The following is a 115,343-nucleotide window of genomic DNA, read 5'->3' as shown; positions in this document are numbered from 1 at the left end:
CACTGCTTCTTGGACTGGCTGATACGGAGGAGAAGCGGCTCAGGTATTTAAATCTTATTTATTCCAAGGCTGCTTTAATGACCGAGTTGGTTGGGGATTTATTCGAGCTGTCCAAGCTGGAAACTACGGAATATCCACTTACAGGGGAATTTGAGGTAACAGACCTGGGCGAGTTGGTACGTGAGATTATCGCCGAGAATTATGACCAGTTTGAACAAAAGAACTTCAATCTCACGTTCTCCATTCCCCATGAAGAGATTCCGCTTCGTCTTCATAAGACCTTGATAAGCAGGGCTGTGTCCAATCTGCTGACCAATGCCCTGAAGCATAATCCCAAAGGCACCACAGTGGATATTGACCTTAAGCATCTGGACAATGTTGTCAGGCTGACCATCATGGATAACGGGGCAGGAATTCCCGCATCGATACGGACAACCCTCTTTGACCCCTTTGTCCGGGGCAATGCGGCAAGAACCAGTGATGGAGGAACCGGGCTAGGGCTGTCTATTGCCAAGAAGGCGGTAGAGCTGCACGGGGGAGAACTCCGGCTTTTGGATTCCGAGGGGAGAACTTCTTTCCAAATCACCTTTTATAAAACGGCATAAAAAGACGAGCGCTTCGTTCGCGGAGCCTTCGAAACACAAACTGAACTTCTAAATTAATAAAATTTTCAATCTTCTAAACATCAATACAAATTGTTAAAATGCTGCGTTCTCCGGATTTCTAGTCATCTGTAACTTAATCTCCACATTGTAGATCAGCAAATTTGGAGACAGCGGCAACCTGGAACGGAACTGTAGCCTAAAGCACACGTCAAAGAGCGATCCTCTATGTTCAGAGGACCGCTGTTAATTCTCCTTATAGTTAAGCGCCGGATATCGTGTACAGCTAGACGACTTTTTCGACCCTGAATAATCTCATTAGAAACTGGGCAATTAGTGCATCTATAACACAAATGCCTCCGCTGATCGCAGTATAACGGAAACTGAACTGGCACTCATCCGCCGGCTGTACCAAACTGTCACAGCAACATACAGCGGGATGATCGCAAGAACAATAAGCGACAGCTTTGGATTAATCCGGACCAGCAGAACTGCGGAGATCATACAATCAAACACGCCAATGATAATATTTATAACTGACGGAGAAAAATGACTGGGTACACTTACGATTTCCGAAATTCTTGACATCAGATAGCCTTTGTCATACTTATCGATAAATGCCATAGGCATAGCAATTAAGATACTGCCGCAAGAGATCCAAGAACAGCAGCGGTCTGTTTCCTTCCAAATACGGCCTTAAAATCATAATGTTGCTCCAGAGTTTTCTCATAAATTAACCCTTGAACATGCCTATAATAAGAAAGGTTGAGATATACAAGACAAATATGATGGCCAAAATCATGCTCATCCTGCCCTTATTCTTTACTTTTTGATTAAGAAAAACTGTAAATGTGCCAATGGCTACAATACTCAGAATCATAATCAGATTGTTCATACCAAGTTCTCCTTTAAAGCATGCTTACAATATACTTTGTATGATCTCTCCCCCGGCGCTTCTCTCCTCCTGAATACGGACAGCTTACCATTTAGACAGGGATGAAAGTCAACATTTTGAAAGAAGCTGAGATCTGTAAAACAACTTCCCTCCCCTTTATCGCTGAATAAAAGTTCGTTGTATACCGGATAATCACCAGTTTCATGGATTAAGTTAAACTGCATACCCAAGGGATTAAAGTGTTAATAGTATTCTACAATCTCTATTTAATCGCATGTAAATTATTGGTTTTTATTAGTACATCCAAATAATAGTATTTTATATAACGTAACAATATAATATATGTCACAATTTTATTTAATTTGATATTACTGGGAACTTTAAAAATACTATATTTATTTCTTTCAATTTTATTATTTTACATTTAAAGGTATTTTGGTAGTAATAAGCAGAGATAATAAAAAGGGGCCGTCTTTCGGGACGGCCCCCTATTACCAACAGTTGAGATTTTAAGACAACAATCCTGCGGCTTCCTGTGCCGCTGCAGCCAAATATACAATCCCGTCTTTAACCATAACCGGGTAGGTTTGCACCTGGCCCTGGTCGGGTGCTTGGACGAGCCCCGTTCTTAAGTCAATCTTCCAATCGTACAAAGGATCGTACAGATAGAATCCTGACACGATGCCTTCGGCCATAGGTCCTCCTTTGGGATGAGGATTGCGGTTGTCTATAGCATACATCTCTCCCACGGAAGTTAGAAATATGGCAATTTCCTTGCCACCTACCACGACAGTCCGTCCAATCCGGTCAGGGAAATCATTCACATTCCCCACTGGAATAAAGGTTGTTTCCTGTTTCATTGTTGATTTCTCCCTTCAGCAGATTATTTGACCGAATGGCCGCTTGGATGAAGCTGGTTAAACAAGGTCTGTTTGGCACGCTCATCCTCAATAACTTTCTTCCAAGGATCTTCTACCTGCTGCAGAGCAAATTCGATCCGCTCCATCAAGGCTTTACGCTGATCCAGGTTATCAACGACGGTCTCGCGGATTTGTGCAAGCCCCATTCGCTCCACCCATTCCGAAGTTCTCTCCAGATACTTACCAGTCTCTCTGTAATATTGCATAACAGCACCACAGATCTCGATCAGCTCTTCGTCTGTTTTTACTTTGCAGAGCGAATCCGCCAATCTTGCTTTTATTCCGCCATTTCCGCCTATGAAGATCTCCCAGCCGCCATCATTACCCACAATACCGATGTCCTTCGTGCACGACTCCGCACAGTTTCTTGGGCAGCCGTTTACCGCCAGCTTGAATTTAGCCGGGAAGTCCAGTCTCTCGAATTTGCGTTCCAGGATAGCTCCCATTCCCATGGAATCCTGGGTTCCAAACCGGCAGAATTGCGAACCGACACAGGTCTTGACCGTGCGGAGAGATTTAGCGTAAGCATAACCCGAAGGCATATCCAGTTCTTCCCAAACCTTCGGAAGGTCTTCCTTCTTCACCCCGATTAAGTCTAACCGCTGGCCGCCAGTCACTTTAACAACCTTCACGTTATACTTAAGCGATACATCGGCAATTTTCTTGAGATCCTCTGGAGTTGTTACGCCGCCGTACATCCGTGGAACGACAGTATAAGTCCCATCCTTCTGAATATTAGCGTTCATCCGCTCGTTAACAAAACGGGATTCCTTCTCATCACTATGGGTGTCCGGATACAGCATCCCCAGGTAGTAGTTGATCGCAGGACGGCACTTCGAGCAGCCTTCCGGTTGACTCCAGCCAAGAACGTTCATGACTTCTTTAGTTGTTGATAAGCCTTTAGCCTGAATTTCGGCCACGATCTCATCACGGCTTAATGTGGTACATCCGCAAATTCCCTGTTTGGCAGCTTCCTTGAAACCATCGCCAAGCACGTATTGGAGAATTTGTTCAACCATCGGCTTACAGCCGCCGCAAGAGCGGGTTGCCCCGGTGCAGGCTTTAATTTCGTCTACTGTAGTAAGCCCCTGCTCCGTGATCACATCCACTATTGTCTTCTTGGTGACCCCGTTACAGCCGCAGACGATCTCGTCATCCGCCATTGTCTCCACAGAGGCGGTCTTCTTAGCTCCGCCACCGCAGCAACCGCTGCCCATAAGCTGGCCATAGAGTTCATCCGTCATTTCTGTGTGCTGTTTGATTAACTTCTGAAGATTAGCCGACTCTGTTATGTCTCCGAACAGAACCGCCCCTACCATAACGTTGTCTTTGAGCAAAATCTTCTTATAGGTGCGTTTCCAATCATCCTTCTGGGAAATGACCCGATGCTCAGGACTATCGATGAATTCTCCTGTTGAGAATACATCTACCCCGGAGATCTTCAGCTTGGTCGAGACGACAGAACCCTCATAACCCGCGGTCTCCACTCCGCAAATATGCTTCGCAAGCACCATGCCCTGCTCGAAAAGCGGCGCAACCAGGCCATAACAGATACCCCGGTGCTCATTACATTCCCCTACCGAATAAACGCCTTCCATAGATGTGCGCATATAGTCGTCAACCAGAATACCACGGCCGGTCTGAATTCCACTGGCAGCAGCCACATCGATATTAGGTTTGATGCCCACAGCCATGACTACGAAATCAGCCTCAAGCACGGTTCCGTCGGTAAACTTAAGCCCGGTTACCCGGTTGCCGCCAAGCAGTTCCGCCGTCTGCACGCCCATCGCAAATTTGATTCCTTGCCGCTCCAGCTCATCCTTAAGCATCGCCGCCGCCTGGCTGTCAAGCTGGCGTTCCATCAGATCATTCATTAGATGCACAACTGTGACATCCATACCCAAATGCACTAGTCCCTTAGCAGCTTCCAATCCAAGCAATCCACCGCCAATTACCGCAGCCTTACGGTAGCTCTTCGCAGCCTCAAGCATCTGATTGCAGTCTGCGATATCCCGGAAACCAATAACCCCTTCCTTATCACTTCCTGGTATAGGAAGAATGAATGGTTTGGAGCCTGTAGCTATAATTACATTATCATAAGGGACTCTAATGCCGTTCTCTGCGACAACTTCCCTTGTGTTCTCGTCAATACGGGTAACCGTGGTTCCGGTGTGAAGTGTAATTCCGTTCTCTTGATACCAATTCAGATCATTTAGAATGATATCATCAATGGTCTTGCTGCCTTCCAGCACGTAGGAAAGCATGATCCGATTGTAATTGGGATGAGGTTCACTCCCGAATACGGTAATCTCAAAATTTGAAGATAACTTTAAAATTTGCTCTACTGTGCTAATTCCAGCCATCCCGTTACCGATGACCACTAGTTTCTTTTTATCCATATCAATATGCCTCCCACTCAATTCAGGCATTGGATTATCTATCGCCTTTGTTAAACCAAGTATACCGACTACCATGTAACTGAAGTGTGAGAATTGTCACACTTTAGTGATTATTTTCACAACTTTTTCCGCAAAATTGTATCCCTCTGTAAATACGTTATTTATTCATAGCGCGGGAATAATATATTATTCTCCAGATGAACATGCTGGAAAGTCATCTCCTCCAGCTCCTCCAGACGGGAATAGGTGATTCTGTATGTGGTGCAAGCATGAGCTGGCGGTGTAAAGTCCTGGGTTAATGCGCGAATTTCCTTAAGGATACTTCCCGCCTTGTCATGCTCCGCTTCCAGCTCAGCAATCGAGGCTTGCAATTTAACCAATGTCTCTGGTTCCCGCGCGGTCTCCCAATTGACCATTTTCGGAAATACTTCGGCCTCTTCCTTCTCGGTATGCTCAAGCAGCTCCGCCTTCAATTGTCCGAACAACCGGTGTACCTCGGCCAAATGTGCTTCATCCTGTCCATGTACACGGAACACTTTATTCACGTTCTGTTCTATGTGCGGGAGTTCCTGCCGCAAATAAGCATGATGTTTGTTAACGATATGAGCAATAAGATCACAGGAATTCCAACGGGTATAGTCGTTCTCTTCCTTGGCAGTAGGGTGTTCATTAACCATCTGGCGAAGATCATTCAACACTTCCTCCAGGGTGAGCCCTTTCTCTTCAACAGCCTCTTGCAGCGGACGGTTCCCTCCACAGCAAAAATCAATTCTGCGGCTGCGGAAATAATCGCTGGATTTGGGGAAGCGGATCACGATATCTCTAACTTGGTGCTCTCCGCCCAGTAACAGTTCAGCCAATCCCATATATTATCTCTCCTATCTGTAGTCTGTGAATTTAGTTACATCGTACTTGATCCTCTGCACTAGGGTGTGTGATTTGAGTAACATGGAATATGGACAAATAAAAAAGCCCGGCAGAATTCCTGCCGAAGCCCTTATCGTTATTTATATACTGAATTTAACTTGAATTATTTCAAAACATCGTGCTGCACATAACGCTCACCATTCAGTTCGCTCAATAATTCCACCGCAACCCTTGCTCCATCTCCGGCGGTGATAATCGTATGCACACTTACTCCTGCAGCCGTCCCGGCCGCCCAAATTCTAGGATTGCTGGTTCGTCCAGCACCATCAGTCGCAATTACCGTCTTAATTCTTGGTTCAATGCCTTCCTTAAGCTCAAGCCCGGTTTGCTTCGCCAAGTCAGTAAGCGCTCCCGTTGCAAGAATCACGTAAGAAGCTTCATAGACTCTCCCGGATTCAGTCTTGATCTTAACGGTTTGACCGCCATTCGTATCCACTACGGTAACCTTCTCCTCGATGAACTTGGCACCAAATTTCGCAGCCTGCTCACGCCCAATCTTCAGCAGATCAGGACCAGAGATATCTTTGACGCCATAGTGGTTCTCAATCCAGGCCCGCTTGGTCATACTGGTGTTGCTGTCAATTACCAAGGTCTCTTTGCCTGCTTTGGCCAGGAATAATGCTGCGCTGGCTCCAGCTGGTCCTGCTCCGATAATAATGATCTCTGCCACTAAAGCACCTTCTCTCTGTAAGAATCAAGCCCGCCCGTCTGTCTAAAGACCCGGCTGGCTTATATTATTCTACCCAGGCTTCTGCCCAGGATTGAATCTGCTCCATGACAGGACGCAGCGCCCTGCCTTTATCTGTCAGCTCATATTCAATTCTAACCGGGGTCTCCGGGTATACATGACGTACCAGTATCCCTTCACATTCCAGATCCTTCATGCGTTCAGACAGCATTTTATCACTCATAGACGGAATCAGTCCGGAAATATCCTTAAAGCGCTTCGGACCGCTCATCAATGTCTGTATAATCAGACCATTCCATCTTTTCCCCAAAAAAGAGAATGCAGACTCAAATCGCGGACACAAAACCCATTGATCCTCCACAAAAATCACCTCTTCGTCGTCCGGTCAGGGTTAACCGAAAAAACTTACGTTTAGTTAGTATATATATTTTACAACATTTTGCTTATAAATGAAACGGATAATATCTGATTATACAATATATACGTGCGATGGTATACAAAATGAACTTTGACACTGATTTTACAATTAAAATTCTGGGCGAAAAAGAGCCAAACCCGCTTCCGGCTCTTCCAGAAGGTAGTTTGGCTCTATTAGGTGGAACTTATTTGGTTATTTTACACCCACCACATATCCGCACTTGAATCTTCAATAATAATCGGCTGAAGGTTGCGGACAGCCTTGGTAAAGCCTTCCTCAATCGACATCAGGCCGTCTTCATGCTCAATGCTGACCACATAATCATAACCAACAAGGCGCAGCGCACTCACAATATCCGCCCACGTCTTGCTGTCATGGCCGTATCCGACCGTCCGGAACTGCCAAGCCCGGTCAAGCATGTTGGTGTAGGACTGCATATCCGTAATCCCGTATTTGTTCACATTGACAGGATCAATCACCGTATCTTTAGCGTGGAAGTGGTGAATCGCACCTTCACGGCCGAGAATATGGATCGCTTGAACAGGATCAATCCCCTGCCACCACATATGACTCGGGTCAAGATTGGCGCCGATCGCTTCCCCTGCAGCTTCCCTGAGGCGAAGCAGCGTAGCTGGTGTATGAACAGAGAAGCCGCCGTGAAGCTCGAGACCGACCTTCACATGATGGTCTGCCGCATATTTCCCCCATTCGCTCCAGTAAGGGATCACCTTGTTCTCCCACTGCCACTTCAGAATCTCTTGGTAGTCATTCGGCCATGGGGCCACCGGCCAGTTCGGATATTTCGCCTCCTCGTGATCCCCCGGGCATCCGGAGAATGTATTTACAACGGGAACTTCCAACAATTCAGCAAGCTGCACCGTTTTTACAAAATCATCATGATCCGCCTTAGCAAGCGCCTTCTGCGGATGCAGCGGGTTACCATGACAGCTAAGCGCGCTGATGGTAATACCCCTGGAATCGAGAGCCTTCTTGAACGCATCGCGTGCTGACTTGTTCTCCAGCAGCTCATCCGGCTTGCAGTGTTTGTTGCCAGGATTTCCTCCTGTACCAATCTCTACAGCTTTTACGCCTTGGGATGCGACAAAATCAAGGGCCTCTTCAAAAGAACGGTCTCCAAAAAGTACAAGAAATACACCAAGTTTCATTGTAATAGTTCCTCCTGTCCTCTATTCAAAATATACAGTTTTGCCTGTTTTGGCGGACTCATAGATCGCTTCCAGAATCTCCGTAACCACCAATGCCTGCTCTGGCTTAACAACTGGCTCCTCGTCCTCAAGAACGGCTTTCACCCAGGACTTGGCTTCCAGATAAGCGTCCGTCTCCTCTTCGCCTTCGTAGAAGGCTACGCCGCCAGAGCTGAGATCCACCTTGGTCTCCCACAGCCGGCTGTTCTTCTCTCCATTCAGACGAAGACCATTCTTCATATCCGCACCGCCTTCGGTTCCGCTTAGAATCGTCTGAGCTTCACCGATCTCAAGCACATTGAGCGCCCAGCTGGATTCCAGAATAATGGTCGCCCCGTTCTTCATCGTAATGAAGCCGAATGCGGAATCCTCCACTTTAAACTTCTCAGGGTCCCAGGAGCCGAAAGCGTTAGCCGCATTGGCCCGGCTGCCCAGCTTATGGAACACAGAACCCGTCACACTCTTCGGTTCATAGTTGTCCATCAGCCACAATGTCAGATCAAGCGCATGAGTTCCGATGTCGATCAACGGGCCTCCGCCCTGCTTCTCTTCGTCCAGGAACACACCCCAGGTTGGAACCGCGCGCCGCCGGATCGCCAGCGCCTTGCCCAGATAAATATCTCCGAGCTCGCCGTCCTCACAGAGCTTCTTCAGGTATTGGCTGTCACTGCGGAAACGGTTCTGGTAAGCGATCGATAATTTCTTGCCTGTGCGTTTCGCCGCTTCCAGCATAGCCCGGGCCTGCTCAGAAGTCTTGGCCATCGGCTTCTCACACATGACGTGTCTGCCGGATTCCAGCGAAGCGATTGTGATTTCAGCATGGGAGTCATTTGGCGTACATACATGAACGACTTCCGCTCCACTTTCCTCGAGCAGCTGTTTATAATCAGTATAGACTTTACTGTCCTCACTTCCATATTTCTCCTTGGCTTCCACGGCACGCTCTTCAATAATATCGCAAAATGCTACCAGTTCAACCTCTGGTTGTTTGGCCAGACTTGGGAGATGCTTTCCCTTGGCAATTCCGCCGCAGCCAATTACCGCTACCTTCAAAACTTTAGACATGTATTTGTCCTCCTTGACGTTGATAATTCTTAATCCATTCCATGCTAATCCCGATGCACTTTAGCGGGTCATTTCGCAGACACTCATCCTGTTCAACCACCAGCCACTCAGCCCCCGAAGCGACGGCCGCATCCGCGATAGCTTTCAGATCCACTTCTCCTTGACCCAGCTCTACCGTTTCAGCTGATCCATCCGCCTTCGTGACCATGTCTTTAAGATGAACAAGCGGAAGCCTGCCTGTATATTTCAAAATATACTCAACCGGATCATAACCCGCGAAGTGGACCCAGCAAGTGTCCAACTCAGCTTGAAGAAGAGAGGCAGGCACCTGCGAGAACATGGCATCGAGCGCAGGCTGCCCTTCATACTCTTCACTCAACTCAAAATCATGGTTGTGATACAAGAGCACCATGTCCTCTTCCGCCGCTTTCACACCGAGGCTCCGAATGCCGTCAATGGCGCCCTGCCAGCCTTTACGCTGATCTTCCGACAGATAGGGAATAATTAAGTATTTGTTCCCAATGATCTGATTAAATGCAACTTCATCACTCAGCGACTGCTTCAACCGCTCGTATCCGATATGGGAGCCCAAAGCCTCCAGGCCGGTCTCGGCCAGCAGTTCTTTGACCTGCTCAGCGGTGCGTCCATAATACCCAGCAAACTCCACTCCATGGTACCCAAGCTCAGCCACCTTGCGGATCGTTCCTTCGAAGTCCTGTTCAAGTGCTTCCCTGACTGTGTACAACTGCAAGCCGATTTTGGTCAAAATTGCTCACTCCAGTCTTTGTATTTAGTTCATTCCAAATGGATTCACATCATTTAGATCCGTTCTTGGGCAACTGGCTGAAGTATTCAGCCAAATCTGGAGCACTCTCCAGCTCAATATGACGTCCTTCCCTTGATGAACGTTCGAAGGCATGCATGGCCTCCAGCACATGATAAGCCTGAAGTCCATTAGCCCGGTGTAAAGTACCCGCTTGAATAGCCCTGGCCATATCCTCAACGCCGCGGCCCCTTTCATTACCCCCGCATTCAAATAGAGCAGGCAGGGTCTCCCATTCCTCATTCCCCGGCTTTCTCAGCTTGACCTCACCACCGAAATAATTTGGATCAGGCAGATGAAGCGTACCTGCGCTACCGTAAATCTCCATCCGAGGCAGCTGGCTGCCGCCAGGGATATCAAAGCTGGTGACCAATGTTCCAATAGCCCCTCCCGCAAAATCAAGGGTCCCACTGTAATGCGTCGGTACATGCACCGGGATCTCGTCTCCCGCATGCTCACCGGTATGTATCCTTCTGGGCGAAATCTGAATCCCCGCCGATCCGCTGATTCTTCGAATAGGCCCCAGAAGATTCACAAGGGCAGTTAAGTAGTATGGTCCCATATCGAACATGGGGCCGCCCCCGGCCGTATAGAAAAATTCCGGGTTGGGATGCCAGAGTTCAGGACCAGAGCCTACCATAAAGGCAGTTGCGGCTATCGGGCTTCCAATGGCTCCCTGATGAATAGCATTGCGCGCCGTCTCCATTCCCGCACCGAGGAAGGTATCTGGGGCTGCGCCCACCCGGAGGCCTTTCTGAGCAGCAAGCGCCAGGATGGACCTCGCTTCTGGCAGGTCCAGACACAGCGGCTTCTCCACGTAGACGTGCTTCCCGGCTTCAAGCGCCTGAAGGCTGACAGGTCCATGGGAGGCGGGGATCGTCAGATTGATAATCAGGTCAATCTCTGGAGATGCCAGCATCTCCCCGACCGTGTATACGTTTTCAACTCCATACTGTGCCGCTCGTTCTTTTGCTTTATCCAGGACGATATCCGCACAGGCGGCAATATGTACATACGGACTGCGGCTCAGGTAAGTGAGATATGCCGGACTGATATTGCCACAGCCTATGATTCCCGCCTTAAGTTTCGTCAATGTCTCATCTCCCCGGGCTCTGGCGCAAGCCAAGCTGATATTCAATTCACTTAACAAGTAATATGGTATTCCTATTTGCAGTACAGTAAAATGAATAATATGATTGAAACCTGAACAATCTGGTCATTATTTCTGAGAGATATAGGGAGAAGCTTGATGAATATCAATGATAACTTGCATATATTGGCAGCTGGTTATGCAATGCACCATAAGCCTTATTTTTCTAATCATCCGGATGGGCTTGATCACTATCTGATCCGGATTCAGACTGAAGGCCGCAGCCGGACACGGTGTGATGGCAAGCTGGTCAACGTTGAGGCTGGCGATCTGATCATCTTTGCTCCGGGAGAGCCCTATGAGCTGAGAATCGATGCCTTTGAGAACAAGCAGGGGGACAAGACTCTGTTCAGCGGAGATTATTATATACTTCTCCAAGGCAATTGGATGGACGAATGGTGGAAGATGAAGAGCCGCCCCCATAAGCTCCGTGTTCCCCTGTCTGAGGGCTTCGTCGGAATCTTCCGCCAGATTATGCTGGAGCAGCAGCGGATGTCGAACCCCACGCCCGAGATTGCTGAGTACTATCTGCGGATTCTGTGCCTGGAAATTGACAGACAGCTTCTGGAGCTTCCCGTTCCTACTCCGAGAACTTATCTTGCTTATCAGATCAAACAGTATATTGAAGAGAATGCCTCCACTTCCTTTAAGCTGGAGGACGTAGCTGCCCATGTGGGAATCAGTGTGTCCCGGGCAGTGCACCTCTTCAAGGCCGCGTTCGGAACCAGCATCATGCAGCATACGCTGGAAATTAGACTGAATATGGCCAGAGAGCGGGTCATATTCAGCCCGCTGTCCTTGGAACATATTGCTGAAAGCTCCGGCTTCCCAAGCTACAATTATTTTCACAAAGTATTCCGCTCACGGTTTGGCATGTCGCCCAAGCAGTTCAGATTGTCCAGCCGGGAATCCATGAACGGGTAGACAACAATGACCAAAATAGCAAAGCGCTAGTCCAAGGTTACCCCCTTGAACTAGCGCTTTGTTTATTTTTTTGCAAAAAGCCGACCGCTCTGCCGTAAGACTATTCGCTTGGGGAACGGCCTTTTAATTGAGCACCGCGGCTCAGTGGCTTCCATTAACCGCGTTGCGGATGGCTCTTTGTCTTGCATTGTTTCTTTTAACATAATTGCCGATGCCAACCACCAAAGCAATCATAACAATCTCGAAACCGTACTTGATAAACCCATTCGTGAACCAGGCGGAAATCATCGGCTCGTCCACCAGCATCTTGGCAGCGGTCCAGGCCAATACAGCTGCCCCCAGGGTAATGACGATCGGGAAGCGTTCAGTAAGCTTCAAAATCACTGTACTTCCCCAGATCATGATCGGTACAGAGATCGCAAGCCCGATGATGACCATTACATTATCCCCGTGCGCCGCTCCCGCAACAGCTAGAACGTTGTCGAGTCCCATCATCGTATCCGCGATAATAATCGTGCGTATCGCCGCCCAGGATCTGTTCCCCGCTTTAATCTCATGGTTCTTATCATCGACAATAAGCTTGTAGGCAATCCATAAAAGTGCAAGGCCTCCCACCAATCTCAGACCCGGCACAGCCAACAGCTGAACCACCAAAATGGTCATCACCACACGGACCAGAATAGCGCCGATCGTTCCCCACATAATGACCTTCTTCTGGTCTTCCTTAGGCACATTCCTTGCTGCGAGACCAATAACAATCGCATTATCCCCGGCCAAAACCAAGTCAATCAAAATAATTGACATCAGCACAGTCCAAAAGTCCACGCTCATCAAATCCATTCTCATCTCCCCTTTACCATTTAAATTTAGTGGCCGGTCCACGCAAAATAAGCGCCGCGGCTTTTACTTGGGCCACGACGCTTAACGCATCAAAAAAGACCTTTACCCAAGTATAAGTACCGGGCAAAGGTCTCGCTAACAACGGTATCGTTGTCAATAAAGCCGGGGATGTTATCCCGTAATGACGACTTTATTGTCAGAAGCTACTCCCCTTTGAGGAACCATGCAATATTCTTATTTGGATTATAGCATGGTATTTATCAATACGCCAGTCCCTGGTCAAATGCCCATTCAATAACCTTCCCTTTAATATATAATTCGATTCCACGCGCACTCTTTGGTATTATGATCATATATAAATTAAACTTATGAAGGTTACCTTTTAGGGACGCTGCGATGCCGAGTGTTCTTACGACCCTGTTGTCTCCGAAATGCTTGAACGAGATATTCAAGTAGGGGCATTTCGGAGACAAAGGTGGACACTCCGCTTCTTCAGAATCACTCGTCCTCTCCGCTAGGATCGGTTAATTCTAAAGTTCACTTTATATAGCAGTTTTACTTTTTCTGAAAGGAGCCGCTATGCGAAAATGGCTGGCTGCCGTAGTATACGTCATATTGTTAGCCGCCGCTTGGGTTAATAAAGAAGCGCTGGCTGACTGGTTTAACCATCGCCCTCCGGCCGGGTCCATGCTGGCTATGGCCACCCTGCTTGCCTTATGTCCGGTCATCCCCTACAAAGTTGTTGTGGGTGCCGCAGGATTTATGTATGGACCTTGGTGGGGGGCTGTGATCTGTCTGATTGGCTCCACAACCGCCGGCGTTCTGGTCTACTTGGCCGTAGCCTATGCTTACCGGGAACAAGCCAGGGCTTGGCTGAGCAAGTATCAAATGCTTGGCCGCTACACCCAATATGTGGAGAAACATCCGCTGGAGGCCATCATTATCATGCGGGTGATTCCCCTGCTTCCGCAGATGGCCGTCAATGCCTTTGCTGGAATCACGCGAATGAGGCTGCACGTCTTTGTATTAGGCTCAGCGATCGGCAAGCTGCCCGGTATTTTTGTCTATTCCTTCCTTGGGGGAACCGTGTTCAAGGACCCGATGCTCGCCTTCGGGATTATGGCGGGCTACCTTCTGTTTACAGGGGCCGCCCTCTGGGGATATAAAAGAATGACACGGGTTAGATAAGGTGAGCCATATAACATACTATAGATAAGGAGTGATTCATACCTATGAGTAATTCAACTCAAACCCACGAACTTGCTACTTTTGCAGGAGGCTGCTTCTGGTGCATGGTCTCTCCTTTTGAGGACCTTCCCGGCATCGAGAAGGTTGTCTCCGGCTACACAGGAGGCCATGTTGAGAATCCAACCTACGAGCAGGTCTGTTCTGACACAACCGGCCACTATGAAGCTGTTCAGATTACGTTCAATCCTGACATCTTCCCCTATCAAAAGCTCCTGGAACTTTTCTGGCAGCAAATTGACCCGACAGATGCAGGCGGCCAGTTCCATGACCGTGGGGATTCTTACCGGACTGCGATCTTTTACCACAATGAAGAGCAGCGTATCCAGGCGGAAGCCTCCAAGAAAATGCTTAGTGAGAGCGGACGCTTTGACAAGCCGATTGTGACACCAATCCTACCGGCGGCCACTTTCTATGAGGCCGAGGAATACCATCAGGGTTACCACAAGAAGAACCCAGCCCACTATAAACGCTACCGCAAAGGATCGGGACGCCAGGACTTCATTGAGAGCCACTGGTCGGGCAAGGTGGATGAGGACGAGCTCCGCAGCCGCCTGACTCCAATGCAGTACAAGGTGACCCGCCAGAACGGGACCGAGCCTGCATTTGCCAATGAGTTCTGGGATCACCATGGCGAAGGGATTTATGTGGATATCGTCTCGGGCGAGCCTCTGTTCAGCTCCAAGGATAAATATGACTCAGGCTGCGGATGGCCGAGCTTTACCCGGCCAATCCGGGACTATAATGTCAAAGAAAAAACAGATCTCAGCCATTTCATGGTCCGTACGGAGGTGCGCAGCACGGAAGCTGATTCCCATCTCGGGCATGTGTTTAATGACGGTCCTGCCGACCGGGGAGGCCTGCGCTACTGCATCAACTCGGCAGCACTTCGTTTTGTGCCAAAGGAAGAGCTTGAAGAGCAAGGATATGGTGAATATCGTTACCTTTTTGATACGGAGTAATTTTTGTGGGAGTTTCCTGCCAGGAGGCTCCTTTTTCATTTTGCCATGCCTGCATACCAGGCCGATAAACCTGTGAATTGAACGTTTCACCGTACATGAGCAGGGTAAGTAGTAACTATACAGAGCATAAGGAGTGATTCATATGCCTTGGAGCAAGAATGATTACCCGCCCTCCATGAAGAACCTGGATTCCCGCGTCCGTAATAAAGCGGTGGAAATTGCCAATGCCCTTCTGGATGAAGGTTATGATGAAGGACGCGCCATTGCGATCGGAACATCTAAAGCGGAAGAGTGGGACAAGAATCACCCCACACACCAAAAATAACAGAAGGAGGACCCTGAGCTTCAGGTGTCCTCTTTGCTTTTAACCAAGTGACTTAGCAGACAAAATAAAAAGCATTTCACAGCCTAAGCCGTAAAATGCCTTTAACTACCCTTATGCACGGGCTGTCTTCTCTTTGACTGCCACCGGAACGCGCAGCTTCGGCTCTTCACTTCTGCCGTAGTTCACAGTCCAGGTTATGACCTTACCTGCGATCAATACCGCCACAACGGTAAACAGTGTCTCCATCACAGGCAGATAGATCAGCGAGATCATAAGCACAACCGCATCCAGCGCAATAAACACAGTTCCAATCTTCAGTCCGGTTAATTGACTTAGCAGCAGGGATAGAATATCATCACCGCCTGTTGCACCACCAGCCCGAAGCACCACCCCGGCTCCAATACCGGTGAATAACCCGGACAAAATTGCAGCGAGCAGCAAGTTGTTATGCAGATCAATATGAAGCGGCGAGAACCGGTCGCAAAGCTCATAGAAACCGGAGAAAGCAAGCGAACCGATAATCGTGTTCAGCAAGAACTTACGTCCTTTCAGAATCAAGGCCAGAATGAATACCGGAATGTCCAGCACCAAAGCCGTAACCGCTGGCGGGAAGTTAAACAGATACTTACCCAGCAGGGAAAGGCCGACAAACCCGCCTTCTGAAAGGTGGTTCTGAAAATTAATATGGTAATAAGTAAATGCAAGCAAAAAAGTGCCAATAAGCATCAATACTAACTGTTCTGTGTCAACTAGCCATCTCTTGTCTTTCCTCATACGGAATCCCTCTTATCGTAGTTTGGTTGACCTTACGGCAACTCCCTACGAAGAAGGTCCTAGAGGACTTTATCCTTCGCATTGTCACACTCTTCTTTCGTGGAAGTTTAGCCGTAAACCGACGAGCCACGAAAGAAGCTAAGTATAAGAGAGATCACAACGTTTCCAAATCGTCCTTTGGGGAATTGTCCTTCGGGGACACATGGTATCCTGATCCTTTCTTCTTTATATTGCAGAATGATTCATGGGGACTGATCAAAAATTTCATCATGCCGATTCTGCTTACTAATACTATTATACCACACTAATAATCATGTCTAAACAGCTTGTTTGTAAAACAAGAAATTTTCTGAAAAGAAAAGTGATAAATTTCATTGCAATTTGATTCCTTTTCACAAAGTGTCAATTTTTCGTGTGACGGCGATCACACTGACAGACTGTACCGGTTTCTATACTTAGTTATGAATTCAAGTTCATAACGGAAGGAAGAATCCCATGCTTGATCCAAAAACCATCGAAATTATTAAGTCCACTGTCCCTGCGCTCGAAATTCACGGACAGGACATTACACGCACATTTTACCAAGCTATGTTCAGAAATCATCCTGAACTGATGAATATCTTCAACCATGCCAACCAGAGACAAGGCAAACAATCCGCTGCCCTAGCCAACGCGGTGTATGCGGCAGCCGCCCACATCGACCGCCTGGAAGAGATTCTGCCAGTGGTCGTTCAGATTGCCCACAAGCACCGGGCATTGGGTGTCCTGCCGGAGCATTACCCCATCGTAGGTGAGAACCTGTTGGCGGCAATCAAAACCGTGCTTGGCGAAGCGGCAACCGATGAAATTCTGGACGCTTGGTCACGGGCCTATGGTGTTATAGCCGATGCATTCATCGGTGTTGAACAGAAAATGTATTCGGAGGCTGCCTCACAGGCTGGCGGCTGGCAAGGATTCCGTCCCTTCATTGTGGACCGTAAAGTCCGGGAGAGCGAGGTTATCACTTCTTTCTACCTCAAGCCCGCTGACGGCCAAGCCATTGCTTCCTTTGAGCCGGGTCAATATATCACGGTATGCGTAAAACCGGACGGGCAGGAGTTCACACATCTGCGGCATTACAGCCTGTCTTCAGCCCCTAACCCGGATTATTACCGGATCACCGTGAAACGCGAGGATGCCGGGGCCGATTCACCGGCAGGCGTTGTATCCACCTATCTGCATCATGCGGTGGAAGAAGGCAGTCAGCTTCAGATCAGCGCACCGGCAGGATCATTCGTACTAGATCAGGCGAAAAGCTCCCCGGTTGTTCTCATCAGTGGAGGTGTAGGCCTCACTCCTATGGTCAGCATGCTGGAAACACTTCTTGAGCAGAGCCCGGAGCGTGAAGTTGTCTATATTCATGCGGCCCGTAGCGGAATCTACCACGCCATGAAGGATCATATTCTTGAGCTGACCAAGAATCATAATAATCTCAAATCCTATCTGATCTACGAAGATCCCGCCGATGGCGAAGTCTGTGATAAGACCGGATATATTGATCTGCCTTGGCTTCAACAGGTAGCGGATGGGCAGGCCGACTTTTATTTCTGTGGTCCGGTCCCTTTCATGCGGGCTGTAAACCGCGCGCTGCAGGAATGGGAAATTCCCCAGGAACGCATTCATTTTGAATTTTTCGGTCCAGCTGACAGCTTGTAACTCGCAACATAGAATCTACTAAACTTCCCGACCTCCCTTTCCTTCACTTAAGGCAAAAGGGAGGTTTTCTTGCTTATTCGATGTAATATTATATTACATATCGAGATATATTCCATTGAATATATTTTCTTTTTTATATGAAAAATCAACAAAAAACTTAATAATTCAAAGAATTTATATGATGTATCCGCTTTTTTGACCTCTACTTACATTTGTTAATTTACCTAACATCAATTTATGATCATTTCTGAGCTTATTAAACTTTTTTGGGACATCAGGAAGGAGAGTGCATGCATGAGGATTATTACATCTACAGGAAAAAAGGGGATATTAGCAGTACTTGCAGGGCTTCTGATCACTGGAGGAACAGGATTAAGCCCAGCCCAGGCAGCGGGGAACACAAATCTATCTGCGTCACATAATGTGACATATACTAAGCAGGTAAAAGGGGTTTCTCAGGCAGAATTTGCAGCAAAGCTTAAAGAGCTGACCGGAGCTTCAGACATCCCCTACTCTTCATCCAAAGGGTCCGGGACATTTCTAACAAGAGCGGAAGCTGCGAAAATGATACAGCTGGCGCTGAGCCTTAAAAGCAAGCCGGCTGCGTTTCAAGATGTGTCTGGCTCTTCCCCCTACGCGACGTACATAGGTGCCGTGATTCGGGCCGGTATCATGAATGGGCAGTCCGAACGGCTTTTTGGACCAGAAGCTCCCATTACCGTCTCACAAGCCTCCATCATTTACGACAGGGTCCGGAATTATCTGAAGCCATTTGTACTTGAGGAAGCCTCCATCACCGATATGCAGACAGCGATGGAGCAGGGACGCTTAACCTCCAAGCAGCTGGTACAGCTGTATCTGGACCGTATCCAAAAGTACGATGACCAAGGAATCAAGCTGAATGCAGTGCTGAACCTCAACCCGAATGCTCTGCAGATTGCAGAGTCCCTGGATCAGGAACGTGAGACAAACGGTCCGCGCGGCCCCCTTCATGGAATCCCAGTATTAGTGAAGGATAACTATGATACCAAGGACATGCCGACAACAGCAGGCTGCATTTGTCTTAAGGATTCGGTTCCTTCCAAGGATGCGGAGCAAATCGAGAAGCTGAAGCAGGCAGGTGCCATTATTTTGGGCAAAACCAATCTCCATGAATTCGCCTTTGGCATTACAACCTCCAGCTCGCTTGGAGGGCAAACCTTGAATCCTTACGCGCTTGATCATTATCCCGGCGGTTCCAGCGGAGGTACAGGAGCAGCCATTGCTGCCAACATGGCTGCAGCTGGCATGGGAACTGACACAGGAGGATCGATCCGCATTCCTTCCAGCTTCAACAGTCTTGTGGGGATCAGACCTACTGTGGGACTTTCCAGCCGTGACGGCATCATCCCACTTGCGCTGACCCAGGATGTCGGTGGTCCAATGGCCCGTTCAGTGGCGGATGCGGCCATCCTGCTGCAGGCCACAGCCGGATATGATCCTAATGATACGGCAACGGTTTATGCGGCTGGACATGTCCCTAAATCATATACTCAATTTCTGGATGTTAGCGGGTTAAAGGGAGCCCGGATTGGCGTAGCCACCGAGCTGTTTGGCACGAAGCCTGAGGAGATGCCGGTTACGAAAGTGGTCAATCAAGCGGTTGAGGAAATTAAAGACCTGGGGGCCACCGCAGTTCCAGTACAAATTCCGAATTTGGCGGCAATCATGAAATACCCGAGTCTTAGCAGCTATGAATTTAAATTCCAGTTGAATGATTACTTGAAGGAACTCGGTCCTTCAGCCCCTTACCATTCCTTGACGGAGATCATTAATTCCGGGAAGTATGACAAGACCCAGGAGACTTCCATGAAATCCCGTGATGCGAGAACTACACTGGATGAGCCGGAATATAAGGATATCATCCTGAACCGTACCAAAATTACCCGCGAGTCTCTCCTTAAGGTAATGGCGGACAATAATTTAGATGCCATCGTATATCCCACAACTACTCAGCCGGCAGCATCCATCGGCAAGGATCAGAACTCCGGGAACAATAACCGGTTAAGTCCTTACTCCGGGTTCCCTGCCATTTCGGTACCTGCGGGCTTCACAGACGACGGGCTGCCCGTAGGCATTGAATTCCTGGGACGGGCATTTGATGAAGGCACCTTAATCAAGCTGGCCTACAGCTATGAGCAAGGAACACATCACCGCAAATCACCAGTCTTAGCGCCCTGAACCTTGATGAAATTAGTAAAATAAAACCGGGCCTGCCCTCATTTGATGAGGAACAGGCCCGGCTTGTTGAATTAAGATTAATTTTATTACACTTCCAACGGAATCTTCCCTTGCTTCTCCAGTACCGCCATCCGCTCAAGAAGCTTCACTCCACTTAGCTGGGAACTGAGGGATACCGTTCCTTTAGGAGGAAATGACCAGTCCGTACCGATAAGGCCCTGAGCGTTCATTCCTTTCTCCCAAAGCATGACGGCATTCAGATGAAGAAGCTGTATCGCCCGATCATCTGTATCTCCAGCAAGAGCAAGCTCAGCCAGATACCGGACGAAGATCCCTTTGAAGAGACCTCCATCGCCATCTTCTTCATCCGGCAGCATTCCCGTAGCTGGATCGACGAGCTCCTCTTCAGCAGCTGCGGCAGTCTTATAAGCATCCCTTAAGTACTGGGGATTGCCCGTAACCCGGTTCAACTCCACCGCCGCCCCAATGTACACTCCTTGGCAATAAGTAAATTTCCAATCCTTATCGATGACTCCGTCCCCATTGCGGTTCATTCCATCCCAGACGAACCCGCTCTCCGGATCTACCAGATGTGCCGTCTGCCAATCATAGATTCGACGGGCCCAATCCAGATCCGCCTCCTGTCCGAAGCTGTCATACAATCTTGCCGCCAGAATAACCGCCGGGGCATTCGCAGGTGTATTTTTGTAATCCAGCTGCGATTTCTGCCAGGCAATCCCGCCCCCCATTTGATCATTCCAGCCGGTCTTGATGTCCTCCCATAGAATTAGCGCGGTTTCCTTATAGGCCTGCACTCCAGTTGCCTGATATGCTCTCAGCCAGGCAATCGCCATCCATTCCATATCATCATATAGCTCATTGGGATAGGCTCCGCCATTTCGTTTCCGGATTCCGTCATGAAGGGCCGCCAGCGTCTCGGCATAACGCGCTTCACCTGTTCTCAGCCAACCATCGACCAGCACATCCACCGCATGAGCCATCCACCAATAATGAAAGATTGTGTTACATGCCCCATTCAAACAAGGGGTCTCAATGTTATACATGTCAATTTCCGGATTCCAGAAATGATCATTAAGCGACCTTTGGGCAGCTTCCGCGCGTTCGGCCCACAGCATAACCACTCCTCCTCTAATCTGATCCAATTATCATATTTATCTTTCTAAAGGCCATAAATTTGATCAACATTCAAGTAATTCGCATTCCCTTTACTGCTGTCATAACCGATGACTATGGTGTTAAAACCGGCTTTTAAATTCACATTTAACGTTAGTGTCTGCCAATCTCCCCAACCATTGGTAGCATTAAATACCTGGTTGGGAGCGATAACAGAACCATTTACAGAGATATAACGGCTTGCGTTCCCCGCACCTGCCGCGTAACGGATTGTCATGGTGCGGGTGCTGTCCGAATTCTGATTCACATTGAAAGTGATGCCCGTCCCGTTCGTATTCCATCCGGCTACATAACCCCTGCCCGAATAACCTGCCGTGCTGCTTTCATTAAAGATTCCACCCCCGCCGTTTTTGGTCAACAAGGCGTTCTCCGCTTCATACACTCCATTACCTGCGATAAAGCCTGTGTAGCCGTCGGCAGGAACAAGCTGAAGAACCGAGGCCCCCGCCGCCGCAGCGAGACTTTGAACATACCCGCTACCGGTTGGTCCAGTCCAATCACTACCTATAATCTGATCTGAATTACGGCGGTGGTTGTAGGCCTGGGTTGCATTTTGCTGCAGGAAAGTAAGATAGGACGAGTTCCCCGTTTCAAGCCGGAGCTGATTAAGATAACGCATAAATATCATCTTGAACCCGGCTCCGTCATTTTCCCCTTCGTACATAAGGGTATTAGACAATGTCATCTTGCTGATGACATAATTAGCGGAGTTGTTAGCATCCGTTAAGTAAGCCGCATTATGAGTTTCCTTATATAAGGACAGGGCCGCCCCCATATAAGTGCCATAGTTATAGCTAAAGTCCCAGTCTACTGCAGTTCCGCTTCCGCTGCCCTCCACGTGATCCCCCAGCTTGCTTCCGGAGGAAAGCCTGCTCTTAATCCACCCATAGATATTCTGGGCTTTTGTCAAATAAGCCGGGTTCCCGGTCGCATTCTTTAACTTCACAGCTGTAATAACCATTGGGGCGTTGGTCGCCATATTTTTTTGCGGGGAGGTTCCGTCCCTCTTCCACCAGATTCCCCCACCATAAGTGTTGTCATAGAAGCTGTAAATTTGATCAAATAAAAAGGAAGCGCGATTGCGGTATTCCTCTGTTCCGGTTAATTCATAAGCACGCATGCAGGCCAGCGCCCACCATCCCAGGTCATCGTTGAAATCGTTGGCCATCATATTCGGATACTTCTGGTTGAAGCCGGTATAAATTTCATCGATCATTGTCCGGTAAGTGCTGTTATGTGTTCGCTCATAAGCATCCATCACCGTTTCCCACAGCTGGGCTTCCCACCAAAAATCGGTGTATTTCCCCCCATCCGGGCCAAAGGCATGTTCGGAGTGAATCTGATGGTCACTATTGGTATAAAAGTACTTCGCACCTGGATCGTAAAATACATTTACAAAAGCATTCATTGCCGAGTCCGCATTGGAACTTGTAAAAGCAGCCGCCTGCCTAGGCGCAGCTCCTACTCCAGCAAACGAACACACCGCCAATACCGTAACAAGCACACATTTTCCGACATTTTTCAACATCGTTCGCTCCATCCTTTCTACCAGTAAGATTCTTGCCCGCAATCACACTTCAGCCTTTAATTCCACTAAACGCAATGCCCTGCACGAAGTACTTCTGCAGCAGCAGGAAGAGAATCAGTATTGGCAGAATGGCGATTAACGCTCCTGCCATCATAGGGCCATAATCCGTCTGGTTGTTATATGAAAAAGCTTGAAGCCCCATTTGAATCGTGGCTTTCGAGGGATCATTAAGAACAATCATCGGCCATAGGAAGCTGTTCCATCCGGCCTGAAAGGTAAAAATGCTTAACGTGGCAAGCGCCGGCTTCGTTAATGGAAGATAAATATTCCAGAAGATCCGGAACTCACCGCAGCCCTCTATTCGGGCTACTTCCATCATGTCTGTCGGGAGGGTAAGGAAGAACTGGCGCATGAAGAATACGGCAAAAGTTCCTGAGGCTCCCGGCAGAATAATTCCCCAGAACGAGTTCAGAAGCCCCTGTCCGCCTGTTCCGAACAGATCGTTGCCCCCGAGTAGTGGAAAGTGCCTTAACACATAGAAGCTTGGAATCATCGTAACGATCCCGGGAATCATCATCGCCGCCAGCAGCAGCCTGAACATTGGCTTGCTCCCCCGGAAGGTCAGCTTGGCGAATGCATAACCAGCCAAAGAGCCAAAGAATAAGTTGGCCAGCACCCCGGCAACCGACAGCACGAGTGAATTCCAGAAATACAGACCGAAAGGCACTGTAGTAAATGCTTTTTGATAATGCTCGAAAGTTAAGTGGCTCGGGAACCATTTAATCGGCAAGGAGAAGATTTCGTCGCTAGGTTTGAGCGAGGTCATCAGACTCCAGAAAAAAGGCAGAATCATGGCAGCCGCAATCGCAATGCTGACTGTATAAAACAAGATGCCTGCAGCAGTTTTGCCCAGAACCATCTTCTTTGATTTTAGAGGCCGGATCACCGGGGAACCCGAATTGATATGAGTTTCCATCCAACTTCCCCCTTTCTAAACAACCGGTTCTTCCGCTTTATTGATCCGCATATTGATCAGCGAGAAGATCAGAATGGCCACAGCCAGAACAAACGCCTGGGCTGAGGCGTAACCCATTTGAAGCTGCTTGAAACCCTGCTGGTAAATCAGATATACCGGTGTTTTTGTCACATTCCCCGGTCCCCCTTGCGTAAGAACAAAGGCTTGGTCGAATAGCTGCAGCGCAGAGATTATAGCTAATGTACTGATCAGAAAAGTTGTAGGTCTAAGCTGCGGCCAAGTGATGTAGCGGAATCGGGCAAAGGCCGATGCGCCATCAAGCTTTGCGGATTCATACAGGTAATCCGGAACTCCTTGCAGCCCGGCAATATAAATCACCATATTAGAACCGATAGACTGCCACAGAGTCACCATAATGATAGAAGGCATTGCGGTTTCGGTCTGGGCCAGCCATGCTGGCCCCGCAATTCCGAATTCGCTAAGCAGCCCGTTCACCAGGCCGAACTCCGGGTGAAGAAGCCAGATCCACACTGTAGCCGCTGCTACCGCTGAGGTTAATGTAGGCAGATAGTTGAATGTGCGGAACAAACGGACCCCGAACCTTTTGTAATTCATCAGCATGGCAAGTCCCAAGGACAGCAGGATATTCAGAGGTATAAATATAACCGAGTAATATATGACATTCACAAAGGTAGTCCAGTAGAGACTGTCTTTAAACAACCGCTTATAGTTATCCAGAGCCACCCAGTCCATTCGGCTAAGGATGTCATAATTGGTAAAGCTCAAGTACAAGGCCATAACCACCGGTATGATGGTGAATACAGCAAACAGCAGCATGGTCGGAGTGATGAAAATGTAGGCCATTTTTTCTTGATGCCCGTTCAATCTCCCTTTGGAAGCCACTCCTATCCCCCCTTTTTCATCAAGCTATTTCAGCTATTTCAGCTATTTCACTACAGCATTATCCTGTAGGAGTTGATCTCCACGCTGTTGGGCCTTGGCCAAGGTATCGGCCGCATTCTGCTTGTTCTGCTGGAACAGCTGAAGGCTCGGAATTAGCGCATCGTCTTCCATTACCGAGTAACCAGGATGCTGAGGGCGGATCTTAGCGAATTCCAATGTATCCAGGAATGGCTTCCACAGCGGATCATTCTGGAAGAATGGGTCCTGAAGAGCCGGTTTAAACCCTGGAATATTCAGGCTTGTTTTGGCCCATAACAGCGCGTTCTCCTTGTTGGCAGCCCACCATTTCATGAACTCCCAAGCTTCTTTCTGGTGCTTCGATCCTTCAGGGATGACCAATCCAAGCCCACCCATGACACTGCCTTTGTCTCCGTTTGGTCCTACTGGCGGAACCACTACACCAAAGTCCAGATCCTTACCGTATTTTTTATAAGTGCTGAGCATCCATGGACCGGTATATTGCATAGCCAGTTTGCCTGTTACGAACGCATCGGTTCCTTCACCGAGCCCTTGTTCAAACCCGACTTTGTATACTTTGTCTTTGTTCAGCAGACGATCCCAGAAATCAAGCACAGCCTTGCCTTTATCGTTGTTAAAGTTGGTTTTCGTGCCAGTCTCATCCATCATTTGACCTCCAGCCTGCTGAAGGTACATGTTAAACAAGCCATTATCCGCTAAAGAAAAACCTGCGACCTCCAGTTTGCTGCCGTTCCACTTTGTCGTTTTGATGGCAGCCTGTTCAAGCTCATCCCAAGTTGTTGGCGGCTTCACCCCTGCCTGATTGAGCAGCTTTTTGTTATAGAAGAGTGCCCGGGCATCTACAGTAAGCGGAAGCCCATACAACTTCCCGTCATAAGACAATTCCTTAATGGCCTCCCCATAGAAGTCATCCTTGTTGACTTTATCCTGGGCCATAAACTCGTCGATAGGGTGAAACACATTTTTAGGCGCATACAACGATGTACGCCATCTGTCCCAGAATACCAGGTCCGGCATCTCTCCGCCGGCAGATGCCATGGTCATAAATTTAGTGATCATATCCTGCTGGAGCACATATTTAACGCGGATTTTGTCTTGCGACTTATTGAATGCGTCGACCATCGTTTCGAACTGCTTCTGTCCCTCGCCAGCCCAGTCGCCCCAGAAGGTAAGCTCCACCGGCTTGCCGGATGCGCCATCTCCACCCGAAGCGGCCCCTGAGTTGCTGTCAGCCGACTTGGAAGGACCGCACCCGGCCAGAACAGATAAAAGCAAAATTGTGCTGAGCAGCATAGAAGTCCATTTTTTCATACATAAAACCTCCCTTTTTCTAATCTAAAAATTATATATATAGCTTAAAATGGTTATCCGCGGTTAACATAAAGCCCGCAGTAATCCATAGCTAACTCACAAAACATCATATTGGCCCATGAGAACCAGGGACGTGTGTATTCGGACGGGTTATCCGCATGAAAGCCTTCATGCATCAGCCCCGTGCCTGCCTCCGTCGTACTCATCAAGCGAAGCATTCTTTCCTTCTCATCCCGGCTCTCCGCAGTCAACCCCTGCACCGCAAGAGCAATGTGCCAGATATAACGTTCAGGCGTATGCGGACTTCCAATTCCTTCTGCTGCCTGACCCTTGTAGAAATACGGGTTCGCTTCGCTAAGAATGAATTTACGGGTATTCCGGTATACCGGATCATCCGGGCTGCAATAACCAAGATAAGGAATCGATAGAAGGCTTGGCACATTGGCGTCGTCCATCAGGTTGTAGCGGCCGAGCCCATCCGTCTCATAAGCATAAATCCTGCCATATTCGGGGTGGTCGTAAACTCCGTACTCTTGAATGCCCCGATCGATCTCAGCTGCCAGCTCCAGCGCCCGGTTCTCAAGATCCTTATCTTTGAGAACTTCCCGGGCAATCTCTGCCAGATAGTTCAGTACAACAACGGCAAACATGTTCGAGGGCACCAGATAACCGTACTGACAAGCATCATCACTGGGACGAAACGCCGACCAGGTCATACCGGTATATCCGGTTTCAGGGCCTTTTCCTTCTCTGGTCAGCGTATCTGTTACAGCCCCGCCCGATCGTTGGAAACGGTAGGAGGAATCCTTCTCATGGTTCTGTTCCGTCTTCCACAGTTCTAGAATCTTCTCTGCTGATTTCTTGAAAACCCCCTTGAACTGCGATATTCTCCCGGTATTCTTCCACAGCAGATAACTCAGCTGCAGAGGATAGCATAAGGAGTCTATCTCATACTTCCGCTCCCATATCCATGGAGACATGTCTGTATCATCATCTTGGTGTCCATGTCCATTTGGCGATTCGTTGAATGCGTTTGCATAACCATCCAATGTAATATACTGCAGCTGCCTCAAGACCAACCCTTCAATCATATCTGCCACATCTTCATCCTGCCCGGCTAGAACCAGAAAGGGCCTAACCTGGGCGGCTGAGTCACGCAGCCACATGGCTGGTATATCCCCCGTAATCACAAATGTGGTTCTGTCCTCCAGCCTCTTAATTGTGGTTCCCCAAGTGTTCTGCATCCCGCCTTTAAAAATCTCCAAAATTCTCGGCATTTCCTTCAGCTTCTCGGACATTAGTTCAGTCATCCGGCTCCAAGGCACAGTTATCTGGTCCATCCGCTCCACAACAATCAACCCCTAACCATTATATCAACCTTATGTTTAACTTCTTGATTAACATTATAAAAACACAAATATAATATGTCAATATATTTTATATACCATTCCAATATATTAATATACTATTATATCATTAAAATAAAACAGCCCACCGATAGCCTGGTGGGCTGTTTCAAATACACTTGCATCTTCGGTTTTCAAGTTAGCTCCGAACCCGGCCTGTTGATGAGCCGGTAATCAACTCGGCTTCAAGCATAACCTTGGGAGGCACAGCTTCCCCCTTCTTCAGCTTGAGCACATTCTCAAACGCTGCCCTGCCCATCTCCTCCTGCCTTTGTCTCATATGGGTGAACAGAAATCCCCCTGTGTACTCAGGACTATCAAAGCAGACGATCGAGATATCCCCCGGTATGTCCATCCCGAGTTCACTTGCGGCCTCATATGCCAGTTGGGCAATGTTATGCTCAAGCGCAAAAATGGCTGTAATCTGCGGATGATCTTGGAGATGGCGCTTGATTCTCTCCTTCTCCCTAAGCTTATTCTCTGGAGTGAAGGCTGTTGGCAGCGTAGCCATGATCTCTTGAATCCAAAGCTCGCGGTCCACCACGATTCCGCTCTCGGCATGCGCCTGTATAAAGCCCTCGATACGGTCTTCAATAGCTGTTGTATCCTGCGGCGGTGTCGTTAACAAAGCGATGTGGCTGTGCCCGAGCGTAAATAAATAATTGATGAGCTGTCTGGCAGCTGCCGCATTGTCTGTGCTGATGGAACTTGCAGAGATGCCTTTCAGATGGCGGTCAAGCAGAACCAGCGGATATCTGTCAATCACAAGCTTAAGGATCTCGGCATTGAAATATTCGCCTTGGGCCGGAAATATAATCAAGCCATCGACGCCCAGTTCCAGCAGGCCTTTAATCGCTTCTTCTTCCCGGGCCGGTTCACCTAAAGATCTTCTTAGAACGAGGTACGCATCATGGGTCCGGGAAGCCTCTTCCATGCCATAAATTAATCCCGTGCCATAGCTGTCGCCAAAATCGGTCATCACTAGTCCAATAAGCAGCTTGTCCGCTTCCCTGCGTCCCTTTGTGCCCAGAAGATAGCCACTTTGAGAACCTGCATCAGAATTATCTTCGGCTACGAACGAACCCCTGCCAGGCTGGCGTACGATAATCCCTTCCTGAGTAAGTAGTTCCAGCGCCTTCTTGCTGGTAATCCGGCTAACTTTATAAATCTCTCCGAGCTCCTTCTCGGAAGGTATCCGTTCTCCCGGCTCATATTTGCCAGAATGGATTTGATGGAGTAAATCTTCAAATATTTGTTCATACATAGGTTTCGAGGATGATTCATGAGACACAATAGGCACCTCCAAAAACAAAACACGTCATCTGACATTCGTTTGTTTTCTAATTTACTATAATGCATATAATAACATATCATGATATATACATTTTGTGAATAGGAAGGCCTTCTTTATACGTTTAATGTCCCCGAAGCAGTCTATTCACCGTCTCCCGCCGAACCCCGATTAACTGGCCGATCTCTTCTTGAGTCAAATATTCCGTTAGCGGCACACCATGGACATAACTATTCAGCCATTTGGTCAGCAGCTCCAGCCTCTCCGCAGGCGTTCCTACCGTAAGGTGGTCTAAACGCTCCTGCATAAAGCGGACCTTGGCCTGAAGCAGCTTGGCAACCTCCAGCGCCTTTTTCGGGTCCTCCTCCAGCTCACGATACCACTCTTCGGCCACAATGGGTTCCACCTCACTGGTTACTAAAGCAATGGCTGTCCCATGGGTATCTTTCGGAGATATCAGAGAATGATGCGGCACTGTTTCTCCGGGATACAGAATATTGAACAGAACCATGTTCCCGTTCTCATGCAGACGAGTAACCTTGAAGAGACCGGTCTTGATTTTGTACAAATAAGCCCCATCGTCACCTTGGTGGAACAAGATCTCTCCTTTGTGCAAAATCATGACAATCTCCCCTTATCTCTAACTTTATGCCAGTCTTTCCTTCACAAATCTACCTACATTGCCTATAGCCTGATCGGCTTCGGGCAGCAAGTAAGCGAGAAACTGGAACACACTCCACATATTGTCCCATATTTCCAGCCTGACATCCACCCCAGCTTCCCCAGCCCTTTGCTGAAGCCTTGTCGCATCACTCAGCAGCACCTCCCTGCTCCCGGCCTGAACCAGCAGCGGAGGCAGCCCATGGAGCGGCATACGAAGCGGTGACAATATTTCTGGGGCCGGGCCACCCCACCCCTCAATATATAGCTCTGCAATTCTCCGGTTCCCTTCCAGACTGCCAGTGGGGTCTGCTGCCCTGTTAATTATGTAGGACTCCCCCTCCAAATGAATCAAGTCGGTATGAGGAGACATAAGAAATCCTCCAGCCGGAAGTTCCTCGTTCCGGTCACGGAGAGTGAGCAGAGTCATTAAAGCCAAAGTTGCACCGACAGAGTCACCGCCAAAGACAATGTTATCCGCAGTATATCCTTGGTTTCTCAGCCATCTGTAGGCCTTAAGCGCATCCTCATTGGCCGCAGGGTACGAGTGCTCAGGAGCCAGCCTGTATTCGAAGGTTAATACTTTAATCCCGCTTGCCCGGGATATCCGGGCGGCCATATCCCTGTAATATTCGCATGTTCCCGCAGCAAAGCCACCCCCATGGAAATAGAGGATGGCCTGATGGTCTGCTGTGCCTTGGCCAAGTATTTTTACCCATTCGCCGGTTAATCCACTTACAAGTATTTTTTCAACGTCCAAATGGTCTAACTGGGGAACTCCCTCAGGTCGCCTGGACATTGCCTCTCGCAGCTGCTTAACGGGTCTTAGCGGGTCATAGTTCTGTCTAAGATGTTCAATAACGGCGTTCAGCATTGCAGGATTAGTGCGGGCTTCGGTCATTGTCTAACTACCTCCTACATGTATGATTATTCCTACTGTAGGACCTGTAGTCAGGTACAAGGTCAAGGCCGAATTTCCTGCTCCATACCCAAAACTTCAAGTACCTGCTGAATTTCAGGATGTTTATGTACGTCTTCCAAGCTAGTTCTTAGTTGTATCAGCATATTTATCGTATTCTGCTGTTTTGCGATCTCTGACTCAATGCTGTTCACTTTTCTGTCGATTAACGCTATGAAGTCATCTATTCTTATACTGTCCTTGCCGGCCTTCAAGGCTTTCCGGATTTCCTTTAATGAAAAACCGCATTCTTTGGCGTTCTTGATAAAAGCGAGCCGGGTTAACACCTCCTCCGAATACAAGCGGTATCCGGATTCGGTTCTTGAGGGGGTATCGATAAGACCATAATTCTCATAGTATCTGATGGTCTCCATGTTTAATTGTGCCATTCTTGCTACTTCTCCACGCAATAATCCACTCAATCCTAGATCCTCCCAACACTCTTACTAGCATTTATTCCAGTTTATCAGGTTTGCGGTTTAAAGTTAGCTATCGACTGCCTTTGAGCTGTCCTCTTCTCTTTATTCAAAAAAGAGACAGCCTAAAAAGGCTGTCTTCTTCTTAGTCGGTCTTCAGCACGGTCTTTGGAGGCTCGAAGCGCGTCCTCCAGGCCTCATAGCTGTGTACAGCCACTCCGGCGAAGGACTGATGCTTATCTCCCAGATCAACCAGCTTGTCCAGCTCTTGGTCAAGCACTGCCTCCGATTGGGCATAGAAGGATACACCTTCCCCTTCCTTGCTTTGGGCCAGCTCAACACCAACCCATATCTTCTTCTCCTGTCTGTCTGCCTCTTGCAGCAGATGTTCGGAAATATCATAGATTTGAGAAGCTTTGTCCCGGTAAGCCATAATAGCCAAATAATCCAGCTTATTGACCATCCATTCGCTCATCGGCTGTTTCCCGTTGCCGTTGGGATTATTGATCCCATTCAGCCAAAAGGGAACTGCCGCACCAACGGAGAGCCCCGCCTGCTTACCACTGTCACTCCACGCTCTCATATTTCCCATCCATTCCTGAAGCACGACCTTCCGCTTGCTCTTCCACTGCTTGAGCAGATAAGGCTCCACGTCGAATTGGACTCCTGTGAACCGCTCCTCCGGTTTGGAGCGGCTGTTGTAGCCCTTCACCCAATCAAGGAACTCATCCGCCTCAGCCTTGTGGTCATATAGAGCCCAGCCAGGCCTTCCATTGAGAGCGTGCACCTGAATCTTCTCTTTGGCTGCCTTGGAGATAAAGCTGCGGTACTTGTCCTCAGCCACATTCTCCCCAATCTGCAGGAAGATGACTTTTACTCCCTGCTCCTTGGAGAAGGATACGATATCATCGGCTTGATGAACAATCAGCCCCGTATCCCAAAGCCAGGTTGATTTCGTCTTCGGTGCGGAAGAATGCTTGTTCAGGAAAGGAATGAGAACGATCAAACCAATGATGACAGCCAGGAGCGCCATAATCCAACCCTTATACTTCATCATCATTTGACCGCCTCATCCCTTCTTGTCCAGTTATGTTATACAATCAGGGCTGGCTCATCCTGCAGAGTAACCTGCTGTACGGAATGGCCAATTTTATAGATGTGCGGGTTGGAGAATTCCTTGAAAGCATTGCGGGTGTCGAGAATTGGCACGCCCAAGTTTGCAATATCGCTGTAATTCAAATCGCTATGGTTGGTGATCAGAACGATGCAGTCATATTTCTTGAAGCTCTCCAGATCATAGGCAATGCTGTTCACTGTTCCGCCGACTTTATCACGGAAGCTTGTTGCATGCGGATCATAGTAGCTTACATAAGCACCGCTGTCTTTGAACAGTTCATAGACTTCAAGTCCTGGTGATTCGCGAAGATCCGCAATATCCGGCTTGTAGGCCATGCCAAGAATCAGAATGTTGGATTTCTTAATCGACTTAGCATACTCGTTCAGAATCTTCGAGGTCTTGTTCACAACATAGTATGGCATGTTGTCATTCGTAGACTGAGCAAGTTCAATAAATTGGCTGTAGAAGCGGAAGCCCTTCGCTTTCCAAGACAGATACATCGGATCAAGCGGAATGCAGTGGCCGCCGATGCCAGGACCTGGATAGAACGGCATGAAGCCGAACGGTTTTGTTTTTGCCGCGTCGATAACTTCCCAAATGTCGATGCCCATGCGGTCGCACATCATGGCCATTTCGTTGATGAAGGCAATGTTGACACTGCGGAATGTATTTTCCAGCAGCTTAGACATTTCTGCCACCTTTGGTGAAGTTACAGGGACCACGGTCTGGACATATTTACTGTAAAGCGCCTCGCCCAGCTTCAGGCAGGCCTCAGTTGTTCCGCCGATAACTTTCGGCGTGTTGAATGTATTAAATCGGGTGTTGGATGGATCCACCCGTTCCGGGGAGAAGCAGAGGAAGAAATCTTCACCCACAACATGACCCAGAGCTTCCAGCTCATGCTGGATCAGCTCTTCTGTCGTTCCCGGATAAGTAGTACTTTCCAATGTAATCAGTATGCCTTTTTTCATGTACTGTTTGATTTCGTCCACTACAGTCACAATATAGGAGGTATCCGGATCCTGATTCTCACTAAGCGGTGTTGGTACGCAGATGCTGATCGCGTCAATTTGCCGGATATGGCTGTAATCAGCCGTCGGCTTGAACCGGCCGGAGGCGATTACTTCCGCTAGAGTTTCATTGGAAATGTCGTGAATATAAGATTCTCCACGATATAGTTTATCAATCTTGGAGATATCCAGATCAATACCGATGACATGGAATCCCTGCTTAACCATCTCTACGGCAAGCGGCAGACCTACATAACCCAGTCCAACCACACCAAGTACGGCATTCTTCGATTCAATAGCACCCAATAAGTCATGGTATTCTTTATTCACAATCTCTCAGCCTCCATTTTATCTATTTAGTGTATTTGGGATAAATCCGCTGCTTAACCTTCTTAGTTAAAGCAACGGCGAATCCTTGCATCCAGTTCTACGGGCGAGAATGGCTTCGTAATATAGTCTTCCACTCCACTTTGGAAGCATTGACTAATGGTCTGCTCGACCTTCTGCTCTGTCAGAACAACAATTTTCGGGGACTTGCTTACATTCATATTTTGAATATGGTTAATGTAAGGCAGGCCATCAATGCCATATAGATTGAGCTCGGTAAGCACCATGTCCGGCTTCAGCTTCTCAATCATTTCGAGTGCGGATAGACCGTCCTCAGCTTCATACGTTTCATAGCCCTGCATCTGCAGGCGAATTTGAAGAAATTCACGGATGGTCGCATCGTTATCCACGATCAGAATACGGCTGCGTGCGGCTTTTACTTCTTCTTTGGAGAAGATGTGAATGTCGCCGGTTACGCTCCTCTTTGCGGACTCCGCCATTTGCTTGAGAACCGATTCTGTTGGTTCTCCTTGTTCAGGGAAGCTGGCCAGGGTAATGCGCGGATCTAGATCCGGCAGGGTCTCCTGAAGCCGCTGCTTGAGCAGCAGCCCTTCAAAATGTACAGCATCCAGAGTAAGTCCCGGCATAATAACAGCTAAAATTCCCTCTTCATTACTCCAAACTTCAAAGGAAAGATCAGGCTGAGACTCCAGTATTCCACGAACCTGGGCTTCCAAATGTGCAGGACCGTTCGCGGAATACAAGAATAACACTCCGCATACCTTCTGTTTGGCCGCTTTCACCCAATCCTCGATGTGCTGGTATAAGTTCTCTTGAATACCCGTTTGGAGCGTTGCCGTATTGGGCATTTCAATTCCCACCTTTCGTAAAGTTTGAATTTATATTGATTTATTGTCGGCATCACATCCTTCCCGTCAGGGGAAGCGTTGTTAATTATGCACTGCTTGGGGTTTCGCTTTTCTCTTTCCAGCTCTGCCTTGTCATAGCTCCCCAGGAGTTATTGTTCTGCAGGTACTGGATATGCCCCTGAATACGCCACAATGTCCCGAGCTGGGAGTATCCGAAAAATTTAAATGCCCCGTAAAACAGCATTTTGAACAAGTCGGAAATCTTGGTGAAGCGTTTGAAAGCAAGCTCCTCAAGCAGCAGTGCTCCAATGCTGAACAAATAACCGCTCAGGAAGTTAATCAATCCAAACACCACCAGAATCTTCCATTGAGTCATATCCAAGGCCACATAACCTGCAAGAGCAAGCAGACCGGTAAGCTTGAAATAAGGGTTCAAGGCTTCAAAAATAATGTTGTATGGCATGGTCAGAAGACCCATGACTTTATATTTCGGATTGAAGGCCATGTCGTAGTTCTCGATCATGTTCTTCAAGTTACCGCGTCCCCAGCGCTTGCGCTGGTTGGACAGGATATGGTACGTGTCCGGAGCCTGTGTCCAGCACACGGCCTCGGGACAGAAAGCGATCCGGTAGCGGAGCTTGTTCTCCAGCATGTACCTGTGAAGCTTGATAATAATGTTCATATCCTCGCCCGGGTAACCACCACGGTAGCCCCCAACCGCAATGACATAGTCCTTGCGGAACAGTCCAAACGCACCGGATACGATGATCAGTCCATTGATGGAGCTCCATCCGATCCGGCCGCCCAGAAATGCCTTGAGATACTCAATCGCCTGGAACATCGGCCACATCTTGTTAGGCAGGGAGAAGTCCTTAACCTGACCGTTCTCAATCAGACATCCATTGGCAATCCGGACATCTCCGCCGATGGCCACAGTTTCCTCCGGATTCTCCATGTACTGTCTGGCCATCCGGATCAAGGCGTCCTTCTCCAGAAGGGAGTCCGCATCAATTGAAGAAATCAGCGGATAATGGGACAGGTTGATTCCGGCATTCAAGGAGTCAGCCTTTCCTCCGTTTGGCTTATCAATTACAAACAGATGCGGATACTTAGGATTGTGGTAAACCCCGGTAATTGCCTGACAGTCAATGGAGTTTCTCATCTCGGGATTGGCCATCTTCTCGAGCTCGAACTCCTTGACCAAGACGCCTAGTGTGTCGTCTTTTGAACCATCGTTAATGACAATAACCTCATAGTTCGGATAGTTGAGAGTCAGCAGACATTTTACATTCTCAATAACGGTAACCTCTTCGTTATAGGCTGGTACCAGCAGCGATACTGCAGGCACCAGTTCCGAACCGGACAATGTGTTGTATTTCGAGTAAGCCGATCTCCTGAAGATGTTCATGATGTTCTTGAACGAAAACGCCAATACCGCAAAGTACAAAGCATTTACCGTCATTACATAATAAATTGCAAACAGTCCATAAATCAGCAGTATATCTCTAAGCAGAATAATCCCCTCCAACCGCTGCTACTTTGCGTACCGGTTTACGTTCGGTTACACCGAAATACCGGTCATAAAGCAGCCTTTTTTTGTTGAAGGAAACCATCTGATCCACCGCATGATGATCTGCTCCTTCACTCATCACCTTCTCAATATGGAAGAGCGCCGTCTCCCGCTCAACTCCCGAACCGCGCAGAGCCGTTTCGCACAGAATCTCAAATCCTGTCTCACCAAGCTTTGCCAGGCTCTCCGCACTGTTATTGCGAACCCACCAGTTCTCGTCACGCATAGCGTTTCTCAATAGTGGAATGCTGCCTGCCGCATGAAGCGAGCCAAGGGATTTGGCGATGGCCGCGCGAACTTCCCAGTTATTGTCCGACATAAGCTGCTTAATCGTCTCATCCTTCAGAACCGGATTAGAGCTTAGGTACAGCTTGACGGCTTCGGCACGCACATCCTTCTCTTCGGCGCCCACAAGCTTATCAAGTGCCGGAATCACCTCAGGGACAGCTTGCCCCCACATTGCGACAAGAGCGACCTTAACGAAGTCCGGATTTCCGTCTTCCAGAAACTGAAGCAGCAGCTTGCTGGAATCCAGATCTGTCTCCAGCAGCACGTCCGCTGCCAGATTATGAATCGGCTTGCCGTGACGCAGCATGAGGGTCAGCATTTCCTTAAGCTGGTCCTCCTGCTTCGCCGCCTTGGCGATGGCCCGTCCAAGTATAATTGTCAGCGGGCTGTACTTCTGTTTCCGCAGCATCTGGAGCAGACGGGGCACAGCTTCATGTGCCCGCATATTTCCCAGACGATAGGCCGCTTCGACCCGGCGTCCAAAGAACAGGCTCTCAAGCTGGTCCATCTCATCCTTCACGAAGCCGGCTCTTTCACACAGTTCAACGAGCCTGTTGCGAAGCTCTCCCTTGAACTGCTCGATCAATTCGGCCAGTTTATCCTGAATGACCCTTCTCTCCAGTGGCGCCAGCTTACCTGGCGGCACCGGAAGTTCACTGTTCTCGTGAAGGTGGGATTGGATAAATTTGAAATAATCCTGATGTTTAAGACGGTAATGCTCTTTCATTTTAAGCATCTTTAGGTGCTTGATTTTCATATAGAATAGGAGTGCAATTCCCAGTCCAATCAATCCGAGGCACACATAGACAAAATAAATAGCCACGGTGACATGTGAAAACATAATGCAATGAGACCTCCTCTATGAGTTCGTATTTACTGTGCTACTTGTTCATTTTTGAATAAACATCCTTCAGGTCGTAGTAGCCGGATTTGAGGTGTTCGGTGTATTCTACGGTCTCCCATGGACTCCACTTATAGATCGGCTGGTCTTTCAAATTCAGCGTACTTGCGCTGCCTCCCGGCCAGGATACCTGCTTCGTGCCGCGGTCAACAATCCACGGAACCAAGGTAATTCCTGCCGTTTTGGTCGTTGAGAACGTCCGGCCTTTCTTTAGCGGCGAATAATCGATGACCTGCTGTGAACTCGGATCTGCGAATCCAAGCAGCATCCATGGAATGCGTAGCTCTACCTGCTTACCGCTGTACTGCCATGAAGTCAGTGAATCGAACTGCGCACTTTTGCGGTCTGAAGTTCCTCTCTTAAGTGTCCCAACTGTCTCATCCTGGAATGGATGTGATGAGCGTGTATCCGGTGGTGTCATGGTCAAGCTGACGGCAAGCTTCCATGGCTGGAAAGCTTTCTGCTGCTCGCCCTTCAGTTCTGGAAGCATCCAGTATCCATACTGCCCATACAATCTGCGATGGAAATCATAAGAAGGAGCAATCTTAACCTGGGTCTCATTGTCCTTTCCGATCACAATCAAATTCTCGAGCCCGTCACTAAGCTTTTTGTTCGGCAATTCCTTAACCGGTTGATCGCCACCGGGTTCCGTATCAGTCCCCAGGTACAGCAAGGATTTTTGCGGATCAAAATCTTTGTCCAGATCAAGCCCGATATACACATAGGCTTCATCATGAGTGACTCTCATGCGGTTGATGCCCGGTACAGTCTTCTGCCACTCCGTAACCTGTTCCTTCGGAAGCGTGTCCCAATCATCCAGTTTGCCGTCAATAATAATTTTGTCGGACTTGCCAGACCCCATGGAGACCACACCGAACTGTTTCTCGTTCGTCAGGACGTTCAGCCAATAAGAGCGCCGGTCAGCCGGGATTTCGAAGCGCATGGTATTCCATGTCTTCTTGAACCATTCATCCTGCCACATAAACAGGATAGCTCCAGAGTAGCCTTCATCATAAATATCTTTAGTGAGGGAAGCATTGATCTCACCCTGCTCCTTCTCGTTGTGCCCGCCCTGATTGCGTCCTCCAGGACCAAGATGTGACACCCCCAAAGAGGAAGGTACGCCATACTCTGTAACCATAATCGGGATATCCTTGTAATAAGCTTTAAGCTTGCGCAGATAGGCCTTGTAAGTGTTGAATCCGCCCTTCCCGTCCGGAATCGTCTCCAGCGTCTTATCCAGGTGGAAGAAGTCGGGATAGTACGGATATACGTGATATGCCGCGAAGTATCCAGCCTCCCAATCTACCGGTTTAACGTGAGTTGCATCCACACTGACGAGATCCTCTTGGAATAGAGGCTCACCCGGGTGCTTAAGCACGTCGGTGGTAACCCAGTTCGTGAAAGTAACCGGATGCTCCCATCCGTAACTTTTCTCTTTGGTCGCCGCCCGGTCGAGCATGCTCGCAAGGAAGCTTTCAAACGGGCTTGCATCCTTGGTTGCACTGAAATACTTGCCCTGATACGGAGCTTGTCCGGCATGGACCTTATTGGTGTTCTCCACCATCTCCGGATCCCACTCGGTTCCAATATGCCAAGCCATCAGATAGGCACCGGCATTCGTTGTGTACTTGCCCCCAGCAAATCCCGGCTTAACAGGGATATCCAAATCCCCGTAAACTGCACTTACCGCCTTATCGATATCCTCTTCAAAAGCTTTCGGAATACCGCCGCCATAAGCATCCTTGGATTCAATCAGCTGCTCCTCTTGGGAGTACACTCCCTGAATGAAGTAGAGCGGATTCTCTCCCTTATCGCGGTTGAATTTAACTAAAGACGTATAAAACACGGGATTATGAATCGTATAGACCCGAATCACGTTGGCGCCCATATCATGAATCTGTTGAAACCATCTCAGGTAGTCCTCTTCGGTGGCCGGAAACTCACCGGGGAAATGCCCGGGTACGGTGGCCCCTAAGTTGACACCCTTAACAAAAATTTCCTTCCAATTGCCCTTTCCGTCGTACCTCAGAAATTTGTCTTTCGAGGTTTGAAACTTCATTTCCGCACCTTCCGAGGTAGCGTAACTTGTGTGGGATGGAGGAAGATACAGGAATACCAGGGAGGCTGCCCCTCCAATTAGGATAATTCCTAACGTAATCCATAGAATCATTCGTTTCCGCGCTAACTTTGACATCGGTATAAAACCCTTTCACCTCGCTATTTTTTTGTATGCAGGCGATCTTCATAGTATGGCTCTTCACACCTCCACTCCCTGTCGATACCTCTATGATTAACCAAGTGAACTCATAAAGTAACTAGGCGGATGGAAGCATTTTTTTTCGGGACTTTCATGAAATTTCCACTCCATTACAAAACATGTTTACAGATTTAACTGAAAAGGAAACGGAGTTGGAAGAGCAGCCTCGATCAAAACTTTAATTAACCTAATGATTGAGGTTTCTACTGATGAACCGCGCTGCAGCAGTGCTTCCTGCAGTTCCGTCATATTTTAACTTAATTTTTTGTAATATTAAACGCTAAAGATATATCGAAGTTGCGGTTTTTTTACATTGATTTCCAAAGTGGTTACAGAATTGATACCATAGTCTCATCCAAAAACCTCATAAAACCGCGATGCATCAACATTTATTAATTTTTGGAAGGTTACAAAAAAGGTAACATAGACCTAATCTAGGTCTCCTGGTTGCTAACCCTTTTCCCTTCCCTTAGAAATCCGGGACTCCCTCTCAATAAAACAGCCTTTTTTCCTAGGATCAGACTACCTAATCTTCTTTTTTATGTAAAAATTGTTAAGCTTGCTGCCTTTGTTGCCAATTTGCTTATTCCCTGATTTCCCTTGATTCGCCATGATTTCTTTCATTTCGACAGGTTCTGGATGGCATCGAAACTGCTGAAGGAGACGTGCCGGAGACATGAAGAAGAGCTGACACCGCCTTTTAGCCTAGATATCCGTTCGTTAAAGAGTGAAAGACCGTTAATAAAGTTGTCAATAAATCCATAAAATCTAATAAATGTAAATTAATTCTCTAAAATGTGACAAAATCGTTAAAAGCCGAACTTCTTAAATTCAACCTTTTTTTAAAACAAACCGGTTACATAGAAAAAGAGGCTGCCCTCTAGGGACAACCTCTTATTTAATTCAGGACATTTTGTGCCATGAGTCACTTCTAAGCGAACCAATCCTCAAGATTTGAGACGCCCTTCAGCCTGTCATAGGCCTCTGGAGACAGCTTTCCGCCGCCCTCCGCCTCCATGGCAAGCCACAACGCACCAACCACTGGCTCCACCTGTAATCGCACCACAGAGGCACCAGGAGCTGTCTCTTTTACATATTGCCGTATCTGGTCAATGATAATGTCCCCCTGACCACGGGCAAGAACGCTGCCGGCCATTACCACATCAAATGATTCCTGCTCCATGCCAAGACGTTTGATCACCGCACGTGCCGATTTGCCGAGTTCAACCCCCTGGAACCTGAGAATTTCCCCGGCAACCTCATCCCCCTCCGAGGCAGCCTGAAATACAAGCTTAACCAGATGCCTTGGCGGTATGCGGTCATGATCCATATAATCATCCACCATCTCCTGCACTGACTTATAGCCTAGCTCCTGTAGCACCAGTTCTGTAAGCCGGGTGGGCCTCTCTCGACCATCCCAAGCCCTTACAACAGACCGGAAGGCCTCGACCGCCAGTTCGCCCCCTCCTCCGTAATCCCCATACTGATAGGAGAAGCCGCCGCATTGATAGGTGATGCCCTCGGGGCTGCGGCCCGCACTGTTCGTTCCTGTTCCACAGATAAGTACAACACCATAAGGGCGGGTTGTGCCCGCCCGCAAAGCAATAATTGTATCACAATTCAGATCATAACGTTCAAATCCCAAGCTTCCAATCAGCGGCCTTAAGATTCGATAGTCCGCCTCTCTGTCCGCTCCAGCGAGCCCGAAATAGGCAAAGCTGATATCCTTCCTCGTGAGATTGGCCTCCTGCAGCGCCATTTCTACGGATTCCGTAATATTGCGCTTGGCCTCTTCATAATCGACCTGATGATTTCCGTTGCCGCTGCGGCCCTTGCCAACAACTACTCCCTGCTCATCCGCAATCAGCGTATAGGTTTTGGTTCCTCCCGCATCCAATCCTAAGTAATATTTCAACTCATTCACTCCCAAGCGATAGATAATCTTCTATGCTTGATCTCTGGAGGGCCTGGCTGTCGACTCCCGTATGATAAGCTCCGGATCAAGCTGAACTGTATGGTTGCGCTTGGACGAGCCTCTGATCATGCCCAGCAGGAGTTCCACGCCAAGCCGGCCAATCTTCTCCGCCGGTTGGCGGACTGTGGTCAGCATAGGACGGAACTCTGAAGCGATAATTTGATCGTCAAATCCGACTACCGACACATCGTTCGGAACCCGGATTCCCGCATTTTTAAAGGCATCCATAACCCCAAGCGCTATATAGTCATCTGCTGCAAAAATAGCTGTAGGCAGGTTACCTGATTCGACCCATGCGGATGCGATCTGGTTCCCTGATTTAATCTGGAACATCCCCTGCTCCACGGCAAAAGGGGTTAACCCCGCTTCTTCCATGGCTTGGCGGAAGCCTCTCTCCCGCTCCCGGCTGCTCAGGAAGAACTGCGGACCTGAAATATGGGCAATCTGCTTATGCCCAAGCTCAATCAAATGACGGGTGGCCTCATAACCACCCTTGAAGTTGTCGACAATGACCGATGGAGCAGAGGTGCCCGGCTGCTGGTTGTCGAGCATTACAAACGGGATATTCCGCTTTTTCAGCTCAAACATGGACTCATCCTCCTTAATCGGAGAGAGCATAATTACACCGTCAACCCGGTCCTCCTGCAGCATCAGCCGGTGCATCGACTCTTCCCTGCCCGTCACAATCGACAGGGCCAGAAAGTATCCCTGCTCCTCCAGCCGGTCACTGATCTCCTTAACTACTGCATCGAAGAAGGAATCGTGCAGGGTCGAGAGCGACAGGCCGATAATGCCTGTTCTTCCCCGGGCAAGACTCCGGGCAGCGGCATTGGGCTGATAATTCAGTTCCTTCATCGCCTGAAGAACCTTATCTCGGTTCTTCTCCCGGACTGATGGGGCATTATTTAACACCCGGGATACCGTCACAACGGATAACCCGGACTTTTTAGCTACATCAAAAATACTTACTTTCATACCGCAAACACTCCTATCCGCACTTTCGAGAATCAGATACTCCTACCGTATCACATTCTACTCTGCGGTAACAAAGAAAAATACAAGCGGCTGAGGAAGAAAATATTCTTTTCGTTCCCCAGCCTGCTCTTCCATTATTTATTTACACGATCCAGCAGCTTCTTAAGCTTCTCCTGAATGACCGGAAGAACATCTTCCACTTTCTTCTCGCCATTCTCTACTCCAGCCAGCTCGTTGATGAACAGTTCATTGATTTGGGAATAATTGTCCATCAGATGGTTATAAGATTCAAATCCGTATTTGAATGCACCTTCATAAACCTGTTTGATCTGTGCCGGCTCGATACCTTCGAAGCTTGCGTAGTACTTCTCAGCAGCTTTCTGGTTCACCGGCGGATTACCTCCGGACAGCTCGATGGATTTCTCCTGAACTTCCGTGGTGATCAAATATTTAATCCATTCGAGTGCCTCTTTCGGATGTTTGGAATCTTTCAGTACAAAGAGCGGGTCGACATACAGAACGCTGCGGACTTTCTCGTTCGGACCTTGTGGTATAGCGGCTACGCCCACTTTAAAGTTAAAGTTGTTCGATGAAGCCAGACTCCAGGAGCCCACCGCTGACATTCCGATCTTGCCGGACAGGAACGGATCTCCGAATTGTCCAGAGACAGATTTACTGAATGCTGGTGTCGGGGATACCTTCTTCTCCCAAATCAGGCTGTAAATTTGCTTGTAGGCATCGATAACATTCGGTTTATCCAGATTGATCTGGGATGGCTTGCCTCCGTTAGTCCAGGTGTCCTCCGAATATACGTCAGCCCCGAAATATTGAGGCCGCTGGTCTCTTTCACCCCAGCCGAAGTCAAGACCGTACTGGGCTTCCGCCAGGTTCTTGGAATCTACAGTCAGCTTCTTGGCATTCTCCACCATCTTGTCGAACGTCCAGCTCTTGTCCTCATAATCGGTCGGCGGATAGGCCACCCCTGCCTTATCAAACAGGTCTTTGTTGTACAGCAGGACGGAGACGTAGCTGTTAAGAGGAATACCGTAAGTCTTGCCGTCCACCTTGTAGATATCCATCAGGTTCTCCGGAATGTTATAATCCGATGCCTTGAAATCCTTCAGGTAAGGAGTCAGATCCGCCAACATGCCCTTGTTGTAATATTCCATAAAACCGCCATAGCCCCACTGAGAAGTTACATCCGGGCCATTCTTGGCTGCGATGGCAGACTGCAGCTTGGAGTCGAACTGTTCATATGGCGCCTTTGTCACTTTGATCTTGATATTCGGATGCTTCTTCTCAAAATCAGGGATTAGCTTCTCTACAAAAGTCCGGTCCGGAGAGTCAATCGTGTAGTGGGTAATCGTAACTACACCGTTCTCTTCGGCTGATTTGCTTCCTCCGCCGCACCCCGCAAGCACGGTTACTAATGACACACATAAAATTGCGGACAACCACCTTTTCTTCATAACCCAAACCTCCTGAATTTGTGTTCTCGTTTCTTTTTTTTGTAACCCAGGTAATACCCAATCCAGGTAATACCCAATCTATGTGAGCAGTTACTTGATGCCTGTAAGTACAATTCCTTCCACGAAACGCCGCTGCGCGACTGTGAAGAGCACAATGATTGGCAGGGACGACAGGATGGAAGCTGCCATCAGCAGGTTCCATGGCGCAAGCCGGAACTTCGATGACATCATGGAAGCGAGTCCGACCGGCAAGGTGAAATTCTCCTGGGAATCCAGGTAGAGCACAGGTGTGAGCAGGTCGTTCCAGTTCCAGATGAACGTAAAGATCGCACAGGTTGCAAGCGCCGGTCCGGCAAGCGGCAGCGTCAGATTGGCGAACAGCCTGAACTCGCTGCAGCCGTCCATACGTCCCGCATCGTACAGTTCATTTGGAATCGATGAGAAGAACTGGCGCAGGAGAAAGATCATATAAGCTGAACCGAAGAAATTCGGCAGGATCAGCGGCAGCAGCGTATCGTGCATGCCCATCTTTGTAAACAGCAGGAACTGTGGAATCATGATCGCCGGATAAGGCAGCATCAATGTGCTGAGTACGAGCATGAACATCAGATTGCTGACCTTCGTATGATATCTGGCGAACCCGAAGGCAACCAGCGAGGAGGACAGCAGCGTTCCGATTACAGCCAGCACCCCAACGATCAAGCTGTTCATATACTGCTGTCCGAACTTAATTTCTGTATTTGTGAACAGCTCCGAGAAGTTCTCCCAAGCAAAGGTCTGAGGGATCAGCGTCGGCGGGAAGGCCAACATCTCCTTCGAGTTCTTGAGTGAAGTAGTCACCATAAACCAGAGCGGCGCCAGCATAATCACCGTAACCAGAAGCAGGAGAATGAACCCGATAATCCGGTTCCAGGATAACGGTCTCCGCTTGGACTTCACCGGAACAGGAGCCGGAGCGGCAAGATTGATCTGTTCCATTAGTTCTTTCCTCCCTCATAATAAACGTACTTATTCGAGGTCTTCATGATCAGATATGTCACGATCATTACCGCGATCAGAAGCAGCCAGGCCATTGCTGAGGCATAACCATAACGGAAGTTCTTAAAGGCGTTGATATAGATGTTGTAGACGTAGAACCAGGTCGAGTAGCTAGGTCCCCCCTGGGTTACCGTATAAGCCTGGGTGAATACCTGGAATGACTCAATAATCCCCACGATGAACTGGAATAAGAATACCGGGGAGATCATCGGAAAAGTAACCGCCCAAAAGGTTCGCCACCGTCCGGCCCCATCCAGCTTAGCCGCTTCCAGAAGCGATGCCGGCACACCCTGCAGCCCCGCGAGGAAGATAAGCATGCCTGTTCCCATTCCCCAAAAAGACATAATAATCAGCGCCGTCATAGCGTATCTGGCATCCAGCAGCCAGGCTATAGGCTCTACACCGAACCATGACAGCACGTAGTTGAACAGCCCCGCCTGCGGATTGAACACCCAGAAGAACAGCAAGGACATGGCTACCCCTGAGATCATGCTCGGGAAGTAGATAGCCGTGCGGAAGAAGCCCTGCAGCGGCACCTTCTGGTTAATCAGAATCGCGAGCAGCAGAGATAACGTTAGAGTGAGTGGTACACTTACAAAAGTGTACTTCAGAGTAACGCTGATCGAATTCCAGAACTGCTCATCCTGAAAAAGCTCATTGAAATTTCCGAATCCGACCCATACCGGTTCATGAATTACATCATAGTCCGTAAAGCTGTAATACAGTGACGACAGGATCGGGTACAAGGTAAGTACAATAAATCCGATGAGCCACGGTGAGATAAACGCATAGAATGAGCGGGTTTCTCTCCTCCTGATCTTTCCTGCCATTTTCTCTGAACCCCTTTCTTAATTTAAGTTAAAGCGCTTTAACTTTTTGGAGAAAAAAATATATCCATCTCCTGTATTTATATAAAGCGTTTTCATTAGTATATTCGACATTGCTGGAAAAAATCAACACTAAATAATTTGATGCGCTTTAATTTTGTGTTAAATTTTTGTCATTCCAAGCCCCTGCTGCCTTCTTACATACCAAAGAACAGACAGCGAATTCGCCACCTGTTCTTAATTAAACAGCTCAAACCAATAGGATCATATATTTTGACTTAAGCATGTTATTTATAATGTCCTCCAATTTTTCGCGACCTCTCCAGTGCCTGGCCTGATGAGGTTAAAGATGCGGCTCTAACAATAGCCGCGCTGCCGTACTTGTCCTTGATGGAGTCCGTGGCTCTGTTCAGAGCCTGGACTCTCTCCAGATCCTCAAAGAGGCTCAGCTGATATTCTTCATCGCTGACAAGCTGACTGAGAGTTACCCCGACCTGACGGACCGGCATGTGATCCCAGTGCTTGTAGAACAGGGCTTTCACTGCCCGGAATACCGTATTCGTATCATTTGTCGGATCGGAAATTTTCATCTGACGCGAGAACCCCGTCGGGTCATCATAAGGGCTGCACATGCAGTTCACCGACACCACCTGGCCCATATATCCCTTCCGTCGGGAATCCCGGCATACCTCCTCTGTAATTTCCAGCAGCACCGTGTTAATATGCTCTTCCTGAGTATAATCCTGCGGAAGGGTCATCATATGGCCGATAGACTTGGGAGGTGTGTTGAACGTAGCCGGTGTCACTGGAGAGTCGTCTATGCCGTTGGCTGTTCTCCACATCACCTCAGCATGGATATCGCTCTGTTTGCCAAACCGTGCCCGGAACTTCTCCTTAAGCCGGGGCAGCGGCGTTCTGGCCACATCCCCGATCGTATACATCCCGAGGCTCAGAAAATGGTTTCGCATCCGGGAGCCTACCCCGAACATTTTGTCCACCGGTTGCTCCCACAGCGTCTTGGCCAGCTCTGCCTTATTTAGAACGTAAATGCCGTCTTTATTTTTCTTCGCCCAGATATCCGTGGCCGCCTTGGCCAGCGTCTTATTCGAGCTGATTCCAAAGCGCACCCGGACTCCGGTTTCCTTAAGCACTTTCTGCTGAATTGACCAAGCCATCGTATAAGGGTCCCCAAAAATCCGAAGACTTCCCGTCACATCCAGGAACTGCTCGTCAATGGAGAAGACCTCAACCAGATCGGTATACTGCTCGTAAATTTTAGTAATTTTAAGGGAAATATCAATATACCGCTGCATTCTTGGCTTCACTACAACCACATCAGGACACTTCCTAAGCGCCTCCCCAAGCCGCTCGGCCGTAGTTATTCCATAGCCCTTGGCAAGAGGACAGGCCGCCAGAATAATGCCCGATCTGCGGGCCGGGTCCCCGGCGACAACCAAAGGGCGGTCCTTATAAGCATCATGCTCGGCTTTCTCCACACTCGCATAGAACGACTGACAGTCTCCCAGCATAATGACCCGTTCTGCTGCTTTCACTTAAACGCCACCTCTTCCAGGTAGAAGATTACGCGCCTGTCGATCTCTGCTTTGGCAAAGCCCCACAGCATGGAGAACTCATATTGATACCCCCGGCATAAGTACTTTGCCTCAAGCCCAGCCCGGGTGCGATGCTGCTCATACACCTTAATGCCATGCTGACGCATCTGCTGCCGGATCTGGGCCAGCTCGCGGGTGATCCGCGCCTGCAATTTGCGCAGCACATCCGTATACAGCTCAGGCAGCTTGAAGGGGCTGGCGTCTGAGGAGATCAGCCTCAAATCCCTCTCCATCAAATCGAGAATCAGCGGCAGCAGAACATATTCCTTCACCCAATCGGCCTCTTCCTCCGTTCTGTAAGGAACCGGCTTCATAAGGCAGAACTTCCTTCACCTAAAGCCGTATGCTCATCCGCATCTTTAATCCGTTTATCATCCGCCGGACTGCTGCACGTACATTCATTCATCACCTATTCACCACCGACAGGAACGTTTGTTCTTATTATATTCATAATACGAACAAATATTCCCCGTGACAACAGGTTATTATTGGGCTTTCATCCTTGAATAGACTATATTGGACGGACCTTATTGTTCTGTAAGAATTAGCGGCCCGTCTGCGGTAACCGCAATCGTGTGCTCATATTGGGCAGACAGCTTGCCGTCCGCGGTCCGGGCCGTCCAGCCATCCTCATCGATGGTGATCCGGTACGTTCCTTCGTTGATCATCGGCTCCACGGTGAAGACCATGCCCTCCTTCAGACGGATGCCTTTCCCAGCTACACCAACATGCTCGTAATTAGGCTCTTCATGCAGGGAACGGCCAATGCCATGCCCCAGCAGGTCCCGGACCACCGAGAAGCCGTTGCTCTCCGCATGCTTCTGAATGGCAGACACCACATCCCCCAGCCGGTTACCCGGGACAGCTTGTTCAATGCCCAGGTACATACATTCACGCGTAACCCGCATCAGCTTCCGGGCAGCTTCACTGACCTCTCCGACCTCATAACACCAAGCCGAATCTCCAAACCAGCCGTCACACTCTACCACGATATCAATCTTCGCGATATCGCCTTCCTTCAGCGGCGTAGGCCCTGGGAAGCCATGAGCAACAACATCATTGATGGAAGCACAGGTCTCTGCCGGAAAACCATTGTATCCTTTTGTAAACTGCTTGCCTCCCAGCTTAATAATATGCTTGGCAACCATATCATTAATCTCCGCAGTTGTTATTCCAGGGGCAATCACCTTGGCAATCTCCCGGTGGCAGTCAGCCACAATTTGGCTAGCTCTACGCATAGCCTCAATCTCTTGCTTGGATTTCAATACAATCACAGTTCATCTGCCCCTCTCGTCTTGAAGCCCGCCAACAGCAGCTTCACAATATCTTCCTCGTTCATCTCATCCGAAGTCCCATACACCAACAGTCCGGCACACCCGACCAGACCGGCGATCATCAAAGCAGCTAGCTGCTCCTGCCGTTTAGCTTCGGTTCCCGGTTTCAGGGTTCCGGCTATCGATTTAATAACCACCTGTCTAAAGCCCTCAGCCAGTTCCCCAGCAACTGGAGCCGGAAGTTCCCTAAACTGCTCGCATCCGAGCTTATAGAGAACGAATAAAGTCCGATCCTTGCCCCACCTTCGCAGCAGGGTCGTGCAGTAGTCATTGATCGACGGGTCTTTCCCGCTCAGATACCGCCCGGCAAGCTCAGCCGCTTCATTCAGTCCTTGTCTGAGCAAATCAGCCAGTAGATCATATTTGTTCTTGTAATAATGATATACCGTGCCATACCCCAGATCGGCCATGGCCGCCACATCGCGCATTTCCATATTAATGCCTTTGAGCACATAGGAATTGGCGGCGGCTTTCATAATCTGCGCCATACGGCGGACACGAATTTCCTCATTCTGCGCTTTCGTGCGGGGTGTCATAACGCATCTCCCCTTTTATTTTTTGACCTACAAACATGTCAATATAAAACTACTCCTTTCTGTTGAAAAAAGCAACATGTTGTTCGGCCATTTTTTTGCATAAAGGGAAGGAAGCAAAGGTTCGGCTTACGAAAAGGGGAAATATAACAAAGCAAGCCCTGTGCTACAGAGCACTGGCTTGCTTAAAAATGGAGTCGCTTGATCACCTGCAGAAACATAACAGGAACTTGGGCAAAAAAATCTCTTGCCTGAGCCCGAATCCCTGATCCGGAATGCTCCCGGATATACCTACATCGTGCGCAATGCTCCCTGTGCGCACGGATGCGTGGCCCGGGGCATGCTTGGATGGCTGGTCGGCCATATGCCGCTTTTTAACTTGTAATTTTTTTACTTGTAAGTGTTATGTTCGGTCTTATGAAACTTCTCGTTGTCCGTGTGCAGGGCCTCTTTCCTGCGGTCATTCCGCTTCTGTTGGAACTGCTGGGCCTGCTGGCTGGTGACAGGGGTTGTTTCGAGATCTTTTACCGTGTTCATCAGATTCTTGTCCGGCTGAATTGGGCTCATCATGAATTCCTCCTTAAAAAACGTAAGATGCAAGACGTGGGATACACATCAAGAGTAATACATCCTCTATTGTTGCAGGAATTGATGGTGGCTATTCACAGCGAATCAACAGGCTGAAGGTCTAACATTATAAACATAGCCCGGAGCCCACTAGGTTGATGTCACCCGACAGACTGGACGGTCACTGGAGATGATGATCTGTTTGCGTTTCTTCAAGCAGCGCGTTGGATGTACATAAAGCCTTCCCCTGCATGGCTCCTTGCCAGCTAAAAACAGAGTATCATCCTGGAAGCAACTTTAATGAACTTCTTTTGCATGGACTCCTTGCCGGCCAAGAATGGAGTACCGTCTGGCAGCTACTTTAAGCTACTTTAAAGCGAACGGAAGATCTCTCTGAAAAAAGCAAAAAAGCTGCACACGGCAGGTCACCAGTGACAGCTTTTCGCACTAGGGATGGGTCGGCTGTTACCGGAACATCCCCCACAGCTTGATCAAATGAAACGTATTCTTAGGATCGATTTTCTGGATGATCACGAACTGCACCATCTGGTGCTCCTGCGCCGCGGTCAGCTTCTCGTTCAGAATCACCGCTGAGGACTTCACAAGCCTATGCACCTTGGCCGGGTCCTGTAAGTCGGCCTTCGTGAGGTTCTCCGTCAGCTTCTTTATGCGGTCCTTGACCGCTTTATTCTTCATCTTCAGCTTAACCCGCTCCACCAGCTGCGGGTTGATGCCGTACTGCTGATAATTCAAGCCCCATCTCACCTCCCGTGCTCCTGATCTAATATATGACGGCAGGCAGTCTTCTAGTGCAAAAAAATTAGCTATTAAAAGAAACTGACCCATAGCGTGAGACCTTCAAAGGAATACATAACATGTCTTAATATATGGAGACAATCTTGGAGATGTTTTGACGTTGGCAACAGCTGGTATCATAGTGGTCAATGAAACCGTCGTTTGGAGCAGCCTTTCGGTAGACAATACAGCTACAATTATAGGCCCGAATATATATTAGATAGGCATCGATTATTGAAACAACAATTAAATCTGCCAAAAAAGTACAAGGATCAGGCGACAGAAGATTCGCGCACTTTGTAAGCAGCATGAATAGTTATGGGGTTATGGATACCAAAAAATCACGGCACTGCTTTCGGGTAGACATGAGATTAACTAGAAACGCAGCAGATTATTTCAGCGCGAGTGGCCGCAATGTTGTATAGGAGTTAAGAAACGCAAACCTACAGGGCACCAGCTTACATCAACAGAACACTTGCTCAAGGGGCAATTTCTAGACCGATGCCCTATGCAATAACTCGTAACAGACATTACGTATTTGTCGTTTGGCGGTAAAACGTTATTACGTCAAACATCTTGAACTTGTTTAACGAGGAGACCGTGGTATACAGATATTTGAAAAAACACCGGGTTGTACTATGTACGCTGTCAGCTGCCTTCTCTACCAGGAAAGCCTACACCATAGTGATATGGGAAGCGCCTATACATCTCAAGCATATCAAGAAGCTGTAAAGGAAAAGCATTATCAAGAGCATGTCCCGCAAGGTTACTGCCCAATGATAATGCCCAACAAATCGTTTTATTTCACGCTATAGCCTGAAAATCTCGAAAGTTTAACCTGTACGACGCAGCAATCGTCGACAGACCGTTAGAGACTAGTTACTTAAAGAACCCCGAGAATTAATAAGATAATCCTAATTAACATTCTTTGACTCAGTAGCTACTGCTACCTCATCACCTAACTCTTCATTATAGACAGTCCTACCTTCAATAAAATCCATTATTTCAGCCGTTAAGCCCTTTTCTTTTAGCTGATTTGAAAGAATAATATAATAATCATTAGATTCTAGAATCCGCTCAAAAATATAATAAGTATCTTTATCTTGAATGTGTTCATGACAAATGCTCGAAATACGTCCAATTAAGTTAATTTTATCCATATCAGGCTCATCTATATTAAAAGCTTTGTTGATATACAAAGATATGTTCACTTCGGATTCTTCACCATACTTATTTTGTAAATACTGTTTCAATAGTACTTTAGTCATAGAGACAACCAAAATAGTTAAAGACGTTTTGGCTTTTAATAATCCTGTCTTTTTCTCAATTTCTTCATTTTCTGATTTAAAGCCATAAGTAACAAGTTTATAAACGTGATATGCTGCAAGCATATCATCGAACTTAGTGGAATCGTTAAAAACCTCCTCATATAGACCCTCACCATCCTCTAAGCGAGAGACAAATAATTTATCTCTTTTTTCAAGAGCCATATAAGGATTTTGAAGATAAAATGCAATGTACGCTATAACAAATGTTGTGTTGGTTACAACGTTAACCTCGCTTGGAATTATGTCCCTTTTAAATTCTCCTCTTCTCCTCTGATACCAAAAGGAGGTATTAAAAGATTCATTCTGTATTTTAATTTGTATTTCATCGTTTGACATAAAATCGTAGGATTTAACAGCATTCTGTGAATTGGTAAACCTAGTAATTTCTAAATTGAACCTTTCATCACTTGAACGAATCAATCGCATAGTAATGCGAGCATCGGCATCCATAACTTCTTTTTGTAAAGGCGTTGCTTCTTTATAAGCAAGATATATTGAGTAAACAGTCTGTGCTCCATTAATTATTTGTAACCCTACTAGTTCTACATTTTTAGCTCCAACTCCAACATCAGGAACCAATTTTGTGATTGCTGTTATTCCGTTATTGAAATACCAAAAGGCACCTGGTCTCTTTTCAAGAGTTTCTTTAATTACCTTATTATAGCTTGATGTTATTAAAGGATTACGAACATTTTTATAAAACAAACTTAATTTGAATTTTTCAAATAATTCGTAAATTGTTTTTGGTTTTAAAATAAATATGTATGACCTCCTGCCATCTCCACCACCTTGAAAATCAATAAAATCCCTGTCAGCTTTTTCCCCAAAACGCTCAATTGGAAGAGTAATAATACTCTCCTCCGGATTGTAATTAGTTTCAAGTAATAAAGGGGAAGCTAAGCCTTTATACTTACGTTCTATATAATCTTTCCTTATTTTTTGTATGTCTACTATCTCTAAATCTATGTTTGGACCGTACTCTTTTCTGAAGCTGTGGATATTGTCGTCACAACTAGGATTGCTCTGACAAAGAGATAGAAAGATAAATTTTACACTACCATTATTACCAAGATGTTCAAGAAGAGATTTGTATTTTTCATTAAATTTAACATTAGTAGTACTTTTTCTGTGTCCACGTAGCATTGTTTCAAAGTCATTAATTGAATATTTTAATTCTTGCGATTTAAACATATCTTCACTATTTCTTTTATTATTCCATTTCGACTGAACAACATAGAATGTTTCCTTGCCAAAAGAATCCTTTTTATTAAAAATAATATCACATGAAGAATCCCCTTCTCCATCTGTTATATATTCTTTAACATACATGGTTTGGCCATAAAACTTTAAAAACCATACTAAAAAAGCATAACTTTTTTTCTGATCTTCTTTTTTGTATTTTTTGTAAATGGGATCGTCACTGATATCTATCTCATTTTGAAGTTCAGAATTGATTAATTCATAAAAATGTTTAATTAACAAGGGACACTTCTCCTATTCCTTCTCAAAGAGAATATATATCTAATATCGAAATATATTCTCCATATCCAAAATAATCCCTTCTTTATTTCGAAAATTTTAACTAAAATCAGTGAATTAGTATAGACTTAAACAGTATCGGGCTTAAGCTTGCCCAAGCTGCAATTTGCGGCATCGCCTCTAAAACAAGACCTATCATTCCCGAATCTCTACTAAGACGACCGTCACCGCATTTTTCTGGATACTAGGAATGGTGACCCAAAGCTCAATGGACGCCGAATAAGGCTCCAGCAATCGATCAATTTCAAGTTCTACTTTCTTCAATTGCTTTTCAACGAATGATAAGTACTCGATATGTAGCTCCAAAATCATCCGATGATATTTTTTCAAACGCCCATCTATAGCCTCCAAAAGTTCAGGAACTTTGCGCTTTAGTGAAGTTTTTACTTTTTCCTTGATCTCATCCGCGTCTAAAACTTCACATTAATGCGTATTCCAGTAAAGCACGGCCCGTTACGCCATAAATATCGCTAATGTAAGTAAAAGCTTTAAATAGCATCTTGTAATATCTTGTGAATTCCATTCTTCTCAAAACTAAGTAGCTTTCAATGGTAACGCGTCAAATTCCTCATATTCCGAATAACCAATGGAGGTACTAAACTAGGAGTAGGGAGTCCCGAGCGAAGTAATTGGGCAATCCATGCTGCGTCCGGTTTTCCGACCGGGTATGTTTTGGTCCATCTCGCATTAGCCATGATTAATGTAAACCAATCATTGAGTACGAGCAATCCCTTGTTGTTGCAGAAAAATCACGAATTTCCTGCTTAGGTTTATAATCCAAATTACCATATGGAACAAAAGAAACTAGGGTCTCCTGATGTAGATCAAGTCCAACACACCTTTCCAAAATCGCTTCCATCCCAAAGATCACTCCCGTAATAGTTAAGTTGTAGGTCATGTATCCACAGGGAAAAGAATTTTTATACACGTGCTTCGTGGCAACAATTGGCGGTACTCGTGGGATACGGTCGGCCAGTTTGGGACTCAGAGTGTTATCCTCCAAAAAAGTCTCGGCCTGCAACCTGCAGTTCCATTATGGAACATACAAATTAGCAGGCCAAGACATTTTCATTCATCGTAGTGGCCGTCAGGCCATGTTAGTTTGGGGCATCTCTTTCCGTTAATCAATTAACTCGCCCTGCAGAATCTGCTCCCGCTGCAGATAGTGCCGCAGCGGGCCGTAAGCGGGCGAGGTCCAGAACGCCTCCTCGCCCACCAGATGGGCGGCATCCTCCCTCGCCGCCTCCAGCACCGCGAAATCGCTGACCATGTCCGCGATTCGGAACTCCGGCACGCCGCTCTGCTTCGTGCCGAAGAAGTCCCCGGGACCGCGAAGCTCCAGGTCCCGGCGGGCAACCTCGAAGCCGTCGTCCGTCTCTGTCATGACCTTCATGCGCTCCTGACCGACCTCCGACTTCGGATCGGCGATGAGCACGCAATACGAGGCGTGCTCCCCCCGGCCAACCCGGCCGCGAAGCTGATGCAGCTGGGACAAGCCGAACCGGTCGGCGTCCATCACAATCATCAGCGTCGCGTTTGGCACGTCCACGCCGACCTCGACCACCGTCGTCGAGACAAGAAGCTGCACTTCATTCGCATAGAACTCGCGCATCACTTCTTCCTTCTCGGCCGCCGTCATCCGGCCGTGCAAGAGACCCACCTTGAAGTCCGGGAACGCCTGGGACATCGAGACATACAGGTCGATGGCATTCTGCACATCGAGCTTCTCGGATTCCTCGATGAGCGGGCAGATCAGATAAGCCTGCCGGCCTTGACCGATCTCGCGGGAGATGAAGCCAAGCACCCGGTCCATTTTGTCATGCTTCACCCAATAGGTAGAAATCGGCTTTCTTCCTTTAGGCCGTTCAGACAAGGTGGAGACATCCATGTCGCCGAAGGCCGTGATCGCCAAGGTGCGGGGAATCGGCGTGGCCGTCATCGTCAGCACGTCCGGATTAAAGCCCTTGCGCCGCAGAATGCTGCGCTGGTTCACACCAAACCGGTGCTGCTCATCGGTTACGACAAGGCTGAGTTTGCGGAAATAAACGTCCTCCTGAATGAGTGCGTGAGTTCCAACCACCACATCGGTTAAGCCCATTTGCAGTGATGCCAGCAGATCTTTACGTTTCCTTCCGTTCACGCTCCCGGTAAGCAGCCCGACGGTAACGCCAAAGGGCTCAAACAGCTTCACCAGTGACCGCACATGCTGCTCCGCCAGAATTTCCGTCGGCACCATGAACGCCCCCTGACAGCCCGACTTCACGGCAGCGTACAGGGCAATCGCCGCAATGACCGTCTTCCCTGAACCTACATCGCCCTGAAGCAGCCGGTTCATACAGAAGGGGGAGCGCATATCCTTCAGGATTTCAAGCTCCACCTTCTTCTGGGCATCGGTCAGCTCAAACGGAAGGCTGCGGACGAACTCCCTTACGGTGGCATTATCCACCGTATGTACCACCCCGTCCATCCGCTCATGATTCATAGCCCGGTAGGCCTGCAGCTTAAGCTGGAACAGAAACAGCTCCTCATACACCATCCGGCTTCGGGCTCTCTGCCCTTCCTCGCTGTCCAACGGCTGATGGATGCGCAGAATGGCCTGTTTTCTCGGCATCAGATCATACTTGCGGACAAGCTCCTCCGGCAGAATCTCCGGGATCATTTCCCCGAACTGGGTCAGTGCTTGTCCGACAGTTTTGCGCATCCAAGCCTGAGTAATATTGCCGCCTACAGAATAGACCGGCTGCAGGCTTCCACTGCGAATGACCCCCTTGTCGGGAAATTCCGATTCCGATACCGTCATTTGAGCACGGCGGAGATCCCATTTCCCCGTTAAGGTAACCTCACGGCCAGGGGTGAGCTGGTCTTTGAGAAAATGGCGGTTGAACCACGTGGCGGTGAACATCCACTCATCCGCCATCACCTTGCACGTCAACCTGGATTTTTTGCCGTAACGCTGTAGAACCGGCAAACCCATCACCTTCGCCTGCACCGTCACCTTCTCGCCGTCCTTGACTTCACTCAGCGACCGGAGCCGGTAATCCTCATAACGAAACGGATAGTATTCAAGTAAATCCTGTACCGTAAAGACGCCAAAGGCGTGAAGCTCTCCCTCTTTGAGAGCACTCACGCCGCTGACCTGTCTCACGGATATCTTTTGGATATCCATCAATTAATCCCTCACTTTATGCCGGCCAGACGAACACCGCAACAATTCCGGGACCCACGTGAGTCCCTACTACTGCACCAATGTCAGTCCGAACCACTTCATGCAGATTGAAATGTTTGGACATCTCCTGCACGACGTCTTCCGCCGTTTCCGGGTTAACCCCGTCACATACGGCAATATTCAGATCTTTGTGATCTCCAAAGTCCTTCTGGAACAGTTCCACAATCCGCAGCACCGCTTTTTTGCGGCCCCGCGCCTTGTCAACCGGATAGATAACGCCTTCCTCATCCACAGAAAGGATGGGCTTCACATTAAGCACTGTGCCAATCAGAGCAGCTCCTCTGCGAATACGTCCACCCTTCTGCAGGTACTCCAGTGTATCCACCAGGAAATAGAGCCTGCGGACCTGCCGCAGACGTTCAACCTCATCCACTATCTCCTGAACGGATGCACCACGGGAAGCCATTCTTGCGGCGGCAACTACCTGAAGCCCGAACCCGTAAGAAGCGCAGCGGGAATCAATGATGGTGATATCCGCCGCAGTCCCATCTTCCTCCATCATGGACTTGGCCAGCAGTGCGGACTGATAAGTCCCGCTCATCCCGGAGGAGATATGAATAGATATAATAGAAGCTCCGGGATGCTGTTCCAGCAAGCTCTGATACACATTTACATATTGGGTAGGAGATGTTTGGGAAGTGGTCGGGAGCTCCGGTGACTTGGTCAGCCTGTCGTAGAATTCAGCCGGAGTAATATCCACGCCTTCCACGAAAGATTTATCTTTAAAGTTCACCGTCATCGGAATAACATGAATGCCGTACTCTGAAACCGTCATCTGCGGAATATCCGCCGTACTGTCGGTAACAATAATAATATGATTCATCGATACTGCCTCCGTCCCCGTCCTCTGAACCTTCCCCAATTAGGATTCTACAGAGAATAAATAGTAATAAATAGGCTGTCCGCCCTCATGGATCTCCACTTCGGCGTCAGGGTATTTCTCCTTCAGCCAGTTGGACAGCAGCAGGGTATCGTCGCTGCTTGCCTCTTCGCCCGTAAGGATCGTGACGATCTCATCACCGCTAATGAGCATCTTCTCAAGCAACGACTCACAAGTCTGAAGAAGAGCTTCTTCTGTGGCCACAATCTTGGAGTCTTCAATCCCGATATAATGCCCGGCCTTGATCTCCAGGTCATCAAAGTGGGTATCGCGAACCGCATAAGTGACCTGTCCCGTCTTCACATGACCTACCGCAGCCAGCATACTGTCCGTGTTGATCTGAACGCTTTCCTCCTCTTGGAAGGCAAAAGCGGCAGCAATGCCTTGAGGAATGCTCTTGCTCGGAATAACCGTCACGCTTCGTTCTCCCTCAAGCAGATCACGGGCCTGCTGCGCGGCAAGCACAATGTTCGAGTTGTTTGGCAGCACAAATACATGCTGCGCCGAAATCGAGTTAATCGCGTTTACGAAGTCCTCTGTACTCGGATTCATCGTCTGTCCCCCGGACAGAACTACGTCCACACCGAGGCTTGTGAAAATATCGGAGATGCCCTGTCCTGAAGCCACAGCAATAAAACCATAAGCTGCGAGCTCGTCAGCTGGCAGAATAGCAGGCTCGGCTACCCTTGCCTTTTCCGCCGGAATATCTGCGAACAGCTCAGGTGCAGGTGCAGCATCCATCCCTGCCGACAGCAGATCACGGTGCTGTTCCCGCATATTCAGAATATGAATTTGGGTAATCTCTCCATACCGGAGAGCCAAATTAAGAACTTCACCCGGAGCTTTCGAGTGAACGTGCACCTTGATCACTTCATCATCAGCAATCACAATAATGGAATCCCCGTTCACAGCAAGTGCTTGACGGAACTGATTCTCATCAAAAGCGGTGCCCTTGGCATCACCCAACTGGCGGTTAATGAAGAATTCCATGTCATACAGGAACTCAATGTCATCCGTCTCCAGACGGGCTTGGGCAGACACCGGCGCCTGCGCTGCCGGCTTGGCTGCAGTGTATGAGACTGCTGGAGCCGATCTGAATCCGGCTTGTCCCTGAGTGCCCACCGCAGCAGATGGAGCATTTGCAATTTGATTTGACAGATAATCATAAAAACCTTGATAGATATACACCAGGCCTTGACCACCGGAATCCACAACACCGACCTGCTTCAGCACCGGAAGCTGTTCAGGAGTATGGGCAAGTGCCTCTTTTGCTTTGGCAAGAACCTCGGTCATCAGCTCGGGTATATCAGACGTACGACGTGCAAAATATACCGCATGCTTGGCAGCTTCCTTGGCTACAGTAAGGATGGTGCCTTCAACCGGTTTGACTACCGCCTTGTACGCCGTATCCACACCGCTCTGCAAAGCTTGAGCGAACTGAACGGTATTCAGCTCTTCATAAGAAGCCGCATAGCGGCTGAAACCGCGGAATAACTGAGATAGAATAACTCCCGAATTACCGCGTGCGCCCATCAGCAGACCTTTGGCCAGAACCCCTGCCTGGCTGCCTACCCCGCCGCTGCCGCTTTTTGTCAGCTCGCTGACTCCTGCGGTCATTGTAAGATTCATATTCGTGCCGGTATCCCCATCCGGAACCGGAAATACATTAAGGGAATTAACATGTTCCGCATGTTGCTGAAGCTGATCTGCTCCGGCCAATACCATAGCTGTAAAATCTGTTCCATTTAGAGAACGCTTACTCAATGAGAAATCCCCTTCCTAGCTTGATACACGTACGCCCTGTACCACAATGTTCACTTCATCTACTTGAAGTCCAACAATATCGTTCAATACATATTTAACACGCTGTTGAATGTTATGGGCAACCTCGGATATCTTGATTCCATAAACAACTATAATATATAAATTAATAATAATTCTATTGTTATCGGGTTTCACTTCTACTCCCCGGGTCAGATTCTCCCGCCCGAGCAGCTCTGCAATACCGTCTTTAAATTGCTTTCGGCTTGCCATCCCCACGAGTCCATAACATTCCATGGCGGCTGATCCGGCAATTACCGCTACCGCTTCATCCGAGATATCAATTTGTCCATATTCGGTATTCAGTTCAATAGCCACTATCCTTCACTCCTCCCTTAAAAATATTATGGACTAATCAACATTGTACTATAAGAAGAGGGAGAAATAAATAAAAGAAGGCTCTGGCTGGACAAATAAAGTTAGCTAGCCGGTTGACGAAGCTTTTTTTGCTGTGATATGATATTGGAGTATTGTTTTAAGCAGGTGTATTGGAACAAGGAGGTGTAATTCATGTCTCGCAAATGTTATGTAACAGGCAAAAAGCCTAGCACTGGTAACCATGTATCCCACGCTAACAACCGTAACCGTCGTACTTGGGGTGTTAACGTACAAAAGGTTCGCATCCTTGTGAACGGTAAGCCAAAACGCGTTTATGTCAGCACTCGCGCTTTGAAATCCGGTAAAGTTACACGTGTGTAATTTCTGAATAGGCATATAGACAAAAAGCACCTTTTTTCAAGAAGAGGTGCTTTTTTAATGCCCTTTTTCAGTTCTTGTGAAATGTATTCAGAACGGCCTTCACAAAACCTCCAAGAAATTTAGGCAACTTAAATGTGTAGAACTTCATCATTCACCCTCCCCATACTTCTCATGCTTGCTTTATTCTATGATTCCATCCCGCACCTTGTGTGCTCTTCTCACAAAAAAAGGTTACATGAGAACCTTAGCTCATGTAACCCATTGTATGCGCCCCACGCGCGCCCTATTCCATCAAAGCAGACGCAGGGCTGTCCCCATTTTCACCTATGCACGCACACTGTTCATAATCTCAGCTATAGCTTCCTTACGATCCTTACGGCCAAAAACAGCGCTGCCCGCAACAAGGATTTCCGCTCCTGCCCGGGCAACAAGCGGAGCCGTCTGAGACGTAATTCCGCCGTCCACCTCAATCAGAAGGTCCGATCGGCCGCGCTGCTCCTTCATCTCGCTTAGCTCACGGATCTTGCGGACCGCAGCGGGAATGAAGGATTGACCTCCAAATCCAGGATTTACGGTCATCACAAGAACGAGATCCAGGTCTTCCAGCACCTCAGACAGCACCGAAGCCGGAGTCCCAGGATTAATCGCAACTCCTGCCTTCACACCATGCTCCTTGATCAGATGGATAACCCGGTGCAAATGGACACAGGCCTCCGCATGCACGGTGATATAGTCAGCTCCCGCTTTAGCAAAAGCAGGTATGTAATTCTCTGGGTTCTCAATCATCAAGTGAACATCCAGAACGAGCTGGGTGTGAGGCTTGATGGCCTCAACCACAAGGGGGCCCATCGTGATATTAGGCACAAAGCGCCCATCCATAACATCGATGTGAAGCCAGCCTGCTCCTCCTTGCTCCACATCGGCGATTTCTTCACCCAATTTGGCAAAATCCGCAGATAAAATAGACGGTGCAATGTTGATCATTTCGTTAGTACCTCCGTTTCTTATCTTTCATTTCCTCATAGAATTGAACGTAATGCTCATATCTGCTGGAGGCAATCCGTTTCTCTTCAACCGCCTGGAGCACCTTACAGCCAGGCTCGTGCAGGTGGCTGCAGCCCCGGAACTTACATTCCGCCGCATAAGGAACAAACTCCCGGAAGCATTCGGATAATCTCTCCACCCCAAGCTCCAGAAAATCCAGCTGGCTAAAGCCCGGTGTGTCAGCAACGTAACCGCCATTGCCGAGCTCAATCAGCTCCACATGCCGGGTCGTATGCTTGCCGCGTCCTAGGCGCAGGCTGATTGCGCTGGTCTCCAGACTTAATCCCGGCAGCATCGCATTGAGCAGGGAAGACTTGCCCACTCCTGACTGACCCGAGAACACACTAATTCCTCCAGCCAACCGGCTGAGCACCTGATCCGTACCCGCACCTGTCCGGGAGCTGGTGATGATCACCTCGTACCCGATGGAGCTGTAGAGCTCTGAGACCAGCTTCGTCAGCTCATCTGCCTCGTCTTCATCTGTCAGCAGATCCTGCTTCGTCAAGCAAATCAGCGTATCAAGTCCTTCATTCTCAATATGAACAAGGAACTTGTCCAACAGCTGCAGGTTCATATCAGGCTCACGAAGAGAGAAGAGGAGAACGGCCAGACTGGCATTCGCCACCGGAGGACGAATGAGCTCCGTCTCCCGGGGGAGAATCTCCGTTACTGTCCCTTCCCCATTCTCTGTAGGCTCGTAAATGACCCGGTCCCCTACCAAGGGGGTTATCCCTTTCTTCTTAAACACTCCCCGGCCGCGGCATTGAATAGTCTCGCCTGATCCAGCCCCAGCCGGCTTCACATAATAATATCCACTTAGCGCCTTAACAATTAAGCCTTCAGGCATGTACGCAGGCCTCGCTTCCTTGTTTTTCTGCCTTATTCATGATCCTATTTGCGCTTCTTCTCGGCTTTTTCCTTCTCTTTCTGGGCTTTCAAGACTTCCTTAGAGGAGGCTTGACCCGAAGCGAAACGGTCGGTTACCTCCTGGTAACCGCCATTAATCGCTGCAGAGTCTCCGGCAGTTCCATTATCACCGGAGTTGTTGTCGTCCGGTGGCGGAGTCTGCTCGACCTGCTCCTGTCCAACCGGTACGCTTGGAACCGGAACTGTGCCCTGTTTGGCATCAATATAAGAGACAGGCAGCGTATCCAGATATTCACCGTCCCGGTATATTAGAATCGCTCCATTTTTGGTCGGAGACAGAACAAGATTTACCGGTATTGTCTGAACGGTGTTAATCGTTCTTGTTGTCGCTTCCTTGTTATCTCCCCGGGCATCGGTATACACCAGCCGGATCTTGCTCTTCTTGCCTTCCGTCTTAGGGGCAATAGGCACATTATAGGTGTACGTTACCGCTTCAGGCGGATATCCGGAGCTGACTACAAGGGTAAACTCTGTACCCGGAGGAACCTGTTCTCCAGCCCCGTAAGGATGCTGTTTAAATACCTTCCCTTCGTCCACCGAGTAGCTGGACTCCTGGGTGATGCCATCCTTGGCCAGCTTCAAGCCGAGCTCCTTCAACTTGGCCTCCGCCTGACTCTGGGTCAGGTTCGTGAGATCCGGCATCGTCACCATTTGCGGGCCTTTGCTGACTGTAAGCTCAACCGTGTCCTTCGCCGGATCAAAGTCCGAGCCGGCAGCAGGATTCTGACCTGTCACCTTGCCAGGATCAGCATCACTGTAATCATCCTTCCGGGTAATCTGACTACCATCCATCTGGAAGTCATCCATCAGCTTCTTCTTAGCATCTTCATACGATTGTCCACTGAGATCTGGAAGCTTCTTCAGCGGTTTCTCCACGCTTACTGTCAGCGTTATAGGCGTATCCTTCTTGACCTCAGCGCCTTCCGGCCTTCCCTGTTCATACACAACACCTGCAGCTACACCTTCTTTGTAGGCTCTGGTGATGGGATCCTGCACCTTAAGCCCTGCCTTGGTGAGCTCCGCTCTGGCCGCGTCTTCCTGAAGACCGATCAGCTTCGGCACTTTCACATTAGGAACATTCAAGCTCTGATTGACATACCAAGCCACTCCAAGCATGAATAAGATGACAAGCAGCGTAATTCCGATCCACAGCGTAGGTTTGACCCAGGCTTTCTTGGGGTTCTTAGATTTGGCCGCCTGCGGCTTTGAGCCTTCATCAGGATCATCCACACGGGACGTTCTCCCCGCAGCAGGCCGCTGCACCGGTGGTTTGATCGCTGGAATTACCCGGGTCTTATCCGCGTCGTCGGCATCATCAAACACAATCTTGGATTCCAGCCGCCGCTCAGGCAGCAGACACGTCTCCAAATCACGCAGCATCTCCTTGGCGGACTGATAGCGTTCGTTTGGATTTTTGCGCATTGACTTCAATATGATATTCTCAACACTCTGAGGAATAAGCGGGTTAACGAGCCGCGGTTCCTCAAAGCTCTCCTGAAGATGCTTCAGAGCCACACTGATCGGGCTCTCCCCCAAGAATGGAAGCTTGGAGGTAAGCATTTCGTACAGCACGATCCCCAGGGAATACAGATCCGATTTCTCACCTGTAACCACACCTTTGGCATGTTCTGGTGAGAAGTAGTGCACGGAACCTACAACCGAGCCCGTCTGGGTAATTGTTGTAGATGATACCGCACGGGCAATACCGAAGTCGGTTACCTTTACCCGTCCGTTCCGTCCAATGAGTATATTATGAGGCTTTATATCCCGATGAATGATTTGGTTATGATGAGCATGATCCAGCGCGTCACAAATTTGTGTTGCAATCCGAACGGCCTCGTCCACCTGGAGCGGGGCGCGTTCTTTTATAATCTCATTTAAATTCTGGCCTTCAATATATTCCATGACAATATAATGGATTTCGTCTTCCTGACCGACATCATAAATACTTACCACATTCGGATGTGACAAAGATGCGGCAGATTGCGCCTCCCGCCGGAAGCGGCGGATAAATTCCTCATCGTGCACAAATTGCTGACGCAGCACTTTGATAGCCACATTGCGTCCGAGCAGAATGTCCTGCGCCTTGTATACCAGCGCCATTCCGCCTCCGCCGATCCGCTCAATAATCTGATAACGACCGCCCAATTCATGTCCGATCATGTTGTCCACTCCTTTACACTAGACCCCGCTGTACCCTCGGAAATTTCTATGAGAGCTACAGTGATATTATCTTCCCCGCCCGCATCAAGAGCAAGCTGAAGAAGGTGGTCGGCCCGGTCCTTCAAGGACACCTCAGACAATCCGACCGTTTGGGCCATTTGATGCTTAGATACATAGCTGCTGAGTCCATCGCTGCAGAGGAGCAGAATATCCCCTTCCTTCAGCGCAACATGAATCAGATCTACCTCCACCTGGGCATCCGTTCCCAGTGCCCGGGTGATTACGTTTCGGCGGGGATGATGAGAAGCTTCTTCTTCGCTGATCTGCCGGCTTTTCACAAGCTCGTTGACCAAGGTATGGTCCTCCGTCAGCTGGGTGATTCCCCCTTGGCGGAACAAATAGGCACGGCTGTCACCAATGTGACCGATAATCCCTTCACGCCGGTCAAGCAGGATCGCTTCCACGGTGGTGCCCATATTGTGATATTCGACACTTTCAGAAGCAGTGCGAAACACCACCTCATTGGCATGGAGAATCGCCTTTCTCATAGCCTCACGGCGAAGCTCTGTGGAAGTGGCTCTTGGCAGCTTCTTCAGATCGGCCGAAATGGTCTCTACAGCCAAGCGGCTGGCGGTATCTCCCGCCTTGTGTCCGCCCATGCCATCAGCCACAATCCCCAGAGTGAAGCCTTGTTCCAGGCTCTCCACCCAATATGAATCTTCATTTACGGAACGAACATGTCCCACATCACTGACACATACCGTTTTAATCAAATGACCTCACCTCGCACCAGACTCCATATGCTTCGCCCGCAGTTGTCCGCAGGCTGCCGCAATATCGTGGCCTTGCTCACGGCGGATCGTAACATTAACCCCTTTGTCCGCCAATATGCGTTGGAATTGAAAAATGTCATTTCTCGAAGTCCGGGTGTACTTACGTTCAGGCACATAGTTCACCGGGATCAGATTCACGTGGCAGAGCATGTTTTTCAATACATTTGCCAGTTCCTCCGCATGCTCCGGCTGGTCGTTAACCCCGCCGATGAGCGCATATTCAAATGTAATTCTGCGGCCCGTCTTCGCCTGATAATATCTTAGTGACTCCATCACATCGTCAAAAGGAAACCGGCGGTTCACCGGCATCAGCTTCGAACGAAGCGCATCATTCGGTGCATGAATCGAAATGGCCAGATTAATCTGGGTATTCTCGTCCGCAAACCGGTAGATGTTCGGCACAATACCACTTGTTGATACAGTAATATGCCGTTGTCCAATATTCAAGCCCTTCTCATGGATCATCAACCGCAAAAATTTCATGGTAGCCTCATAGTTCTCAAACGGTTCGCCCGTTCCCATGATGACAATGCTGCTCACACGCTCGCCTCGTTCATCAAGGATCTGCTGGGCCCGCACAACTTGGGCGACAATCTCTCCAGCGGTCAGGTCCCGCTTCAGCCCACCCAAGGTGGATGCGCAGAACGTACAGCCTACCCGGCAGCCTACCTGGGTCGTTACACAGATGCTGTTCCCGTAGTTGTGCTTCATGATCACCGTTTCAATGGCATGGTCATCATGCAGGCCGAACAGGAACTTGACCGTTCCGTCCTTGGACTCAAATTTCGTAATCTCCTTCAGGGCCACGAACTGGAACTGCTCATTCAATTTCTGGCGAAGCGCCTTGGATAGATTGGTCATCTCGTCAAAAGAATTAACCCGCTTCACATAAATCCAATCAAAAATCTGCCCGCCGCGGAAAGCGGGTTCCCCTTGGGAAACTGCCCATTCCTGCAGCTCCTCCAACGTAAAATCATATATAAAAGGCTTCATGATCACACACCTGTTCTTTTTTAAATTGAAGCATGAATTCTATTCATTCTTCCCATTTTATCATAAACACACTTGACACTAAAGTGCAAAACCCGCTGGAGGTTCCAGCGGGGTGTGCCATCTGTCATATTAACCTAGTTTGACCAAACGGGCAATATAGAATCCATCGGAATGGAAATCCTGAGGCAAAATCTGTGTGCCAACAGCAGCCCGCGTACGCGCTTCACCCAGTTCATTTAATACTTGCACCTGATCCGCTTCGGCATATTCCGGATGCTTATCCAGAAAAGCCTGCACGACCTGCATATTCTCCCGCTTTTCTATCGTGCACGTGCTGTAGACCAGAACACCCCCAGGCCTGAGCAGCCCGGCAACCCCATCAAGCAGTTTGAGTTGAAGCTCTGCAATGTCTGTGATGTCTTCCGGCTGCTTGGCCCACTTCAGATCCGGCTTGCGCCGGATTACCCCAAGCCCCGAACATGGAGCGTCGAGCAGAATCCGGTCAAAAGATTCCGGCGCATACCGCGCAGCAAGCTCCAAGGCGTCGCCCGTAGTTGTGCGTACAATGTCCAAATCCAGACGCTCGGCCTGGGACTCTACCAGCTTGGCTTTATGCGGATACACATCATTCGCGATAACTTCACCGCTGCCATTCAGCTTCTCCGCGATATGGCAGGACTTGCCGCCGGGTGCGGCGCAGCAGTCAAGCACTTTCATGCCGGGCCTCGGATCGACCGCGGCAGCAACCAGCATGGAGCTCTCATCCTGGACAGAGAGCAGCCCCTCCTGGTACCAGTCCGTATGGGCCATATTGCCGCCACTGCGAACAATGATCCCATCCTCGGACACAGGAGAAGGTTCAGCATCTAGTCCCCGCTCCCTCATCCGCTCCAGCAGTTCTTCCCTGCTGAGCTTGGTGCGGTTCACCCGCACACTCACAGAAGGAGGCTCATTGTTCGCGCGGCAGATGGCCTCCGCCTCCGCTTCCCCGTACTCTTTGATCCAGCGCCCAACGAGCCATTCCGGATAAGCATACTCTAGAGCAATCCGTTTGAGTGGCGGAAGGTCTGCCGGTATTTGAAGCTCCTCCTTACGCCGGAGCACACTTCGCAGCACCCCGTTCACCATGCCTGAAATGCCTTGATGGCCTTTCTTTTTGGCGATGTTAACGGCTTCATTAACCGCTGCATGTGCGGGGATACGGTCCAAATAATACAGCTGATAGAAGCTTAGACGAAGCAAATTCCGCACCCAAGGCTGAAGCTTACCCAAGCCTTTAGCAACGAACTGACCTAAGAAATAGTCAATCGTGGATAAGCGCGAGATCGTCCCATACACCAGCTCCGTGGCAAGGCCTGCGTCCGCTCCGGACAGATTGCTGCGCTGCAGCGCGCTGTTCAGCTGCAGGTTGCTATAAGCGCCCTCTTCCTCCACCTGGGTCAGCACCTCAAGAGCCACTTCCCGTGCGGTAACAGGTCTCTGTAGTCCGCCGGTGCCCTTGTGTTTCGCCCTTTGGGGAGCTGAACCGGTCTTCGGCTTATTTGCCGGCTTATTTCCCCTATGCTGAGAGCTGCTCAAGAGAATACCTCACCTTTCTTCAGCACGCCGCCCCGCAGAAATTCGGCCGCTTCCATGGCCTTCTTACCGGCAGGCTGCACTTTGGTTAGAATAACCGAGCCGTCCCCGGTCTTCACTTCAATCCCGTTTGCATGAAAAGCCAGCACAGTACCAGGAGCCTGTCCGCTGCCTGAACTCGCGGCCGTCAGCTCAGGCTTGGCTACTTCCCATACCTTGAATACTTCCCCGTTCCAGTGGGTGAAACCTCCGGCAAAAGGCACGAGGCCTCTCACCCGGTTATAGATATCCCTGGAGGAATCGGCCCAGTTAATGCGCTCATCTTCACGGGATAGATTCTTTGCATATGTAGATTCCTCATCATTCTGCGGAATACGCGCCGCGCTCCCGTTAATGACTAGAGGCAGCTGCTCCTTTAGCAGCTTCGCCCCAGCCAAGCTCAGTTTCTGGAATAAGGTACCCGAAGTGTCCTCATCCTCAATTGGAACCACCGACTTTGCAATCATATCCCCGGTATCGAGGCCTTCCGCCATATACATCAGCGTGATCCCCGTTTCCTTCTCCCCGTTGATAATCGAGCGCTGGATCGGCGCACCGCCCCGGTATTTGGGAAGCAGCGAACCGTGTACGTTAAGACAGCCGTATTTAGGCATGTCCAGTACCGCCTTAGGAAGAATCTGTCCATATGCTGCAGTCACAATCAGATCCGGCTCATATGCGGCCAACTCCTGAACTGCTTCAGGACTGCGCATCCGCTGAGGCTGCAGCACAGGAAGGCCGTGAGCCAAAGCAGCTTCTTTTACAGGCGTAGGCGTAAGCACCTTTTTCCTGCCTTGGGGCCGATCTGGCTGGGTTACTACGGCAACGACATTGTACCCTTCATCCAGCAAAGTCTCCAGGGAAGGTACCGCAAAATCGGGAGTTCCCATAAAAACAATATTCATGCGCCTCACTCCTTCTTTTCATTCGTCGCCTGCTGTTCCTGCTCCTGTTCGAACTGCTCCTCTTCCTCAGGCGGAATCTCATAATAATTCTCGGCTAGCTCAGTGTATAATATGCCATTCAAATGATCGATCTCATGCTGAAATGCCCGGGCAAGCAGTTCGGTTCCGGTAATCGTGATTTCCTTGCCCTTCCGGTTAAGTCCTTTGACCGTCACCTGATTCGCCCGGCGCACATCTCCCCGGTAACCAGGAATACTCAGACAGCCTTCCGGTCCGAATTGCTCCCCTTCCGATGCAATAATCTCCGGGTTGATCATCTCAATGAGCCCGTTGTCGTCCCCCACATCAATCACTATAATCCGCTTGAGAATGCCAACCTGCGGAGCCGCCAGTCCAACCCCATCCGCGTCGTACATCGTATCTGCCATGTCTGTAAGCAGCTTCCGGATAGCCGGGGTAATCTCCTTCACTTCCTCCGCAACCTGATGCAGAACCTCATTGGGCTCCAGAACAATCTCTCTAATCGCCATATCGCACCATCCTTCGTATGTCTTATTATGTGAGCGCGCTTTGATGGGGAATACGTCTTGAATACCCTCATGTTAGCCCGCTGCTCTGACGGATCATTCTTACGATCGCTGTTGGAGCTATATTTCTTTGAACTATCTATTCACTGTTGAAATTTAGCTCCAAAGGCGAACGCTTACGCTTCTCCAGAACGATTCCGTAATCTCCGCTATTTCATGTATATGCAAATACCTGATAGATGCTCAGCCCCAGCACTCTAATCCCTACACAACCTCAAGCGCATCCCGCAGGGACAGCGCCCGATACGTGAGTGAATAACTCTTGAGCAATTCCCATTCATGTAAGCCCGCTCCGCTGACGGATCATTCTTACGATCGCTGTTGGAGCTAAATTTCTTTGAACTATCCATTCAGTGTAGAAATTTAGCTCCAAAGGCGAACGCTCACGCTTCTCCAGAACGATTCCGTCCTCTCCGCTATTTCATGTATATGCAAACATCTTAAAACCCTCTCAAACCCCAACACTTTAATCCTTGCACCAACCTTAAGCGCATCCCGCAGGGATAGAGCCTGCACGCTCGCATCATCACCATACCACAATTCCAACACTCTAATCCCCGCGCAACCCCAAGCGCATCCCGCAGGGACAGCGCCTCCTTGCTCGCACCAGCAAGAGCGCACATCTCCAGCCCTGCGCCCGATCCGCACCAAAAGTAAAGCGGGCCCCAAAGGGGCGGCAAGCGGCCCCACGAACACTGCCGGCCCCATACACGAAAATCAGCGGCACCAACGCGACCTACCCAGGCCGCCAAATTCCGCCAACAAGGAAGCGGGTCCCGCAGGGACGGCAAGCGATCGAAGCCGCCGCAGCTTCTAAACCCAACCTCTGCATCTCCTACGTTCTCCCTTTCGGGTGTCCAGAGGGCGAAGCCCTTGGGGCCCTCCCTTGGAAGGGAGGGTTTGGGAGGGTTCGAACACCCTCTACATTAGCATCTGCGGGTCCACATCAATACTAATCTGCAAAGATGCATCCTTCAGATGCTCCAGGGTCAAGCCGCTCACTTCCCGGACAAGCTGAACCGCCTCCAAGGCCCCCCGGTACTTCACCATGCACTGAAACCGGTAACGGTTCTTGATTCTCGGGATCGGCGAAGCAATTGGGCCCAGGATGTCGAACGCATCCGAAGTGAACCGGTCAAGGCCGCCGAACCAGCCTTTTTGCTGTGCTCTCCCCCGCAGATCGCTGACGAAATTCTCGGCCATTCGGACCAGAATTTGAAGGTTCTCATGCGTGAGAGTCACCAGAATCAGCCTGCAATAAGGCGGATAACCGAGCGTTCTACGATGCTTAAGCTCATCCCGGACAAAAGACAAATAGTCATGCCGGCTTGCATGGATGATCGAGTAGTGGTCCGGCGTATAGGATTGAACGAACACCTCGCCTGGAAGCTGGTGCCTTCCGGCCCGTCCCGCTACCTGGGTCAGGAGCTGGAAAGTTTTCTCCGCCGCCCGGAAATCCGGGAAATTCAAAGAGCTGTCAGCCGCGATCACCCCTACAAGCGTAACATCAGGAAAATCCAGCCCCTTGGCCACCATCTGGGTGCCAAGCAGCACATCCGCCTTCTTCTCCCGGAACGCATTTAGCAGCTTCTCATGAGAACCTTTCTCCACCGTCGTGTCCACATCCATCCGGATCACCCGGATGCCAGGGAACAGCTTGGCCAGCTCGCCCTCGACCCGCTGGGTGCCGGTGCCAAAATACCTGATATGCTCACTTCCGCATTCCGGGCATACCGACGGGGCAGGCTCGGAATAACCACAGTAGTGACAGCGCAAATTGTTGGACTTTTGATGATAGGTAAGCGAAATATCACATTCGGGACAACCTGCCACGTAGCCGCAGGTCCGGCACATCACAAAGGTGGAGAATCCTCGCCGGTTGAGGAAAAGCACCGTCTGCTCGCCGCGTTCCATTCTCGAAATAATGCCTTGATGGAGCTCCCGGCTGAACATCGAGCGGTTTCCATCCTTAAGCTCCTCGCGCATATCCACAATCCGGACTGCGGGCAGTTCACTCCCCGCTGGACGCTGGCGCATCTCAAGGAGAACAGGGGCGAACTCCTCATTCGCCTGGGACCTTGCCGCGTGATAGCTTTCCAAAGACGGGGTAGCCGAACCCAGAACTACAGCAGCCCCATGCTGCATCGCCCGCCTTACCGCGACATTTCGCGCGTGGTATTTCGGGGTCTCTTCCTGCTTATATGAGGTTTCATGCTCCTCATCCATCACGATGAGTCCCAGATCGGCAAAAGGCGCAAATATCGCAGACCTCGCGCCAATCGCAACCTGCACCTTGCCCTCGCGGATCTTGCGCCATTCATCATAGCGCTCGCCTCCTGACAGCCGGCTGTGCAGAACTGCCACCCTGTCGCCGAATCTTCCCTTGAATCGCTCGACCATTTGGGGGGTCAGCGAGATTTCTGGCACCAGCACAATTGACTGGCGTCCCGCCGAGATGCAGCGTTCAATTGACTGCAAATATACTTCCGTCTTCCCGCTTCCAGTTACCCCGTGCAGCAGAAATACGCCGTGCTCCCGGCGGTCAAGGCGATCCGCAATATGGTTGTACGCCTCCTGTTGTTCGGGCGTAAGGCTGAGAGGCAGAGTAGGCTTAAATCTGCGGTCTTTGTAAGGATCGCGGAACACCTCCACATCCTCGATCACGGCCAGCCCCTTATCTGCCAGCTTCTTGACAGTTCCAGCCGTTACGCCAAGCGTGGACAGCAGCTCCTGCATTCCGATCGGAATCTTCACCTCTATAAGGAAAGCCAGGACCTCCCTCTGCCTGCGGGCCTGCGGAGTGAAGGAGGCAAGGGCCTTCTCGGCTTCCTCGCCCGATACCGCAGCAGCTACAGTTTTCACCGTTTTGATTTTGAGCTTATCCTTTATGGACTGGCTTTCCTGCAGCACACCCCGCTTCATCAATGATTTGATCATAGCCCCCCGGCCGGGGTAACGGGCATCCAGATGCGAGAAAGTCACAGGACCAACACTCTTAACATACTCAATTATCTCTTCCTCCTCAGCCGGCTGAAGCAGAGACAACGAGAACAGCCCCTCAGGTTCGCCCTGATCGCTTTCGGCAGATTCCCCGGACGGCTCAGCGTAGCTGATGTATCGTTCCGCCTTTCCTTTCAGAGCAGAGGGAATCATGGCCTGAAGTGCGGAAATCGTACTGCACGCATATTCCTGGCTCATCCACCCTGCTAATTCCACCAAATCTGGCGGAAGCGGTGGAATATGGTCAAGCAGCTCCTGGATCTTCTTCATCCTGGATCTGTCAAGCTGGGATTCCTGCTCAAGCGAGATCACAAAGCCCTGAACTGTACGCCGTCCAAACGGAACCGCCACCCGGCTCCCTACTTCAATCCAATCCTGAATGGAATCTGGAATCAGGTAATCAAAGGGGCGATCTGTCTCCCGGCTGGGTACATCTACAATGACTTTGGCAATCGTGTTCATAAAGACAGGTCTCCGGTTAACCGCTCCCCAGCCAGCTCCATGATCCGGCGTGCACAGGCTTCCTTGGACATCAGCGGCAGCGCTTCAACAAGTCCTTGGCTGTCAAAAATACTAATCACATTCGTATCTGTCCCGAAGCCTGCGCCCTCGGCTGTCACGTCATTGGCGATCAGCAGGTCACAGTTCTTGCGGGTCAGCTTGTCCATCGCATACTTCTCCAAATCGTGAGTCTCTGCCGCAAAACCAATCAGAAATTGGGACGTCTTCCTTTTGCCCAGACTCTCTAAGATATCAACCGTCTTGACAAGTTCGAGCGACATCTCCTCCCCGCTTTTCTTGATCTTGCGGTTCAGCTGCTCCTTAGGACGATAGTCAGCCACTGCCGCCGCCTTCACAACGATGTCAGCTTCGTCCCAATGTGCAAGCAGAGCATTATACATATCCTGGGCAGATTCAACTTTTGTAAAAGGAATGCCCACAGGCGGACTTGCCTGCGTGCTGCCGATAACCAGGTGAACTTCCGCCCCCAGCTCCCGGGCAGCATGGGCAATGGCAAATCCCATCTTCCCGGAGGAATCATTAGTAATATACCGAACAGGATCAATCCGCTCGACGGTTGACCCTGCCGTAACAACCACACTGCGGCCCTTCAGCGGCTTCGCATTGACCCGTTCCTGACGCTCAAAATAAGCCTGAACAATACGGACGAGGCTCTCAGGCTCTTCCATCCGCCCCTTGCCGACATAACCACAAGCGAGAAGCCCTTCTCCAGGCTCAGCCATCATCACCCCACGCGCAGCAAGCTCCGCCAGATTGCGGATTACGGCTGGATGCTGATACATATGCACATTCATAGCTGGAGCCAGCATGATCGGAGCCTGCGTTGCAAGCAGCGTGGTTGACAGCATATCATCTGCAAGGCCTGTGGCCATCTTGGCGATAATATTAGCTGTTGCCGGAGCGACCAGCACCAGATCCGCCCAATCCGCAAGGTCGATATGAGCAATGACGGCAGGATTCTTTTCATCAAAAGTATCCGTATAGACAGGCCCTTTAGACAGTGCCTGAAGGGTCAGCTCGGTAATAAACCGTGTGGCTGACTCCGTCATAATCACCCTTACTTCCGCACCGCTCTGCACAAGCTTGCTGCACAGCGAAGCCGCTTTAAAAGCAGCAATCCCCCCACTCACTCCAAGCAAAATCTTCTTGCCGGTTAACATCCGAATCCCCTCGCTTCTTTTTCGCATATAGAAAAAAACAACAACCTTGCGGTTGTCGGAAGCGGCCCTGAGGGCCGGTAATTATTTGTCTTGTTTATCGAGTTCCGCAAGGTCCTGACCGTCGCGCTTAATGCGGACGAAGTCACCGTAAATCTCCTCCAGCGCAACCCCGACTTGTTTATGGGATTTGGCCTGCTTCAGCTCAGAATTCTCTCCTTCTCTCAGCTGTCTTGCTCTGCGGGAAGCCGCAACTACTAAGGAATACTTGCTGTCGACTTTCTCCAGCATTTTATCAATCGATGGGTATAGCAATACAGACACCTCTTCTTTCGGGCAATTAGGATATGTAAGCATGTGCCCGGACTATTTGGTTGTAACGCAGGTCACGGTCTTACTTTCTTACTTTACAATGCTCGGCTATGATAATAGATTCTATTCTCTTGCAGGCCAGATCAATCTGATCATTCACCACTGCGTAATCATAATACTCAAGCAGATTGATTTCGTCCAGGGCGACCGACATGCGATGCTCAATCGTCGCCTGATTCTCGGTGCCACGGCCTTGAATACGGTCCTTGAGCTCATCCATAGACGGCGGCAGCAAAAAGACAAATACGCCCTCAGGGAACTTCTCCTTCACCTTAAGCGCACCTTGGACTTCAATCTCAAGTATGATATCCTTGCCGCTCGCAATGGTTTCTTCAACGAAGTCGCGCGGAGTGCCATAAAAATTGTTCACATATTCGGCGTGCTCCAGCAGCTGATCATTCTCGATCATGCTCATAAACTGCTCGCGGCTCTTAAAGAAATAGTTCACGCCATTCTCTTCGCCCATTCTAGGCTGGCGAGTCGTTGCGGATACTGAATATACCAATTCAGGCACGCGCTTGCGCAGTGCGGTGCACACGGTTCCTTTGCCGACACCCGAAGGTCCGGATAATACAATTAATAACCCTTTAGCCATTGTTCTCTCCATATTATTCGTCGTTGTCATCATCTTTCGTGGACAGGCGGTGCGCGACCGTCTCCGGCTGCACAGCCGACAAGATCACGTGGTCACTATCTGTAATAATAACCGCGCGTGTACGCCGTCCATAAGTCGCGTCGATCAGCATGTGCCGGTCTCTCGCTTCCTGGATAATACGCTTAATCGGTGCGGATTCCGGACTCACAATAGAAATAATCCGATTCGCTGATACGATATTCCCAAAACCGATATTAATGAGTTTGATCGCCATCTTCAGGTTAATCCCCCTATTATACTTGACTCATTCAAGTCGAAACGAATCATCATTCCATATTCGCCGCTTGTTCGCGAATTTTCTCCAGCTCCGCTTTCATTTCGACAACACGGTTCACTAGAGCCAAATGATTGGCCTTAGATCCAATCGTATTTACTTCACGGTTCATCTCTTGAATTAAGAAGTCCAGCTTCCGGCCGACAGGCTCATGCGCACGCAGCAGCTCCCTGCACTGCTCAAAATGGCTGCCTAACCGGGTCAGCTCCTCGTCCACGTTGGAGCGGTCCGCGAAGATTGCCACCTCCATGCCGAAACGCTGTTCATCCATGGTGCCATCAAGCAGTTCAGACAGCCGCTGCCTAAGCCGGTTACGGTAGTCTCCTACCACTGTAGGCGCCAGCCGAGTAAGCTCGGCATGTAACTCCTCCAGCTTGGACAGTCGCTCCTCCAAATCCTTCGACAGATGCCGGCCTTCCTTCTCACGCATTTTGACCAGTCCGGCAAGTGCCTCCTCAAGTCCCGACTTCAGCACCTCTTCCCACTCTTCATCGGGATGGGCGCTTCCGGGGAGCGTATCCTCGCTGATTAATACATCCGGCATCGACAGAAGCTGATGTGCGGTAAGCGAGTCATCAATTCCAAGACTCTCCCCAAGCTGGCGGGCAGCATCAAGATACGCCCGGGCAGCGGAGGTGTTCACAACAAAGGATTTAGCGGAATCCTCCGCTTTCTCCTTGCTGATGTTCACATCAATTCTTCCACGCTTGACATGCCGCTGTACAATGCGCTTCAAATCATCTTCATAGCAAGTCCATTCCCTGGGCATGCGAAGAACGATCTCGGCGTATCGGTGATTGACTGATTTTATCTCAAATTGTACATAGTAGCCGCCAAAATGTCGGGCGGACTGACCGAATCCGGTCATACTGAATGACATCGGCATCACATCCGTTACCCTATTGTAATTGATAATTATGAGTGAAACAAGTGGGCTCTCCGCTCTTTCGACTTCTCTTTGACATAAGAGGTCAAGACTGCTGTCATCTCATAAAACATAAACGGAGTCATCAAGTAGATTCCGTTAAAGTGCTCCATCGCCACATCCAGCAGCTCCTTGGCGATCTCCACGCCCTCGCGCCGCCCCTCTTCACCCTGAAGCCCTGCCATTCGTCCGCGCACTTCATCAGAGAGCTGGATTCCGGGCACCTCATTGTGCAGGTATTCCGCATTCTTGCCGCTTGCAAGCGGCATGATACCAAGGAAAATTGGAACATTCAAATGAGCTGTGGCTTCTTTTATGGAAACGATAAGCTTAGGATCATATACGGGTTGGGTCATAATATAATCCGCACCGGAGGCAATTTTTTTCTCCAGACGCTGCACCGCCTTATCCAAATACTTCACGTTCGGATTGAACGCCGCACCTACCACAAACTTGGCCTTCTGCTTGAGCGGCTTGCCGGAGAAAGCAATCCCTTCATTTAGCTGTTTGATCATCTTGATGATCTCGAAGGAGGTCATATCATAGACGGAGCTTGCACCAGGCAGATCGCCGAAGCGGGCCGGATCTCCGGTTACAGCCAAGACATGGTCAATGCCCAAGGCATCAAAGCCCATCAAATGGGATTGGGTGCCGATCAGGTTGCGGTCTCTGCAGGCAATATGAATCAGAGGGCGCAGACCGGTCTCCTTAAGCACCAGATGTCCCAGCGCCATATTGCTCATTCGGGTTACAGCCAGAGAATTATCGGCCAGCGTCAGCGCGTCCACGCCAGCTTCCTTCAGAGCTGCCGCCCCTTTCATAAACTTGGAAATGTCCAAATCACGCGGTGGATCCAGCTCCACAATAATAGCGTGGCGGTCGTTCACAACATCGACCAGTGTAGGCTCTTCGCTGCGCCCGCCCCCGATCTGCCGCTCTTCTTCCAGATGCTCGGCAATGAGAACCTGCACCGACTCCCTCGTAAGCACCGAGGTTTCGGAAAGCGGCTTTACCGCATAGTCCTTAACCGCCGCAGACATAGCCGAGACATGCTCCGGCGTGGTCCCGCAGCATCCCCCGATCAAACGGGCGCCAAGATCCGCAAAGGATTGGGCGCTGCTGCCGAAGTACTCCGGGGTGGCCCCATAGATATACTCCCCATCCACATAATCAGCAAGTCCCGCATTCGGATACACAGACAGGGGAACATCCAGCGGCCCTCCCAGCCTGCTCATTACACTCATGATTCCTTTGGGACCGGAATGGCAGTTGAAGCCAAGCACATCGGCCCCTTCCTGGCGGAGGATCGCAAAGGCATCCGCAATCGGATAACCATCAATCGTTCTTCCAATGTTGTCCACGGCAAATTGGCAGATTACCGGAACATTGCTGCCTCTGCGTACAATTTCCAAGGCCGTGCGCATTTCGTTCAGATCAAAGAAAGTTTCCAGAAGAATTCCGTCCACGTCCTCCCCTAAAAGGGCGGAAATCTGCTGTTCAAAGTATCTCTGCAGCTCTTTGCCCGACACATTGACCCGCTTGCCACCCCGGATGGAACCGACAGCTCCCACTACGTAGCTCTTGCCAGCGGCAGCCTGCCGGGCAAGCCTGACCGCCGAACGGTTAATCTCCTCAACCTTGCTCTCAAGCCCATACTTCGAAAGCTTATGATAATTAGCGGAGAAGGTGTTTGTCTCAATCACCTGTGCTCCCGCTTCCACATACTGTCTATGAACATCCCCGATCACCTCAGGGCGGATAAGATTCAGCTCTTCAAAAGAAATGCCAACAGGAAAACCAAGCTGATACAAATAGGTTCCCATTGCCCCATCACCAATTAAAACTTCGTTCTCCCATCTTGCCCGCAGATCCAATTCCGGTTTCATCTCATCTTCCTCCAACCTTTAGCGGAACATATTCCCCTTAATATTCATTTTAATGTAACATAAATTGAGCAGGATAGTAAGATTAATGCGGGATTCGTCTGCCACACACCCTGCGTCCAATTATTTAAAAGCGCACGCTTTATCCCTATACAATACTAGCTCCCAAACGCATAGAGCTCTGCATGACACCGAGTTACAGCTCTCTATCTCCTCCTGATGGCCTAGATTCTCTCTAAGGCACGATGCCTTCAACCACTTTATAGAAAATAAAGCAGCCCTCGAAATTGAGGACTGCCTGGCTATTTGTTTCTTTTAGCTAATCTTTCAGCTATTAAGTGGAACTGTTGATTTACGCGAGCGGCAGCCTTGTGAAATGTTCCCCCGATCACGGTTGCTCCCGATCTCTTAAATTAAATGTATAAGGTAGAAGTCTGGTCACAAAGGTGAACGCTTCGCTTCTCCTGAATCATTTCACAATATTGCCACGGTATACCTCTGCCGCAGGACCGCTCATATATACATGGTTATCTTCCTCGCTCCACTCAATATATAGGTCTCCGCCCTTTAGGCCGACCCATGCCGCACGGTCGGTTACCCCGTTCAGAACAGAGGATACCAGTGTTGCGCAGGCTCCCGTGCCGCACGCCAAAGTTGGACCCGCACCACGTTCCCATACCCGCATCTCCACCCGGTTCCGGGAAGTGACGGTGGCGAACTCCACGTTGATTTTTTTAGGGAAATAGGGATGCACCTCCAGCTTCGGCCCCCATGTTGTCAGATCAAAGCTAGGCGCATCCTCCACATAGATGACACAGTGCGGATTCCCCATAGACACCGCCGTGAAGTTGAACTCACGTCCATCGACCTCGATGGGACGGTTCAGCACCGGATTGCCTTCAAGCGTGGTTGGAACACGCAGGCCATCCAGAACCGGTTCCCCCATATCCACCCGGACAGTCTGAACCACGCCGTTCTCAACCTGAAGGCTAACCTGCTGCACGCCAGCTCCCAGCGTTTCAATGGTAATGTTCTCTCTATCCGTCAGCTTGTTATCATACACATATTTGGCCACACAGCGGATCGCATTCCCGCACTGCTCGGCCTCCGATCCATCGGAATTAATGATCCGCATGCGGAAGTCTGCTTTCTGTGAAGGCAGAATGAATACAAGTCCATCCCCGCCCACACCAAAGAAGCGGTCACACCATTTTACAGCAAGCTCACTTACTTTATCGGGTAAATCCTGATGTCCGTGGAAGACCAGGAAGTCGTTTCCGAGTCCGTGCATTTTTGTAAATTCCATAGCAATCCCTCTCTTTAAAGGTTCTTATGGAGTAAGTCTATATTTTCGGGAGAGGAAATGCTATTCATTTTATGCCCGAATATTTGTACTATTCACCGGCAGCGTACGGCGGGGTCCAGCTTTGCGTTTCTTCGTCGACAGCACGCTTCCGGCTCCCATCAGGAACGTTGGAATCCCCCCTGCAACGAAGGCGATGGCCCACTCACGAGGTCCCAGGGCTACCGTTTTGAAGATCGGCTGCAGCGGCTCGATGTAGAACACAGCCAGCATCAGCAGCAGGGACGAGAACACGGCGAACACCAGGTATTTATTTTGAAAGATATTCCGGTGGAAAATTGAACGCGAGCTCCGGCAGTCAAAAACATGGATTAACTGGGCCAGAACGAGTGTGGCAAATGCCACGGACTGGGCGAGAAGCAGCTGCTCCGGACTATCCGGACCTGCCTTCAGCGTGATCCAGAAAGCGCCGAGTGTACACAAACCAATGAGGATCCCCCGGCTGATGATTTTCCAGCCTAACCTGCGCGCAAAAATATTCTCGGTGGCGCCTCTCGGCTTATGTTCCATCAGATCCTTCTCAGGCTGATCTACTCCAAGAGCCATCGCTGGCAGACCATCGGTCACGAGATTGACCCACAGAATCTGGATCGGCAGGAGCGGCAGCGGCAGTCCGGCCATCATCGCAAAGAACATCGTGAGGATTTCGCCTACATTGGAGGCAAGCAGATACCGGATAAACTTCCGGATATTCTCATAGATGCTTCGTCCCTCTTCAATGGCGGCCACAATGGTCGAGAAATTATCATCATTGAGAATGAGGGATGACGCTTCCTTGGATACATCCGTTCCCGTGATCCCCATCGCAATGCCGATATCGGCTGCCTTAATGGCCGGGGCATCATTCACGCCGTCTCCTGTCATGGCGACGACATGCCCTTTGCGCTGCAGGGATTTCACGATTCGAAGCTTATGCTCAGGAGAAACGCGGGAGTATACGTACACGTTGTCCACCTGCTTATCCAGCTCGTCATCGCTCATGGCTGCCAGCTGATGGCCTGCAAGCGACAAGCCGCCCCTTGCCATGATGCCAAGCTCACTCGCAATAGCCTCCGCTGTCAAGCCGTGGTCGCCTGTAATCATCACGGTCTTGATTCCGGCGCGGCGGCAGATGGAGATGGCCTCGCGCACCTCCTTGCGCGGCGGGTCAATCATCCCGGTCAGTCCGACAAAGATCAGCTGGGCTTCCACGTCTTCCGCGGAAGCGGTGCTGTCGCTCGGCCGGAGATCACGATAGGCAAGGCCCAGAACCCGCAAGGCCGAGCGGGCCATACTCTCGTTCGCAGCCGCAACCTTCTGCCGAAGCGTGCCTGTGAGCGGCACCACGTTTCCTTCCCATAAGATATAGGAGCATCGGTCCAGCAGCATATCCGGCGCGCCCTTGACATAGCTGAGCTTGCCTCCCTGATGGCTGACGATAACTGACATTCTTTTGCGGTCTGAATCAAACGGGAACTCCAGCTCTCTTTGATAGATGCTGTTTAAAGACTGTTTGGGAAAGCCTGCCTTGGATGCAAGAGTAAGCAGCGCTCCTTCAGTCGGATCTCCCTTCAAAAGCCACTGCGGGCCGAGATCATCCTTAGTCTTTTTCTTGCTGCGGGTCTGATCCCCCGTGGATTCGTAGATTTCGGCGTTGTTGCACAGCGCACTGATCTGCATCAGTCTGCGAAGGCTTGACTCTTTCTTGAAATCAGCGGGCCTTCCTTCATGCAGAATGTGTCCCGATGGCTCATAACCATCCCCGGTGACTTCATAAGACCGCCCTTCCAGCCACACCTGTTTGACGGTCATCTTATTCTGGGTCAGTGTACCGGTCTTATCAGAGCAGATCACCGTGGCACAGCCGAGCGTTTCAACGGAAGGAAGCTTGCGGACGATGGCCTTGCGCTTAATCATGCGCTGCACACCGAGTGCAAGGGCGATCGTCACAATGGCAGGAAGGCCTTCCGGGATCGCGGCCACCGCTAAGCTGACTCCGGCGAAGAACATGCTGCCCGCAGGCTGTCCATGCAGAATGCCGGCAAGCACCACAAGAATCGTGAGGCCCAGCGAGAGCATGATCAGGATTTTGCCCAGCTGATCCAGCCGGCGCTGCAGCGGAGTCTCCTGAGCTTCCGTGCTTTGGATGAGATCCGCAATTTTGCCCATCTCGGTATCCATCCCCGTGCGGATCACAACTCCCTTGCCTGTCCCGCGTGTAACCATCGTGCCCATAAAGCCAAGGTTCTTCTGATCTCCGAGCGGCACTTCGTCCGCGGCAATGGCCTCCGTTATTTTGCCTGACGGGTGGGATTCCCCGGTCAATGCGGACTCCTCCACATCACAGCTGTTCGTCTTCAGCCACCGCAGATCCGCAGGAATCCGGTCCCCGCTCTCCAGTACAACGATGTCGCCCGGCACAAGCTCCCTCGCAGGAACATCCTGGGTAACTCCTGAACGGATGACCTTAGCATGAGGCGCCGACAGCTGTTTAAGCGCACGGAGCGATCTCTCGGCCCGGAACTCCTGGATGAAGCCAAGCACCCCGTTTAACACAATGATGGCCACGATCGTGATGGCATCCAGATACTCGCCCAACAGCCCGGATACCAAGGTTGCGCCCATCAGAATCAGCATCATAAAATCTTTAAACTGGTTCAAAAACAGAATCAGCGGTGAGATGCGCTTCGCTTCGGAAAGCTCATTCCATCCGCTCTCTTCACGCCGTCGCTCGGCTTCTTCAAGGGTCAAGCCCTGGTCCTGTTCGACGGCGAACTTTTGCAAGAGCTCATCGGCACTCCACTGGTGCCATTTTTTTTGATCCATGCTCGCAATTCCCTCCCGTATTTCCCGCATATTTGGCAGTGTGACGGCTTATCCACCCTCTTACTGGGTAAATGTATTCAGGCAAGTCCCAAAATATCACACGGTCAGGCCTTAAGTTTTTGCTCCATCTATGGCATCATAGAACGAGAAGACGTATGAATAGACAGGAGAATCCAAGAATATGGCACTAGACGGAATTGTTACCCGGGCCATCGTACACGAGCTGCAGCTCTGCGTTGGCGGACGAATTAATAAAATACACCAGCCTTCAACCAGCGATATCATTCTTAATCTTAGAGCCCAGGGAGAGAACCGGCGCCTGATTCTTTCGGCGAACCCGACTTACCCGCGGGTGCATTTCACAGAGAGCAGCTTCCTCAATCCACAGGAAGCCCCTATGTTCTGCATGCTGTTCCGCAAACACTGTGAGGGCGGCGTCATTGAAGCGGTCACTCAGCAGGGGCTCGAGCGGACCATTCATATCGACGTCCGCCAGCGGGATGAGCTTGGGGATGTGTCCACCAAGCGGATTATTATTGAACTGATGGGGCGCCACAGCAACATCATTCTGATTGACCCGGCCACTGGCACACAGCTTGATGGAATTCACCACGTTACACCATCCATCAGCAGCTATCGTGTCGTGATGCCTGGCTTCAGCTATACCGAGCCGCCTCAGCAGCACAAAATAAATCCGCTGGAAACGGACAAGCAAGCTTTTATCGCCGCCTATCATGCGGCCGCAGCGGACTTTGCGGCGGAGAAGGCCTCCGGCTGGCTCGTGAATACGTTCAGCGGGATGAGCCCGTTGATTGCCCAGGAGATCAACCACCGGGCAGAGCATGCGAATGGGGATTCCGGTCAGAAGCCGTCAATCGAAGCGCTCTGGGAGTCTTTTGCACAAATCATGAATGAAGTTAGGGAGCACCGCTATGCTCCGGTTATTGGGGACAACGCCAAGGGAAAAAGCATCTTCTCCGCGATTCCTCTCACCCTGATTCAAGGGGAGGCGAAGCGCTATGATTCAATCAGCAAGTGTCTTGAGGACTATTACGGGGACAAGGCCGAGCGCGATACGGTCAAGCAAAAGGTCGGCGATCTGATTCGCTTCCTGCAGAATGAGCGGACCAAAAATATCAAAAAGCTCAGCAAGCTGAATGAGGATCTGGAAGAGGCCGAGGATGCGGAACGCTACCGCATCTGGGGAGAGCTGCTGCTTGCTTCCCTGCATCAGATAAATAAGGGGGACAAGGAAACCCAGCTTGTCAACTATTATGATGAGAACCAGGCCCTGGAGCGGATTCCGCTTGATCCACTGCTGACCCCGTCAGAAAATGCCCAACGGTATTTCAAAAAATACAACAAATTCAAGAACAGCCTGGCTGTCATCGATGAACAGCTTAAGCTTACGAACGAGGAGATTGTATATCTGGAGGGGCTGCTTCAGCAGCTTGCTTTTGCATCCTTAAACGATGTGGATGAAATCAGGGAAGAGCTGATTCAGCAGGGTTATCTCAGAGACCGGAGCAAGAAGACGCGGAAGAAGAAAAAGGACGGCCGTCCGACTCTTCACATGTATACTTCTTCCGAAGGCATCGAGATTTATGTAGGCAAGAACAATCTCCAGAATGAGTATGTGACCAACAAGCTGGCCAGCAGCAGTGATACCTGGCTGCATACCAAGGACATTCCAGGCTCGCACGTAGTTATCCGCAGCGCGTCCTTCGGAGAAGCCACCTTGGAGGAAGCGGCCCAGCTTGCCGCCTATTTCAGCCAGGCCAAACAGTCCAGCAGCGTACCGGTGGACTGCACCCTGATCCGTCATGTGCGCAAGCCGAGCGGCGCCAAGCCTGGATTCGTCATTTATGATCATCAGAAGACGCTCTATATCACCCCTGATGAAGAGCGGATCAAGAGCCTGAAAAGCGTGATCAAAAACGGTTAACAGGTTAATACGCAGTAAAAAAGAGGTGCCCGGCAAGCAAGCCGGGTACCTCTTTTGCTTTTAAATATATACGTCTGTTTCGTCAGGTTCGTTGTAAAACACTCACAACCCCGCCTTACTGCGCAGCTGCTCAAGCACCTCTAGACCAACGGACCGGCTTCCGAGGTCCCCGTGGAACACCTTGCCCTGCCGAATGCCGTGATAATCCGAGCCTCCTGTCATGATCAGGCCATATTGTGCGGCCAGCTGGATATAACGCGCCTCATCCTCCGGCCCGTGATCAGAGTGGTACACTTCGATCCCGGCGGGCTTCCCTTCCTCAATAATCCGGGCGACCAGTTCATCGTTGCCATACAGTCCAGGGTGGGCAATGACAGGCACTCCCCCAGCTTCCCTGATCCAGGTAAAAGCTTCAAGCGGCGTAACCTTGGGCAGGGAGATGTAAGCCGCCGCCCCTTCAGCAAGATACTTGTCGAAAGCCTCCCGCATATCGGCGGCGTAACCTTTACTGACCAGCACCTGAGCGATATGGGGCCTTCCGATGCTGTCGTCAGGGCCAAGCTCTCTTCCCCGTCCGGCAATGACCTCTTCCATCGTGATCTCAATCCCAAGCTCGCCAAGCTTGTCCAGGATCTTTCCGTTTCTGCCCGCTCTGGCCGTTCTCAAATTATCCAGCCGCGACAGCAGGATCGGGTCCTCATAACGAAGATGGTATCCGAGGATATGAATATCCTTGCCCTCCATGCGGGTGCTGATCTCCACCCCAGGGACTACGGTGATTCCATATTTCAGCCCAGCTTGAACCGCCTGGGGGATGCCTGCCACCGTATCATGATCAGTAATTCCGATTGCCGCCAGTTCCTTTTGCTTAGCTAGATGGACATTCTCAGCAGGACTGTTCATCCCGTCCGAAGCCTGGGTATGAGTGTGGAGATCACAGCGTCCGGAACAATCAACATTACTCATAGTTTTGCCTCCTCATAGCTGGTTTGCCGCCATTACAAGGGCAGCCTTTGCTTCCGCAGAAAATCCAGGAAGGTCACGGCCGAAGTCGGCAACAGCGTTGATTTTAAGTAGATGGAGTAGAAATATCTTTTGAACGAGACACCCTGGATATCAAGAATCTTCAGCAGGCCAAGGGCGACCTCGTGCTTCACTGAAGAAGGCGAGAGCATCGTAATGCCAAACCCTGCTTCAACCGCGGATTTTACCGCCCCTGTGCTTCCAAGATCCATCACCGTCTTGACGGAATCCGATGGCACGGACAGCCGGCTGAGTTCTTCCTCCATCACCTGACGGGTTCCTGAACCCTTCTCTCTCAGGACGAAAGGATACTCCAGAACCTCAGCCAAGTGAACCTTAGGAAGCGCCGACAAGGGATGTCCAGCCGGTACGATCAGCTTAAGCTCATCCTCCATAACCGGCTCCATAACCATGTCAGGATGCTGTACAGCCGCCTCTACCAGTCCGAAGCTGAGCTGATGGTGAAGAATCTGCTCCAGAATTTCGGCGGTGTTCATCACCTTGAGCACAATACTAATGCTCGGATACTGCTGACTGAACGGCCCCAGCAGGCGGGGCAGCACATATTCGCCGATCGTCAGGCTCGCGCCAAGCTGGAGCCTTCCTTCCAGCATCTGCGTAAACTGGGCCATGGCGCTATCTGTCTCGCGCATTAGAGAAATACCTCTTTCCGCGTAGGGCATCAGCGCCTTTCCCGCTTCCGTAAGCTCAATCCGTTTAGTCGAACGAAGCAGAAGCTTCGTGCCAAAGTAATCCTCCAACGACTGAATCTGCATGGTCACAGCAGGCTGGGTCATATGCAGGGCCTGCGCGGCTGCCGAGAAGCTCCCTTTTTCCGCAACTGTATAAAAAATATGAAGCTGATGATAATTAAGAGCCATACTTCCCCGTCCTTTCATTCCTTCTACAATAGCATGCCTCTAATAACAAAAAAAGACACCAGGGAATAAGACTTCCCCGTGTCTTCTGATTAACGTATTCATCCATCTACTTACGTTTGCGGCTGTTCTTCATTAGGGTCATTCGGCGTGAGTGTCGGAGCCAAGAGTAGTATGATTTCAGGTCTCGTAGCTCAATAGTTTGAGACATTTTACCGAGAAAGGTCACAATAATCATCTTATGTAACGGATTCCCCGAGATGTCCACTTCTCCCGGCAGTTCGGTAAATTCAGCTACCACAACGATATCCTCATCGATCAGGTACACGTCCTCTTCATTCCGGTAGTATGAAACCATCCGGTTCTGTTTAAGGCACTCCCACAGCCAAGCTGCAATTTCATCGGAGTCCCCGAATTTTTGAGAAATCCGGTCGTTATATCTGATCTTAGCGTGGTTCGTGATAATGATGTCTGCAACCTTCTTATCACCAAGCTGCACGAAAAAAGCCTCGTAGGTATTCCATCTCTCCATAATTTTATCTCTCACTACTACACCCCCCTACCATATATAGGTCTTTATATCTAAGTATATTTACCCACTATCTTACATTAAATCCTAATAAACTACAAGTTACAACAATTGTTGTCGATTTATGTCTTTATATCTGATGTATTTCCTAAGTGATACGTAACAGATATGTACAATGTTTCATTATTTATAACAAGTCTATGAGTATAAAAGTTACATATTCCTATTTTCATTATTTTCATAGGATGGAGTGATGGAATGAGCAAAACCTGTTTCTTGAAGTAGAAGGTTAGGTAGGAAGGACATATTGCTTAGATTTCACATATGTTACTTCAGCACCCCCACAGGGGCAAAAAAAACCGCTCTGGAAGCCCTTTCGGTCCAATATATATCAAGACAAAATATATCATTTTAGACAAAATGAAGTCAAAAAACATTTTTTTCATTTTTGCAATAACAAAAAGTGCAGACACAGCATCAAAAGATACTGTATCTGCACTTGTGGGTTCAAAACACCAATACAAGATGGTCAATCCAATACTATAAACCGTAATACTGGGTTTTATCAGGCACATCCTTCGTATACTCGGTCTTGATTTCGTTCCTGTAAGAACGTTCAATCTTCCTTACATAAGAAAGCTTGCGGACATTCTTCATAATATCCTCAGCCCGGTCCGCATTTACATACATCACCACATAATGCATTCGCTTGGACAGATAGTGCACATTGCCGTACTTGTCCAGGTTCCTGGCTGCTTTCAAGTCACTTACCCAAATAATGTAACCCGTACGTTCTTGAAACATAGCGCACCTTCGCCCCTCTTTCTCCCGCCAAAATATTCAAGTTCCTAGCCGCAGCTGCACTTGCCTCCGCTGCCGCATCCGCCGCCCTTCGGGTTCGGATCGTTGCCCGGAACCTTAATGCTGTCCGACACCGCGTAAGCAATGGTCTCTGACATCTGGTGCAGAAGCTCGTCAAGCTCCTTCTCGGCCTGCTTGAACCGGCTGACCGACTCATGCTGCTCAAGTTCCCGCTCCACTTCGGCCACCCGCTCCATCGCTTCATGGTAATTCGGATGAAAGTGACCGAACCGCTGGGTCTCTTCGAACAATTCCTTCTTGGCCGCCAGCTTCTTGACTAGTGCCTGCACCTCTGTATCTTTCTCAACCTGCTGCTTCCAATACAAATAATCCGCAACACAGGTCGAGCTATTAATCATATCGCCTAATTCATAGGCGTAAGTAAGCATTTCGGCCATATCAACCGTCTTCTTCTCGGATACGCTCATGAAATTCATCCCAATTCTATAAGTGTTCTACACTTGGGTAGACATAACTAATATATCATAAACGGGTCACCATAAGAAGAGTTAACCTCAGGTCTTGAAGATGATACTGGGCAGCTCAAGCCGGATGGCCTCCCATGCCGCCGGTGTGAGCTCCACAGCCTCCCCTCCGGGAAGCCTTTGCATCTCCGCAGTCCAAGGATCACGCTCAAAGATTCTCAGCGGCAAGAACTCTGCGGTCTCTCCATTCAAACGCAGCAGGATTTTTGTCTTCCAGGCCAGCGCCTGCCGGATCAGGGATTTCGAAGTGGAAGGATGATAGTTCCTCATCTCCTTGAGCCAGCCTGCCGGGACTTCTTCCATACCCGGGAACAGCTCTTCAGGAGATGGGAAGGCGCCATCCGGTTCATAAATATGAACAGGGGCTCCAGATACAATCAAACCTTGGCAGACCTCGCGTTTAGCCGGAAGGCCGCCCGGAATTCCGGTGACTTCCGCTGTGTCTCGTCTTCTCCGCCCGGACCATGTGCTGCTTCCTGCCAGCTGATTCTGCTCCAGCTTCGGGTATTTTCTCCGGGCAGGCATCCCAGCCCCGTCATCGGCTGCAGACATGCGCGGAGACATTTCCAGCTGCATAAGCCCCTTTCTAACACGCTCCAGTTCCTCCTTCGGAACAATGAAATTCAACGGACCGATTCTCTCAAGCTTAAGTTTGCCCGCAAAGTGAGCGGCAATCGCCTCAGCCGCCTCGGAATCCCTACATCTGAGAAGAACATGTTCCTCAATGGCTGTTCTCCCCATCTCCCTGTCCCACATCTTAAGGGCTGCCTGTACATTCTCGGGCACCCCCGCTGCAGCATTTTGTTCCAGAAATGCTAACGTATCCGCCGGTGTCCGTCCGTGGTTGTACGCTTCTGTCGAAGAAGATCGGCTAAGCCGATAGACCGACATGACGTCATACGAGACGAACTCTGAGCAGATTTCCAGCTCCCACCGGATTGTATAAGGTGTGTGTTCGGGTACAAGAATTTCGAAATCGGGCTGCACGTAAATTCCACTCATTCGGGCAGACGATTGATTCAGGTTTGGGCCGCTGGGCGTTTCACTCCCGGATGCTTGATTGAATTCTGCCTCAGTCCTTCCCGGTTTCACTCGCCACCGGAATGCACGCTTCCCTTCCGTATTGGCTCCCAAATCCATAAAACCGAAGCCGCACAGCAGATTCAGCCAGCCAGTCATGAAATCTTCCTGCTCCTCTGCAATCTTGGTCTTGGCTGCGATCAGCTTGCTCCCCTGAAGCCAGTCTAAAATATTCTGAAGCAGATACCAGCTGTCTTCCTGCAGCCTTGCCGATCCAAGCGAATAGACGTACTGCTGCAAATTCGGATCAGGTGGGATATAACGGGAAAGGAGCTGACCGTAGATAACAGTCCGCATTGCATCCGGGCTTAAGGCAAACCACTCTGCCAGTGTATCCTCCTCCAGGACAAAGCTGTCTCGTCTGGTCACCAGTCCAAGCCCCAGCAGCAGATCAAGCAGGACGGCAATTTCAGCTGAATATACATCCCGGTGAGGATAGTGAAGCCTAAGCTTGTCCAAATCGCCGGAAGCCAGCCTTGTCAGACCGGCAAGCTTGCCCCTGGCCTTCTGGTGAATCGTGCCCTTCGCGGTAACCGGAAGGCCGTGTTTGCCAATCCAGACCAATATCCGGAATAAATCATTCTCCATTCCGTCACCCGCGGACCGTTCAATACGTATCTCGCCCTGCTCTTGTTGTATAGAGCCCAGCAGCTGATCCTGAAGTCCAGCAAGGACTTCTCCGGTTAAATAGTACAGCCGCTCCCCCCAAGATTTCCTGACTGCGCTCAGAACCCCGGCTTTTCGAAGAGTGATCAGGCCCGCCCGCAGTTCAGCACCGCTGATTCCGGGTCCTGCCAGCTTATCAAGCTGCTCCAGCGTGAATGGCTGGGCCGCAAAGCTGCGCACAATTGCCAGAAGCGTCTGTTCTCCGGCTTCCGGCAATCTGCCAGATCCCAATTTCCACTTCATCACATCTGAATGCACGATGCCCAATCGGCCTCCTTTCCAGCGAAATCATCTTCTGAATATTCACGAACGGTATATTCGTAACCTTGTTCGATAAGAAACAGCTGTCTGCGCAGGGCAAAGGCCAGCTCTTTGCTTTCGTCAGAGACCAATGTATAGAAAAAAGCCCGGTTGTCTCCCGCCTTAGGTCGCAGCAGCCTGCCAAGACGCTGGGCTTCCTCCTGCCTGGAGCCATAACTGCCAGATACCTGGATACCTACAGCGGCATCCGGGAGGTCGACAGCAAAATTGGCTACTTTGGATACAACCAGAACTGGAATATCTCCACGTTGAAAACCCTGGTATAAATCGATCCGCTCCTGCTGCCCTGATCTGCCGGTGATAAGGGGAGCCTCCAATTCAGCCGCAATCTGAGTCAACTGGTCAAGATATTGGCCGATGATCAGCGCCGGCTTGCCCGCATGACGCTGCAGCAGCCGCTTAGTAATAGCCAGCTTGGCCGGGTTCTCTGCCGCTAATCTGTATTTGCGCTTCCCTTCAGCCAGCAAATACTGCTTACGCAGTGGCTCTGGAAGCGAAATCCGGATTTCGGTGCACTTCACCTCGGCGATCCAACCCGCCTGTTCCAGCTCCCGCCAAGGCATTTCATACCGCTTGGGGCCAATCAGAGAGAACACATCCTTCTCACAGCCGTCTTCCCGGATCAGCGTAGCGGTTAGCCCAAGCCTGCGGGTCGCTTGAATATCTGCGGTCACTCTGAATACCGGGGCCGGGAGCAAATGCACCTCATCATAAATAATGAGACCCCAGTCGCGTTCATTGAACAGCTTCATATGCTTAAATGTCACCTCTTTCCTGCTGCGGTGAGTCAGAATCTGATAGGTGGAGACCGTCACAGGACGGACCTCCTTCTTATCCCCTGAATATTCACCAATCTGCTCTTCAAGAAGAGTCGACTTGCTTCGCAGCTCATGAATCCACTGCCTTACTGAGGTTACATTAGACGTTAGGATCAGCGTCTCACACTGCAGTCTTTCCATGGCAGCCAGACCGATGACCGTCTTGCCTGCCCCGCAGGGCAGAACGAGCACCCCGCTTCCGCCATCAGGTTCCTCTCCCTTGCCGGCAAATGCATCCACGCTTTCCCGCTGATAAGACCTAAGGGTGAAGCCGTCTTCGCCGGTAGTGCGGGTCCTTAAGGAGAAGCGAAGGTCGTTCCCATGGTGATAGCCCACCTCATCCAGCACAGGATACCCGAGCCGTGTAAGCTCCTGCTTGACTACCCCGCGGTGCCGGGCTGCAAGAAGGCACGAACCATTGCCCCCGCCAGTAAATTCCATCAGCAAACCTCTGATAGAAGGATACTTTCTGATTTCATCCATATATTCGGGATCACTTTGCAGGATGAGCGTGGTTATGTCATCCGGATTGCGGCGTAACCGTAATTTACCGTACCGGGTTAACCACACATCCATGCTCTGGTGCACCTGATCCGGCACCTTAAAGCGGGATAGCGCGCTCAGGCTTTCCATAATTCCCGCTTTGGTCATTCCAGAGGCCGCCGCATTCCAGAGAGACAAAGGAGTAAGTCGATACGTATGAAAAGAAGCCGGGCTCTTCAGCAGCTCAGCATACCTAGACAGTTCCAATCTGGCGGCTTCAAAGCCAGGATGGTCCTTTTCCAGCAGCACTGTAAAGTCCCTTTGTACGATGCATGCTCCGGTTCCTTCCATCTGATCAACACCCCTTAGCTGATTCATCCCTAAAATTGGCCAACATGGCACAATGCCAAAAAAGCCCGCAAGCTCTGCGGGCTCCTTGCTTCTTAAGTTAGAATTCCAAATAACGCCAAAATTATTCGCTCTTCTTCTCATCCAGATAGGATTCGGCCATTGTAATCAGCAGACCTGCCGCATAAAGCATCGCATCCTCATCAATGTCGAATTTGGGATGATGGTGGGGATAGACGGCTCCTTTCTCAGGGTTCCCCGCTCCTACAAGCACAAAACATCCGGGGATCCTCTTCACATAATAAGCAAAATCCTCGGCAGGCATAATCTTAGGAGACAGCTCGGCACGGAGCCCGAAGGCTTCCCCGGCTACCCGGAAGAAACGCCCGGTCTCATCTTCGTGGTTCACAAGTGGTGGATATCCCATGACATAGTCCACTACGGCCTCAGCGCCATAAGCTTTAGCGGTGCCTTCAGCCATTTCCTCAATCCGTCTGCGGATTAAATGCCTTGTCTCTTCATTAAAGCATCTGACCGTTCCAGATAAAAGACAGTGCTCCGCAATCACGTTCTGTACCGTTCCTCCCTGAATCGAACCCACAGTAACCACGGCCGGGTCGAGCGGATCGACCGACCTGCTCACAATGGACTGAAGCTGCATCACAAGAGCAGCTCCAGCGATCACGCTGTCTACAGCGACATGGGGCATGCCTCCGTGTCCTCCCCGCCCCTGCATATCCACAAAGAACTCGTCCGTGGAGGCCATAAGCGGTCCTGGTGCAGAGGCTGCCGTTCCTACTGGGATCGGCGTCCACAAATGAACGCCGTAGATCACATCAGCGCCGTCAACTGCGCCTTCCCGGATCATCGCTGCGGCCCCTCCAGGACACACCTCTTCAGCTGGCTGGAAGATCAGCCGGATCGACCCGTGAAGCGTATCCTTGATCTTCATGAAGTATTCGGCAACAGCCAGCAGAACGGCGGTATGTCCATCATGTCCGCACGCATGCATAACACCAGGCAGGCGCGACGCATAGGCACAGCTTTTCTCATCCTGGATCGGCAATGCATCCATATCCGCCCGCAGGGCAACGGTTCTTCCCGGGAAGCTGCCTTTAATTTCTCCGATTACCCCATAGCCCCCCACATTGGTTCTGACTGTGAGGCCGAGATTGGTAAGAATAGCGGCGACGTAGGCCGAAGTTTTCTCTTCTTTATAAGACAGCTCCGGGTTCTGATGAAGATAACGTCGTCTCTCCACCATTAGCGGATACAGTGAATTTACTAAATCCCTATCCTTCATTAAATGACACTTCCTTCGCATTGTTACGCTGCCTGGTCGGTAGCTTCTATCATTGTATCATAGACGCCAGATCCTTACGGAAAGTGTTTTCATTACAGGGCCTAGAGTGCTTGCACAACTCCCGGAAACATACTATCATGAATGAATATACAGTATGTTAAGGGAGGACTATGACCCAATGATTTTTGAAAACACTGGTTTGGACGGAATTAAGAGCGATCTCGCTTATTTGGATGAATCCGCCGAGAAAGTAGGTTTTATCCGGTGGCAGTGGGAATACTACCGTGCTACATATGATTATAAAATAGAAGATAACAATAACGAATATTTCCTGCGCATCAATACACGTGCTGTGGAAGGCAAGCTGGAACGTCCCGATGCCGTGCTTGCAATTGAAGCCGTATATATGGGCCGCGCCACGTTCCCGCATGGGCTTGAGTATGAATCCCCAATCCCATCCGATGTTCTGAGCAAAGCCAACCAGAAGCTGACCGAACTTAAGAAACTGCTCGAGGCCTAACATCAGGCTATGAGTGATAACAAAAACCAGTCCAGAAAAGGGACGCCCGACTTTCAACTGCTCATACTCACCCTGCTACTGGTGGGCTTCGGTCTGGTCATGGTGTTCAGCTCAAGCTCCAGCATCTCTATCGTTAATTCCAAATTCAACAATGACGCCATGTACTTCACTAAGAAACAGCTAATGTTCGGCGGACTCGGACTGATTAGCATGTTCGTTACTATGAACATACCTTATGCGAGATACAAGAAATTGTTTGTACCGGTATTCATAGTTACTTTAATTATGCTTTTGCTTGTCCCCTATATAGGGACCAATGTAAACGGAGCTAGAAGCTGGTTCGGTGTCGGTTCTTTTGGGATTCAGCCTTCCGAGCTCGCCAAGATCACCATTGTTCTCTACTTGGCTGCCCTGATCTCGAAGAAAGGGGAGCGGTTCCGCGACCTGCGAACCGGTTATATTCCGGTGATGATGATCGTGGGCTTCGTTGCCGGGCTGATCATGCTTCAGCCGGATTTCGGCTCCTGCCTCATTCTCGTCGCTACAGCCGGGCTGGTTATATTCGCGGGAGGAGCTAATCTGAAGCATATTCTAGGCTCTATCGGACTGCTCATCCTTGGGGCCAGCATTGTGCTTGGCGCCCAGTTTCTATTCGAGAAGCTGAGCGGTGCCGAGGCAAGCCATAATTATAAGGCAGGCCGGATCCAGGCCTACCTGGATCCGCTTCATGATCCCCAAGGAGTGAGTTATAACCTGGTACAGTCCCTCATTGCCATTGGCCATGGCGGGGCAGCAGGTACAGGATTCGGCCAGAGCATCCAGAAGCTCCATTATCTTCCGAATCCATATAATGACTTTATTTTCTCCGTTATTGGCGAGGAATTCGGATTCATTGGGACTTTTTTGTTCCTGCTCTTCTATATTTATTTCATATGGAGGGGAATACTTGTCTCCGTCCGCTGTCCCGACACATTTGGAACCCTGGTCGGTGTTGGGATTATGGGACTTATCGCCATCCAGGCTTTTATTAACATTGGCGGGGTGACCAACACAATCCCTATCACTGGCGTTACCTTGCCATTTATCAGTTATGGAGGCTCCTCTCTGATGGTTATGATGGCGAGTATGGGGATTGTGCTCAGCATCTCAAGGCAGGCCAGTGTGCCGGTGCCCCAAGAACGGACCAAATCGGTTGTTGTCAAACAGGCGACCATACCGGATCGGCCGCGCAAAAGGACTTATACACGTTAACATAACGCTAGTTTTACCCAATTCCGTTGTCAATAACAAAAAGAGACGGTTCCAAGCCGCGGTTAATCCGTGGAGGGAACTGTCTCTTTTTGTGTTATACACCGTTCAAATTAGAGTATCGTTATGTAAGGATTAAGCTCAGGGCGGGGAGCAGTTCTAAGCCTCATCGTCCTTGAAAGCTACTCCCTCCACTTTAACGTTCACTTCCACAACATGAAGCCCGGTCAAGCTCTCTACCGCAACCCGCACGTTCTGTTGAAGCATACGGCATACCTCGTGGATCGGTGTTTCATACAGTACGATGATCCTAAGATCGATCGCAGCTTCCAGCTGGCCAACCTCTACCGTAACTCCCTTTTGAACGTTCTTACCGCTAAGGCGTTTGGCCCAGCCTTCTGATAATCCTCCGCTCATAGCGGCGATGCCTGGAGTTTCCAACGCGGCCATGCCCGCAATTTTAGAAACGACATCATCCGAGATTCGAATGGTCCCTAGTTCAAGCTGCAGCTGCTCGGTCATGGTCATTCCACCTCCAAATTTCTCATTATTTCTCAATTGTAATGTGTGCCGTGTTGGAAAGCAACTATGGACCATTCTTCCATCTTCCGTATATAATACGGAATGACTAAGTGGCTGTACATCAACTGCCGTTTATATGGGGTACAATAATGGTTATATTCTTGTTGTACTCTTATAAACCTATACCAAATTACATAAAGTTGAGGTGTCTTGTTTGAAAAAAATCTGGTTTCCAAGCTTGCTAATCATTACGTTTCTCCTTAGCGCTATCGGGCATTACGGCCACTGGAACCCTACGCTGCAATTCGTTATTTCCGCTATCGCGGTTATATTTGTAGCTGGGTTCCTGGGGAAAGCCACCGAAAGTGTAGCCCATTATGCCGGACAACGCCTGGGTGGGTTCCTGAATGCCACGTTCGGCAATGCGGCCGAACTGATCATTGGCATTCTGCTTGTGAGCAATGGGCAATTTGAAATTGTTAAGGCGAGCATTACAGGTTCGATTATCGGAAACCTGCTGCTTGTACTCGGGCTTAGCCTCTTCGCCGGAGGGCTGAAATACAAAATCCAGAATTTTAACATTTCATTGGCCGGACTTAACGGCTCCCTGATGATCCTAGGCATTATCGCCCTGTTCGTACCAGCTATCTTCCTCAACACCCACGCTCTTCAGAAAGAGGACGAAAGTGTACTTAGTCTCGTTGTAGCCGGCATCCTGATTGTCGCTTACCTGCTCTGGCTGGTGTTCTCTATGATTACTCATAAAGATTATCTGGCTGACGTCACAGATGACAATGAAGAACAGTTGGCACATGAACATGAGCCGAAGTGGTCCAAGGGCAAGTCCATTCTGTATCTGATTGTCGCCACCGTGATGGTTGCCCTCGTCAGTGAATGGCTGGTTGATACGCTTGATACGTTTACAGCAAAATTCGGATTAAGCGAAATCTTTGTCGGCGCATTTGTCGTTGCTATTGTAGGAAATGCCGCAGAGCACAGCGCAGCGATCATGCTGGCTATGAAGAACAAAATCGGGGCTTCGGTGGAAATAGCTATTGGAAGCAGTCTGCAAATCGCGCTGTTCGTGGCGCCCGTTCTGATCTTTGTCAGCCATCTGCTGGGCCGTCCTATGGACATTGTATTCACGGTTATTGAGCTTGCCGCAATTGGCGTATCCGTATTTATCGCGAAATCCATCACCCAAGACGGATCAACGAACTGGTATGAAGGGCTGCTTCTGCTGGCCGTATACGGAATATTGGGTGTATCCTTCTATCTCGTATAAAATGCAGCAATAAAAAAAGCGTATGTCCGGCCAAGCCGGCTTACGCTTTTTTGGTATGCTTCTATGGAGAAGAAGCTATTCCTTCTTATTCAAGGCCTCATACAAGACAGCCAGATTGCGCTCAAGCTTGCTGAGAATTTGTTTGCCGACCAGAGGATTCACAAGACCGGCCCGGACTGCAAAATCAACCTCTTTGGAGAATCCAAACATTTGGGTATCAAGAACTTCCTCATATAGAGGGCAGTATCGCGTGGCCAGGTTCTCCATCTGTACTTCAATCAGCTTCTCTATTTTATCTGCGTCTTCTTGCAAAAGACTCAGTGCTTTCAAATTCAATTGCTCCTGCAAATCAGATGAAGTCATGCAATATTCCCCCCCTGTGTACAATCATCAGTCTATATAGTCCAATTCATATCACTATCTTTAATATTAGTCGAAAATGATTCCCAATACAAGAACCCCACGAAATAAACGCCGTTAAATAAGAGCATAAGCCTTCTTAATAATAAAAAACACCCCCGCTTGCTGGCGGGAGTGCGTTCTTAAGACTATTCTTCGACTACATGCACCTTCAGACCGTGCTTCGCGAAAGCTTCGGATACCGCAGCTTTTGCCTCTTCCGCATCGGGTCCATGAACATGAAGCTCATAACTTTCGGAGCTAACCAAAGTAGTAAAAAGTCCCAGGATACTCTTTACATCAATATACTTGTTTTCAGCTTGAAGAACGATTGAAGACGTGAATTTTCCTGCTGTCTGGGCTATCTCCACAATCGCCGCATTGTTGTTCGCCATAGATTATCCTCCGTTTTTAAGTGGATTAAATATATGTTAATGATACCTTGAATCCGCTTACCAATCAAGGACAAATCTGGCTTACTTCAGGTTCTCCGGGTTTAGCGCCTCAAGCTCAGGAAGTACAAAGATCCCGTCCTTGCGAATCAGCTTATCGTCGAAGTAGATTTCTCCGCCGCCATAATCAGGGCGCTGGATCTGCACAAGGTCCCAGTGGATGGAAGAACGGTTGCCGTTATCGGCCACTTCATATGCCTGCCCCGGTGTGAAATGGAAGCTGCCCGCAATCTTCTCATCGAACAGGGTGTCTTTCATCGGGTGCAGAATATACGGGTTAAATCCGATCGCGAACTCACCGATATAACGCGCCCCTTCATCCGTGTTCAGAATCTCATTAATGCGCGGCGTGTCGTTGCTGGAAGCTTCTACAATTTTGCCGTTCTCAAAACGGAATTTGATATTCTCAAAGGTTACGCCGTTATAGAGGCTTGCAGTATTGAAGCTTATGGTTCCATTAACCGAATCGCGAACCGGAGCGGTGTAGACCTCACCGTCAGGGATATTGTTTTGACCCGAGCATTTGATTGCCCCGATCCCTTTGATCGAGAACTGCAGGTCCGTGCCTTCCGCTACAATACGCACTTTATCCGTACGGTTCATCAGCTCGGCAAGTGCATCCTGTGCCCGGTCCATCTTCGCGTAATCCAGATTGCACACAGAGAAGTAGAAGTCCTCAAAGGCTTCTGTGCTCGTATTCGCGAGCTGCGCCATGCTGGCGTTCGGGTAACGCAGCACAACCCACTTGGTATGCTTGACACGCTGCTCACTATGTACAAGGTGGGAGTATAACGAGTTATACAGTTTCATTTTGTCTTCAGGCACATCCGCCAGATCGTTAACATTCTCGCCGGCCCGAATTCCGATGTACCCTTGCATTTGCTTCATACGGTGCAGGTCGATTTCTCCCCAGGTTCTAATCTGCTCTTCATTCCCGTATTTCAACATGGCCCGTTGAACGGTTCTGTCGGTGAGCTGTACAAAAGCATTACCGCCTCTTTTACCGATCTCCTCCACAATAGCGTTCAGCAGATCACGCTCGCTGCCGATCATCTCCACCAGGATATTCTCCCCTGGTTGAACATTTACGGAATAACCTACAAGATTCTGAGCCAGCTGGTTGATTCTTGGATCACGCAAAATTGGTTCCTCCTCTTAAGCTGCATTTAATTTAACAATGGTCGAATCCTTTATATTGTAGCATTTTGACTCTGTGAAGTCAGCTTATGCCCCGTCATTGAAAATGACAATCCGCCATATATACTTCCGGCTTGTTTACGCCGCTGTTGGCGGGATAGGTTACCGTACTGCTCGATGTGAGCCGTTTGGGAAGCCCGGATTTGTTATCAATCGTCAGATGATATACCGAGCTGACCTGAGCTATATCCAGCTTATGTGTCATTTCCTTCCTTCCTTTGCTCCAGGTATCTTCAACCTGCCGGGTGAGCGCATCCAGTTCAGGCCGGGAAAGGGCAAGTCCCGCCGCTCGCAGCTTCCAGTCCGCCAGAACATTGTCCATTTCCTCGGTAAGCTGCCTGCGAAGCAGCGCCTTGGCCTCATCGGGAGCTAGTTCAATCCGAAGCACCTTGGTCCCCCGGGCCGCACCACTCTCAAGCCGAATCGTCTTTGCCTTGGTGTCGTGAATCTCTTCCAGCTGGGCAAGCGGGTTAATCCGGTTCAATGTCCTTGGCAGCGGACTGGCACTCCGCTCAGTGCGATCCAGCATCACCCATTTCCGCCCCTTAAGCTGGAAAGTAGCCAGCTCGGCTCCCTTTCCCAGCCCGGCCATTGCCAGATTATGCCCTCTCCCTGCCTGTGACGGCTCTGCCTTGAGCGTAAGCATCTGATGATTCTGCAGCTGCCCGGAAAAGGCAATATTCCCTTCCTCCTGGATCTGGTTATCCCGAAGAAGGGACGCCCTTCCTTGAAAATTCATCGTGTCACTCCCGGCTAGACCGGCCCACGTCACCTCAAACCAGTCCTGAGCCGTCTTAGGGCCGGATATCTCACATGCCCCAAGAAGCGCACAAGTCAGCAGGAACGGGAGGAATCTTCCTTTTTTCAGATATGTAAACATAGCTACTCCACCTTTCCTTATAAGGTATACACTTAATCCTAATCTCTCCTGCGAAAGACAAGTTATACGGAAAGAGACCAATATAAAAAAGGACACCGCTCTGGTGTCCTTTCGGGTCGTGCGTCAGTTGGACTGTAAGTTATACACTTTCACCAATCTGAGTTTGGTTGCGTCCATTGTTTTTAGAACGGTACAGCGCCATATCCGCGCGGTAAAAGAGTGACTCCACGCTGATCTTCTCATCTTTGCGGTTCCACTCCGATACTCCGCACGATACCGTAACCTGCGGCGTCGTCTCAGCAGCCACCTTCTCCCTAATCGCCTCGGCCACACGGTAGCCATCCTCCAGCTCCATGCCTGGCAGGTAAATCGCCAGCTCCTCGCCGCCCCATCTGGCACAAAGATCAATCTTGCGAACCGAGGACTGAATAATCACCGCCACCTGCTTCAGAATTTTATCCCCAATCTGGTGACCATATGTGTCATTGACCTGCTTAAATTTATCAATATCTACAACAATAAGAGAACCCTTGGCATCCCTGCGCTGAAATTCAAGCAGCTTATCGTCCAGATAATGCCGGGCGAAAAGACCTGTCAGCATATCCCTGTTGGCCATCCGACGGACCTCAGCATGAAGGGAAGCATTTGCAATTGCAAGGCCGATGTGGGTAGCCAGCACCTGCAGCAGCTTGTAATTCTCATAGGAGAAGAAATGCGGACGGGTATGTGAAAGCAGGATCGCCCCTCTGACCTCCCCCCGGATCAAGAGAGGGGCTCCAATCATGGAGTTCGACCCCGTCTCCTCCATCAGCTTGGAGTACACCCTTCCATAGCTGTGGTAATCGGAAAGAATGACAGGCTCTTTGGTAGCATAGACCAGGCCGCAGAAGCCATAATCCCTTGGAAAAATCTCCTTACTAAGCGAAGGAACATTGGTGGATACCATCTCAAAGAAATCCTTATCCTTATCAAGCTGGGAGATACAGCAATACTCGGCATTGAAGATGTGCAGGAGCTCCTCGGTGGCGAATTTGAATACCTCCTTAAGCTGGAGGCTTTGACTTAATTGCTGCGTTAACTCATTTATTAGGCGAAGCTCATCAATAAGCAGATTGGATTGCTCATACAGCTTGGCATTCTCAAAAGCAGTTCCTGCCGTATCCGCCAGCATGCCGACGAGCTGGATGTCCGCCTCTTCAAAATGCTCCGAAGGAATATACATATGAAAAACGCCATAAACTCCCTGCTTTCCGCTAAGCGGAACAGCAATCTCAAGGTACTGGGTTCCTTCTTCACTCAAAAATGCATTCCGGAGGAGCTTTCCTTCCATAAAGGCTTGGACACAGAGCCTGTCCATTTCCCCTTGAAGCTGAAGAGGCTTCACCCTGGGATTTGTACTCTGATGATCCTGGGACATCAGGATTTCCAAGCGGACGTTCGGATAGACACTGATAATACTGTCCAGCACCTCATTAAGCACTGCGTCCACATCAATTTTGTCATGGAGCCGCTGTACTACTTCAACCAGAAATGAGCGCCTGAATGTCTCACGTTTGGCCTGCTCCTGCAGAGTCAATAGATCCTTAAAGAATGTATTCTCAAATCTCCGGTAAAAGCATGTGACAAAATGACGCTCTGCAATTCCCAAGATCCGGTTCCCAAAAGCAATATCTTGATCATTTCCCTGCATGATGCATCCTATAAACGCAAATATTTCGGCATCGCTTCTTGTACGTACGGGAACTGCTGCTGCCGTAATCTCATGTGCTTGCGCAGCGTCCTCAAACAGTTTGACCGTGGTAATCTTCCCCGATTCCAGACTTAAGCGCATTGCTTTATTTATACCCTCTATCCACTCGTTCAGCTCGGGATCACCTTCGGCTTGCAGAACCTCTGCCGTCCAGTCCCCGACCAGCCACAAGGCCCGGCCTCCGGCTTGCAGCGTAGACGCAGCCGATAGCCAGTCCCGAAAAGCAGACTTTAACAGAAAATGTATGTATGGAAAATCATAAGTTGTGATGTCCAGCTGTTCCAGCCATGCGAGTTCATTCAATTGAGGGTTCAGTTCAGGAGATTGGGAAGGTAAGCTGCTGATCACCGGGTCCTCTCGTGGGTGTTCTGCCATAGGGGGCTCCTTCTGCACCGCGTATCCGTCGGCTTAATGGTAACCTTTTGTTGTATGCTAAATAAAGAAACTTATTTTTAAAAGGGTAATTTCAGGAAAATCATGTATATTTGTATTCTACTATTAATAACACTATTTTGCATCATAATTCCACGGTTTTGTCCTGCATTTTTGGTGCGAAAGCCCTATCGACAAAAACCTTCTTTTTCGAACAAAAACTACACCTTGACTTTATATACGAACTTCATATAATATTTATTGTTGATAAAGACTGGATAGAGTCTTACATTAGGGCGTAATATTGTGTCACCCTCACGGATTTTGTTGCTGACTGGACAGCGGCTGAACTTTTCTGTCAGTAGAGCGGATATTATCATCTATCCCCCCGCCCGACAAACAAAACCGGCGCAAGTGTAGCCCCACCTAAAATTCCATTTATGAAGGAGTCTACTATACAATGGCACGTTACACAGGTCCTAAATTTAAACTCAGCCGTCGTCTCGGCATTTCTCTGAGCGGCACAGGCAAAGATTTGAAGCGTCCTTTCCCTCCGGGTCAGCACGGCGCTAACCAACGCAGAAAAGTAAGTAACTACGGAGCTCAGCTTCTTGAGAAGCAAAAACTTCGTCATATGTACGGTCTGGGCGAAAAGCAGTTCCGCACTCTGTTCTCTAAAGCCCACAAAATGCAAGGTATTGCCGGTGAAAACTTCATGTTCTTGCTGGAATCCCGTTTGGACAACCTTGTATACCGTCTTGGTTTCGCTAACTCCCGTGCTGGTGCCCGTCAGTTGGTTTCCCACGGACACATCACTGTTAACGGCAAGAAAGTAAACATCGCTTCTTACCTCGTGAACCTTGGCGACGTCATCAGCCTTCGCGAAAGAAGCCGCGGTCTTTCCTCCGTTAAAGAAGCTTTGGAAAACCGTTCTCACCTTCCAGCTTACCTGGAGTTCAACGATACTTCCCTCGAAGGTAAATACATCCGTCTTCCTGAACGTTCCGAATTGTCTCAGGATATCGATGAGAAGCAAATCGTCGAGTTCTACAACCGTTAATCTTTAAACAACAAGCCGGCCAGGTCTTCCAGACCTCGGCCGGCTTTTTCTATGGCCCTAACGAAATCCGGAGGCCTGCAGGCTTCTTCAAAACGCTCACTCTCTGCCCCCTCCCCATAGTTCGAAGGAAAGGTGGCGGATTTCTACTGGATATTTCCATACCTTGATCTATATGCAGTTGTATTTTGCGGTATATCTTATAACATAATATATTTTTTGGGAATCACGACCTCGTCTCAATAAGCTCGCCATGCCCCATGGGGGATTATGGGAAAAATGAATTCAAACCCATGTATTTATGCTATAATGTTGCTGTTAAAAAGGAGGATACCCAATGGTAGAAGTGCACGGAAAGGATCCCGAAGAACAAACAGCAGCGCCTGCAAGGCATTGGGGAAAAACCACTTTGAAGGTTTTCCTATGGCTGTTTTTTGTTGGCTTTACAGGGATTCTGTTCGCTGGAGGAGCCATCTTTGGCTTCGTATCCGCGAACGTGATTGATGATCCCGTCCGGACTCGGGCGAGTATTGAGCAGAAAATAAGCACTAACAATATTACCAGCTTCGCTTACTTCCGTGACGGATATCCGATTGGGCAGCTTCGTTCGGAAGAAGACCGAAGGCCGGTAACTTACGAGGAAATTCCCCAGATTGTCATCGACGCGGTTATATCCGTAGAAGACAACAACTTTTGGAATCATAACGGGGTAGATTTGAAGGGCACCCTGCGCGCGGTCAAGGAGCGGCTGCTCAGAGAAAGCAGTCAGACTGGGGGCAGTACGCTGACCCAGCAGCTGGCCCGCCGTGTCTTCCTAAGTCTTGACCGTACGGATAACCGCAAGGTAAAAGAGATGCTGCTCGCCCTTCGCCTGGAGCGGTTTTTGACCAAGAAAGAAATATTAACCGCTTACCTCAACAAGGTTCCTTTCGGCAATGGTTCTAACGGATACAATGTATTTGGAATCCAGGCCGCTTCCCGGGGGATATTTGGAATTGCGGACCTGAAGAAGCTTAACATTGCCCAGGCGGCTTATCTGGCCGGTCTGCCCCAGCTCCCTTCCTCTTATTCTGCCTTTAACGGCAAGGGAGAATTTAATAAGTCCAACTTCAATCGTGCCATCAAACGTCAGCATCTTGTTCTGCAGCGCATGCTGGAGGAGAACAAGATAACGAAGGTCCAGTATGATGAGGCACTCGCATTTGACATCAAGAAAGCTCTCGTTCCCAAGACACAAAAAGCCTATGCCACTTATCCTTATCTGATGCTGGAAACCGAACGCCAGGGCGCACAGGTTCTTGCTCTGCTCAAGAATCCCAAGCTGGACAAAAACAAAATTCCAAGTCAGGTGCTTGAAGAAGCCCGTCAGCAGCTGATGACCGGCGGTTACCGCATTTATACTACAATTGACAGAAAAGTATACACGGCGATGCATAAGGTGGCAGAGAACAGCAGCAACTTCTCCCCTTACAGCAAAACCAAGGGTCTTGAACAGGTGGCTGGTATTATGATCGACCACAGGACAGGCGGGATTCTGGGGATGATCGAAGGAAGGGATTTCTACACCGAACAAATGAATTACGCAACTCAGATGGTGAGACAGCCCGGGTCAACCATGAAGCCGATTGCAGCCTTCCTGCCTGCTCTCGATAAAGGCCTTATCCAGCCAGCAAGCGTCATTGACGACTCACCTGTCATCTTTAAGGATGGACGGAAGGGCTATCATATTCCAGTTAACTCAAGCGGGGGCTACAAGGGATTGGTTACAGCCCGGACCGCGCTGAATGAATCACGCAACATCCCGGCTCTGAAGCTGTTCAATAACGTCGTCGGCATTAACGATGCATGGGCCTTCGTCAAAAAGCTGGGTATTACGACGATACAAGATCAGGATTACCAAGCACAAACCGGGGTTTTAGGTGGTCTTAAGTATGGTGTAACCGTGGAACAACTAGCCAACGCCTATGGAGCTATTGCGGATCAGGGCGTGTATAACGAGTCGTATATGATCGAGAAAATTACTGACTCCACCGGTCACGTCGTTTATCAGCATGAAAGCAAGCCTCAGCAGGTGTTTACAAAACAGACCGCTTATCTGATGACGGACATGCTCCGGACAGTTATCTCCCAAGCCGGTTCAACTGGACATTCCATCACCCGTGAGTTTAAGAAATACGGCACCATTCCGGTTGTAGGAAAAACGGGCACAACTCAGGACTATGGGGATGTCTGGTTTATGGGCTATTCGCCAGATGTCACCCTGGGCGTCTGGGTAGGTTACAAGGAACAGAAGAACACACTTGTTACCAAGCAGGCCAAGGCCAGAGCCAAATCGATCTGGGCGCTTGTCATGAACGAAGTAACCGAAAGCAAGCCGGAGCTGTTCAAGACAGCCAAGTTCGAGAAACCAGATGGAATTGTGACCAAGACCGTATCGGGTTACAGCGGACTTCTACCAACGGCGCTGACACGGCAGGCTGGCAAGATGGTTACGGATATTTTTAATGCCAAATACGTCCCTACGAAGTCGGATAACGTGCTGATCAGAGCCAAGTATATAACCTATAACGGGGTAAATTATATCCCTCACGATGGGACACCGGACGATATGGTGCAGCAAAAGGTTGTGGTCCGGCGCGACAAACCGATTAAAGAACTGATCGATGAGCTGCAGAAAGCCTTCTCCAGAATGAGAGGCGGCCATAGATCACTTGACTTCTACATGCCTAAGGATGCATCAGAGGATGCTCCATATAAGCTCGATCCGCGTGTGGATGACGGAAAGGCACCATCTGCACCGTCTAATGTCAGATCTATTGCTGGAGCAGGACATAATACGATCACGTTTAGTCTCAGCGGGGAGAAAGATGTTGCCGGTTACCGGCTGTACCGCTCTGTTGACGGCAGTGCCTTCAAATACAGCAGTTCTGTATTAACTGGCTCTGAAGCAAGCTTCAGTGACGGGACCTCTTCGGGTCATAATTACGCTTATTATGTAACTGCTGTGGATGTTGGCGGACATGAGTCGCAGCCAAGTGCGGTCGCCACCTCCGAAGGTGGAGGCAAACCGCTTAACGTTCCAGGATCTGAACAGTCCGGCAGCAGTACAACGCAAGAAGGTTCGGGCGGACCAATCAAGAGCGGCGTAACTACCACCCCATCTGCTCCCCAGCGCCTGCATGGTGAATCGGCCAGTAATGGTGTCAAAATTACTTGGGCCGCCAATCCGAAAGCTGAAGGCGTTACCGGCTACAACGTCTATTACGCTGACAAGGAGAATGGGGTTTACTCCCTGGTTGGAACCGTGCAGTCGAATGCGTACGAATACACAGCTTCGCCGATTGACGGTTATATCCGTGTAACCGCAGTAAACAAGTCTGGCGAATCGACTCCAACTGCAGCTATGCATATCCAAAAGCAGTAAGTCGTACCCAGGTTGCAACCAGAGGCCAGATCCCAAAGGCCGCTTAAATATACAATCGCAAAAGGGGCCGTCCCAAAAGACGGTCCCTTATTTTGTTTAGGAGCTCGGTTAGTGTTTGAAAGGCTGCGAGAACGAACGTTACTCCCACCGCTGTTTGTTTTGGATTTCTTGAATCATTTTCGATCGATAAAATCCAAGATCAAAGACGATTGCTAACGCTTGTCAGTAATCGTTCGTCTCTCCCGCGGGCCTCTTGCACAAACTGGCACAAACAAATAAAAGTAAATGAAGTCGTTCCCGTGGGCTTTTGCTCGCCCATAATCTTCTAAGAAGCATGTGGTAGAACAAAAATAACAGAGCGCCAGCCAAGGGTAACCCTTTGGACTGGCGCTCTGCTCGCTTTTTTATAAGTTGTCAGAAATATATTAGTCCTCAATCGTCGACAAATCGCCCACTGGCAGCTGAAGCTCCCAGGCTTTGAGCACACGGCGCATAATCTTACCGGAGCGTGTCTTCGGAAGCTTATCTTTAAATTCGATCTCACGTGGGGCCGCATGCGCTGACAATCCCTCTTTGACAAAGCGGGAGATATCCGCTTTCAGCTCATCGGATGGCTCAAAGCCCTCACGCAGCGAAATGAATGCCTTGATGATCTCCCCACGAGTCGGATCAGGCTTGCCGATCACACCCGCTTCTGCAACTGCCGGGTGCTCTACAAGCTTGCTCTCGACCTCGAACGGTCCAATGCGTTCACCGGACGAGTTAATGACATCATCGATGCGGCCCTGGAACCAGAAGTAACCATCCTCGTCCACATAAGCGGAGTCACCGGAAATGTACCAGCCCTGAATACGGAAATACTCCTCATACTTGGCCGGATTGTTCCAAATTTTGCGCATCATCGACGGCCAAGGCGTCTTGATCGCCAAATTCCCCATCCGGTACGGCGGCAGCACATTCCCGTTGTCATCAATGATCGCCGCTTCAATGCCTGGCAGTGGACGTCCCATCGAGCCCGGTTTCATCGGCATAGAAGGATAGTTGCAGATCAACTGCCCCCCGGTCTCCGTCATCCACCAGGTGTCGTGAATTCGCTTACCGTACACCTTGAGTCCCCACCGTACCACTTCTGGGTTCAACGGTTCCCCAACAGACAGGACATGACGCAGGCTGGACAGGTCATACTGTGAAATTACGTCCTCTCCTGCTCCCATCAGCATCCGGAATGCCGTTGGGGCACTGTACCAGACCGTAACCTTATTCTTCTGAATCGTATCATACCAGTCGGCAGGACTGAACCGCCCTCCGCGGATAACGTTGGTTGCCCCGTTCAGCCAAGGGGCAAAGATTCCGTACGAAGTACCGGTAACCCAGCCTGGGTCGGCTGTACACCAGTAAATATCCCCCTCCTGCAAATCAAGGACAACCTTACCGGTGTAATAATGCTGAATCATGGCATTGTGCACATGATAGACGCCTTTAGGTTTCCCGGTGGAACCGGACGTATAATGAAGAATAAGGCCGTCCTCACGGTCCACCCATTCGATTTCGGCATCAGGCGAAGCTTCGGACATTGCGGACTTGTAGTCAATAAGACCATTTCCCGCTCCTTCCACATCATCACCAAGAACAATAACATGCTTAAGCTCAGGCAGTTCGTCCCGTTTAATACGGTGAAGGAGTGAAGTCGTTGTCACGATCGCAACCGCACCGCTGTCTTCCAAGCGGTCCTTAACTGCTGTCTCCATGAAGGCTTCAAACAACGGCCCTACAATTGCACCAACCTTAATGGTGCCAAGTATACTTACATAGAGTTCAGGGGTTCTAGGCATAAATACAAACACCCGATCTCCCTTGGTAACCCCCAGACCACGCAGCACATTTGCAAACTGGTTGGACAGTGTGGACAACTGCTCAAAGGTGTAGGATTCATTTCTTGCCGCATCACTGTACAAAAGGGCTGTTTTCCCTCCCCGGCCCGCATCCACATGGCGGTCAATCGCCTCATAAGCCATGTTCAGCTTACCTGTCTCATACCAGGAGAAGTCTTTCTCCACATTCTCCCATTTAAAACTGTCATACGTTGTTTCATAGTCCCCCAAATTTGATGAGGGTGCCACCGCAGAAATGACTTCTCCTTGCAGTTGATTCATCGTTTCATCCTCCTAATCCTCTCTCATAATCGGATAATTGTAAGTTTGAATTCATGAAAACAGAAACAAGTCGGATCATAGACAGCGCTTACAAGAATTTTGTCGAAAAAGAGCCGGCGCGGTCATTTTGTCACGCATGGTGTCAAGAAAGAATTTGTGAAGAATTTATGTCAAAAGGTATTATATCATACGCTCAAGAAAGCGGCTACACTTTTCAATTACCTGTTTTTCTGCTATAAGTGAGAGGAAAGAGGAAAGGAGACCGACGATGGAACATCCTAAAATGTACCACGCCCATATCCTGTCCCGCCCACCAAAACAAATTACGGTGGAAGGACCTGTATCCCCTGACGAACTCCGTCGTCTCCGAATGCACCCGGAACTCGACGCATTTCGCAAACCTGAAGATCAGCATCAGGCCCTGATAGAAATCGCCGGTCTTCCAGAGGGGCGCATGATTATTGCGCGGGAAGGGGATTTGATTGTAGGTTATGTCACCTTCCATTATCCCGATGAGATGGAACGGTGGTCTGAAGGGGGCATGGAGGACCTGATTGAGCTCGGAGCCATCGAGGTGGCCAATGACTACCGCTCTCTTGGACTCGGCAGCTCGATGATCAAAACCGCATTTGAAGATAAGCAGATGGAGAATTATATCGTTTTTACTACTGAATATTACTGGCACTGGGATCTCAAGAGCAGCGGACTTGATGTATGGGAATACCGGAAAATGATGGAACGCCTCATGCAGACCGTTGATATGGTTTGGTATGCGACGGATGATCCCGAGATATGCTCCCATCCGGCCAACTGCCTGATGGTGCGGATTGGCAGGAACGTTCCCATTGAATCCAAAGAGCAATTTGATCAAATCCGCTTCAGGCAGCGGTTTATGTATTAATCCGGAACAAGAAAGGGGGACTGCTCCGAAATGTCTGGAAGCGCAGTGTTCGTGCATCACGCCAAAGATTTGAGTTATCATTTCCATGAGAGCCACCCTTTCCATCCGATTCGTCTGCAGCTGGCCATTGATCTACTGTCAGAGACCGGCGCTCTACCGGAGGAATTGAAGCTATCATCCCGCGAGGCTCAAGAACACGAGCTGCTCCGTGTACACAGCGCGGAATACGTAAAGGCAGTTCAAGCCTTAAGTGTGCCTGTCCCCACGGAGGACTGGCTCGCCAAGGCCGAGCAGTACGGGCTGCTGGATGAAGAAACGCCATATTTTACGGGGATGCATGAGGCCTCATCCTATATTGCCGGAGGCACCCTGACAGCGGCGGAAGCCGTCATGTCGGGCGCGGCTACACACGCCCTGCACTTAGGGGGCGGGCTTCACCATGCTCTCGTCGCCAAGGCAGCCGGGTTCTGTGTCTACAATGATGCCGCTGTCGCGATTGCACACGTCCGGGATAAGTACAAGGCCCGGGTGCTTTATATTGACACGGATGTACACCATGGGGACGGTGTGCAGTGGAGCTTTTATTCGGATCCGGAGGTGTGCACCTATTCCATTCATGAAACAGGCAAATATCTGTTTCCAGGAACAGGCTTCGTACATGAGCGTGGCGAGCATTTAGGTTATGGCTGCTCGGTCAACCTGCCTCTGCAGCCATATACAGAGGATGATTCATGGATGGAGTGCTTCACCGAATCTATTCACCGCCTCACGGCCCATTTCAAACCGGATCTTATCATCAGCCAGCATGGCTGTGACGCCCACGCCCTCGACCCGCTGGCTCATATGAACTGCAGTATGGCGATTTATCACAAGATGCCCGCCATCATCCATGATCTTGCACACCAATACTGCGAAGGGAGATGGGTGGCTGTAGGTGGAGGCGGTTATGATATCTGGAAGGTCGTCCCTAGAGCCTGGAGCCTGCTCTGGCTGGAAATGTGCGACCATCCTCTTAAGGCTAAGCTTAACACCGACCCCCTAACCCCTCTGCCGCCCAAATGGATTGAGCGGTGGCAGCCGCACGCTCCCGTCCCCCTCCCCGCTTCATGGCTGGATGATCTCAGCCGCTGGGAGATGATCCCCCGGAGGGCGGAGATCACGGCAAAAAACCGCGATACGCTCGCGGTTGCCCTTCAAGATATACCTTGATTCATGCCTGAAAATCAGGGTCACATATGACCTACGATATCCCTTAGGATTTCATAGGAGCGGCGGGACGCTTCAACGGTAAACTCCGCAAAGTTAACATTTGCCGTCCCGTCCGCCTTATCAGACATCGAACGCAGAACCACATATGGGATTCCGTTCATATGGCTTACCTGGGCTACGGCCGAACCTTCCATTTCCACACATACCCCGTTCAAATCTTCGTATAATGACCGCACCACAGCATGATCCGCGATGAACTGATCACCGGAGAGCACCTTGCCCACCACATACTTATGTTCCTTACAGATTCTCCCGCAAGCCTCTTCAGCCAGCTTGATCAGCCGATCATCCGCAGGGAAATCCGATACGGACTGGTAAGGAATAACACCCTTTGCGAATCCAAGCGCAGTAACGTCCATATCGTGCTGCTGGCAGGACGAGGAGATCACAATATCCCCGATATTTAGATCAGGATGCGCTGCTCCGGCAACACCCGTGAATAAGATCGCATTCACTCCAAAGCGGTCGATCAGAACTTGGGTGGTGACCGCCGCATTAACCTTACCTACCCCTGATCTGCATACCACAACCTGCTTGCCGAGCAAGCTTCCCTTTGTAAAGCTAATCCCGCTGGCTGTAACCGTCTCTTTATCCTGCATATCCGCAAGCAGAAGCGCAATCTCTTCATCCATGGCGCCAAGCAATCCTAATACCGTCATCCGTATACTCCTTCCGAAAAAAAAGCTCCTGCATTGGGAGCTTTTTTGTTCTAACCTTTTTCATATTGTCATAATATTATGAATTGAACAGTTGACCTGCACCGCCTGTCAAAAAAGCTCAATTCACTTTTATATCTAATTTATGAATTGTTGTTCTCCAAATGATTCACAGACAGACGAAGAATCGTCTCATGCGGAAGAATAACCCGCGGGTTCTCCACATTCTCCTTCTTCATCAATTTGGTCAGCAAACGCATGGCAACGGCCCCAAGATCGTACATCGGTTGAGCCACAGTCGTAAGCTGCGGGCGCACCATGGAAGCCATGCGAACATTGTCGACACTGATGACAGAGAAGTCATCCGGAACTTTAAGACCCTCGTCCTGAATGCTATGTATGGCGCCAATCGCCATTTCATCCGTAGCCGCAAACACAGCCGTCGGCTTCTTCTTCAATCCGAGGAAGTACTTCATAGCTTCAACGCCGGACTCATAGCGGTAGTTCCCGATTCTTACGAGGTCCTCCTGATAAGGAATTCCTGCTGCCTCAAGCGCTTTCTTATATCCCTGGAAACGGGCATAACCGTTAGCCGGGTCCTGAAGTGTTCCGCTAATCATGGCGATTTCACGGTGACCATGGCGAATCAGCGTATTCACCGCATCGAATGCAGCCGCTTCGTGATCAATATCCACCGATGGAATAACCCCATTCTCATCACTGGTCGCACAGAGCACAATCGGTACAGAAGAAGTCTGGAAGGCTTGTATATGTTCCTCCGTTACGGTTCCGCCCATGAACAGAAGACCGTCCACCTGCTTCTCAAGCAAGGTGTTAATAACACGAATCTCCTTCTCCTTCTTCTTATCGGCGTTACACAAAATAATATTATAATGGTACATATTTGCAATGTCCTCAATACCTCGGGCAATTTCCGCAAATATGGAATTGGAAATATCAGGAATGACAACTCCAACCGTTGTTGTCTTCTTGCTCGCAAGACCCCTGGCTACAGCATTAGGGCGATATCCCAATCGCTCAATTGCTTCATAAACTTTCTTGCGCGTCTGCGGCTTCACGTTCGGATTGTTGTTTACAACCCTGGAAACCGTGGCCATTGAGACGCCAGCTTCACGTGCCACATCGTAAATGGTAACCGTCACATTCTTCTCTCCATTGCCAATAAATTTTTCATCCTGATCGCGTAGATGCTGTTGTATCCGAACGAACTAAAAATCAGCAGCGGTACTTCATAGGTTCGGTCAAAATAGTAAATTTGGGCTGTTGACTTTAGCTTACATTATAATATGAATTAAATTTATGATACGATAAATCACATCTTTGTGCAATGATAACACCATTTCTACGCCGGAATTTCGTACAAAGATCTTGAGGTTATACTGGAATGGAGGTATGCCGGACTGTCTTACCCTCTCTGATTATCAGCAGCTCAGGCAGCTGATTGAGCTCACCTTCGTGAACATAACCCTGATCACTTCTTATTCTCGTCAAGGCAGTCATCAGATATTCAGCTCCTCACGTACTTGAATTCCATTTCCGTTCCTCATGCTGTATGTATTTTAGCAAAAAACGCGAAAAAAATCCAATTATCGTGGAAAAACTGCTGATTTTGGAGAAAAAAGTTATTTTATTCTCGAAACTTGTCGATTTGTATGAAACAATGTTAACTGGGATAAGCGCTCCGAGATATCCTTCATCCACAAACTGTCGTCTTTGTCCTTGGCATATCCATAAATATCGAGCAGAAGATTAATACGGTCTTCCTTCTTCCTCTCGAGTACATGTTCAATCGGTTCCGAATCCGGTTCCGTATAAAGCGTATCATAAAGCAGGCTTGCGATCTCATTTATCTCATTGAAATGGATCACCCTGCTCCCCTCAAGCTGTCTCCACTCCCCAATTAGAGACAGTAAATGCGGCTTTACCTCGGGTAAAACCTCATAAGACCCACATGTGCATGACTCACACTGCAGTATGGGTACATTCTCAATTTCAATTCGCCCCTCAAAAATGACCTTTCTGAAATCCAGGCTCATTTCTTGTCCGCAATCACATGACTTGCGCACATCATCACCTCATCTATATTGTGTTTCTAAGTATGCCTTATACAAATAACGTATCAGATGTGTAAAAAGTTTTAGGTTTTGATACAATTAAATAATTGAAATAATGTTTCGTCAATACTCAAATACGACAGGAGGAGTAAGATTTGAGACTAACTGGAAAAAGAGTTATCGCTTTGGTTGACGAGGAATTTGAGGATCTGGAGCTTTGGTATCCGGTCTATCGCGTTCGTGAGGAAGGGGCTGAAGTCCATCTCGTTGGGGCCGAGAAAGGCAAAAAATACATCGGAAAATATGGCGTTCCCGCTGAAGCTGAATTCAGCTACGAAGAGGTGGAGAGCCAGAATTATGATGGCATACTAGTTCCTGGCGGCTGGGCGCCGGACAAGCTCCGCAGGTATCCGAAGGTGCTTCAGCTTGTCCGCGAAATGCATGAGGCCCGCAAGCCCATTGGGCAGATCTGCCATGCAGGGTGGGTTCTGATCTCCGCTGGTATTCTGAAGGGCGTCACAGTCACTTCTACTCCAGGAATCCGCGACGACATGGAGAACGCCGGCTCGATCTGGAAGGACGAGGCTGTGGTTGCAGATGGGCATATCATCTCAGCCCGCAGGCCGCCGGATCTTCCCCCATACGGCAAAGCCTTCTGTGATGCGCTTACTGCCAGCGGAGCAGCTCAGAAATAATTAAAACTTGAATAGCACATTCAGCTATAGTTACATGCGAATAACCGCCAGTGGGCTTAATGCTCCTGGCGGTTATTATTTGGTAAGGCGTCCAATAATGCTAATGAAGACTACAATTATGCCGTTCTGTCTGCTGGCCACCCCGGCTGGCTTCAGCCATCAGAAGGCTCTCAATTTCTTCACTTGTCCGCAGCTTGTAGCAGGCTTCACCGACCGCTTTCTCTTGAGAGGCCTTACAGCCTAATATCCGGTGCTTTACCCTAAGCAGGGACAGCGGTGACATACTTAAATCATGAATTCCGAGATGCAGCCAAAGCGGAACGAACCTCTCATCCCCGGCCATCTCTCCACATACGCTCACAGTAATTCCTGCGGCATGAGCGGCGGTAACCGTGTTACGTATCATGCGAAGCACCGCGGGATGATACGGATGATACATATGGGCGATCTGTTCGTTCATCCGGTCCACTGCAAGGACGTATTGTACAAGATCGTTGGTTCCAATACTGAAGAAATCAACTTCTTCAGCCAGCAGATCGGCTATAGCTGCAGCTGCTGGAACCTCGATCATAATACCTACAGGAACATCGGGGTCATATTCCACTCCCCGCTTATCAAGCTCAGCCATCGTCTCACGCAGGATGCGCTTCGCTTCGATCACTTCCTCAACCGAAGAGATCATCGGGAACATGATCTTCATGCTGCCATAAGCGCTAGCCCGGAGCACTGCGGCAAGCTGAGTTTTGAAGACTTCCGAACTGTCCAGGCTGATCCGGATTCCACGGTATCCAAGAACTGGATTCTCTTCCTCCGCGATGGAGAAATATTCAAGCTCTTTATCCCCCCCGATATCCAGGGTGCGGATAACGACTGGATGACCGCCGGCTTTCTCCGCAACCTGACGGTAGACCTCGAATTGCTCATCCTCCGTAGGAAACGTGCTGCGGTTCATATATAAGAATTCTGTTCTGAAGAGGCCAACCCCTTCCGCCCCATACTTAAGGGCAAGCTCACAGTCCTTGAGAGAGCTGATATTGCCTGCCAGCCGAAGCCTTGTTCCATCCAGGGTGACGGCATCCTCCGAGGCCAACAGCTGAAGCTGTTCCTTACGTTTACGGAGCTGTTCCGAAATCCGGGTATAACGTGTGATCAGTTCTTCATCGGGTTCGATGAAGAGACTTCCGTCATCTCCGTCAACGATAAGCATATCGCCTGTCTGGATTGGAAGCGTCAGCTTATTCTCAAGCCCGGAGACCAGCGGAATTCCCAGCGCTCTGGCCATGATAGCGGAGTGGGAGGTTTTCCCGCCAAGCATGGTAACCATGCCCAGAACATTGTTCGGGTTCAGATGAACAAGCTGTGAAGGCGAAAGCTCCTTGGCAACCAAAATGTAAGGCTGGGTATCGGCTGGCAGGGTGATATCCGGCGTGCCAAGCAGGTGCTTAAGCAGCCGGTTGCCAACGTCTTTGATATCAAGAGCACGCTCTTTCATGTATTCGTCATCCAGCAGGTCGAACATGGTGACGAAATGATCAATGGCTTCCTTTACCGCAACCTCCGCCGCCTTGTATTGACGCTCAATGATCCCTTGGATTTCACTCATAAATACGGGATCTTCCAAAATTGCGAGATGGGCGTCAAATATGCCTGACTCCTCTGAGCCAACCGTTTCCTTAATTTCGTTCTTGATTTCTTCTATCTCATGTTTGGAGGTCCTGATTCCTTCATATAAGCGATCAAATTCCTTCGTCAGATCGATGTTATCCATTCTCCGGTCAGGTACATCCCATTCCCAGGATGGCAGCACAAATGCCCTCCCGATGGCTACCCCCGTCGAAGCACCGATGCCTTGTATCATATGAGCCCCCTCCAAATTCCTATTTCTCATAGGATATCCTCTCTCTTTATGAATATGGTATACACCCGCCCGAACATTTGTCAAAGAAAAAAAACAAAAATTAAAGCGGGCATCCCTAAGGACACCCGCCTTGCACCAGTTAAACTGG

General features: G+C 49.6%; 100 protein-coding genes (1 of these 100 running past the window's edge). 17 read left to right on the top strand and 83 right to left on the bottom strand.

The features are described 5' to 3' along the window. A protein-coding gene (locus BN6628_RS09685; protein WP_068616865.1) for a HAMP domain-containing sensor histidine kinase crosses the window boundary here: on the top strand, positions 1–605 show its final stretch. The gene continues 790 nt to the left of window position 1, outside the view; only the last 605 of its 1,395 coding nucleotides appear in the window; the start codon falls outside the window, past its left edge; the stop codon is at positions 603–605. 339 nt (positions 606–944) lie between these two features. On the opposite strand, the gene BN6628_RS09680 is transcribed toward BN6628_RS09685, so the two are convergent. The 11 genes from BN6628_RS09680 to BN6628_RS09635 all read right to left on the bottom strand — a co-directional run bounded on the left by BN6628_RS09680 (position 945) and on the right by BN6628_RS09635 (position 11,035). Beyond that, positions 945–1,232 carry an ABC transporter transmembrane domain-containing protein gene (locus BN6628_RS09680; protein WP_068616863.1) on the bottom strand — a complete coding sequence of 96 codons (288 nt, stop codon included), beginning with the start codon at positions 1,230–1,232 and terminating at the stop codon, positions 945–947. Between the two features lie 103 nt (positions 1,233–1,335). Continuing rightward, entirely contained in the window at positions 1,336–1,497 is a 162-nt protein-coding gene (locus tag BN6628_RS26110) for a hypothetical protein (protein WP_157692471.1), read from the bottom strand. 509 nt (positions 1,498–2,006) lie between these two features. Beyond that, positions 2,007–2,357: a nitrite reductase small subunit NirD gene (nirD, locus tag BN6628_RS09675; RefSeq protein WP_068616861.1), complete on the bottom strand. Its 351-nt coding sequence runs from the start codon at positions 2,355–2,357 to the stop codon at positions 2,007–2,009. Positions 2,358–2,380: 23 nt separating this feature from the next. Beyond that, positions 2,381–4,816: a nitrite reductase large subunit NirB gene (nirB, locus tag BN6628_RS09670; RefSeq protein WP_157692470.1), complete on the bottom strand. Its 2,436-nt coding sequence runs from the start codon at positions 4,814–4,816 to the stop codon at positions 2,381–2,383. A gap of 161 nt (positions 4,817–4,977) precedes the next feature. Beyond that, on the bottom strand, positions 4,978–5,682 hold the full coding sequence (gene ric, locus BN6628_RS09665; protein ID WP_068616860.1) for an iron-sulfur cluster repair di-iron protein: 705 nt from the start codon (positions 5,680–5,682) through the stop codon (positions 4,978–4,980). 164 nt (positions 5,683–5,846) lie between these two features. Next, complete coding sequence (locus BN6628_RS09660) at positions 5,847–6,413, bottom strand: FAD-dependent oxidoreductase (protein ID WP_068616858.1); 567 nt, start codon at positions 6,411–6,413, stop codon at positions 5,847–5,849. Positions 6,414–6,477: 64 nt separating this feature from the next. After that, on the bottom strand, positions 6,478–6,792 hold the full coding sequence (locus BN6628_RS09655) for a winged helix-turn-helix transcriptional regulator (RefSeq protein WP_068616857.1): 315 nt from the start codon (positions 6,790–6,792) through the stop codon (positions 6,478–6,480). Between the two features lie 254 nt (positions 6,793–7,046). After that, a complete protein-coding gene (locus BN6628_RS09650) occupies positions 7,047–8,015 on the bottom strand; it encodes a sugar phosphate isomerase/epimerase family protein (RefSeq protein ID WP_068616855.1) in 969 nt (322 codons plus the stop codon). Between the two features lie 21 nt (positions 8,016–8,036). After that, complete coding sequence (locus BN6628_RS09645) at positions 8,037–9,119, bottom strand: Gfo/Idh/MocA family protein (RefSeq protein ID WP_068616853.1); 1,083 nt, start codon at positions 9,117–9,119, stop codon at positions 8,037–8,039. Further along, positions 9,112–9,885, bottom strand: coding sequence for a sugar phosphate isomerase/epimerase family protein (locus BN6628_RS09640; RefSeq protein WP_068616851.1), 774 nt, complete (start codon positions 9,883–9,885; stop codon positions 9,112–9,114). Before BN6628_RS09640 ends, BN6628_RS09645 begins: the two co-directional genes overlap by 8 nt. A 49-nt stretch (positions 9,886–9,934) precedes the next feature. Continuing rightward, on the bottom strand, positions 9,935–11,035 hold the full coding sequence (locus tag BN6628_RS09635; protein ID WP_068616850.1) for a Gfo/Idh/MocA family protein: 1,101 nt from the start codon (positions 11,033–11,035) through the stop codon (positions 9,935–9,937). A gap of 156 nt (positions 11,036–11,191) precedes the next feature. Between BN6628_RS09635 and BN6628_RS09630 the strand changes: the two genes are divergently transcribed. After that, the gene (locus BN6628_RS09630) at positions 11,192–12,016 is read left to right on the top strand and encodes an AraC family transcriptional regulator (RefSeq protein WP_068616848.1); all 825 of its coding nucleotides are present in this window, start codon (positions 11,192–11,194) and stop codon (positions 12,014–12,016) included. Between the two features lie 141 nt (positions 12,017–12,157). On the opposite strand, the gene BN6628_RS09625 is transcribed toward BN6628_RS09630, so the two are convergent. After that, complete coding sequence (locus BN6628_RS09625; RefSeq protein ID WP_068616847.1) at positions 12,158–12,856, bottom strand: TerC family protein; 699 nt, start codon at positions 12,854–12,856, stop codon at positions 12,158–12,160. A 579-nt stretch (positions 12,857–13,435) separates the two neighbouring features. Between BN6628_RS09625 and BN6628_RS09615 the strand changes: the two genes are divergently transcribed. The 3 genes from BN6628_RS09615 (at position 13,436) to BN6628_RS09605 (ending at position 15,388) form a co-directional block, all read left to right on the top strand. Beyond that, complete coding sequence (locus BN6628_RS09615; protein ID WP_068616842.1) at positions 13,436–14,044, top strand: TVP38/TMEM64 family protein; 609 nt, start codon at positions 13,436–13,438, stop codon at positions 14,042–14,044. A 44-nt stretch (positions 14,045–14,088) separates the two neighbouring features. Then, the gene (msrA, locus tag BN6628_RS09610) at positions 14,089–15,063 is read left to right on the top strand and encodes a peptide-methionine (S)-S-oxide reductase MsrA (protein ID WP_068616840.1); all 975 of its coding nucleotides are present in this window, start codon (positions 14,089–14,091) and stop codon (positions 15,061–15,063) included. A 142-nt stretch (positions 15,064–15,205) separates the two neighbouring features. Beyond that, positions 15,206–15,388: a DUF2188 domain-containing protein gene (locus BN6628_RS09605; RefSeq protein WP_068616839.1), complete on the top strand. Its 183-nt coding sequence runs from the start codon at positions 15,206–15,208 to the stop codon at positions 15,386–15,388. Positions 15,389–15,499: 111 nt separating this feature from the next. On the opposite strand, the gene BN6628_RS09600 is transcribed toward BN6628_RS09605, so the two are convergent. Further along, entirely contained in the window at positions 15,500–16,162 is a 663-nt protein-coding gene (locus BN6628_RS09600; protein WP_068616837.1) for a YitT family protein, read from the bottom strand. Between the two features lie 495 nt (positions 16,163–16,657). On the opposite strand from BN6628_RS09600, the gene hmpA reads away from it, so the two are divergent. Further along, complete coding sequence (gene hmpA / locus BN6628_RS09595; protein ID WP_068616835.1) at positions 16,658–17,857, top strand: NO-inducible flavohemoprotein; 1,200 nt, start codon at positions 16,658–16,660, stop codon at positions 17,855–17,857. A gap of 294 nt (positions 17,858–18,151) precedes the next feature. Further along, positions 18,152–20,077 carry an amidase family protein gene (locus BN6628_RS09590; RefSeq protein WP_068616833.1) on the top strand — a complete coding sequence of 642 codons (1,926 nt, stop codon included), beginning with the start codon at positions 18,152–18,154 and terminating at the stop codon, positions 20,075–20,077. 86 nt (positions 20,078–20,163) lie between these two features. On the opposite strand, the gene BN6628_RS09585 is transcribed toward BN6628_RS09590, so the two are convergent. The 33 genes from BN6628_RS09585 to BN6628_RS09435 all read right to left on the bottom strand — a co-directional run bounded on the left by BN6628_RS09585 (position 20,164) and on the right by BN6628_RS09435 (position 59,339). After that, positions 20,164–21,213, bottom strand: coding sequence for a glycoside hydrolase family 76 protein (locus BN6628_RS09585; RefSeq protein ID WP_068616832.1), 1,050 nt, complete (start codon positions 21,211–21,213; stop codon positions 20,164–20,166). A gap of 44 nt (positions 21,214–21,257) precedes the next feature. Further along, the gene (locus tag BN6628_RS09580) at positions 21,258–22,799 is read right to left on the bottom strand and encodes a glycoside hydrolase family 76 protein (RefSeq protein ID WP_068616830.1); all 1,542 of its coding nucleotides are present in this window, start codon (positions 22,797–22,799) and stop codon (positions 21,258–21,260) included. 49 nt (positions 22,800–22,848) lie between these two features. Beyond that, the gene (locus BN6628_RS09575) at positions 22,849–23,742 is read right to left on the bottom strand and encodes a carbohydrate ABC transporter permease (RefSeq protein WP_068622151.1); all 894 of its coding nucleotides are present in this window, start codon (positions 23,740–23,742) and stop codon (positions 22,849–22,851) included. A 48-nt stretch (positions 23,743–23,790) separates the two neighbouring features. Beyond that, the gene (locus BN6628_RS09570; RefSeq protein WP_082927097.1) at positions 23,791–24,639 is read right to left on the bottom strand and encodes a carbohydrate ABC transporter permease; all 849 of its coding nucleotides are present in this window, start codon (positions 24,637–24,639) and stop codon (positions 23,791–23,793) included. 81 nt (positions 24,640–24,720) lie between these two features. Beyond that, on the bottom strand, positions 24,721–26,028 hold the full coding sequence (locus BN6628_RS09565; protein WP_068616825.1) for an ABC transporter substrate-binding protein: 1,308 nt from the start codon (positions 26,026–26,028) through the stop codon (positions 24,721–24,723). 53 nt (positions 26,029–26,081) lie between these two features. Next, positions 26,082–27,368, bottom strand: a complete 1,287-nt coding sequence (locus BN6628_RS09560) for a glycoside hydrolase family 125 protein (RefSeq protein WP_068622148.1) — start codon at positions 27,366–27,368, stop codon at positions 26,082–26,084. 205 nt (positions 27,369–27,573) lie between these two features. Continuing rightward, complete coding sequence (locus tag BN6628_RS09555; RefSeq protein ID WP_235847613.1) at positions 27,574–28,725, bottom strand: GntR family transcriptional regulator; 1,152 nt, start codon at positions 28,723–28,725, stop codon at positions 27,574–27,576. Between the two features lie 124 nt (positions 28,726–28,849). Next, positions 28,850–29,347: a Crp/Fnr family transcriptional regulator gene (locus tag BN6628_RS09550; RefSeq protein WP_082926857.1), complete on the bottom strand. Its 498-nt coding sequence runs from the start codon at positions 29,345–29,347 to the stop codon at positions 28,850–28,852. 24 nt (positions 29,348–29,371) lie between these two features. Further along, positions 29,372–30,286, bottom strand: coding sequence for an alpha/beta hydrolase (locus BN6628_RS09545; protein ID WP_082926856.1), 915 nt, complete (start codon positions 30,284–30,286; stop codon positions 29,372–29,374). Positions 30,287–30,348: 62 nt separating this feature from the next. Then, positions 30,349–30,765: a MerR family transcriptional regulator gene (locus tag BN6628_RS09540; RefSeq protein WP_148449276.1), complete on the bottom strand. Its 417-nt coding sequence runs from the start codon at positions 30,763–30,765 to the stop codon at positions 30,349–30,351. Between the two features lie 139 nt (positions 30,766–30,904). Beyond that, positions 30,905–31,819, bottom strand: coding sequence for a hypothetical protein (locus BN6628_RS09535; RefSeq protein ID WP_082926855.1), 915 nt, complete (start codon positions 31,817–31,819; stop codon positions 30,905–30,907). Between the two features lie 32 nt (positions 31,820–31,851). After that, positions 31,852–33,216: a nucleotide sugar dehydrogenase gene (locus BN6628_RS09530; protein ID WP_068616819.1), complete on the bottom strand. Its 1,365-nt coding sequence runs from the start codon at positions 33,214–33,216 to the stop codon at positions 31,852–31,854. 62 nt (positions 33,217–33,278) lie between these two features. Beyond that, positions 33,279–34,082 (bottom strand): response regulator, encoded by an 804-nt coding sequence (locus BN6628_RS09525; protein ID WP_068616817.1) that lies wholly within the window; start codon positions 34,080–34,082, stop codon positions 33,279–33,281. 85 nt (positions 34,083–34,167) lie between these two features. After that, positions 34,168–35,544, bottom strand: coding sequence for a glycosyltransferase family 2 protein (locus BN6628_RS09520; protein WP_187386167.1), 1,377 nt, complete (start codon positions 35,542–35,544; stop codon positions 34,168–34,170). A gap of 43 nt (positions 35,545–35,587) precedes the next feature. After that, on the bottom strand, positions 35,588–36,781 hold the full coding sequence (locus BN6628_RS09515; protein ID WP_068616815.1) for a HEAT repeat domain-containing protein: 1,194 nt from the start codon (positions 36,779–36,781) through the stop codon (positions 35,588–35,590). Positions 36,782–36,821: 40 nt separating this feature from the next. Beyond that, entirely contained in the window at positions 36,822–39,038 is a 2,217-nt protein-coding gene (locus tag BN6628_RS09510) for a hypothetical protein (RefSeq protein WP_068616813.1), read from the bottom strand. A 994-nt stretch (positions 39,039–40,032) separates the two neighbouring features. Then, positions 40,033–41,016, bottom strand: a complete 984-nt coding sequence (locus BN6628_RS09505) for an N-acetylglucosamine kinase (protein WP_068616810.1) — start codon at positions 41,014–41,016, stop codon at positions 40,033–40,035. Between the two features lie 30 nt (positions 41,017–41,046). Continuing rightward, positions 41,047–42,051: a LacI family DNA-binding transcriptional regulator gene (locus BN6628_RS09500; protein WP_068616808.1), complete on the bottom strand. Its 1,005-nt coding sequence runs from the start codon at positions 42,049–42,051 to the stop codon at positions 41,047–41,049. Between the two features lie 134 nt (positions 42,052–42,185). Further along, positions 42,186–43,520, bottom strand: coding sequence for an ABC transporter substrate-binding protein (locus tag BN6628_RS09495; protein WP_068616807.1), 1,335 nt, complete (start codon positions 43,518–43,520; stop codon positions 42,186–42,188). 90 nt (positions 43,521–43,610) lie between these two features. Beyond that, on the bottom strand, positions 43,611–44,498 hold the full coding sequence (locus BN6628_RS09490; protein ID WP_068616805.1) for a carbohydrate ABC transporter permease: 888 nt from the start codon (positions 44,496–44,498) through the stop codon (positions 43,611–43,613). After that, positions 44,498–45,388, bottom strand: a complete 891-nt coding sequence (locus BN6628_RS09485) for a carbohydrate ABC transporter permease (RefSeq protein ID WP_068616803.1) — start codon at positions 45,386–45,388, stop codon at positions 44,498–44,500. The genes BN6628_RS09490 and BN6628_RS09485 overlap by 1 nt, the downstream gene beginning before the upstream one ends. 284 nt (positions 45,389–45,672) lie before the next feature. Beyond that, positions 45,673–46,914, bottom strand: coding sequence for a DNA polymerase IV (locus BN6628_RS09480; RefSeq protein ID WP_068622138.1), 1,242 nt, complete (start codon positions 46,912–46,914; stop codon positions 45,673–45,675). Positions 46,915–46,934: 20 nt separating this feature from the next. Beyond that, entirely contained in the window at positions 46,935–47,312 is a 378-nt protein-coding gene (locus tag BN6628_RS09475) for a YhjD family protein (protein WP_068616801.1), read from the bottom strand. Positions 47,313–47,525: 213 nt separating this feature from the next. Then, complete coding sequence (gene map, locus BN6628_RS09470; protein WP_068616799.1) at positions 47,526–48,272, bottom strand: type I methionyl aminopeptidase; 747 nt, start codon at positions 48,270–48,272, stop codon at positions 47,526–47,528. Continuing rightward, positions 48,269–48,868, bottom strand: a complete 600-nt coding sequence (locus BN6628_RS09465) for a TetR/AcrR family transcriptional regulator (RefSeq protein ID WP_068616796.1) — start codon at positions 48,866–48,868, stop codon at positions 48,269–48,271. Before BN6628_RS09465 ends, map begins: the two co-directional genes overlap by 4 nt. Positions 48,869–49,255: 387 nt before the next feature. Next, entirely contained in the window at positions 49,256–49,435 is a 180-nt protein-coding gene (locus BN6628_RS26105; RefSeq protein ID WP_148449275.1) for a hypothetical protein, read from the bottom strand. Positions 49,436–49,897: 462 nt separating this feature from the next. After that, positions 49,898–50,185 (bottom strand): stage VI sporulation protein F, encoded by a 288-nt coding sequence (locus tag BN6628_RS09460; protein WP_068616793.1) that lies wholly within the window; start codon positions 50,183–50,185, stop codon positions 49,898–49,900. Between the two features lie 956 nt (positions 50,186–51,141). Next, positions 51,142–53,037: an AIPR family protein gene (locus BN6628_RS09455; protein ID WP_068616791.1), complete on the bottom strand. Its 1,896-nt coding sequence runs from the start codon at positions 53,035–53,037 to the stop codon at positions 51,142–51,144. A 192-nt stretch (positions 53,038–53,229) separates the two neighbouring features. Further along, the gene (locus tag BN6628_RS26100) at positions 53,230–53,424 is read right to left on the bottom strand and encodes a hypothetical protein (RefSeq protein ID WP_148449274.1); all 195 of its coding nucleotides are present in this window, start codon (positions 53,422–53,424) and stop codon (positions 53,230–53,232) included. Positions 53,425–54,214: 790 nt separating this feature from the next. Further along, positions 54,215–56,260 (bottom strand): ATP-dependent DNA helicase RecG, encoded by a 2,046-nt coding sequence (recG, locus tag BN6628_RS09450; protein ID WP_068616789.1) that lies wholly within the window; start codon positions 56,258–56,260, stop codon positions 54,215–54,217. Positions 56,261–56,276: 16 nt separating this feature from the next. Next, the gene (locus BN6628_RS09445) at positions 56,277–57,143 is read right to left on the bottom strand and encodes a DegV family protein (RefSeq protein WP_068616787.1); all 867 of its coding nucleotides are present in this window, start codon (positions 57,141–57,143) and stop codon (positions 56,277–56,279) included. Positions 57,144–57,182: 39 nt separating this feature from the next. Then, the gene (locus tag BN6628_RS09440; protein WP_068616785.1) at positions 57,183–58,964 is read right to left on the bottom strand and encodes a DAK2 domain-containing protein; all 1,782 of its coding nucleotides are present in this window, start codon (positions 58,962–58,964) and stop codon (positions 57,183–57,185) included. A gap of 15 nt (positions 58,965–58,979) precedes the next feature. Beyond that, positions 58,980–59,339 (bottom strand): Asp23/Gls24 family envelope stress response protein, encoded by a 360-nt coding sequence (locus BN6628_RS09435; RefSeq protein ID WP_068616783.1) that lies wholly within the window; start codon positions 59,337–59,339, stop codon positions 58,980–58,982. A 192-nt stretch (positions 59,340–59,531) separates the two neighbouring features. Here BN6628_RS09435 and rpmB point away from each other — a divergent pair, with 192 nt between their 5' ends. After that, positions 59,532–59,720, top strand: a complete 189-nt coding sequence (gene rpmB / locus BN6628_RS25595; protein ID WP_082926854.1) for a 50S ribosomal protein L28 — start codon at positions 59,532–59,534, stop codon at positions 59,718–59,720. Between the two features lie 67 nt (positions 59,721–59,787). Here the strand turns inward: rpmB and spoVM are convergent, their stop codons facing one another. The 18 genes from spoVM to BN6628_RS09345 all read right to left on the bottom strand — a co-directional run bounded on the left by spoVM (position 59,788) and on the right by BN6628_RS09345 (position 81,742). Beyond that, positions 59,788–59,868: a stage V sporulation protein SpoVM gene (gene spoVM / locus BN6628_RS09430; protein ID WP_036621610.1), complete on the bottom strand. Its 81-nt coding sequence runs from the start codon at positions 59,866–59,868 to the stop codon at positions 59,788–59,790. A gap of 176 nt (positions 59,869–60,044) precedes the next feature. Then, complete coding sequence (gene rpe, locus BN6628_RS09425) at positions 60,045–60,704, bottom strand: ribulose-phosphate 3-epimerase (RefSeq protein ID WP_068616782.1); 660 nt, start codon at positions 60,702–60,704, stop codon at positions 60,045–60,047. A 4-nt stretch (positions 60,705–60,708) separates the two neighbouring features. Then, the gene (gene rsgA / locus BN6628_RS09420; protein WP_068616780.1) at positions 60,709–61,611 is read right to left on the bottom strand and encodes a ribosome small subunit-dependent GTPase A; all 903 of its coding nucleotides are present in this window, start codon (positions 61,609–61,611) and stop codon (positions 60,709–60,711) included. A gap of 44 nt (positions 61,612–61,655) precedes the next feature. Next, positions 61,656–63,854 carry a Stk1 family PASTA domain-containing Ser/Thr kinase gene (pknB, locus tag BN6628_RS09415; protein WP_068616778.1) on the bottom strand — a complete coding sequence of 733 codons (2,199 nt, stop codon included), beginning with the start codon at positions 63,852–63,854 and terminating at the stop codon, positions 61,656–61,658. Beyond that, positions 63,851–64,627 carry a Stp1/IreP family PP2C-type Ser/Thr phosphatase gene (locus tag BN6628_RS09410; protein ID WP_068616776.1) on the bottom strand — a complete coding sequence of 259 codons (777 nt, stop codon included), beginning with the start codon at positions 64,625–64,627 and terminating at the stop codon, positions 63,851–63,853. Before BN6628_RS09410 ends, pknB begins: the two co-directional genes overlap by 4 nt. 6 nt (positions 64,628–64,633) lie before the next feature. Continuing rightward, positions 64,634–65,680, bottom strand: a complete 1,047-nt coding sequence (rlmN, locus tag BN6628_RS09405) for a dual-specificity RNA methyltransferase RlmN (RefSeq protein WP_068616774.1) — start codon at positions 65,678–65,680, stop codon at positions 64,634–64,636. Between the two features lie 129 nt (positions 65,681–65,809). Further along, complete coding sequence (gene rsmB, locus BN6628_RS09400) at positions 65,810–67,258, bottom strand: 16S rRNA (cytosine(967)-C(5))-methyltransferase RsmB (protein WP_082926853.1); 1,449 nt, start codon at positions 67,256–67,258, stop codon at positions 65,810–65,812. After that, positions 67,255–68,199 carry a methionyl-tRNA formyltransferase gene (gene fmt, locus BN6628_RS09395; RefSeq protein WP_068616772.1) on the bottom strand — a complete coding sequence of 315 codons (945 nt, stop codon included), beginning with the start codon at positions 68,197–68,199 and terminating at the stop codon, positions 67,255–67,257. Before fmt ends, rsmB begins: the two co-directional genes overlap by 4 nt. 5 nt (positions 68,200–68,204) lie before the next feature. Further along, positions 68,205–68,729, bottom strand: coding sequence for a peptide deformylase (gene def / locus BN6628_RS09390; protein ID WP_068616770.1), 525 nt, complete (start codon positions 68,727–68,729; stop codon positions 68,205–68,207). Positions 68,730–69,707: 978 nt separating this feature from the next. Continuing rightward, a complete protein-coding gene (gene priA / locus BN6628_RS09385; RefSeq protein ID WP_068616768.1) occupies positions 69,708–72,248 on the bottom strand; it encodes a primosomal protein N' in 2,541 nt (846 codons plus the stop codon). Continuing rightward, entirely contained in the window at positions 72,245–73,468 is a 1,224-nt protein-coding gene (gene coaBC / locus BN6628_RS09380) for a bifunctional phosphopantothenoylcysteine decarboxylase/phosphopantothenate--cysteine ligase CoaBC (protein WP_068616766.1), read from the bottom strand. Before coaBC ends, priA begins: the two co-directional genes overlap by 4 nt. 81 nt (positions 73,469–73,549) lie before the next feature. Beyond that, positions 73,550–73,780 (bottom strand): DNA-directed RNA polymerase subunit omega, encoded by a 231-nt coding sequence (gene rpoZ, locus BN6628_RS09375; protein WP_068616764.1) that lies wholly within the window; start codon positions 73,778–73,780, stop codon positions 73,550–73,552. 79 nt (positions 73,781–73,859) lie between these two features. After that, a complete protein-coding gene (gene gmk / locus BN6628_RS09370; protein WP_068616762.1) occupies positions 73,860–74,432 on the bottom strand; it encodes a guanylate kinase in 573 nt (190 codons plus the stop codon). A gap of 13 nt (positions 74,433–74,445) precedes the next feature. Further along, positions 74,446–74,706 carry an extracellular matrix/biofilm regulator RemA gene (gene remA / locus BN6628_RS09365; RefSeq protein ID WP_005548256.1) on the bottom strand — a complete coding sequence of 87 codons (261 nt, stop codon included), beginning with the start codon at positions 74,704–74,706 and terminating at the stop codon, positions 74,446–74,448. A gap of 52 nt (positions 74,707–74,758) precedes the next feature. Next, a complete protein-coding gene (locus BN6628_RS09360) occupies positions 74,759–75,646 on the bottom strand; it encodes a YicC/YloC family endoribonuclease (protein WP_068616761.1) in 888 nt (295 codons plus the stop codon). A 35-nt stretch (positions 75,647–75,681) separates the two neighbouring features. Continuing rightward, positions 75,682–77,577, bottom strand: a complete 1,896-nt coding sequence (locus BN6628_RS09355; protein ID WP_068616759.1) for a bifunctional homocysteine S-methyltransferase/methylenetetrahydrofolate reductase — start codon at positions 77,575–77,577, stop codon at positions 75,682–75,684. A 466-nt stretch (positions 77,578–78,043) separates the two neighbouring features. Beyond that, the gene (gene dapF / locus BN6628_RS09350; RefSeq protein WP_068616757.1) at positions 78,044–78,880 is read right to left on the bottom strand and encodes a diaminopimelate epimerase; all 837 of its coding nucleotides are present in this window, start codon (positions 78,878–78,880) and stop codon (positions 78,044–78,046) included. A gap of 69 nt (positions 78,881–78,949) precedes the next feature. Continuing rightward, a complete protein-coding gene (locus tag BN6628_RS09345) occupies positions 78,950–81,742 on the bottom strand; it encodes a calcium-translocating P-type ATPase, SERCA-type (RefSeq protein ID WP_068616755.1) in 2,793 nt (930 codons plus the stop codon). 181 nt (positions 81,743–81,923) lie between these two features. Here BN6628_RS09345 and BN6628_RS09340 point away from each other — a divergent pair, with 181 nt between their 5' ends. Beyond that, the gene (locus tag BN6628_RS09340) at positions 81,924–83,687 is read left to right on the top strand and encodes an Rqc2 family fibronectin-binding protein (protein WP_068616753.1); all 1,764 of its coding nucleotides are present in this window, start codon (positions 81,924–81,926) and stop codon (positions 83,685–83,687) included. A 102-nt stretch (positions 83,688–83,789) separates the two neighbouring features. On the opposite strand, the gene BN6628_RS09335 is transcribed toward BN6628_RS09340, so the two are convergent. The 8 genes from BN6628_RS09335 to BN6628_RS09295 form a co-directional block, all read right to left on the bottom strand. After that, entirely contained in the window at positions 83,790–84,653 is an 864-nt protein-coding gene (locus BN6628_RS09335; RefSeq protein ID WP_068616752.1) for a PHP domain-containing protein, read from the bottom strand. Between the two features lie 32 nt (positions 84,654–84,685). Further along, the gene (locus tag BN6628_RS09330; protein WP_068616750.1) at positions 84,686–85,591 is read right to left on the bottom strand and encodes a selenium metabolism-associated LysR family transcriptional regulator; all 906 of its coding nucleotides are present in this window, start codon (positions 85,589–85,591) and stop codon (positions 84,686–84,688) included. A 106-nt stretch (positions 85,592–85,697) separates the two neighbouring features. Next, positions 85,698–86,135 carry a hypothetical protein gene (locus tag BN6628_RS09325; protein ID WP_068616749.1) on the bottom strand — a complete coding sequence of 146 codons (438 nt, stop codon included), beginning with the start codon at positions 86,133–86,135 and terminating at the stop codon, positions 85,698–85,700. A 522-nt stretch (positions 86,136–86,657) separates the two neighbouring features. Then, complete coding sequence (locus tag BN6628_RS09315; protein ID WP_068616746.1) at positions 86,658–86,921, bottom strand: YlbG family protein; 264 nt, start codon at positions 86,919–86,921, stop codon at positions 86,658–86,660. 44 nt (positions 86,922–86,965) lie between these two features. After that, positions 86,966–87,406 carry a YlbF/YmcA family competence regulator gene (locus BN6628_RS09310; protein ID WP_068616744.1) on the bottom strand — a complete coding sequence of 147 codons (441 nt, stop codon included), beginning with the start codon at positions 87,404–87,406 and terminating at the stop codon, positions 86,966–86,968. A gap of 87 nt (positions 87,407–87,493) precedes the next feature. After that, the gene (locus tag BN6628_RS09305) at positions 87,494–89,467 is read right to left on the bottom strand and encodes a helicase-associated domain-containing protein (RefSeq protein WP_148449273.1); all 1,974 of its coding nucleotides are present in this window, start codon (positions 89,465–89,467) and stop codon (positions 87,494–87,496) included. Further along, complete coding sequence (locus BN6628_RS09300) at positions 89,452–91,182, bottom strand: DNA repair helicase XPB (protein WP_068616741.1); 1,731 nt, start codon at positions 91,180–91,182, stop codon at positions 89,452–89,454. The genes BN6628_RS09305 and BN6628_RS09300 overlap by 16 nt, the downstream gene beginning before the upstream one ends. A gap of 121 nt (positions 91,183–91,303) precedes the next feature. After that, positions 91,304–92,482: an amidohydrolase gene (locus tag BN6628_RS09295; protein WP_068616740.1), complete on the bottom strand. Its 1,179-nt coding sequence runs from the start codon at positions 92,480–92,482 to the stop codon at positions 91,304–91,306. A 178-nt stretch (positions 92,483–92,660) separates the two neighbouring features. Between BN6628_RS09295 and BN6628_RS09290 the strand changes: the two genes are divergently transcribed. Together BN6628_RS09290 and ftsW are read left to right on the top strand one after the other, a co-directional pair. Then, positions 92,661–93,002 (top strand): YugN family protein, encoded by a 342-nt coding sequence (locus BN6628_RS09290; protein ID WP_068616738.1) that lies wholly within the window; start codon positions 92,661–92,663, stop codon positions 93,000–93,002. A gap of 9 nt (positions 93,003–93,011) precedes the next feature. Next, the gene (gene ftsW, locus BN6628_RS09285) at positions 93,012–94,253 is read left to right on the top strand and encodes a putative lipid II flippase FtsW (RefSeq protein ID WP_068616736.1); all 1,242 of its coding nucleotides are present in this window, start codon (positions 93,012–93,014) and stop codon (positions 94,251–94,253) included. A gap of 156 nt (positions 94,254–94,409) precedes the next feature. Here the strand turns inward: ftsW and BN6628_RS09280 are convergent, their stop codons facing one another. After that, a complete protein-coding gene (locus BN6628_RS09280; protein WP_068616734.1) occupies positions 94,410–94,772 on the bottom strand; it encodes an Asp23/Gls24 family envelope stress response protein in 363 nt (120 codons plus the stop codon). Between the two features lie 214 nt (positions 94,773–94,986). On the opposite strand from BN6628_RS09280, the gene cax reads away from it, so the two are divergent. Further along, complete coding sequence (gene cax / locus BN6628_RS09275; protein ID WP_068616733.1) at positions 94,987–96,057, top strand: calcium/proton exchanger; 1,071 nt, start codon at positions 94,987–94,989, stop codon at positions 96,055–96,057. Between the two features lie 75 nt (positions 96,058–96,132). Here the strand turns inward: cax and BN6628_RS09270 are convergent, their stop codons facing one another. From BN6628_RS09270 to BN6628_RS09250, 5 genes are all read right to left on the bottom strand, one after another. Continuing rightward, a complete protein-coding gene (locus BN6628_RS09270) occupies positions 96,133–96,420 on the bottom strand; it encodes an Fpa/YlaN family protein (RefSeq protein ID WP_068616732.1) in 288 nt (95 codons plus the stop codon). Between the two features lie 185 nt (positions 96,421–96,605). Next, positions 96,606–96,851, bottom strand: a complete 246-nt coding sequence (locus BN6628_RS09265) for an HPr family phosphocarrier protein (RefSeq protein WP_068616730.1) — start codon at positions 96,849–96,851, stop codon at positions 96,606–96,608. Positions 96,852–96,932: 81 nt separating this feature from the next. Continuing rightward, entirely contained in the window at positions 96,933–98,048 is a 1,116-nt protein-coding gene (locus BN6628_RS09260) for an aminopeptidase (RefSeq protein WP_068616728.1), read from the bottom strand. A gap of 94 nt (positions 98,049–98,142) precedes the next feature. Then, complete coding sequence (locus BN6628_RS09255; protein WP_068616725.1) at positions 98,143–98,985, bottom strand: hypothetical protein; 843 nt, start codon at positions 98,983–98,985, stop codon at positions 98,143–98,145. Between the two features lie 139 nt (positions 98,986–99,124). After that, positions 99,125–101,110, bottom strand: a complete 1,986-nt coding sequence (locus tag BN6628_RS09250; RefSeq protein ID WP_068616724.1) for a diguanylate cyclase — start codon at positions 101,108–101,110, stop codon at positions 99,125–99,127. A gap of 457 nt (positions 101,111–101,567) precedes the next feature. Here BN6628_RS09250 and rpsD point away from each other — a divergent pair, with 457 nt between their 5' ends. Beyond that, positions 101,568–102,167 carry a 30S ribosomal protein S4 gene (gene rpsD / locus BN6628_RS09245; RefSeq protein WP_068616722.1) on the top strand — a complete coding sequence of 200 codons (600 nt, stop codon included), beginning with the start codon at positions 101,568–101,570 and terminating at the stop codon, positions 102,165–102,167. Between the two features lie 334 nt (positions 102,168–102,501). Further along, on the top strand, positions 102,502–105,588 hold the full coding sequence (locus tag BN6628_RS09240; protein WP_068616721.1) for a transglycosylase domain-containing protein: 3,087 nt from the start codon (positions 102,502–102,504) through the stop codon (positions 105,586–105,588). 425 nt (positions 105,589–106,013) lie between these two features. Here BN6628_RS09240 and acsA read toward each other — a convergent pair whose 3' ends face one another. Further along, positions 106,014–107,741 carry an acetate--CoA ligase gene (gene acsA, locus BN6628_RS09235; protein ID WP_068616719.1) on the bottom strand — a complete coding sequence of 576 codons (1,728 nt, stop codon included), beginning with the start codon at positions 107,739–107,741 and terminating at the stop codon, positions 106,014–106,016. 268 nt (positions 107,742–108,009) lie between these two features. Between acsA and BN6628_RS09230 the strand changes: the two genes are divergently transcribed. Both BN6628_RS09230 and BN6628_RS09225 read left to right on the top strand, forming a co-directional pair. Further along, positions 108,010–108,642 carry a GNAT family N-acetyltransferase gene (locus BN6628_RS09230; RefSeq protein WP_068616718.1) on the top strand — a complete coding sequence of 211 codons (633 nt, stop codon included), beginning with the start codon at positions 108,010–108,012 and terminating at the stop codon, positions 108,640–108,642. 30 nt (positions 108,643–108,672) lie between these two features. Beyond that, positions 108,673–109,851 (top strand): acetoin utilization protein AcuC, encoded by a 1,179-nt coding sequence (locus BN6628_RS09225; RefSeq protein WP_068616717.1) that lies wholly within the window; start codon positions 108,673–108,675, stop codon positions 109,849–109,851. A 20-nt stretch (positions 109,852–109,871) separates the two neighbouring features. Here BN6628_RS09225 and BN6628_RS09220 read toward each other — a convergent pair whose 3' ends face one another. The 3 genes from BN6628_RS09220 to BN6628_RS09210 all read right to left on the bottom strand — a co-directional run bounded on the left by BN6628_RS09220 (position 109,872) and on the right by BN6628_RS09210 (position 112,654). Beyond that, complete coding sequence (locus tag BN6628_RS09220; RefSeq protein ID WP_068616715.1) at positions 109,872–110,570, bottom strand: 5'-methylthioadenosine/adenosylhomocysteine nucleosidase; 699 nt, start codon at positions 110,568–110,570, stop codon at positions 109,872–109,874. Between the two features lie 140 nt (positions 110,571–110,710). Then, entirely contained in the window at positions 110,711–111,730 is a 1,020-nt protein-coding gene (gene ccpA, locus BN6628_RS09215; RefSeq protein ID WP_068616714.1) for a catabolite control protein A, read from the bottom strand. Between the two features lie 480 nt (positions 111,731–112,210). Next, a complete protein-coding gene (locus BN6628_RS09210; RefSeq protein ID WP_068616713.1) occupies positions 112,211–112,654 on the bottom strand; it encodes a hypothetical protein in 444 nt (147 codons plus the stop codon). A gap of 143 nt (positions 112,655–112,797) precedes the next feature. Here BN6628_RS09210 and BN6628_RS09205 point away from each other — a divergent pair, with 143 nt between their 5' ends. Beyond that, complete coding sequence (locus tag BN6628_RS09205) at positions 112,798–113,337, top strand: type 1 glutamine amidotransferase domain-containing protein (protein WP_068616711.1); 540 nt, start codon at positions 112,798–112,800, stop codon at positions 113,335–113,337. A 100-nt stretch (positions 113,338–113,437) separates the two neighbouring features. Here the strand turns inward: BN6628_RS09205 and ptsP are convergent, their stop codons facing one another. Continuing rightward, positions 113,438–115,195 (bottom strand): phosphoenolpyruvate--protein phosphotransferase, encoded by a 1,758-nt coding sequence (gene ptsP / locus BN6628_RS09200; protein ID WP_068616710.1) that lies wholly within the window; start codon positions 115,193–115,195, stop codon positions 113,438–113,440. Positions 115,196–115,343 lie beyond the last annotated feature (148 nt).

Source organism: Paenibacillus tuaregi, from assembly GCF_900086655.1.
GTDB lineage: Bacteria > Bacillota > Bacilli > Paenibacillales > Paenibacillaceae > Fontibacillus > Fontibacillus tuaregi.
The sequence above is the reverse complement of the archived record's forward strand: the minus strand, read 5'-3'. Positions and strand labels throughout refer to the sequence as shown.

What these genes read in the sequence shown, in the direction of transcription:
- BN6628_RS09680 (WP_068616863.1), bottom strand. Translation starts at nt 1,232, where the DNA reads ATGCCTATGGCATTTATCGATAAGTATGACAAAGGCTATCTGATGTCA.
- BN6628_RS26110 (WP_157692471.1), bottom strand. Translation starts at nt 1,497, where the DNA reads ATGAACAATCTGATTATGATTCTGAGTATTGTAGCCATTGGCACATTT.
- nirD (WP_068616861.1), bottom strand. Translation starts at nt 2,357, where the DNA reads ATGAAACAGGAAACAACCTTTATTCCAGTGGGGAATGTGAATGATTTC.
- nirB (WP_157692470.1), bottom strand. Translation starts at nt 4,816, where the DNA reads ATGGATAAAAAGAAACTAGTGGTCATCGGTAACGGGATGGCTGGAATT.
- ric (WP_068616860.1), bottom strand. Translation starts at nt 5,682, where the DNA reads ATGGGATTGGCTGAACTGTTACTGGGCGGAGAGCACCAAGTTAGAGAT.
- BN6628_RS09650 (WP_068616855.1), bottom strand. Translation starts at nt 8,015, where the DNA reads ATGAAACTTGGTGTATTTCTTGTACTTTTTGGAGACCGTTCTTTTGAA.
- BN6628_RS09645 (WP_068616853.1), bottom strand. Translation starts at nt 9,119, where the DNA reads ATGTCTAAAGTTTTGAAGGTAGCGGTAATTGGCTGCGGCGGAATTGCC.
- BN6628_RS09630 (WP_068616848.1), top strand. Translation starts at nt 11,192, where the DNA reads ATGAATATCAATGATAACTTGCATATATTGGCAGCTGGTTATGCAATG.
- BN6628_RS09625 (WP_068616847.1), bottom strand. Translation starts at nt 12,856, where the DNA reads ATGGATTTGATGAGCGTGGACTTTTGGACTGTGCTGATGTCAATTATT.
- BN6628_RS09615 (WP_068616842.1), top strand. Translation starts at nt 13,436, where the DNA reads ATGCGAAAATGGCTGGCTGCCGTAGTATACGTCATATTGTTAGCCGCC.
- msrA (WP_068616840.1), top strand. Translation starts at nt 14,089, where the DNA reads ATGAGTAATTCAACTCAAACCCACGAACTTGCTACTTTTGCAGGAGGC.
- BN6628_RS09605 (WP_068616839.1), top strand. Translation starts at nt 15,206, where the DNA reads ATGCCTTGGAGCAAGAATGATTACCCGCCCTCCATGAAGAACCTGGAT.
- BN6628_RS09600 (WP_068616837.1), bottom strand. Translation starts at nt 16,162, where the DNA reads ATGAGGAAAGACAAGAGATGGCTAGTTGACACAGAACAGTTAGTATTG.
- hmpA (WP_068616835.1), top strand. Translation starts at nt 16,658, where the DNA reads ATGCTTGATCCAAAAACCATCGAAATTATTAAGTCCACTGTCCCTGCG.
- BN6628_RS09590 (WP_068616833.1), top strand. Translation starts at nt 18,152, where the DNA reads ATGAGGATTATTACATCTACAGGAAAAAAGGGGATATTAGCAGTACTT.
- BN6628_RS09585 (WP_068616832.1), bottom strand. Translation starts at nt 21,213, where the DNA reads ATGCTGTGGGCCGAACGCGCGGAAGCTGCCCAAAGGTCGCTTAATGAT.
- BN6628_RS09580 (WP_068616830.1), bottom strand. Translation starts at nt 22,799, where the DNA reads ATGTTGAAAAATGTCGGAAAATGTGTGCTTGTTACGGTATTGGCGGTG.
- BN6628_RS09570 (WP_082927097.1), bottom strand. Translation starts at nt 24,639, where the DNA reads ATGGCCTACATTTTCATCACTCCGACCATGCTGCTGTTTGCTGTATTC.
- BN6628_RS09565 (WP_068616825.1), bottom strand. Translation starts at nt 26,028, where the DNA reads ATGAAAAAATGGACTTCTATGCTGCTCAGCACAATTTTGCTTTTATCT.
- BN6628_RS09560 (WP_068622148.1), bottom strand. Translation starts at nt 27,368, where the DNA reads ATGGACCAGATAACTGTGCCTTGGAGCCGGATGACTGAACTAATGTCC.
- BN6628_RS09550 (WP_082926857.1), bottom strand. Translation starts at nt 29,347, where the DNA reads ATGATTTTGCACAAAGGAGAGATCTTGTTCCACCAAGGTGACGATGGG.
- BN6628_RS09545 (WP_082926856.1), bottom strand. Translation starts at nt 30,286, where the DNA reads ATGACCGAAGCCCGCACTAATCCTGCAATGCTGAACGCCGTTATTGAA.
- BN6628_RS09535 (WP_082926855.1), bottom strand. Translation starts at nt 31,819, where the DNA reads ATGATGATGAAGTATAAGGGTTGGATTATGGCGCTCCTGGCTGTCATC.
- BN6628_RS09525 (WP_068616817.1), bottom strand. Translation starts at nt 34,082, where the DNA reads ATGCCCAATACGGCAACGCTCCAAACGGGTATTCAAGAGAACTTATAC.
- BN6628_RS09520 (WP_187386167.1), bottom strand. Translation starts at nt 35,544, where the DNA reads ATGACGGTAAATGCTTTGTACTTTGCGGTATTGGCGTTTTCGTTCAAG.
- BN6628_RS09515 (WP_068616815.1), bottom strand. Translation starts at nt 36,781, where the DNA reads ATGTTTTCACATGTCACCGTGGCTATTTATTTTGTCTATGTGTGCCTC.
- BN6628_RS09510 (WP_068616813.1), bottom strand. Translation starts at nt 39,038, where the DNA reads ATGTCAAAGTTAGCGCGGAAACGAATGATTCTATGGATTACGTTAGGA.
- BN6628_RS09500 (WP_068616808.1), bottom strand. Translation starts at nt 42,051, where the DNA reads ATGAAAGTAAGTATTTTTGATGTAGCTAAAAAGTCCGGGTTATCCGTT.
- BN6628_RS09495 (WP_068616807.1), bottom strand. Translation starts at nt 43,520, where the DNA reads ATGAAGAAAAGGTGGTTGTCCGCAATTTTATGTGTGTCATTAGTAACC.
- BN6628_RS09490 (WP_068616805.1), bottom strand. Translation starts at nt 44,498, where the DNA reads ATGGAACAGATCAATCTTGCCGCTCCGGCTCCTGTTCCGGTGAAGTCC.
- BN6628_RS09485 (WP_068616803.1), bottom strand. Translation starts at nt 45,388, where the DNA reads ATGGCAGGAAAGATCAGGAGGAGAGAAACCCGCTCATTCTATGCGTTT.
- BN6628_RS09480 (WP_068622138.1), bottom strand. Translation starts at nt 46,914, where the DNA reads ATGCTGGGAGACTGTCAGTCGTTCTATGCGAGTGTGGAGAAAGCCGAG.
- BN6628_RS09475 (WP_068616801.1), bottom strand. Translation starts at nt 47,312, where the DNA reads ATGAAGCCGGTTCCTTACAGAACGGAGGAAGAGGCCGATTGGGTGAAG.
- BN6628_RS09465 (WP_068616796.1), bottom strand. Translation starts at nt 48,868, where the DNA reads ATGACACCCCGCACGAAAGCGCAGAATGAGGAAATTCGTGTCCGCCGT.
- BN6628_RS26105 (WP_148449275.1), bottom strand. Translation starts at nt 49,435, where the DNA reads ATGATGAGCCCAATTCAGCCGGACAAGAATCTGATGAACACGGTAAAA.
- recG (WP_068616789.1), bottom strand. Translation starts at nt 56,260, where the DNA reads ATGGATATCCAAAAGATATCCGTGAGACAGGTCAGCGGCGTGAGTGCT.
- BN6628_RS09445 (WP_068616787.1), bottom strand. Translation starts at nt 57,143, where the DNA reads ATGAATCATATTATTATTGTTACCGACAGTACGGCGGATATTCCGCAG.
- rpmB (WP_082926854.1), top strand. Translation starts at nt 59,532, where the DNA reads ATGTCTCGCAAATGTTATGTAACAGGCAAAAAGCCTAGCACTGGTAAC.
- spoVM (WP_036621610.1), bottom strand. Translation starts at nt 59,868, where the DNA reads ATGAAGTTCTACACATTTAAGTTGCCTAAATTTCTTGGAGGTTTTGTG.
- rpe (WP_068616782.1), bottom strand. Translation starts at nt 60,704, where the DNA reads ATGATCAACATTGCACCGTCTATTTTATCTGCGGATTTTGCCAAATTG.
- rsgA (WP_068616780.1), bottom strand. Translation starts at nt 61,611, where the DNA reads ATGCCTGAAGGCTTAATTGTTAAGGCGCTAAGTGGATATTATTATGTG.
- pknB (WP_068616778.1), bottom strand. Translation starts at nt 63,854, where the DNA reads ATGATCGGACATGAATTGGGCGGTCGTTATCAGATTATTGAGCGGATC.
- rlmN (WP_068616774.1), bottom strand. Translation starts at nt 65,680, where the DNA reads ATGAAGCCTTTTATATATGATTTTACGTTGGAGGAGCTGCAGGAATGG.
- fmt (WP_068616772.1), bottom strand. Translation starts at nt 68,199, where the DNA reads ATGAATATTGTTTTTATGGGAACTCCCGATTTTGCGGTACCTTCCCTG.
- def (WP_068616770.1), bottom strand. Translation starts at nt 68,729, where the DNA reads ATGGCGATTAGAGAGATTGTTCTGGAGCCCAATGAGGTTCTGCATCAG.
- priA (WP_068616768.1), bottom strand. Translation starts at nt 72,248, where the DNA reads ATGAACACGATTGCCAAAGTCATTGTAGATGTACCCAGCCGGGAGACA.
- coaBC (WP_068616766.1), bottom strand. Translation starts at nt 73,468, where the DNA reads ATGTTAACCGGCAAGAAGATTTTGCTTGGAGTGAGTGGGGGGATTGCT.
- gmk (WP_068616762.1), bottom strand. Translation starts at nt 74,432, where the DNA reads ATGGCTAAAGGGTTATTAATTGTATTATCCGGACCTTCGGGTGTCGGC.
- remA (WP_005548256.1), bottom strand. Translation starts at nt 74,706, where the DNA reads ATGGCGATCAAACTCATTAATATCGGTTTTGGGAATATCGTATCAGCG.
- BN6628_RS09360 (WP_068616761.1), bottom strand. Translation starts at nt 75,646, where the DNA reads ATGTCATTCAGTATGACCGGATTCGGTCAGTCCGCCCGACATTTTGGC.
- BN6628_RS09355 (WP_068616759.1), bottom strand. Translation starts at nt 77,577, where the DNA reads ATGAAACCGGAATTGGATCTGCGGGCAAGATGGGAGAACGAAGTTTTA.
- dapF (WP_068616757.1), bottom strand. Translation starts at nt 78,880, where the DNA reads ATGGAATTTACAAAAATGCACGGACTCGGAAACGACTTCCTGGTCTTC.
- BN6628_RS09345 (WP_068616755.1), bottom strand. Translation starts at nt 81,742, where the DNA reads ATGGATCAAAAAAAATGGCACCAGTGGAGTGCCGATGAGCTCTTGCAA.
- BN6628_RS09340 (WP_068616753.1), top strand. Translation starts at nt 81,924, where the DNA reads ATGGCACTAGACGGAATTGTTACCCGGGCCATCGTACACGAGCTGCAG.
- BN6628_RS09335 (WP_068616752.1), bottom strand. Translation starts at nt 84,653, where the DNA reads ATGAGTAATGTTGATTGTTCCGGACGCTGTGATCTCCACACTCATACC.
- BN6628_RS09330 (WP_068616750.1), bottom strand. Translation starts at nt 85,591, where the DNA reads ATGGCTCTTAATTATCATCAGCTTCATATTTTTTATACAGTTGCGGAA.
- BN6628_RS09315 (WP_068616746.1), bottom strand. Translation starts at nt 86,921, where the DNA reads ATGTTTCAAGAACGTACGGGTTACATTATTTGGGTAAGTGACTTGAAA.
- BN6628_RS09310 (WP_068616744.1), bottom strand. Translation starts at nt 87,406, where the DNA reads ATGAGCGTATCCGAGAAGAAGACGGTTGATATGGCCGAAATGCTTACT.
- BN6628_RS09300 (WP_068616741.1), bottom strand. Translation starts at nt 91,182, where the DNA reads ATGGAAGGAACCGGAGCATGCATCGTACAAAGGGACTTTACAGTGCTG.
- BN6628_RS09295 (WP_068616740.1), bottom strand. Translation starts at nt 92,482, where the DNA reads ATGAAGGATAGGGATTTAGTAAATTCACTGTATCCGCTAATGGTGGAG.
- BN6628_RS09290 (WP_068616738.1), top strand. Translation starts at nt 92,661, where the DNA reads ATGATTTTTGAAAACACTGGTTTGGACGGAATTAAGAGCGATCTCGCT.
- ftsW (WP_068616736.1), top strand. Translation starts at nt 93,012, where the DNA reads ATGAGTGATAACAAAAACCAGTCCAGAAAAGGGACGCCCGACTTTCAA.
- BN6628_RS09280 (WP_068616734.1), bottom strand. Translation starts at nt 94,772, where the DNA reads ATGACCGAGCAGCTGCAGCTTGAACTAGGGACCATTCGAATCTCGGAT.
- BN6628_RS09270 (WP_068616732.1), bottom strand. Translation starts at nt 96,420, where the DNA reads ATGACTTCATCTGATTTGCAGGAGCAATTGAATTTGAAAGCACTGAGT.
- BN6628_RS09265 (WP_068616730.1), bottom strand. Translation starts at nt 96,851, where the DNA reads ATGGCGAACAACAATGCGGCGATTGTGGAGATAGCCCAGACAGCAGGA.
- BN6628_RS09255 (WP_068616725.1), bottom strand. Translation starts at nt 98,985, where the DNA reads ATGTTTACATATCTGAAAAAAGGAAGATTCCTCCCGTTCCTGCTGACT.
- BN6628_RS09250 (WP_068616724.1), bottom strand. Translation starts at nt 101,110, where the DNA reads ATGGCAGAACACCCACGAGAGGACCCGGTGATCAGCAGCTTACCTTCC.
- rpsD (WP_068616722.1), top strand. Translation starts at nt 101,568, where the DNA reads ATGGCACGTTACACAGGTCCTAAATTTAAACTCAGCCGTCGTCTCGGC.
- BN6628_RS09240 (WP_068616721.1), top strand. Translation starts at nt 102,502, where the DNA reads ATGGTAGAAGTGCACGGAAAGGATCCCGAAGAACAAACAGCAGCGCCT.
- acsA (WP_068616719.1), bottom strand. Translation starts at nt 107,741, where the DNA reads ATGAATCAACTGCAAGGAGAAGTCATTTCTGCGGTGGCACCCTCATCA.
- BN6628_RS09230 (WP_068616718.1), top strand. Translation starts at nt 108,010, where the DNA reads ATGGAACATCCTAAAATGTACCACGCCCATATCCTGTCCCGCCCACCA.
- BN6628_RS09225 (WP_068616717.1), top strand. Translation starts at nt 108,673, where the DNA reads ATGTCTGGAAGCGCAGTGTTCGTGCATCACGCCAAAGATTTGAGTTAT.
- BN6628_RS09220 (WP_068616715.1), bottom strand. Translation starts at nt 110,570, where the DNA reads ATGACGGTATTAGGATTGCTTGGCGCCATGGATGAAGAGATTGCGCTT.
- ptsP (WP_068616710.1), bottom strand. Translation starts at nt 115,195, where the DNA reads ATGATACAAGGCATCGGTGCTTCGACGGGGGTAGCCATCGGGAGGGCA.